Raw genomic sequence first — 113,121 nt, forward strand, 5'->3', positions numbered from 1 at the left:
CGAAGGAAGAAGGCGGCCGTCATACGCCGTTCTTCACGAACTACCGTCCGCAGTTCTACTTCCGTACGACTGACGTTACCGGTATCGTTTCGCTTCCAGAAGGCACGGAAATGGTTATGCCTGGCGACAACGTCACTGTTGAAGTCGAGCTGATCGTTCCGATCGCGATGGAAGAAAAGCTGCGCTTCGCTATCCGCGAAGGTGGCCGTACCGTCGGCGCCGGCATCGTTGCCTCGATCATCGAGTAATCTCGACGTTTGAAATTATGTCTGACGGCGGTGCAAAAACACCGCCGTCAGTCGTTTGATGAAAAAGCGTATGGGCGCTGCACTTTTAGTGCTTGAAAATTTCGGTGAAAGCGCGTAAACGCGCACTCACGTTCACCGCTGGATTCGCAACGCGTTGCGAGTCCCGGTGATTTCGCAATACAGACTACTGAAATGATTGGGGTGCGCCTTTCGCATTCCTCTCGATTTTTGAAAATCTGCGGCGCCACGATTAACTAGGTTCATGTATTTCCGCGTGCGGAAATCAATAATAAAGAACAAGGACAAGACGAATGAACGGCCAGAATATCCGTATCCGCCTCAAGGCGTTTGACCACCGGATCCTCGATGCCTCTACCCGTGAAATCGTGTCGACCGCCAAGCGCACCGGCGCCAGCGTTCGCGGCCCGGTTCCGCTGCCGACCCGCATTGAAAAATTCACTGTTAACCGCTCTCCCCACGTGGACAAGAAGAGCCGTGAGCAGTTCGAAATGCGGACGCACAAGCGTCTTCTCGACATCGTTGACCCCACCCCGCAGACTGTTGACGCGCTGATGAAGCTCGACCTCGCTGCTGGCGTTGACGTGGAAATCAAGCTCTAAGACCTCGGCCTGACCTTGCGAAAGTAAGGGCCGATATAACAAGGAAGGTACGTGGATTAATCCAACGTCTTCCAATCCGGAGACCGGAAACATCGTGAGATGTCGAAGGGAACTCCTTAACAAAAGGCCGAGCAAGGGGTTTCCCTTCAAGGCTCGCAAGAGGATTGAACCAATGCGTTCAGGTGTGATTGCACAGAAAGTGGGAATGACCCGCGTCTACAACGACGCTGGTGAGCATATTCCCGTAACGGTCCTGCGTCTGGATAACGTACAAGTCGTTGCCCAGCGTACGGAAGACAAGAATGGCTATACCGCAGTTCAGCTCGGTGCAGGCCAGTCCAAGGTCAAGAACACGACAAAGGCGCTCCGTGGCCACTTCGCCGCTGCCAATGTCGAGCCGAAAGCTAAGCTCGTCGAATTCCGGGTCTCGTCCGAGAACCTGATCGACGTCGGTGCAACACTGACCGCAAATCATTTTCAAGCCGGCCAGCTGGTCGACGTAACCGGAACAACGATCGGTAAGGGTTTTGCCGGTTCGATGAAGCGTCACAACTTCGGTGGTGGCCGCGCATCGCACGGTAACTCGATCTCTCACCGTGCGCACGGTTCGACGGGTTCCAACCAGGATCCGGGCCGCGTGTGGAAGGGTAAGCGCATGGCTGGTCACATGGGCCAGACTCGCGTCACCACCCAGAACCTGGAAGTGGTTTCGACCGATGAGGATCGCGGTCTGATCCTCGTGAAGGGCGCCGTTCCCGGTTCCAAGGGTTCCTGGATCATCGTCCGCGACGCCGTCAAGTCGGCTGCGAAGTAAGGGAGCCTTATCATGGAATTGAACGTCACGACCCTCGAGGGAAAAGACGCCGGCAAGGTAGCCCTGTCGGACGAAATCTTCGGCCTCGACCCACGCCAGGATATCCTGGCCCGCGTTGTGCGCTGGCAGCTTGCTAAGAAGCAGCAGGGCACGCACAAGACCAAGAACCGTTCGGAAGTTTCCCGCACGGGTGCAAAGATGTACAAGCAGAAGGGTACGGGCCGCGCTCGTCACCATTCGGCTCGCGCACCGCAGTTCCGCGGCGGCGGCAAGGCCCACGGCCCAGTCGTTCGCAGCCACGCTCACGACCTTCCCAAGAAGGTTCGCGCGCTCGGCCTGCGTCTCGCCCTGTCTGCAAAGGCAAAGGCTGAAGAACTGATCATCGTCGATCAGCTGATTGCATCGGACGCAAAGACAAAGGCTCTGCTGGGCAACTTCGCTTCGCTCGGCCTGACCAACGCTCTCGTTATCGGCGGCGCAGAACTTGACGGCAACTTCAAGCTCGCAGCTCAGAACATCCCGAACGTGGACGTTCTGCCGGTACAGGGCATCAATGTTTACGACATCCTGCGCCGTGGCAAGCTCGTGCTTTCCAAGGCTGCTGTAGAGGCTCTGGAGGAGCGGTTCAAATGACGGATCTTCGCCACTACGATGTGATCGTGTCTCCCTCGATCACGGAAAAGTCGACGCTGGTATCCGAACAGAACCAGGTCGTATTCAACGTCGCCAAGGACGCTTCCAAGCCTGAAATCAAGGCTGCCGTGGAAGCTCTCTTCGGCGTCAAGGTCACGGGTGTGAACACGCTTATCCGCAAGGGTAAGACGCGCCGTTTCCGTGGATTCGCTGGCAAGAAGAAGGACGTCAAGAAGGCGATCGTGACACTTGCTGAAGGTCAATCCATCGACGTGTCCACCGGACTCTAAAGGTTAGGCCCAAGCGGGCAAAGACCCAAAAGGGAACAAATACAATGGCATTGAAAAGTTTCAATCCGACCACACCTAGCCAGCGCCAGCTGGTTATTGTGGACCGTGCTTCGCTCTACAAGGGCAAGCCGGTAAAGGCTCTTACACAGGGCCTCAGCTCGAAGGGTGGCCGTAACAACCAGGGCCGGATCACCGTTCGTTTCCAGGGCGGCGGTCACAAGCGGACCTACCGCCTGGTAGACTTCAAGCGTCGCAAGTTCGACGTTGAAGGTACGGTTGAACGTCTGGAATATGACCCGAACCGCACCGCATTCATCGCGCTCGTGACATACACGGACGGCGAACAGGCTTACATTCTCGCGCCACAGCGTCTTGCTGCTGGTGACAAGGTGATCGCCTCCGACAAGGCAGTTGACGTAAAGCCCGGCAACACAATGCCGCTGCAGTTCATTCCGGTCGGCTCGATCATCCATAACGTCGAGATGAAGCCGGGCAAGGGCGGTCAGATCGCTCGCTCCGCCGGTACCTATGCACAGCTCGTTGGCCGCGATGCCGGTATGGCGATCCTGCGTCTCAACTCCGGTGAACAGCGTCTGGTGCATGGTTCCTGCCTCGCATCCATCGGTGCTGTTTCCAATGCTGATCACGGCAACATCAACGACGGCAAGGCTGGTCGTTCGCGTTGGCGCGGCAAGCGTCCGCATGTTCGCGGCGTCGTTATGAACCCGGTCGACCACCCTCACGGTGGTGGTGAAGGTCGCACGTCCGGTGGTCGTCATCCTGTGACGCCATGGGGCAAGCCCACCAAGGGCAAGCGTACCCGCTCGAACAAGTCGACCGACAAGTTCATCATGCGTTCGCGCCATCAGCGCAAGAAGTAAGAGAGGAAGTCTCAAGTGGCTCGTTCAGTATGGAAAGGTCCGTTTGTTGACGGCTATCTTCTCGCTAAGGCTGAGAAGGTGCGCGCAGGCGGCCGCAGTGAAGTAATCAAGATCTGGAGCCGTCGCTCCACGATCCTGCCGCAGTTCGTTGGTCTTACCTTCGGCGTTTACAACGGCAGCAAGCATGTGCCCGTCTCTGTCAACGAAGACATGGTCGGTCACAAGTTCGGTGAATTCTCTCCGACCCGGACCTATTACGGTCATGGCGCGGACAAGAAGGCAAAGAGGAAGTAATCATGGCGAAGGCTAAGACCGAACGCCGGCTGAAGGACAACGAGGCTCAGGCCGTTGCCCGTACGCTTCGCGTCAGCCCCCAGAAACTGAACCTGGTTGCCGCTCTTATCCGTGGCAAGAAGGTTGATCGCGCTCTCGCCGAGCTCGAGTTCTCGCGCAAGCGTATCGCTTCCACCGTCAAGAAGACGCTGGAATCGGCTATCGCGAACGCCGAAAACAACCATGACCTCGACGTCGACGCTCTCGTCGTCGCCGAGGCCTATGTTGGCAAGTCCATCACCATGAAGCGTTTCCACGCTCGTGGCCGTGGCCGTGCATCGCGCATCGAAAAGCCGTTCTCGCACCTCACGATCGTTGTTCGTGAAGTCGAGGAAAAAGGGGAGGCCGCATAATGGGTCAGAAAATCAATCCAATCGGCTTCCGCCTGGGCATCAACCGTACGTGGGACAGCCGTTGGTACGCTGACACTGCCGAGTACGGCAACCTGCTGCATGAAGACCTTGCTATCCGTGCCTACCTCGTGAAGGAACTGAAGCAGGCTGGTATTGCAAAGGTTGTTATCGAGCGCCCACACAAGAAGTGCCGCGTTACGATCCACTCCGCTCGTCCGGGCCTCATCATCGGCAAGAAGGGCGCTGACATCGAGAAGCTTCGCAAGAAGATCTCCGAGATGACCAGCTCCGAAACGCACCTCAACATCGTCGAAGTGCGCAAGCCGGAAGTCGACGCAACGCTTGTTGCACAGTCGATCGCCCAGCAGCTGGAACGCCGCGTGGCTTTCCGTCGCGCCATGAAGCGCGCCGTACAGTCCGCTCTGCGCCTCGGCGCGGAAGGCATCAAGATCACCTGCGCAGGCCGTCTCGGTGGCGCGGAAATCGCTCGTACCGAATGGTACCGCGAAGGCCGCGTTCCGCTTCACACGCTGCGTGCAGACATCGACTACGGTACGGCTGAAGCCGAAACCGCATTCGGCATCTGCGGCATCAAGGTCTGGATCTTCAAGGGCGAAATCCTTGAGCACGATCCAATGGCTTCCGAGCGTCGTGCGCTCGAAGGCGATGCTCAGGGTCCTGCAAGCCGTGAGCGTGGCGATCGCAACGATCGTCGTCGCGAAAACGCTTGATTGACGCTGGCGAAAGATAAGCTCGGAGAAGTAAGAAAATGTTGCAGCCAAAGCGTACTAAGTACCGCAAGCAGTTCAAGGGACGCATCAAGGGCGTCGCCAAGGGCGGCTTTGACCTGGCATTCGGTGAATTCGGCTTGAAGTCGCAGGAACCGAACCGCGTGAATGCACGCGAGATCGAGGCGGCCCGCCGCGCGATCACGCGTTACATGAAGCGCGCAGGTCGCGTTTGGATCCGCGTATTCCCCGATACTCCGGTTACGGCTAAGCCGACCGAAGTTCGTATGGGTAAGGGTAAGGGTTCGGTTGATTACTGGGCATGCAAGGTCAAGCCCGGTCGTATGATGTTCGAGATCGACGGTGTTTCCGAGGAGATCGCCCGTGAGGCGCTTCGTCTCGGCGCTGCCAAGCTCTCGGTCAAGACGCGCTTCGTACAGCGCATCGCAGAGTAAGGAGCAAGGCAAATGAAAGCCGAAGATATTCGCGGCCTCAGCGCCGACCAGCTCAAGGACAAGTTGGCTGACCTCAAGAAGGAACAGTTCAACCTGCGTTTCCAGAAGGCCACTGGCCAGCTGGAAAAGTCCTCGCGCATCAACGAAGTCCGCAAGGACATCGCCCGGATCAAAACCATTGCTGCCCAAAAGGCCGCAGAAGCCAAGGCCTAAGGAAGAATACTATGCCTAAACGCATTCTCCAGGGCGTCGTTGTATCCGACAAGAACGAGAAGACTGTCGTAGTTCGCGTTGAGCGTCGATTCGCTCACCCGCTATTGCAGAAGACCGTTCGTCGTTCTAAGAAGTACAAGGCGCACGACGAAAACAACCAGTACAAGGTCGGCGATGTGGTTTCCATTGAGGAATGCGCACCGATCTCCAAGGATAAGCGCTGGACGGTTGTTGCCGCTCACGCTTAATTTCAACGGAATCGCGCCAGGTCTATTGCACTTGGCGCGAAAATCTGTATGAAGCAGCGCAAGGACGCTCGTAACCCGAGCGTCTTTTGCTTTGATGCGCACGGAAGGTCCCTTTGGGAAACCACCCTGGCAAGTTTCTTCCGCGCAAAGACAGAGATTTCATAAGCTGGAACAGGGGGCAGCATCTATGATGTGTGCCCAACCGGTCCGGTAACAACAAGAAGGCGACCTGACATGATTCAGATGCAAACAAACCTCGACGTGGCGGATAATTCCGGCGCACGTCGTGTCATGTGCATCAAGGTGCTGGGCGGCTCCAAGCGCAAGTACGCTTCCGTGGGCGACATTATCGTCGTTTCCATCAAGGAAGCTATTCCGCGCGGCCGCGTCAAGAAGGGCGACGTGATGAAGGCGGTTGTTGTGCGTACCGCTAAAGACATCCGCCGCGCCGACGGCAGCGTCATCCGTTTCGATAACAACGCAGCTGTTCTTATCGACAACAAGAAAGAGCCGATCGGCACCCGTATCTTCGGACCGGTTCCTCGCGAGCTTCGCGGTAAGAACCACATGAAGATCATCTCGCTGGCTCCAGAAGTACTGTAAGGAGCACGAGCGATGCAGAAGATTCGTAAAGGCGACAAGGTTGTCGTATTGACCGGTAAGGACAAGGGCCGTACCGGCGAAGTAATCCAGGTAATGCCGAAGGAAGACCGTGCTGTTGTGCGTGGCGTAAACATGGTGAAGCGTCACCAGCGCCAGACCCAGAGCCAGGAAGCCGGCATTATCAACAAGGAAGCATCCTTGCACATCTCCAACATCGCCATCGCCGATAAGGATGGCAAGCCGACTCGCGTTGGCTTCAAGGTTGTAGAGGGCAAGAAGGTCCGTGTGGCCAAGCGTTCGGGAGAAGTCATCGATGGCTGAGACCAAGTACGAACCGCGTCTCAAGACGGAATACGTCAACCGTATCCGCGGCGCCATGCAGGAGAAGTTCTCCTACGCTAACGTCATGATGATCCCGAAGCTGGAAAAGATCGTCATCAACATGGGTGTGGGTGAGGCGACTGCCGACTCCAAGAAGCCCACGGTTGCTGCCGGCGATCTGGCTGCTATTGCAGGTCAGAAGCCAGTCGTAACCCGCGCCCGCAACTCGATTGCTGGCTTCAAGGTTCGCGAAGGCATGCCAATCGGTGCGAAGGTTACCCTTCGTGGCGCACGCATGTACGAATTCCTTGATCGTCTGGTCAACATCGCGCTTCCGCGCGTTCGCGACTTCCGGGGCCTGAACCCGAAGAGCTTTGACGGCCGTGGCAACTTCGCCATGGGCATCAAGGAGCACATTGTGTTCCCAGAAATCAACTACGACAAGGTTGATCAGATGTGGGGCATGGACATCATCGTTTGCACGACGGCTCCGACCGACGACGAAGCACGGGCTCTTTTGACAGAGTTCAACTTCCCGTTCCGTCAGTAACCGTAACGACGAGCGTAGAAAAGGAACTCCGATATGGCGAAAACAAGCGCAGTTGAAAAGAACAAGCGCCGCCGCAAGACAGTTGCCTCCCAGGCCGGCAAGCGTGCCGCCCTCAAGGCCATCGTCATGAACCAGTCCCTTCCGATCGAAGAGCGGTTCCAGGCAACTCTGAAGCTCGCTTCGCTGCCGCGTGACGGCTCGAAGACGCGTATCCGCAACCGCTGCGAAGTAACGGGCCGTCCGCGCGCGTTCTATCGCAAGCTCAAGATGTCGCGTATCGCGCTTCGTGAGCTGGGCAATTCCGGCAAGGTGCCGGGCATTGTCAAGTCGAGCTGGTAAGGAGACGGGCACATGACCATGACTGATCCTTTGGGTGATATGCTCACCCGCATCCGCAATGGTGCTTCCCGTCGCAAGTCTTCGGTTAGCACGCCTGCTTCCAGCCTCCGCGCACGCGTTCTCGACGTGCTGCAGGCTGAAGGCTACATACGCGGTTATTCCAAGGTCGATTTTGAAAACGGCAAGTCCGAGTTCACCATCGAACTGAAGTACTACGAAGGTGCGTCGGTGATCCGTGAGATCGGCCGCGTATCCAAGCCGGGCCGCCGAGTTTATGTCTCGGTTAAGTCCATTCCGCAGGTCGCGAACGGCCTCGGCATCACCATCCTTTCGACACCGAAGGGCGTGATGGCCGATCACCAGGCTCGCGAACAGAACGTTGGTGGCGAGGTTCTCTGCTCGGTCTTCTAAGGCCGAGTAAGGATCTCCGTAACGGACAGACAGGATAGAAATATGTCTCGTATCGGTAAAAAGCCCGTTCAGGTTCCCGCAGGTGTGACGGCCAACGTTGAAGGCCAGAAGATTACTGCCAAGGGTCCGAAGGGCGAACTGTTCTTCGTCGCAAATGACGACATCCAGCTCAAGCTGGAAGACAACGGCGTTTCGGTACAGCCGTCCAACAACACCAAGGAAGCTCGTTCGAAGTGGGGCATGTCCCGCACCATGATCGAGAACATCTTCAAGGGTGTTAAGGATGGCTACGAGCGCAAGCTCGAAATCAACGGCGTTGGTTACCGTGCAGCCATGCAGGGCAAGAACCTGCAGCTGGCACTCGGTTTCTCGCACGACGTTGTCTACGAGCCGCCGCAGGGCATCACCATCGCCGTGCCGAAGCCGACGGAAATCATCGTTTCCGGCATCAACAAGCAGCAGGTCGGTCAGGTTGCCGCGGAAATCCGCGAATACCGTGGTCCCGAGCCCTACAAGGGCAAAGGCGTCAAGTACGCTGAAGAACGGATCGTCCGCAAAGAAGGCAAGAAGAAGTAAGGAACACGCGAAATGGCTAGCAGGAAAGAAGCACTTGCACGTCGTGCGAACCGTGTACGCCGCCAGCTCAAGGCGGTTGCTAACGGTCGCCCGCGCCTGTCGGTTCATCGCTCGTCGAAGAACATCTACGCTCAGATCATCGATGATGTTGCAGGCAAGACGCTCGCGTCTGCCTCTACGCTCGAAGCCGATCTGCGCTCGTCGCTGAAGACCGGCGCTGACGTTGCGGCAGCTGCCGTTGTTGGCAAGCTGGTTGCCGAGCGCGCTGGCAAGGCTGGCGTCAAGGATGTCGTATTCGACCGTGGCGCATTCATTTATCACGGCCGCGTTAAGGCCCTGGCAGATGCTGCCCGCGAAGGCGGTCTGAACTTCTAAGACTTTATCCACCCGGGCGTGATCGCGCCGGGTGGATTTTCACCGGGCCAACCGGACTTCAGCAATGGAGCCGGAGGGCCTACTTTCGTTTGCCGTTCGATACCGGAAAAGAAAAAGGAAAAGGACAATGGCACAGGAAAAAAGAGGTTCTCGCGACGATCGCCAGAACCGCGAAGAGCGCGACAGCGAGTTCGTCGACAAGCTGGTCGCGATCAACCGCGTTGCAAAGGTTGTTAAGGGTGGCCGTCGTTTCGGCTTCGCCGCTCTCGTTGTTGTTGGCGACCAGAAGGGCCGCGTTGGCTTCGGTCACGGCAAGGCTCGTGAAGTTCCAGAAGCAATCCGCAAGGCGACTGAAGCTGCCAAGCGCGATCTGATCTTTGTTCCGCTGCGCGATGGCCGTACGCTGCATCACGACGTTAACGGTCGCCACGGCGCCGGCAAGGTTCTGCTGCGTTCCGCCAAGGCTGGTACCGGTATCATCGCCGGTGGTCCAATGCGTGCCGTTTTCGAAACGCTCGGCGTTCACGACGTTGTTGCCAAGTCCACGGGCTCTTCGAACCCGTACAACATGGTTCGTGCAACGTTCGACGCTCTGAAGCATCAGGTTCATCCGAAGGACATCGCTGCTCAGCGCGGTCTGAAGTATGCAACCCTTCAGGCACGTCGCGTCGCGTCCGGCGTCGCTTCTGAAGAGTAAGGATCTGGATCATGGCCAAGACTACAACTGAAGCCAAGAAGACTGTCACGGTCGAGCAGATCGGCAGCCCAAATCGCCGCCCGGAGATCCAGCGTCAGACGCTGATCGGCCTGGGTCTTAACAAGATGCACCGTCAGCGCACGCTGGAAGATACGCCTTCTGTTCGTGGCATGATTCGTGCGGTCCAGCATCTCGTTCGCGTCGTAGACGAGAAGTGAGACGGAGGAACCTATCATGAAACTCAATGAAATCAGAGACAACGAAGGCGCCACCAAGGACCGTATCCGCGTAGGTCGCGGTATTGGTTCCGGCAAGGGCAAGACCGGTGGTCGCGGCGTCAAGGGTCAGAAGGCTCGTTCGGGCGTTGCTATCAACGGCTTCGAAGGCGGTCAGATGCCAATCTACCGTCGTCTGCCGAAGCGCGGCTTCAACAACATCTTCGCTTCCGAATACGTCACCGTTTCTCTCGGTCGCGTTCAGGCTGCTATCGATGCTGGAAAGTTGGACGCCAAGGCAACGGTTGATGCCGCTGCTCTCAAGGCTGCTGGTGTTATCCGTCGTCCCAAGGACGGCGTTCGCATCCTGGCCGATGGCGAGCTTAAGGCAAAGGTGGCTTTCGAAGTCGCTGGCGCTTCCAAGCCTGCTCTTGAAAAAATCGAGAAGGCTGGTGGTTCCATCAAGCTTCTCGTTGTTGCGCCGGAAGCTTCCGAGTAATATATGGTGTCTGAACGCCCGGGGTGTTTCGCCCCGGGCGTTTCTCTTTACGCTACGTAAGTCTTTGAAAATCTAATCGATTTGACGGATCTGCGCAGCGACTCATTGCGACTTTGCATGTCTCGCGCTCAAAATGCCGCAGCTTGCAGCGCAAGTGAGAGCCTCACAGTTCTTGAACCCCTTTGACCTTGAACTCGGTAGGGGGGGGGGATAGGACATACGAAAACAAGGGTGAGGCATGATTGCGGCGCAACAGTCGCTTTCCGTCCGAAGCCCGGTTTTTGAACCAGTATCTTTATGGACCCTGCCGGAGACGCCGTTCACCGTGCTGCTGGACAGGGTCATGCGGAGAATTTTATGGCTTCAGCAGCGGAACAACTGGCCTCAAACCTGAATTTTTCGACCTTCGCCAAGGCTGAAGATCTGAAAAAGCGTCTCTGGTTTACCCTTGCCGCACTTCTCGTCTATCGTCTCGGCACGCATATTCCGCTTCCTGGTCTAAATCCGGAAGCCTATGCCCAGGCGTTCCGCGGTCAGGCGAATGGCATTCTCGGCCTCTTCAATATGTTTGCGGGTGGCGCTGTCGAGCGCATGGCGATCTTTGCGCTTGGCATCATGCCTTACATCTCCGCTTCGATTATCGTGCAGTTGATGACCTCGGTCGTTCCATCGCTCGAAGCGTTGAAGAAGGAAGGCGAAGCAGGCCGCAAGATCATCAACCAGTACACGCGCTACGGAACCGTGCTGCTTGGCACGCTGCAGGCTTACGGCATCGCCGTTGGTCTAGAGAGTGGTGCCGGCCTCGTTGTCGATCCGGGCTGGTTCTTCCGCGTTTCTACCGTCATCACGCTGCTCGGCGGCACGATGTTCCTGATGTGGCTTGGCGAGCAGATCACGTCTCGCGGTATCGGCAACGGTATCTCGCTGATCATCTTCGCTGGTATTGCTGCAGGCTTGCCGAAGGCTTTGGCCGGTACGCTTGAACTCGGTCGTACGGGTGCGTTGTCGACAACTCTGATCCTCACGGTCGTTATCGTCGCCATCCTGGTGATCGCGCTGATCGTCTTTGTTGAACGCGCCCAGCGCCGTCTCTTGATTCAATATCCGAAGCGTCAGGTCGGTAACCGCATGTTCCAGGGCGACACGTCGCACCTGCCGCTCAAGCTCAACACGGCTGGCGTTATTCCTGCGATCTTCGCGTCCTCGCTGTTGCTTCTGCCGGCAACGGCTGCGGGCTTTACCAACAGCACGAACCTTCCCGGCTGGGCGACGACGATCATCTCGTCCCTTCAGCACGGCCAGCCGCTCTTCATGCTGTTCTACGGCCTGTTGATCGCGTTCTTTGCCTTCTTCTACACGGCGATCGTGTTCAATCCGAAGGACACGGCCGACAATCTGAAAAAGCATGGCGGCTTCATTCCTGGCATTCGCCCTGGCGAGCGCACCGCAGAGTACATCGACTACGTGCTGACGCGCATCACGGTCGTCGGTGCAATTTATCTTGTCTTCGTCTGTATCCTTCCTGAGACACTTATTGCCCGTACAGGCATACCGTTAGCCCTTGGTGGTACTTCGCTTTTGATCGTAGTCAGTGTAACTCTGGATACTGTTGCGCAAATCCAGGGCCACCTGATTGCCCAGCAATATGAGGGGCTGATCAAGAAATCGAAACTGCGTGGAGGAAAGAGGGGACGATGAGACTGATATTTTTGGGACCGCCAGGTGCAGGCAAGGGAACACAGGCCAAGCGTTTGACGGACAAGTACGGCATTCCGCAGCTTTCCACCGGCGATATGCTGCGTGCGGCTGTGACTGCGGGAACGGACATCGGCAAGCGCGCCAAGGCGGTGATGGATGCCGGTGGTCTCGTGTCGGACGATATCGTCAACCAGATCGTTTCGGAGCGGATCGAGCAGGCTGACTGTGCGAAGGGCTTCATCCTCGATGGTTACCCGCGCACCGTGCCGCAAGCCAAGGCGCTGAGCGAAAACCTCCAGCAGAAGAACATTCAGCTGGATGCCGTCATCGAGCTCAAGGTAGACGAAGAGGCGCTGGTGCGCCGAATCGAAAACCGTGTGGCTGAGACGGTCGCGGCTGGTGGTACGGTTCGTTCGGACGACAATCCCGAATCGTTCCGCAAGCGCCTCTCCGAATATCGTGAGAAGACAGCGCCGCTGTCCGAATACTACCGCGAGCAGGGTGAGCTCGTTGTACTGGACGGCATGGCGGATGTCGATGCGGTCACTGCCGCAATCGCGGGTGCCTTGGAAAAGGACAACAGCCCGGCAGCTTCTGCTGCGCGGATCTAAAGAATCTTGGCGGGGCCGGTTGCTTTTTTGAACCGATTCCGTTAAACACCGCGCCAACTCGCGACAACCCAAGCGACTGGCGCGGATTTTCCTTTAGGGAAGGAAAGTCCGGGTTCGGTCGTTTTGACTTGTGACGAACAGGAATTTGAACTGGCGGCAGCATCGTGCCGCTCAAATGGAAGCACCACTTGCCGGATGGCAACTGGAACGCAAGGAGAATAGACGTGGCACGTATCGCTGGCGTCAACATCCCGACGGCTAAGCGCGTTGTTATCGCTTTGACCTACATTCACGGGATCGGTCCGAAATTCGCGCAGGAAATCATGGACAAGGTTGGTCTCTCGGCCGACAAGCGCGTTCATCAGCTGACGGACGCCGAAGTCCTTCAGATCCGCGAAACGATCGACCGCGATTATCAGGTCGAGGGTGATCTTCGTCGCGAAACCGCGATGAACATCAAGCGCCTCATGGATCTTGGCTGCTACCGTGGCCTGCGCCACCGCCGTGGCCTTCCGGTTCGCGGTCAGCGCACGCACACCAACGCTCGTACCCGCAAGGGTCCGGCGAAGGCTATCGCGGGTAAGAAGAAGTAATTTTCCGTTCATACGGAAGAGAAGGCTGGTGCGAACCGCGCCAGCCTTTCTGAGTTTGGCGCAATGCTCGCAAGCGGGTTGCGCGCCGGTGTAGCCGCTGGTGTTACGGCGGTGAAGAGATCAATGAAAGGACTATCATGGCCAAGGAAGCCACACGCGTTCGCCGTCGCGAACGTAAAAATATCACGTCGGGTGTAGCGCACGTCAACTCGACCTTCAACAACACGATGATCACCATCACCGACGCACAGGGCAACGCGATTGCCTGGTCGTCCGCTGGTGCCAAGGGCTTCAAGGGTTCGCGTAAGTCTACCCCGTTTGCTGCCCAGATCGCTGCTGAAGATTGCGCCAAGAAGGCTCAGGAACACGGCATGAAGTCGCTTGAGGTCGAGGTTTGCGGTCCGGGTTCGGGTCGTGAATCCGCACTTCGCGCTCTGCAGGCTGCTGGTTTCCTCATCACCTCCATCCGCGACGTGACGCCGATCCCGCATAACGGTTGCCGCCCGCGCAAGAAGCGCCGCGTCTAACGCGTTCTGTCTGGAGGTTCCGCCTTTCCATCGGTCTGGCGGAATTTTCGCGTAATCGGCGTGTGGTTGCCGGCGTGGCCGGTGTGCTTACGCTTGAAACCCTCCGATGAACCGTTTCGGTTCCTCTCGGTGATCATGCTCGGTCCGCCACGATTGAATGGTGGCGGCGAACGGAAGGTTTAAAGATGATTCAAAAGAATTGGCAGGAACTGATCAAGCCGAACAAGGTCGAGTTCACGTCCTCCAGCCGCACCAAGGCAACGCTTGTTGCTGAGCCGCTGGAACGTGGCTTCGGTCTCACGCTCGGCAACGCGCTTCGTCGCGTTCTCCTGTCGTCTCTGCGTGGCGCCGCTGTGACTGCCGTGCAGATTGACGGCGTTCTGCATGAATTCTCCTCCATCCCCGGCGTTCGGGAAGATGTGACGGACATCGTGCTCAATATCAAGGAAATCGCCATCAAGATGGACGGCGATGATTCCAAGCGCATGGTCGTGCGCAAGCAGGGCCCAGGTGCCGTTACCGCTGGCGATATCCAGACGGTTGGCGACATTGAGATACTAAACCCTGACCATGTTATCTGCACGCTCGACGATGGCGCTGAAATCCGGATGGAATTCACCGTCAACAACGGCAAGGGCTACGTGCCTGCAGAACGCAACCGCGCGGAAGATGCTCCGATCGGCCTCATCCCTGTGGACAGCCTTTATTCTCCGGTCAAGAAAGTGTCCTACAAGGTTGAAAACACCCGTGAAGGCCAGGTTCTCGACTATGACAAGCTGATCATGACGATCGAGACCAACGGTTCGGTATCCGGCGAAGATGCCGTTGCCTTCGCCGCTCGTATCCTTCAGGACCAGCTTGGCGTCTTCGTCAACTTCGACGAGCCGCAGAAGGAAGCTGAAGAAGAATCGGTTACGGAACTGGCGTTCAACCCGGCACTTCTCAAGAAGGTCGACGAGCTTGAGCTGTCCGTTCGTTCGGCAAACTGCCTGAAGAACGACAACATCGTCTACATCGGCGACCTGATCCAGAAGACGGAAGCCGAAATGCTTCGCACGCCAAACTTCGGTCGCAAGTCGCTCAACGAAATCAAGGAAGTTCTCGCTTCCATGGGTCTGCATCTCGGCATGGAAGTGCCTGCATGGCCGCCAGAGAACATCGAAGATCTCGCCAAGCGTTACGAAGACCAATACTAACAAAGAAAAGGCAGGCCCTTAAAGACTGCCTTTCCCCGTCAAACAGCAGACCAGTCGTCTGCATGTGCCAGGAAACGGCAGGACCGTATAGGAAACCTGCACTAAAGGAGAATAGCAATGCGCCACGGAAATTCAGGCCGCAAGCTCAATAGAACCGCCAGCCACCGCAAGGCAATGTTTGCCAACATGGCTGCTTCGCTCATTACTCATGAGCAGATCGTCACCACTCTGCCAAAGGCGAAGGAAATTCGCCCGATCGTAGAAAAGCTGGTTACGCTCGGCAAGCGCGGCGACTTGCACGCTCGTCGTCAGGCCATCTCGCAGATCAAGGATCAGGACGCTGTCCGTAAGCTCTTTGACGCGATTGCAACCCGTTACGCGAACCGTAACGGCGGCTACATCCGCATCATGAAGGCTGGCTTCCGCCAGGGCGACAACGCAGCTCTGGCTGTCGTTGAGTTCGTTGAGCGCGACGTCGATGCCAAGGGCGCAGCCGACAAGGCTCGCGTGGCTGCTGAGACTGCTGCTGCTGAAGCTGCGTAAGCCTCACGCTTAAGCATGGACATCTAAAGAACCGGGTGAGCGATCACCCGGTTTTTTTATGTCTATTCATGCGTCCGATGGCAGCCAGCTTGGAACGCCGCGGATTATGGTGAGCGCTGTCTGCTGTATATATAGTTTCGTCGGGCGATCACTTGGTGGTGAGGTACCGCTGCGCGTCTGAAGTCGTAGAGCATGTTGCGCAAAGGTGTGGAGAGGTTTCACGATCAGGGAATGTGACCAACGAGGTGCTAAGCGTAGCGAGCGAACTGACGCCTCGTTCACGACGGTAGGCGTATACGTCCTACGTCGCTCGCGGACCGCTATAAGGGCCAAGATCGAGGGCTAGGGGCGCCGCTACATTCCAGCGGGATTCGGCGAATGCGTGTCGTTTAAGAATCGTGAGTAGGTAGAGCCATGGACCGGTTCGTTTCCCATTCACAAAGCCCGGATTTATTTCGCGAAGCCGCTGTCGATCAGAGCCTGTTGAACAGACCGATGGGTTATAGCGTGTCCTGATAGCGCGTATCGCACTGCTGGACGAAGCGTGTCATCACTTCCGGCTCCTTGGCGAAGAGCACGGACATGGTGTCGACGTGCTTTTGCAGATAGGCCGATGCTTCTGCTTTTGTGCGCCTGTTTTCTTCAAACGACGCTCTCGCTCTCGTCGCAAGCTTGTTGAACTTGCTGTCGTACTCGGCAGCTTTGGCTTGGATTTTTGCAGACTTACCGCTGTCCTTCAGTGCGTGCGCGTTGATGATAAAAGTCGCGCTGCATTGAAACAGATAGTCCGTTTCCGATGGTCCGGGCTTGATGTTGGCTGCGAAAGCCGAGGATGCCGAGACGCTTGCCAAAAGCACGAGGACGCCGATACGCAACGCCGTTTCCTTTCCAAAAGAGAGGCAGACAAGTCATGTTCATCACGACAGCCTTCACGACGTCATATCGCTTGCCGTCAGAGGACAGCCAATCATCAGAGTAAGCTTGTTGCCTGATGCTGTAAATGACGGCTTTTAGTACGATTTTTGGGGGAGGGTCGTTAACCAGTTCGACGGGCGGTGCCGAACTATTCGGGGATAAAAATCCTATACTTAATGTGTTTCAAATGGGCGACGATGGTGAAGGTCATGATGACGAGAAGAGACCAGGAGCTCCATTTGCCGAGGCTGACTGCAGACCAAGCCCCAAGTTGGCTTGGGTAGCTCCAGATTGCGAAGAATGTCGAAATATTTTCGGCAAGCCAAACGAAGAAGCCGATCAGAATGAAAGAGAGCAAAAGCGGCATCTCCCGATCCCGGTCATAGGGCCGGTAGGTGACAGAGGTCCGGGCATATAAGCCAAGAGCACAGGCGGCGATATACCAGCGATAATCCCCTATGAAGTGATGGGTGAAGAAGTTGGCATAGATCGCAAGCGCCATCAGCGTTGCCATCCAATAGGGCGGGTGATGCCGGATTCTGAGATCGAACAGCCTCCAAGCCTGAATGATATAGCTGCCGACTGCGGCATACATGAAGCCGGAAAACAGCGGCACGCCATAAATCTTGCTGTATGCGAAGTCCTGGTAAGACCAGGACTGGATGGCGCTGGACGTCTTGAATAGTTCCAGGGCGAAGCCGACGATGTGGAACAGAAAGATCGCCTTGGCTTCATCGAGTGTTTCTAGTTTGCTCCAAATCATGAATATCTGGATGCCCAACGCAATGACGAGCAGAACATCGTAACGCGGAAGCACAAAGAGGCCCGTGCGAGGTACCAGAAAGATCGACAGGAAGAACAGCCCCGCAAACATGCAGGCTCTGGCATTCTTGATGCCGAAATAGAGAAACTCGACAATGAAGCGCCTGGTGCCGCTCAGACTTCCCCAGGGTCGCGCATCACAAAGATAGTTATCCAGAAACGATAGGCGGCTGGTTGGAAACGTTGCATCGGTCATCAAAGCATGTGTCCTAGTTTGCCGACCGTTTGAGGTGGCGACAGAATCGACGTAAAGCGCGACGATGACAATCGACAGTGGCAAATTTTATGCATCACGCGTGTTGCTTTTTCTGGCCTGCATTCTGGTCATTTTGACGGGGCTTGCGCTGCGGCGCTATGGCTATGCGATCGGGCTCACGTTTCCCGTCGTCAAATATGGCGGCTCCGTTTTGTGGGGCGCGATGGCTTACCTGCTGATCGCGACGCTATTGGCCCGGCACAGAACGCCCCGTTTCGTTGTGGTCACGGCCTGTTGTATCGCCATTGCCGTTGAGTTGCTCCGGCTGGTGCATTTCCCCGCGCTGGACGCCTTCCGTGACACGGCTGCCGGCACCTTGCTGCTGGGCCGTGTCTTCTCACTTTGGAATATCGTTTGCTATCTGACTGGCATCGTGGTCGCGGCACGGATCATGAGGTGGTTCGTGAGACATTAGCAGCTCTCTTTGCCCTACGGCGCGCCATGATGGTCGGCCGGATCAGGCGGTAGCCGAGCAGAACGACAGCGAGCGTGATGTAAAAGATCGGCTCCAATGTCAGACTTTTGCGCGCCAGAACGAAATGTAAAACGGCGACGATCAGCACCGGATAAGCTAGTTTGTGGAGCGTATTCCAGCGGGAACCAAGCCTACGGATGGACCAGCGATTAGAAGTCAGTGCCAGTGGAATGAGCATGGCTAACCCTGCCATGCCAAGCATGATGTACGGACGTTTAAGAATATCTCCGATGATGGAGCTGAAGATAAGTCCTCGGTCTAGTGTCAGATAGACTGCGAAGTGGGCCAGCACGTAATAGAACGCCAGCAAGCCCAGTGCGCGGCGATAGGCGATAAGGTTGATATTGAACAGGTCACGCAATGGCGTGACGATCAATCCAAGGCACAGAAACCTTAGAGCCCATATGCCAAGCAGGTGCTCGAAATCCTTCACGGGATTGAAGCCGAGCCCCCCTGTCGCAGCGAGGTAGAAATACCAGAGGCCTGGACAGAGGCCAAGGATGTAAAGCGCCCAAATGGCAGCGGGCTGATAGCGTTTGGGGAGCGATGGCAAGGGCAGGGCAAATGCCATGTCAGTAATTCGCCTTCAGATCCATGCCGGTATAGAGGCTTGCAACCTCTTCATAGCCATTGAACATCAAGGTCGGGCGGTTCTTCACGCTGAAGAAGCCGCCTTCACCAATGCGCTGCTCCGTCGCCTGGCTCCAGCGCGGGTGATCGACGTTGGGATTGACGTTGGAATAAAATCCGTATTCGCGCGCGTTGGAGTTCTTCCAGGTGGTTTCCGGCTGCTTTTCTACCAGCGAAATCCGCACGATGGATTTGATACCCTTGAAGCCGTATTTCCATGGCACGACGAGGCGGATCGGCGCGCCGTTCTGATTGGGCAACGTCTCACCATAAAGGCCGACCGCGAGGATCGTCAGCGGATGGCGCGCTTCATCAAGCCGCAAGCCCTCGACGTAAGGCCAGTTCAGCGGCTGGAAGAGACCGCTTTGGCCTGGCATCTCATCCGGACGAACCACAGTTTCGAAGGCGACGAATTTGGCACTGCCGAGTGGCTCCACCTTGTCTAGGAGGGCCGCAAGAGGAAAGCCGATCCAAGGGATCGCCATGGACCACCCCTCGACGCAGCGCATGCGGTACGGGCGCTCCTCAAGATCGAACTTCATCAACTCTTCAAGACCGAATTCCTTCGGCTTGCCGACGAGGCCATCGACCTTCACCGTCCAAGGCGTCGGTTTGAACTTTCCGGAGTTCTCCTTCGGATCGGATTTACCGACGCCGAATTCGTAAAAGTTATTGTAGCTTGTGACAGCATCGAGCGGCGTCAGTTGTTCATCCAGCCTATAGGCACCGGGCTTTGCCGTCAGCGGTGCTGCCATCGCCTCTCGACCGGTTAGCCCAATAGCGGCGAGCCCGGCTGCCGTACCGAGAAAGCCACGTCTGGAGAGATAGATATCGCGCGGCGTGATTTCGCTGGAGGCGATACGGGGAGGGCGATAGACGGCCATGGAAATCTCCTGAGAAACAGGTGCTGCACGGAATGTGCAGGATGAGGCAGGTTCTTATGATATGATCCCGATTTACGGCAAACAACAGATGTCGGTTCACCAATCGCGCGAAAGTGAAAGACCAGTCGGCACACTCGGACGTGCCAAGACACGATGGCGCCTCAACTGTCAGAAAGTTGCGATGTTATTCAGATCGGTGGACGTTGGCTCGGCCCGGTTGGTTCAGTCATAACCGATATGCTGCCTATCGTGGTGTGCGGCCGCTGAAAAAGATAATGCCGGCCCACGCCGGATTCGCCGTCGATGAGATCGAAGGTTTGGTGCCCGCGGAAATTGACCGTTCCAATGCCCAGGGGAAACGAACAGGGCGATGCGCAATCGACAGTCAATCTGTTTGCCTGGCGATCGTCTCTCTGACGCAAAACGACAGTTACTTTTATTCCAATGTCAGGTCTGGAAATGACCACGCATTCTACCTCCTTATCGCAGATCGATTCCGCGATCAGAGGCTCCGGTGAAGCATCGAGCAGGACAGCGATCTGCACATGCCGTCCCTTTGTCTCCTCTGCCTGAGCGGCGCTGAAGAGAGCAACAAGGAAGGTTGGCGCCATGCGGATTACTCGTAGTCTGTGAGGGTGTACCAGCCCATTCTTCACGATCATCGTACATCCTCAAGCCGGGATTTCATTCACAGAACCAAGAGAACCACCAATACACGCTAAGACATGCAATGCGGTAGTCTGATCACGCCGGATGTAGAATTACATTTTTTGCCGTACCGTACCGCACCGTACTGTTTTGCCGCAAGGTGACAGTGACAGCCGTTTGCGAATGGAGTAGAAGACGCCTCAGATTAAACGGGCAAGGCGCTTTGGCGCGCTTGGGAGAGAAGCCCGCGAGTTTGAGAAAACCGAGGAATAAGAAGATGCCTGTCTATCGCTCCAGAACGACAACCCATGGCCGCAACATGGCGGGTGCGCGTGGCCTTTGGCGCGCCACCGGTATGAAAGATGGCGATTTTGGCAAGCCAATTATTGCGGTGGTCAACTCCTTCACCCAATTCGTTCCGGGTCACGTCCACCTGAAAGATCTCGGTCAGCTCGTGGCCCGGGAGATCGAGGCGGCTGGCGGTGTTGCCAAGGAGTTCAACACGATTGCCGTCGATGACGGCATCGCCATGGGTCACGATGGTATGCTCTACTCGCTGCCATCGCGCGAAATCATCGCGGACTCAGTCGAGTATATGGTCAATGCGCATTGCGCCGACGCCATGGTCTGCATTTCCAACTGCGACAAGATCACGCCCGGTATGCTGAATGCCGCCATGCGCCTCAATATCCCGGCTGTCTTTGTTTCCGGTGGTCCCATGGAGGCGGGCAAGGTCGTTCTGCACGGCAAGACCGTTGCGCTCGATCTGGTGGATGCCATGGTCGCGGCTGCCGACGACAAGGTGTCCGATGAGGACGTCAAGATCATCGAGCGCTCGGCCTGCCCAACCTGCGGGTCCTGCTCCGGCATGTTCACCGCCAACTCGATGAACTGTCTGACCGAAGCGCTCGGCTTGTCTTTGCCCGGCAATGGCTCAACGCTCGCGACTCATTCGGATCGCAAGCGTCTGTTCGTCGAAGCCGGTCATCTGATCGTCGATCTGGCGCGCCGCTATTACGAGCAGGACGACGAAACTGTTCTGCCGCGCACCATTGCCTCCAAGGCTGCGTTCGAGAATGCCATGTCGCTCGATATTGCCATGGGCGGTTCCACCAACACCGTTCTGCATATTCTGGCGGCGGCGCACGAAGGTGGAGTCGACTTCACCATGGAAGACATCGACCGTCTGTCACGCAAGGTTCCTTGCCTCTCCAAGGTTGCGCCTGCAAAGCAGGACGTGCATATGGAAGACGTGCATCGCGCCGGCGGCATCATGCGCATCCTGGGTGAGCTCGACCGCGGCGGCCTGATCAATCGCGATTGCCCGACGGTGCATGAACCCACGCTTGGCGATGCCATCGACCGTTGGGATATCACTCGCACCAACTCCGAAACCGTGCGCGAGTTCTTCAAGGCAGCACCAGGCGGCGTTCCGACGCAGGTTGCTTTCAGCCAGTCGTCTCGCTGGGACGATCTCGACACTGACAGCGAAAACGGTGTCATCCGCTCCGTCGAGAAACCGTTCTCTAAAGATGGCGGTCTCGCCGTGCTGTATGGCAATATCGCGCTGGATGGCTGCATCGTGAAGACGGCGGGCGTCGACGAGAGTATTTTGAAGTTCAACGGAACGGCTGTCGTTTACGAGAGCCAGGACGCGGCGGTGAAGGGTATTCTGTCCAACGAGGTCAAGGCTGGCGACGTCGTCGTGATCCGTTATGAAGGCCCGAAGGGTGGTCCTGGTATGCAGGAGATGCTCTATCCGACAAGCTACCTCAAGTCGAAGGGGCTGGGTAAGGCCTGCGCTCTGATTACCGATGGTCGCTTCTCTGGCGGCACGTCTGGACTTTCCATTGGCCACGCTTCTCCAGAAGCGGCACAAGGCGGTGCTATTGGTCTGGTGCGACAAGGCGATCCGATCGAGATCGACATCCCGAACCGGACGATCAATCTCAAGGTGTCGGATGCCGAACTCGCAGCGCGTCGCGCGGAGCAGGATCAGCTTGGCTGGAAGCCCGCAGAATTCCGCAAACGCAATGTTACGACTGCGCTGAAGGCTTATGCAGCCTTTGCTTCGAGCGCGGACAAGGGTGCAGTTCGCATTCTTCCTGAGTGAGTTTGCGCTCTGCATCGTCCGAGTTAATTGGAAAACGCTCTGAAGAGGGCGTTTTTTCCATTTTTTTACAACATGTTGAAAGTCGTCGTTGCAAGATTGAGTCAGGTTACGTTGACCCTTTGTAAGCTCTGGTTGAGCCAAGCGTCTTCCCATCTATGTCGGTCAAGCTTGTAACGGATGAGAGGCATGACTTTGCTCCGCTCGCAACAGAAGACGCTCGCGATCCTGTCCTCTTGAAACCCCAGCTTCCTCAAGATGGGGTGAGATACCTTGCTGTCGGCGATCAAGCTGGCATGAAGCGCTTCGACCTTTAAGCGCTGAAACGCATGATCTATGATAAACGTGTGCCGCACAGGCGTAACCTTTGCCCAGGTGCTGCGGGCCAGCCAATCTCCAAACTCACCAGAGATGCCAATCAGGCCGATGATCTGCCCGCTCTCGATAGCCCAAATCGGACGCTTCTTTTTCAGAATCCTTGAGATCAGTCGCCGAGATTCCACGGCGGTGAAAGGCATTGTGGTCTTGAGAAGGTTGCGGGTACTGAGAGTATCGTTGGTGATCCGCGCGAGCCTTGCTGTATCTCAAATTTTGAGCGGTCGCAGCAACAGGCGTTCTGATGTCAGTACGGCAGGTTTCTTGGTGGCATTGTTCATACGTCCCATGATGCGCGAGCCTTCGCCAGGTTCAACCCCGGTGTCAACATCGGAACAACCTGGCTATCGCAAACGTTGCCGCACGACATGGTAGGGAGAGCATTATGAAGCGGGCAGTTGTGACCGGCGGCGGTGGCCTGATCGGGTCCGGTATAATCGAGGCTTTGGTGGAAGCCGGTTGGACGGTCGCGTCTTTCGATGTGAAGGAAAGCAAGACGGCGGCTCGCCATATTTTGTGCGACGTGGGCAATGAAACCTCTGTGCTTGCCGCTTTCGATCAGCTTGGTTGGAAGGGGCTTGAGTTGCTGGTCAACAATGCTGGCATCGCGAGTCCCGTGAACGGACCGATCCATGAGCTCTCACTTTCAGACTGGCGGAAAGTGACCGACAGCCATTTGACTGGCGCTTTCCTGATGACGCGGTCAGCCGTGCCTTTGATGGGAGAGGGTGCCAGCATTGTTAATATGGTTTCGACGCGCGCCTTCATGTCCGAGCCCGAAACTGAGGCCTATGCTGCGTCCAAGGGCGGTCTCGTTGCTCTAACCCACGCGCTGGCCGTCAGCCTTGGACCAAAGATCCGCGTCAATGCCATCGCGCCGGGTTGGATAACGGATGAAACCGATCTGCGTAAGAAAGACGAGATGCAGCATCCGGTAGGCCGCGTTGGTCGGCCAAAAGATATAGCTGATGGCGTGCTCTATCTCACTGGCGCTGGCTTTATGACCGGGCAGGTTCTCGTCCTGGATGGCGGCATGACGCGGAAGATGATTTACGAAGAGTAGACGTGGCGTTTCTTCTAATGTTGAATCAAGTCGTTGATGTTTCGGTTCAGGAAATCACTCAGACGCGTTGTTTGGAGAATCTTTTCTCGAATAAAGTCCTTCTGGTCACAAGGTGGTGATGCCGCTTCCTTTGGCTGTGCGAGGGCCTACCTAGACACGTATGAAACGTCGCACAGTACTCGCAGTCTTTGCCACCCTGCCTTTCGCCACCAAAGTGTCCGCGCAATCCTCGAATGTGCGCAAAGAACTCGATCCTGTCTTGGATAGGTCTGGTTCACTCCAGACGCTAAAAACTGTGATCGTTAGCGTCGATGGCAAAGAAGTTGCGTCGCGCGCCTATAATGGTGCAGCGCTTAACGGGTCGACGAATATAAAGTCGGCTTCGAAGTCTATTGTTTCGGCCCTTGTCGGCATGGCGATTGATCGCAAAATCCTGGAAGGTGCGGATCAGCCGATCGCTTCTGTGCTTCGGGCGGACTTTCCCGCAAATTCCGATCCGAGACTTGAGCGCGTTACCATCGGCAATCTACTGTCGATGCAGGCGGGTCTGGCTCGAATGTCCGGTCCCAACTACGGCCGTTGGGTCGCAAGCCGCAATTGGGTCCGCACCGCCCTCGGCTCTGGCTTCGACGGTGAGCCGGGCGGCACCATGCTCTATTCCACCGCCTCGACTCATCTTCTCTCGGCAATCCTGACTAAAGCCTCTGGCCGCTCTACGCTCTCGCTGGCACGCGATTGGTTCAAGCCGCTGGACGGTTTTTCCATTGGAAGCTGGGAGCGAGATCCTCAGGGGATTTATCTTGGAGGTAACCAGATGGCGATGACGGCGCGCTCATTGCTTGCATTCGGAGAGCTTTATCGGCGTGGCGGCAGAACTGAAGATGGTCAGCGACTTCTATCGCAAAGCTGGATCGATCAGTCATGGACGCAGAGGACCAATTCCGTTTTCAATGGCGACGGATACGGTTATTGCTGGTTCATCAAGGAAATGGCGGGTGAGAAGGTTTATTATGCCTGGGGTTATGGCGGGCAGATGCTCTATATCGTTCCGTCGAAGGCGCTATCTGTCGTTATGACATCCCGAGAAGACGCGCCCTCGGCGCGCACCGGTTACCGGGATGCCTTGCATGCGTTGATGACGGATATCATCGAGACAGTTTAAAGCGGGCGGTTGATGCTTTGGAACGCTTCGCCGAGTTTCACCATGCGCTCGTCATAGGCTTTAGTCAGGCAGGCGACATCGGCTTCACAGGTCTGTCGGTGTTTCAACCATTCGGCCTGTTCGGTTTTTAGCGTATCGCGGGCTCCCATGGCCATGAGCTGCGTTAGAATATCGAAGGTCGTGGCCATCTTCACGTCTTGATCGTTCAGAGCGCGGTTTTCGCAGATCGCTTTTTCATCTGCTGCGAGATCGGTCTTGCCGCAATCGAAGCTTGCAGCGCCGACGGGCGATCCGTGCGAGTAAGACGCGCAAACAATAAACATGGCCAGTGCGTGTTTTCGAAACTGCATTTTTCTTTCTCTTTTTTGATCAAATCTTGGCGGATAAATTCTCAGACCTGCAAACCAGTTCCACAGAAAGTAGAGCTGTCGCTCGCAAAGCCACATGTCATGATATTGCCGCCGTTTGATTTATAGGCTGAGACGCTATAACTGCATCCTATTGATGAAGATGAGGAATCACATGCAGCGCGTGTTGAAATTCATGGCCCACGGCTTTCTGGCGGCGTTGCTTCTGGCGCCGTTCAGTGCACAGGCACAGGACGCCAAGGCAGTGCCGTCGAGCCGCACTGAAATGCAGCTGTCCTTTGCGCCGCTGGTCAAGCGTACTTCCGGAGCGGTGGTCAATGTCTATGCCGAGCGCATCGTTCAGCGCCGCGCTTCGCCCTTTGCCGGTGATCCATTTTTTGAACAGTTTTTCGGGCAGCAATTGCCAAACCGTACGGAAAAGCAATCCTCGCTCGGCTCTGGTGTGATCGTTTCCGCCAGCGGTCTGGTGGTTACGAACAACCACGTCATCGAGGGGGCCGATGATATCAAAGTGGCGTTGGCGGATGGTCGTGAGTTTTCTTCGAAGGTTCTGCTAAAAGATGACCGCGTCGATCTTGCCGTGCTGCAAATCGATGCGAAGGAGCAGTTCCCCGTGCTGCCGCTTGGCAACTCGGACGCGACCGAAGTGGGTGATCTGGTACTGGCGATCGGCAATCCGTTCGGTGTTGGCCAGACCGTCACCAGCGGTATCGTGTCGGCGCTAGCGCGCAATCAGGTGACCCAGGGCGATTTCGGCTTCTTCATTCAGACGGATGCATCGATCAACCCGGGCAATTCCGGCGGCGCGCTGATGAATATGAATGGCGAGTTGATCGGCATCAACACCGCCATCTTTTCGCGCGGCGGTGGCTCCAACGGTATCGGTTTCGCCATTCCGGCCAATCTCGTCAAGGTGTTCCTTGCCGCGGCTGAAAAGGGCGACAAAAGCTTCCAGCGGCCTTATGTTGGCGCGACATTCGACCCGGTGACATCCGAAGTTGCCGAGGCTCTCGGACTGAAGCGCGCACGCGGCGCTCTCGTCGTCAGCGTGGTAAAGGGCGGGCCCGCGGAAAAAGCGGGTATCGAGCCTGGTCAAGTGGTCACTGCCGTCAACGATATCGAGGTAGAGCATCCAGACGCGCTGGGTTATCGTCTGACAACAGCAGGAATAGGCAAGTCTGCGAAGATCACACTGATCGACAAGGGCAAGGAAAAGACCGTTACCATCGCGCTTGATACCGCGCCGGAAACCGCACCGCGTGACGAGCGTCTGCTGGAAGGCCGCAATCCTTTCGCGGGTGCGACGGTCGCCAATCTCTCGCCGAAGCTTGCCGACGAATTGCGCATGGTCGCCACGACCACCGGCGTTGTCATCGTCGATGTCGCTCGGGGCTCGCCCGCTGCGCGCGTCGGCTTCCAGCCGAAGGACATTATCGTGTCACTGAACGGCGTGGACATTACATCCAGTGCCCAGATGGAAGAAGCGTTGCACGACAATCCCGGCTTCTGGCGTTTGGAAATCATTCGTGATGGTCAGCGTCTGCGGCAGTTTCTGCGATGAGTGGAGACCTCTTTGCACCCCAGGTTCCAGCCGAGGTCGCCAATCGGCGGCCTTTGGCGGATCGGCTACGCCCAACGACGATTGCGCAGGTCACGGGCCAGCCGCATCTGACGGGTGAAGAGGGCGTTCTACGTCGCATGATCGAGAGCGGTTCGCTCGGTTCGATGATCTTCTGGGGGCCGCCGGGAACTGGCAAGACGACCGTGGCTCGGCTGCTCTCCGGCGAGGCGGGGCTTTCATTCGAACAGATCTCGGCGATCTTTTCCGGTGTTGCCGATCTCAAGAAAGTGTTCGAGGCGGCGCGTGCGCGTCGAATGAACGGGCGGCAGACGCTGCTCTTCGTGGACGAAATCCATCGCTTCAATCGCGCCCAGCAGGACAGCTTTCTGCCGGTTATGGAGGATGGCACCATCATTCTCGTCGGAGCAACGACGGAAAATCCATCCTTCGAGCTTAACGCCGCTCTTTTGTCGCGGGCACGCGTCCTCACTTTCAAGTCGCATGACGAGGAAAGCCTCCTTGAACTCTTGAACCGTGCCGAACAAACGGAAGCTAAACCGCTGCCGCTTGACGATGATGCCAGGCTGTCGCTACTTCGCATGGCGGATGGCGATGGGCGTGCGGTTCTAACGCTTGCCGAAGAAGTCTGGCGTGCGGCAAGGGAAGGCGAAGTCTTCGATACCGAAGGTCTTACCCGCATCGTCCAGCGCCGCGCTCCGGTCTACGACAAAAGTCAGGACGGACATTACAATCTGATTTCTGCCCTGCACAAATCCGTGCGTGGGTCCGATCCGGACGCTGCGCTCTACTATTTGGCGCGGATGCTCGACGCTGGTGAAGATCCGCTTTATCTCGGCCGGCGGCTGGTCCGCATGGCGGTGGAGGATATTGGCCTTGCCGATCCGCAGGCGCTTGTCATCTGCAACGCCGCCAAAGATGCGTATGATTACCTCGGCTCGCCCGAAGGCGAGCTTGCGCTTGCGCAGGCCTGCGTCTATCTGGCGACAGCACCGAAATCCAATGCTGTCTATACTGCTTACAAGAGCGCTATGCGGGCAGCCAAGGAAAATGGCTCATTGCTGCCGCCCAAGCATATTCTCAATGCGCCGACCAAGCTTATGAAGGGCGAGGGCTATGGCGATGGCTATCGCTATGACCATGACGAGCCGGATGCTTTCTCGGGCCAGGACTACTTTCCCGAAAAGATGGGGCGCACAACATTCTACGATCCGCCTGATCGCGGTTTTGAGCGAGACATTCGAAAACGTCTGGACTGGTGGTCGAAGCTTCGGCGGGACCGTAACCCCCGCTAAAGCGTGAATGTCCCGTTTCGGGGTATGTTTGCGCTTCGCCTTCGGGTGTTGTCGGAGGATCGATCAGGCAGTCTTGCGCGCAGCGGTGGCCGGGTTGGGTGGCAGCATCTTGACCGATGACTCTGCCAAGCCTTTGTGGCCTTCACCATCCACGACGACGTGCCAATGGGCCGTCTCCGGGATAGCTATGCGTACCGGTGATTTTCGTGCAACGCCGCCCACATACTTGAAATCCAACAGTTCTGTAAATCTCTGGAAATTACCAGCCGTCATCAAACGCACGTTTGCAACCGCGTTCAAGGACACTTCAATAATGGTACCGGTACGTATCTCTTTGAGATCGTAATGGGTGTAGCGAAAATTAGGTTTGGGCATATCGCTCTCGTGGATTTATTTTGCGTAGAGATCATGATTTCGATTTGTTAATCCACAATTACTTTATCTATTGTTTTTCCAATTTTTTTATTTAAGCCGACTACAAGTCGCCACAAAACTGGAAGGTTGGTGAGCCTTACTTACAGTCATAATTCGTATAGATGATATATACCGTCATGAAATATATTTTAATATTAGCGAAGAGTGCAGTTTATAATTTATAAATTTCTTAAATATATCAATAATTGATTACACTTGGGGGAAGATAAAACATTTAACCATATCCACGCGGCTTTACGCGCTTGTCGCCCTATTTCTAGCGATACTGGCGGCAGCGCTGGTATCATGTCTATTCGGTGGCTATGGCGGGATGGAGAGGGAGCGCAAGGCTGGACTGGAAGCGCTGACGCATTCAGCGGTTGGCGTTCTCGACCACTTTCATCATCTCGAACAGAATAACACGCTGAACCGAGAGACATCACAGCAACAGGCCGAAGCCTCGCTTGCAGCGATGCGCTACGACGATGGCAATGACTATTTCTGGATCAATGATATGGGTCCGAAAATGATCATGCATCCCGTAAAGCCGGAGCTGAACGGTGCCGATCTGACGAACAACAAGAACCCGAACGGAAAGCTCCTCTTCGTCGAATTCGTCAACACAGTGAAGGCGAGCGGTAAGGGCTTTGTCGATTATCAGTGGCCGAAGCCTGGCGCGCCTGATCCGGTCGGCAAATTCTCCTATGTCGAAGGCTTTGCACCCTGGGGGCTGGATCATTGGCACCGGCGTTTATGTCGATGATCTCAATGCCATGTTCTGGCGTGGGGCGATTCTCTATATCGGTATTTGCCTTGTCAGCGCCCTCGTCGTGCTTGCTATCGCCACGGCTGTGGTACGCAGTGTTTCCGCTCCAATCGGAAAACTAAAGACGAGCATGTCCAGTATCGCGGATGGAAACACTGATGCTGAGGTGCCGTTCGTCGAGCGTCGCAACGAGATCGGCGCCATGGCCAAGACCTTGCTTGTTCTTCGCAATTCCGTCAACGAGCGCCGACAGCTACAGTTGCGCGAAGCCGAGCAGCAGAGAACCCTTGAGAACACCCGCCGGCAAGGCGAAGACGTGCTTCGTTCCGCTGCCGAACAGCAGGCGCTTGCTATGGCCTCATTGGGACAAGCCATGGAAAACCTTGCGCGTGGCGATCTGACCGTTCAAGTGGGACAATTGGGGACTGACTATGAAAAGTTGCGCGCCGACTTCAATAGCGCCGTCGGCGCTCTAAGGGACGTGATTGCAACAATCTCGCGCAGCACCGAGGTTGTGAATGTCAGTGCCGCCGATATCAGCGAAGCAACAGGCAATCTTTCCCGCCGCACCGAACAGCAGGCCGCGGCTCTGGAAGAAACCGCAGTCGCACCGGACGAGATAACATCCACAGTTCGCACCGCGTCGGAACGCGCCAATGAAGCATGGCAGATGGTGACGGAGACAAAGCAAAGCGCAGGACGCTCGGGCGATATCGTGCGCAGCGCGGTGGAGGCGATGAACCGGATAGAGGAGTCCTCGCGCAAGATCGGCCAGATCATCGTCGTCATCGACGAGATTGCTTTCCAGACAAACCTGCTTGCCGTGAATGCGGGTGTGGAAGCTGCGCGTGCCGGCGAGGCCGGTCGTGGCTTTGCCGTTGTTGCACAGGAGGTTCGCGAACTCGCACAGCGGTCCGCCAATGCTGCGTAGGAGATCAAGACGCTGATCAACAGTTCGGCGGAACAGGTAAGTGGCGGTGTAACGCTGGTTCGCTCCACCGGAGAAGCGCTAGAGGAGATCGTATCGCTGGTCAACCGCGTCGACGGTCATGTGAACTCGATTGCCACGGTTGCGCGCGAGCAGGCCACCGGTCTGCAGGAGATCAATACGTCCGTCAACCATATGGACCAGATGACCCAGCAGAATGCTGCGATGGTGGAAGAAACGACAGTGGCGGGCGAAACGCTGGCTGAGGAGAGCCGCAAGCTGCATTCGCTTCTGGCACGCTTCCAGCTTGGAAACGTTTCTGCTGGAGGCCCGATGTCACGGGCGGCCTGAGTCTCGTTTTGATCCGATCAGGAGGGCGTTGCGTGCGACGGCCCCTCCCGTTTTTCCACGCTACTAGAAGCTCGACACTCGCATCGTCGACTCGACGCTGTCTCGTTTCCGAACATACAAGCCTTTGCCGGTCACTTTCTTTGCTTCGGCAACAAGGGTTCGTTTACCAGATTTCTTTACAATTTGACCTGATCGCCGCGTGTTGCGGTCGCTGAAGGTGCAGGTTCTGGTATGGCGTATGTTTCCCTTCCGCGTCGTCTTGCGACGTTGATGACAATGTCGGCGGTGATCGTATCGTGCTCAGCGGAGGGGTTGGTGCCCCCCGCTGACGTCGATGGAGCGACCCGGGTCAGTTCCATTCGCTCCTCCAGCCGTCAGAACTACAGTGCGCCACCTGCGCCCGTCAGCCAGAATGTGCCATTCAATGACCCATCCGCGCTTTCGCAGCCCATGCCGGGGGAGCAGGCTTCACGTGATCCACTACTGAATTCAGCGGGGCAGGGCTATTCGACGCTCGACGCGCAGGCAAGCCGTCTCGCACCCGTCCAGCCGCAATCAAGCCACATGCCGTCCCAGATGGCTGAGGGTGAGCAGGGCGTGAACATGGATGCGGGACTTGGTGTGACGCCGGGGAGAAGCCTTGCCGAAGAGCAGGATATCGAGGTGTCTGCTCCCGACAGCGGCTCCTATCCGCCACAACAGCCGCCACGCCAGCTGGCCAATCAATCCCGCCTTATTCCGCCTCCGCCCGCAGGCGGTCGTCGGCAGGCGCAACCGGTTGAAGACGTGGCGATGTTGATGCCCGACAATCCGGCGCAGGAAAGGCGCATGTCGCAACCGCCAGGCATGATGCCGCCCTCTGAGGTTGCCTGCCGCACCGAGCTTCGCAGATTGGGCGTTGCCTTCCGCGATGTGGCGCGCATTGCCGATGGTCCCACTTGCGGTATCGATTACCCCATAGAACTCAGCGGCCTCGATAGCGGTGTCGCGATCCGTCCGGCGGTGAAGCTCAACTGCCAGGTGACGCTGGCCTTTGCCAAGTGGGTGAAATTCGAACTCGTGCCGTCATCCCGTTTCCGCTACTTGTCCGGTGTCGGTCGCATCACACCGATGGGCGGTTATTCCTGCCGCAAGATGAATTCCCGGGCCAGCAATCCATGGTCGGAACACGCCCGCGGCAACGCCATCGACATCGGGACGATTACGTTGAAGAACGGTAAGGAAATAGACGTTCGCACCAAGAGTTTTTTTGCCTTCCGCGAAAAAGGTCTGCTGAAAGCCGTCCGCTCCGACAGCTGCAAGTACTTCTCGACGGTTCTTGGTCCGGGAAGCGATCCCAACCACTGGAATCACTTCCATTTCGATCTTCGCACCCGCAAGTCCGGTTATCGCCACTGCGACTGACGGCAGGCTTTCTACCTGCCGTGGCCGGGTTTTCGGTCGCATAAAAAAACAGGGCAGAGTCCTGGGGTAAGCCTCTGCCCGGAAATGTCTTTCAGTATGACTGCCGTATATCTCGAAATATGCAACGGTGCTGAAAACCGGGCAGTCTCTGCCGTCAAATCGCGCCGAGCCTGCCGCATTTATCGTTAGCCAGTCTGCATCACATCTTCATGACAGAGTTCCCGGATCATAATGCGGATGTCGAAGAAACTGGAACTGCAAGCCGGGTGTAGTGTTTCCGCTCCTGCGTGCCTATATTCGCGCTTCAGTATCCTGCCGAAAGTTTATCCATGACGTCCTCCCGCAAGCCAATCGTGTCCATCCGCAATCTGACGAAGTCATACGCCAATGGTTTTCAGGCCCTCAAAGGCATCACCCTCGATATTCAGGAGGGAGAAATTCTGGCACTTCTCGGTCCGAACGGAGCGGGAAAGACTACGCTGATCTCGATCATCTGCGGTCTCGTCAATCCTGGCGAGGGCAGCGTGCTTGTCGGTGGGCATGACGTCGTCAAGGATTTTCGCAAGACGCGAGCTTTAATCGGGCTCGTACCGCAGGAACTGACGACAGATCAGTTCGAGACGGTATGGAACACGGTATCGTTTTCTCGCGGGCTGCACGGCTACAGCAAGAATCCCCAACTGATCGAACGCGTTTTGAAATCCCTGTCGCTGTGGAACAAGAAGGACAACATGCTGCGAGAACTTTCCGGCGGCATGAAGCGGCGGGTGCTGATTGCAAAAGCACTGGCACATGAGCCGAAGGTTCTCTTTCTCGATGAGCCTACCGCGGGTGTTGATGTCGCGCTCAGACGTGACATGTGGCAGGTGGTGGAGGAGTTGCGCGCGTCTGGCGTGACCATCATTCTCACGACCCACTACATCGAAGAAGCCGAGGAGATTGCCGACCGCGTCGGGGTGATCAATGGGGGTGAACTTCTGCTGGTTGAAGAAAAGACCGCTCTGATGCGAAAGCTCGGACGCAAACAATTGTCTCTGGAGCTGACGACGCCGGTCAAAACGCTTCCGGAAAGCCTTTCGCCCTTTCATTTGCAGCTCTCGGAAGACGGCTCCTGTCTGACCTATGAGTATGACGGCAACGGGGAGCAGGGGCGGATCGCGGAGCTTTTGTCGGCGCTTGCTGGCGAGGGCGTTCATTTCAAAGATATATCGACGCGGCAAAGTTCGCTTGAGGATATTTTCGTTGCATTGGTAGGAGGACAAAAATGAACTTCGAAGCCATCAAGTCCATCTACCTGTTCGAAATGGCGCGTACGCGCCGGACGTTGCTGCAAAGCGTCATATCGCCGGTCATCTCGACATCGCTTTATTTTATCGTTTTCGGCACCGCCATCGGCTCGCGAATCCAGGAAGTGGAGGGTGTGTCCTACGGTGCCTTCATTACGCCGGGTCTCATCATGCTGACCCTGCTAACGCAATGCGTCAGCAACGGCTCCTTCGGCATCTATTTCCCTAAATTCACCGGTACCGTGTATGAAATTCTCTCAGCGCCCATCTCCATGACGGAGATATTGGCGGGCTACGTCGGAGCAGCGGCGACAAAGGGCCTGATGATAGGCACGATCATCCTGATCACGGCGTCCTTCTTCGTCGATATCTCTATTGCCCACCCCGTCATGATGGTGCTGTTCTTCGTGCTGACGGCGATCAGTTTCAGCCTATTCGGCTTCATCATCGGCATGTGGGCGTCGAATTTCGAGCAGCTCAACCTGATCCCGATGCTGGTCGTTCCGCCTTTGACCTTTCTTGGCGGCAGCTTCTACTCGATCAATATGCTCCCACCCTTCTGGCAGACGGTCAGCCACTTCAACCCGGTGCTTTATCTGATCAGCGGGTTTCGCTGGAGCTTCTACGAGATCGCCGATGTGAACCCGCTGATCAGCATCGTGATGATCACGGGATTCCTGGCGGTATGTCTGGCGGTTATCAGCTGGATGTTCAGGACGGGTTACAAGCTGCGTAACTGATCCGGCTCTACCGATCTCTCAGTGTCAGCTGGTCTGTCTGCATTTGCAATGATCCGAGCGTCGAGAGGAACGTCATGCCGAGCAAGCTCTGGTCCAGCTGGCCTTCCTGCGCGACGAGCGCGGAGACGTTGCGACGAACGATCGGGCCAATGGCGATCTCCGCCAGGCGCACCGATGCCGCAGCTGTTCGGCCATTGGCAGTCATCACCGAGACTGTGTAATTGAGATTGTCCGGGTTGATGCCGATCGCCTGCGCATCGGCGTTGGAGAGCACGACGGAGCTTGCACCGGTATCTACAAGCATGTGGACGGAGACGCCGTTGATCGTGGCTTCGGTTTCGAAGTGACCGCCCATTGATTTGTTGAGAATAACTTCCTGCACACCGTCGCGCGTCGTCGTCACCACGGCGCGTCCGGGAACGAGCCCTGCCAACAACCGGTCGCCAAACCGCTGCAGGTCTCCTCGGTAGAGATAACCCGCGACAAGGCCTAAGATGATGACCAGCCAGATGGCCAGTTGCCGCAGCACCGTTGGAAGATTGCCGCGATTGCCTGCCAGGATACCGGCGGACAGCAGGACCGCGATCGGTGTCAGATAGAGCGCGCTGGCGAAGCGCTCATTATCCATCCCGAAGGTCTCTCCGCTACTATTGTTGATGAGGAGAAGTGCCAGTCCGATACCGAGGATGAGAAGAACCAAAGTCAGCCTATTCATGCCCTTGCGCTCTCCATTCCTGCCACTTTCCCCGTTTTGCGTTTGGGCAACTCACCCATGATCCGGTGTCTTTCAGCGACGGTAAAGCCGCTCCAGCCGGTGATTTCAGCGATGGTCCGATAGCAGCCGGTGCAGAGACCTTCCCGGTTTAGCTGGCAGACCTGAATGCAGGGTGTTTCCATCGTCTTCATATCTTTTCTTCAGGCGAGCAGAGCAAGGGCGACCAGCATCACGATTTCGGTAATTTGCTGTGTTGCGCCGATCGTATCGCCTGTGTGGCCATTGATTTTTTTCTGACATTGACGGCCGAAGAGATAGGCGGCCGCCGACGCACAGGACAGGATGACAATCGATCCAATGATCGAGATCGACGAGAACAGCGTGACGCATGCAATGGCGGTGCCGAAGAAGAGTGCCTGATTGCAATCGGTTCTGGACGGCTGTCCGATGGATGCTGCGATACCGCCTTCCCGTGCAGGGGGAAGATCATGCCAGTGCCAGACCATCATGGCGCGGCTGAAGCTTGCGACTGCAATCAGACAGGCCGCGCTTGCCGGCCAAGGCAATTCGCGGATAAGGACGGCTATTGCCGCAGCTCGCGCCAGATATGAAAGGATCAGCGCGATTGCCCCGTAGCTGCCGATGCGGCTGTCCTTCATGATGGTGAGGGTCCGCTCCTTGTCCGCGCCGCCGCCGAATCCATCGGCAGTGTCGGCCAGACCATCCTCATGCAGCGCACCGGTGATGACGGTGGCGATGCCTAGTGTAAGGGCCGCGCTCACCAACGGATCGGCATGGGCGCGGTCGAGGAGGCCCAGGAGGAGAGCCGATGGCAGCGCGATCATGAGCCCAGCCACAGGAAAGACGCGAGTGGCAGCCAGCATGTCCACCCTGACTCCATTGAAAAACGTGTCGGGCACCGGAATGCGGCTTAGAAAGCTCAGAGCATGCATGATCCGCGTCAAAAAACCATCCAGGATCAATCCGCTCTCCCGCTGTTCGAATGGCCGATACAGGCTTTCGAAGAGCATATCGGTACCGCAAAACCACTCGGTAGTTTTGCCCGATATGCTTTAGAGGTTGTTCCTCTGCCCGTCCCCGATTATGAGAGGCGCAACAAAGACCGATTTGCCGGAAAACACAAGTCTTCGGCATGAGAGAAAGATCGATACCATGAGCGTGAGCGGCCTGCCTTTCGATGATTTTCGTGTTCTTTTGCGTGACCTGCCAGGGCCGGATACGCATGCACTGGTTGCCGCCAAGGAGCGCAATGCACAGCTGACGAAGCCTGCCGGTTCGCTCGGACGTCTGGAAGAGATTGCGATGTGGCTGGCTGCATGGTCTGGACGCGCACCCGCCGTCAACCGCCCTCTGGTGGCGATTTTTGCTGGCAATCATGGTGTTACACGCAATGACGTGACGCCCTATCCGTCTTCGGTGACCCAGCAGATGGTCGAAAACTTTGCTGCGGGCGGAGCTGCAATCAACCAGATCTGCGTGACCCATGATCTGGGCCTCAAGATTTTCGATCTCGCGCTGGACTACCCGACTGGCGACATTACCTGCGAAGATGCACTTTCGGAGCGCGATTGCGCCGCGACCATGGCCTTTGGTATGGAAGCGATCGCTGGCGGCACCGATCTTCTGTGCATCGGCGAAATGGGAATTGGCAACACGACCGTTGCGGCTGCGATCAATCTCGCGCTTTACGGTGGTTCGGCAGAAGAATGGACAGGTCCGGGCACCGGTTCCGAAGGAGAGTTCATGGCGCGCAAGATCGCCGCCGTGAAGGCTGCGGTCGATTTCCATAAAGACCATCTGTCGGATCCGCTGGAAATCATGCGCCGTCTCGGTGGTCGCGAGATTGCCGCGATGGCCGGTGCAATTCTGGCAGCGCGTGTCGAAAAAATCCCGGTCTTGATCGACGGCTACGTTGCGACGGCTGCTGCCGCTCTGCTGAAAGCTGCAAATCCGGCAGCGCTCGATCACTGCCTGATCGGCCATGTCTCCGGCGAGCCGGGCCATATGGCGGCGGTCGAGCGGCTTGGCAAAACGCCACTTCTGGCACTGGGCATGCGTCTCGGTGAGGGTACCGGCGCCGCACTTGCGGCAGGCATCGTCAAGGCCGCCGCTGCATGCCACTCCGGCATGGCGACATTCGCGCAGGCGGGTGTCACGAACCGCACTGACCACTGAGTTTGCGATGGATAGGACGCACAACACGCCCACGCCGGATCCCGTTCTCAATCCGGAGCCCGCGTTTCGCAAGGAGACAGGCTTTCGCCATCTGATCGCCGCGACGCGTTATTCCTTTCAGGGGCTGACCCGTTTGTGGGGGGAGGCAGCCTTCCGGCATGAGGTGATGGCATTCGGGGCGGGGCTGATTTTCCTGACCATCATCGGCGCACCGCTGGTCCATGCTTTAATTTTCATTGTGCTGATGTTGCTGCTCTTTTGCGTGGAGGCACTCAATACAGCCATCGAAGAAATCGTCGACCGTGTGTCGCCCGAATTTTCAAGCGCTGCACGAAACGCGAAAGACCTCGGCTCGTTCGCCGTTTTCTGTTTGTTGCTGGCGAATGGCGGTTTGGTTCTTTATTCGCTGATTTCCACGCTATTCCTCAGCGTCAATCCGTTCTGAAAATTAAGCGAAAGATCGCTTGCGGCGCTCTATTACCGGCACGTCTTCGACGGCCGGAACGGTTTGCAGAATCCGTTTCGCCGGTAGAATGGCTATCGCTTCGGTTCCTTCACGCAGTTTGGATTTCAGCACGAAGTGCCCGTCATGCTTTGAGAGGATTGCCTGGACGATTGGCAGGCCAAGGCCTGTTCCCTGTTCTGCGCTTTTGATGGCGATAGATCCCTGACCGAAGGCCGAGAGTACCACTGGAATTTCTTCTTCGGGAATGCCGGGGCCGTTATCTCTGATCGACACATATTGACCGCCGCGTGCAGTCCAGCCCGCCTTGATCGATATTTCCCCTCCTTGTGGAGTAAATTTGACAGCGTTGGACAACAGGTTGAGAACCACCTGTCGCAGCGCCTTCTCATCCGCCCAGACATGCGGCAGGCTGCGCTCGAACTGCTGGGTGATCCGGATATTCTTGCCACGGGCGCGTAGCTGGATCATGCCGATGCAGTCTTCGGCAATTTCGAGCAGCGATACGGCTTCTTCCTGCAACTCATATCGCCCTGCCTCGATGCGAGAGAGATCGAGGATTTCGTTGATGAGGTCGAGAAGATGCTGGCCGGAGCGGTTGATATCCGCCGAATATTCTTTGTAGAGCGGATTGTTGAGCGGTCCCAGGATTTCCGAGGCCATCACCTCCGAAAAGCCAAGGATCGCATTAAGCGGCGTGCGCAACTCATGCGACATTGAGGCGAGGAAGCGAGATTTCGCCAGATTGGCTTCTTCCGCGCGGCGGCGAGCCTCGTCCGACATCGAATTCGCCACTTCCAGTTCCGCGATCAGATCGTCTTTTTCCGACTGGAAGGACAGGAGTTTGATGCTCGTATTGTGCAACCGTCTGGTAATGTAATGGCAAAACAGCATGGCCATAAAAAACATCAGCGCCATGCCGATATCGATCGGGTTCTGCGAGTGCGCCGCATTGATGCCGAGTGCGACGAGAACAGGAAGAAAGGTGGTGACAATGGCGCGGCGCAGCATGAAATTCGACATGGCCGTTATCGACAGCGCGATCAGCAGCGTGCCGCCCTTGTAGAACATGGCCAGCGACATGTTTTCGGCGTTCATGGGATAAGCGGCGAAGAGCGCCCAGATCAAGCCAATGACGATCTGCATTCCCTGAAAGGTCTTGAGCCAGCGGTCCGCACTTGCCGTGCTGATCGTCTGTTTGTGCGCACGACGGGCAAACATGAGGCAAACGGCGTGGGTTGTCAGCGCCAGGAACGTCCAACCGACGAGCTCTATGTCGCGCGTGATATAAATCCCGATGCCCGTGGCCAGCATGATGAAGAGGGGCATGATCGTAGCGCCATGCAGCATCTCCACCACATGCATCTGCAGCATTTCGCGCTCGAACGCGATCGTGCCGATGCTGCCATATTGCAGACGCTCACGGGTCGCTTTCACGGCATCGAACACGGCCTTGTTGCGCCGCGTGCGAGACCGATCGACGATATTCTTGTCGGCAATGATGCTGGCGCTCTTACTCATCTACAAACGAAACCGATCCGGGACGTTTGCAGATTAAGGGTAAAGTCTTAAGAAGATGCTGCCGCGAAAGGATTTGTTTGCCATTTCTGCAAAGGGTTTGTTGGTACATGAGACGAAAGTCAGGCAGAAGGTTCTCTCCGGTGAAGGACGGATTCACCCTGCTGCTCATAGTCATTCTGGGGGCGTTGATATTGGCGAAAGTCGATGGTTTGAGCGACCGGCGCTTCTCTGGCCGGTTTATCGCCATTGACGGGGATACGCTTGCGTCGGGTAAAACGCGCTACCGGCTTTTGGGGATCGATGCGCCCGAACTTCGTCAGAGCTGCGGCGTGGATGATCAGAGCTGGGCCTGCGGGCAGGCAGCACGTGACTTTTTACGTGATGTCCTGGATCGAGGAGAGGTCGAATGTTCCGGGAGCAAAACTGACAAGTACTCGCGCCTTCTGGTTCGCTGTTCCGTCGATGGCAAGGACGTGGGAAGTCTTGTCGTCGCCGAAGGGCTCGCCGTGACGACCGAGTTTTTTCTCTACGCCCAGGAGGAGGAACACGCGAGGACGCAGAGGCTGGGCCTGTGGAGTGGTGCATTCGAGCGCCCGAGGGACTGGCGACGTGAGCGCAATGGCATGGATGATGATAGGCCCTTTGCGGGAATTATAACCATGCTACGACATGTCTTGCGGTGGTGATATGGATGCTGAACTACAAAAGCCGGACACAGCGATCGAACTCTTGCGCGCCAGTATCGCACGCTGTCGAATCTGTCGTGACGCACCACTAAGGGGCGATGCAGATCGGCTGCCGCATGAGCCCCGTCCAATCGCTGTCATTTCGGCAAAGGCGAGGATACTGATCGCCGGACAGGCGCCGGGATTGCGTGTGCATGAAAGTGGGCTTCCATTCAACGATGCATCCGGAGATCGGCTGCGAAAGTGGCTGAATGTCGATCGTCCGACTTTCTATGACGCCAATCGTTTCGCCATCGCACCCATGGGCTTTTGCTTTCCCGGCTATGACAAGCGCGGTTGCGACCTGCCACCAAGGCGCGAATGTGCGCCGCGCTGGCGTAAAGAGGTCATGGAGGCTATGCCGCAGATCGAGTTGGTTCTGGCTATCGGCCAATACGCTCAAAGCTGGCACCTTGGTGATCGGCGCAAGAAAAACATGACGGAAACAGTGCAAAGTTGGCGCAACTATTTGCAGACGAATAACGGCCCTGCCATCTTGCCTCTGCCGCATCCGAGCTGGCGCAACACCTCATGGTTGCGCAAGAACCCATGGTTCGAGCAGGATGTGTTGCCTGTCCTACAGGAGCATGTGGAAAGACTGACGCGCTGAAACAAATTTCTTTTTTTCTGTTTTATTTGATGTAAATAAGGGAAAATAATTCCGTAGGAGAGAAGATTGGACCGCCTCGACCGTAAAATTCTACGTATTCTGCAAGAGGATTCCACACTGGCCGTTGCCGACCTTGCAAAGAAGGTCGGGCTTTCCACGACGCCCTGTTGGCGGCGTATCCAGAAGATGGAAGAAGATGGCGTCATTCGCCGCCGCGTTGCCATTCTGGACGCGACGAAGGTCAACACGAAGGTGACGGTCTTTGTTTCGATTCGCACAGCTTCGCACTCCATCGAGTGGCTGAAGCGCTTTTCTGAAGTCGTGTCCGAGTTTCCGGAGGTTGTCGAGTTCTACCGCATGAGCGGCGACGTCGATTATCTGCTACGCGTGGTCGTTCCGGATATCGCCGCCTATGACGCCTTCTACAAGCGAATGATCGCCAAGATCGAAATCCGCGACGTATCGTCCGCCTTTGCCATGGAGCAGATCAAGTACACTACCGAACTGCCGCTGGACTACATGATTCTTGACAATCCGAAATCCGGCGAAGAGTGAAGAGCGCTGCGAGTTTGGCGTGCTTTGCCGGTAAAGTTCCTTCGTCCTAAAAAAAGTGGGCCCGAAGATCGAAATCGATCTTCGGGCTTCTCTGTCTCTGCAAATTCCTGGACCAAAACATTTGGCAGGAGATTAACCCTTAAATCTGGCAACCACCAGATGACCCGGTGTCGGTTCTCCATCCTGCATGCGCACATTGATATCGGTGACCTCGATCACCTCGAAACCGGTGGCAGCGAGACGTTCGCGAACATAGGTTTCGGAATGCGCGAAGCGCTGGTGGGCACCCACGATATAGGGTCGGCGTCCCATCTTGTCGTCTGGCAGGGTTTCCGATGAAAAGATGAAGATGCCGCCTTCGACCATATTCTCCGCTGCGCCGAAAAAGAGCGGTTCGAGTGCGCCGAGATAGGGAAGCACATCGGTGGCAGTGACGATGTCGAACGGCTCATCGTCATTGTCCTCGAGGAAATCCTCCACTTCAGCGACATACAGCGTCTCGTAGACATCCTTTTCATGGGCGATTTCGACCATGTTCTCGGAAATGTCGATACCAGTGATGTCTTCGACCATGTCACGAAGCGCCTCGCCGGTAAGACCGGTGCCGCATCCGAGATCGAGCAGGCGCTTAAACGGACCGAGTTCTAGCGTCTGCAACCGTTGGCGCACCATCATCGGAACAGCATAGCCGAGCTGTTCGACGAGGATATCCTCAAAAGCCTCGGCATGCTGATCGAACAGCGTTTCCACATAAGCGTCCGGCGCCTTGGGTGGCGTTTCGCCGCGCCCCATGGATGCGATGCGGACGGCGGCACCGCCATGATCCTCAGGATCGATTGCGAGAACCTCTTCGTAGGCTTTTACCGCCGCGTCGATGTCGCCGGCTTTTTCAAGGGCGAGCGCGCGGTTGTAGGCCTCCGCTAGGGCTTCTTCATCGATCTTTGTGTTGTTGGTCATGGCGTGCATCCGGCTTGGCTTCGTTGGAAGCCTGATTAAGCCGCAACGCTATTAGGCGCAATGCCTGTTTTGGATTGCCAGCCGCTCGCCGGGACCACAACGCCGTCAGTGCAAAATGAATTCGCCTTTGAGAGAGCGCCATTCCTGCGCCGAGATCAGCTTGCGGTGGACATAACGTACCGAATGCAGCGGACCATCCAACGTCTCCTGCCAGAACTTTAAAAATCCGTGCATTTCAGGAAAGTCGGGCGCGAGATCGTAGTTCTGCCAGAGGTAGCTTTGCAGGACGCAGGGGTGATCGGGCATGCGATAGAGAATTTCGGCTGTGGTGAGCCCATAGCCCTTCAGCATCATTTCCATGTCTTGGTTCATGTGGCTGTTCCCGTTCTATTGATCGCGGACACGTTAAAAGTGTCATCGACAATGGGAACATGACATGGTTAATCGAACCTTGCCAAGAATGGGGTTTGTCACAATTTATTTATGTTTCTCATCATGTTAGCAGCTGCTCGAACGGAGTGCTGCTAACGCGTTACCGCTTCAGATGGCGCGTCAGTCGCGCTTCCACCATCGCCCACACATGACGCAGAATTTCCACCATGGAGAGATAGAAGATCGCAGCCCAGAGATAGGCCTGGAAGTCGAAGGTGCGCGAATAGGCGTAGCGGGTCTGGCCCATCAGGTCAAAGACAGTGACGATGGAGACCACTGCCGAGCCCTTGATCATCAATATGATCTCATTGCCGTAGGGGCGCAACGCAACGATGAGGGCCTGCGGCAGAACGATCTTCCAGAAGGTCACCGGCTTGGAAATACCAAGCGAGGCAGCACCTTCATGCTGACCCTTCGGCACACTCTCGATTGCACCGCGCAGGATTTCGGCTTGGTAGGCAGCGGTGTTCAGCGTCAGTGAAAGGAGGCCGCAATACCAAGCATCGCGGAAGAACCACCACAGGCCGACCGCTTCCAGTTCGGTACGGAAGCCGCCAAGGCCATAATAGATGAGGAACAGCTGAGCCAGGAGCGGCGTACTGCGGAAGACGTAGACATAAGCGAACGCAATGGCGCTGACGACCCTGTTCTCCGACATGCGGGCGAAAGCGATCGGTGCGGAGAGCACGGCGCCGAGGATCAGGGCAAGGCCGACAAGGCTTATGGTCGTCAGCAGGCCGTCAATATAGCGCCAGCCGTAACGCTCGATCTTGTCTGGATCCCAGTCCAGGACCAGCGACAGAACCAGCCCGACAAGAAGGAGAGCCCAAAGCGCGACGATTGCGTAGCCTGCGATCCTCGCAAATGAGAACTGTCGCGGCGGCGCGGGTGGTGCAGGTCTTGCCTCGATCAACTGGTCGACATGGCTCATCTCTGCACCTCCGAGCGACGTGCCCAGCGGTCGATATAGCCAATGCCGATCGACGAGAGGAGAGCGAGGACAAGGTAGAGCATGCAGGCAATACCGTAGAACAGAAACGCATCCTTAGTGACACGCGCAGCAATACCGGTCTGTCGCACGATATCCGCAAGCCCGATGATCGACACATAAGATGTGTCCTTCAACAGGATCACCCAGAGATTGGTCATGCCGGGCAGGGCGATGCGCACGAGCTGCGGAATGATGATCAGGACCATGGTGCGGCTGCGCGACAAGCCAAGCGCATCTCCCGCCTCATACTGACCCTTGGGTATGGCCCGGAAAGCAGACAACAGCACTTCGGATGCATAGGACGAGAAGACGACCGAAAGCGCAATCATACCAGCGACGAAGGCGTTGATCTCGATGGGGCCAGTGAAGCCGAGATAACCGCCGATCGTCTGCAGCAGGATCTGCATGCCGTAATAGACGATGAACAGGGTCAAAAGCTCCGGCAGACCACGGAAGATCGTCGTGTAGATGCCAACGGCAAGGCGCAGGGATTTCTCCTGCGATTGTGCGGCGAGCGCGATCAGAAAGCCCAAAAGCAGTCCGACCGGGAGCGTTGCGAGTGCCACTGAAACGGTGACCTTGACGCCAAAGGCAATTTCATCGCCCCAGCCGTCGCCGCAGGTGAGCAGTGTGCCGTTGCCAAAGAGTGAGAAGATACCGACCGGACCACAGAACGGGTCGAACAGATATGTGAGATAGGTCCAGAACGAACCTACGGCGGAAAACACTCCGCTCATGCCAATGTCCCCTGCGGTCTCCGCCGCTCTTCATATTTGTTTTATGAAGATGTTCTCAAACAAAAATGGCGGAAGGGCAACCCTCCCGCCATCATATTTCAACATGAGAAATGCGCTTACTGGCCGTAAACGTCGAAATCGAAGTACTTATCGTTGATCTCTTTGTACTTGCCGTTAGCGCGGATCGCTGCAATGGCTGCGCTGAACTTGTCGGCCAGTGCCGTGTCGCCCTTACGAACCGCGATGCCAGCGCCCTTGCCGTTGATTTCTTCATCAACCGGTAGAGCCGTCAGGATCTTGCAGCATGCGCCGGCGTCCGACTTTACCCACTGCGACAGCACAACGATATCGTCGATGACGCCGTCGATACGGCCATTGGTGATGTCGAGCTTGTACTCGTCAGCCGTCGGGTAGAGCTTCAGCTCGGAATCGGCAAGATGCTTTTCCGCGTAGTTGGCGTGGGTGGTGGAGCCCTGCGCGCCGATCGTCTTGCCCTTCAGCTCTTCCACAGATTTGATCGGGGAATCTTTCGGCACTGCAATGGCCGGCGGCGTGTTGTAGTACTTCTTGGAGAAGTCTACCTTCTGCAGGCGCTCAGGCGTGATCGACATGGACGCAATGATCGCGTCGAACTTCTTGGCCTGAAGGGCAGGGATGATGCCGTCCCAGTCGTTGGTAACGAAGGTGCATTCAGCCTTCATTTCTTCGCAGAGAGCCTTGGCGATATCGATATCGAAGCCGGTCAGCTTTCCGTCAGCTTCCAGAACGTTGAAGGGCGGGTAGGCGCCTTCCGTGCCGATGACGATCTTGTCCTGCGCCAAGGCGGAGCCAGCAAACAGCGACAGTGCGGCGATGGACGCTGCAGCAAACAGACGGGTGGGGTTGAGCATTTCGATCCTCTCTTTTGGCGATTCGACGCACGCCTCATTTATGTTCTGCGTGCGTGGAGACTTTAGCACTCCGCTACCGATCAAAAGCCGGTTGCGGATGCTTGCCGGGATACTCATCCCGTTGCAAAAAAAATGCAACATCATTGTTTTGCGCTGCGACAGCCGACTCGAAACACGATTTGAATCGCAGCCTGGTTACTAGAAGTTAATGGAACAGAATGTGGCGTTCGTGCGTCGTAAGTAAGCCTTATAATTTCAGGCATAAGTTTTCTTATTTCAGAAGACGGTTCCCGATTTTCGGCCTCCGCCTCCATCTTCAAGGAGGATTTTTCGTGAGTATCACCCAAAGTGTTCAGTCGTTGACGCCCTCTCAGCGCAACACGGTCATCGCCAGCTTCCTCGGTTGGACGCTCGACGCCTTCGACTTCTTCATCCTTGTCTTTGTCATCAAGGATATTGCCAAGGAGTTCAACACAAGCATTCCCGCGGTCTCGGTCGCAATTTTCCTGACTCTTGCCATGCGGCCGATCGGCGCGCTGATCTTTGGGCTCGCATCCGACCGTTACGGTCGCCGCATCACCCTCATGGTCGATGTCCTTCTCTATTCCGCTCTTGAGCTTCTTTCCGGCTTCTCGACCGGGCTGACGATGTTCATCGTGCTGCGCCTACTCTATGGTATCGCCATGGGCGGCGAGTGGGGTGTGGGCGCTTCACTCACCATGGAAACGGTGCCGCCTCAAGCGCGCGGATTCGTTTCCGGGCTGCTCCAGGCTGGCTACCCTTCCGGATATTTGCTGGCGTCAATCGTCTTCTTTCTGCTCTACCCAATCATCGGCTGGAGAGGGATGTTTTTTGTCGGCGCGCTGCCAGCGCTGATCGTTGTCTATATCCGCCGCAATGTAGAGGAATCCCCCGCATTTCTCCAACGTCAGAAGCGGCCTCAGCAGCCGTTCCTCACGGTGCTGAAGAAGAACGTCCCGCTTTTCATCTGGACAGTTATCCTGATGATGGCGTTCAATTTTCTCAGCCACGGCACGCAGGATATCTATCCTACCTTCCTAGAAACGCAGCGAGGCTATGACAGCCATACCACAGGCGCCATAGCGATCGTTTACAATATCGGGGCGATTTGCGGCGGCCTGTTTTTCGGCACCCTGTCGCAACAGATCGGCCGCCGCAATGCGATCGTGATTGCCGCCGTTCTGACAATACCTGCTGCATGGTTCTGGGTTTATGCTCCCGGCGTGGTCTTGCTCGCAATCGGCGCCTTCGTTCTGCAATTCTTCGTTCAAGGCGCATGGGGCGTCATCCCTGTTCACCTGAACGAACTCTCGCCAGACGAGGTGCGTGGCACGTTCCCCGGCTTTGCCTACCAACTCGGGAATTTGCTCGCCTCTGGCAACGCCACTCTGCAGACGACACTTGCCGCGCATTGGAATGGCGACTATGCCCTCGCGCTTTTCAGCGTCGCCGTGGTCGTCGCCTGCGCCGTCGCACTGCTCGCCGGTTTCGGATATGAAAAACGCAACGCGGAATTCGGTGTACCGGATGAGCAAGCGATTGAACCCGCGCCAGCGTCAGGTGGAAAAACAGCTTAGCGATCGCGCTAGACGGCGGTGGGCCTGACCTGCCGTCGTCAAATTCTTCCAAGAATGAATCCGGCGTCCTGGACCGCCTTCCATACGAATTGGGTTACATGCCATCCCGAAGCGCCCCGATAAGGTGCGTCTTTCGTCGGAAATAGTCCCCGGCAATTAAGGCCGCGCTTCCAGAAAATGCCTTTTTTCGTTCATTCCCGGTACAGCCCTTGATGATCATCATTGGAACAAGACCGCACGCCCGGCGTTGTTCAGCGCCATTATGTGCAGACTGTGCCCCAATGCCGCAGGGCAAAAGTGGATGAAGACGGCAGATGAGGAAGCGCCATGCTGAATAAGAATAAATTACTGACCGGGGTGGTTTTCCCCCTGATGTCGATTGCCATCGCAGTAGAGCCGGCACTTGTGGCCACCGTTGCGCATGCAGCGCCTTTGGCGCGGGTTGAGCAACAGGGATCCATTTCCAACGGTCAAGGAGCCATTATTCTTGCGCAGGCCGAAGCGCCAGCGAACCCAGAAGAAGAATTGTTGAAGCGCCGCCAGCGTGAGCAGCAGGGTGAGCCACAGGCTGAACCGAAGCGCGAGCCAGAGCAGAAGCGTGAGGAAGCTCCACCGCGTCCAAAGCGTGAAGCAGCCCCAGAGCCCCAGGCTGAGCAGCCGCAGGAACGTCCCAAGCGTGAAGCTGCGCCAGAAGGCGAAGCCCGCCCCGAACGCCCGCGTCGAGAGCCTGCCCCAGAAGCGGCACCTCAGGCTGAGCCTGAGCAGCAGCAGGAACGCCCACGCCGCAAGCCAGCCGCAGAGGCGCAGCCGGAAGCAGAAGGCCAGCCACGGCCCGAGCGTCCCCGCCGCGAAGCCGCTCCTGAAGGCGCGCCCCAGGCCGAGCCTGGCCAGCAACAAGAGCGCCCGCGTCGCAAGCCCGCCGCAGACGCGCAGCCAGAAGGTGAAGGCAAACAGCCGCCAAAGCCGGAAGCTCCAGCTGCCAAGCCAGAAGCGCCAGCCGCCAAGCCGGCAAATGAGCCCGCAGCCAACGAAGCTGCGCCAGAAAAGCCGGTCAAGCCAGCCAAGCGTCCGGCCGCACCAGAACCTGCAGAGGGAGCAGCACCGGTGCCCGCAGAACCGCCGACCCCTGGTCGCGCCCCTGCACCTGCCGAGCAGCCAAACCCGGCACCTGGCCAGCAGCCCTCCGAGCAGCCGCGCCCGCCGCGCGCTCAGAATGGCGAGCCAGCACCGGCGCCCGTTCCGGGTGCGCCGACACCAGCGCCGCTGGACGGAGCCGCAACAGGTCAGGCACCTGCGGGCGAGCCTGTTCCAGCCCAGGTCGCAACTCCGCAGACGGAAGCGCCTCCCATGACAAAGGAGCAATTGGACAAGGCCCGTGCCATTGCCCAGGATCCTTCCAAGTCGGCTGATACGGTCGTTCTTCCGGTAGACAAGGGTGCAGCCGTTCTCGACAGCGACAAGGAAGTCTATCGCAGTGGCAACGAGCAGCTTCGCGAACAGCGTCGCCGTGAACGGGAGCAGGTTCAGGACTTCAAGGTTCCGACGTCGGATGCAGAAGCTCAAGCGGCTGCCCGCCGCGACGGACAGCCTGCGCCGCAGATCAACATCCAGAACATCACCAACATCCAGGGTGAGCGCATCGACCGCCGTCCGCAGTTCGACCGGCCCGATGGCGTTCGGGAATGGCGTCCTCGCGACCTGCCGCGTGACCGCGACATGGGCGACCGCGTCTTCCTGCAGTTCGGTGATCGCGTTGTCGTGCGTGGCAGTGATGACGACCGCTTCGTCAGCGAAGGTGCGCGTCCCTATTACGAACGTCTTCCCGACGATCGTTATCGCGAGACGATCGAACGTTCCGACGGCACGCAGGTCGTAACCATTCGCAACCGTTACGGTGACGTCATCCAGCGTTCGCGTATCGATGCGCGTGGCCGCGAATATGTGCTCTTCTACGCACCGGAACTGGCGGATGAGCCAGATCGCGAATATGTCTATCGCGACCCGGGTCTCGACTTGCCGCCACTGCGTCTGCGTATTCCGGTCAACGAGTACATCATCGATACGTCGTCGGACCAGGATCGCGACTACTATCGCTTCCTCGAGCAGCCGCCGGTAGAACCAGTCCAGCGCGTCTACTCTCTGGATGAGGTCCGCTATTCGGCTCGCGTTCGTGACATGGTGCGTCGTATCGACCTCGATACCATCACCTTCGCCACCGGTAGTGCCGAAATTCCGATGAGCCAGGCACGCTCGCTGCGCAAGGTTGCTGATGCGATGAACAAGGTTCTGGAAAAGAACCCGGCTGAAACCTTCCTCATCGAAGGACACACGGACGCCGTGGGTTCGGATGAGAGCAACCTGGTTCTCTCCGACGAGCGCGCGGAGTCCGTCGCCAAGGTCCTGACCGAAGTTTACGGTATCCCGCCGGAAAACCTCACTACGCAGGGCTACGGCGAGCGTTACCTCAAGGTTCAGACGCTTGGTCCGAGCCAGGAAAACCGTCGCGTCACCATCCGCCGCATCACTCCGCTGGTGCGCCCGGTCGCGCAGAAGTAAGGTTCTCGCAACTCAACAAAAAAGACCCGGAAGCCATCGGCTTCCGGGTCTTTTCTTTAGTCCAAGCTGGTTCAGGCGAGCGCTACGGCGATCTCGGCTGCCAGGCGGGCGTTGTTGCGAACTAGCGAGATGTTCGTATCGAGGCTGCGGCCTTCAGTAATTTCGAAAATCTTCGCCAGCAGATAGGGCGTCACCGCCTTGCCGGAGATGTCGTCTTCTTCGGCCGCCGACAATGCGCGTTCGATATAGATTTCCATCTCGTCGCGGCCAATCTCGTCTTCTTCCGGTACAGGATTGGCGATCAGCATGCCGCCTTCGAGGCCGAACTGTTCGCGGGTTGTCTGGAAGTTGGCAATCGCTGCCGGGCTGTTCAGCGTCAGCGGGCTCTTGAGGCCAGAAGCGCGCGACCAGAAGGCCGGGAATTCTTCCGAACCATAGGTGACCACCGGGACGCCGTTGGTCTCCAGAACTTCAAGCGTCTTCGGCACGTCGAGGATGGCCTTGGCACCGGCGCAGACGACGATGACGCCAGTGCGCGCAAGCTCGGTCAGGTCAGCGGAGATATCGAAGCTTTCTTCGGCGCCGCGATGTACACCACCAATACCGCCGGTGGCGAAGACCTTGATGCCCGCATGTTCGGCGGCGATCATGGTGGCGGCAACGGTCGTTGCGCCCGTGCGGCGCTCTGCGATCGCAAAAGCGATGTCGGCGCGCGAGACCTTCATGGCATCTTTTGTCTGCGCCAATGCTTCGAGCTGGTCCTTTTCGAGGCCGATATGCAGCGTTCCGTGAATGACAGCAATCGTTGCTGGAACCGCGCCATTGTCGCGGATCAGTTGTTCCACACCTTCAGCCATGCGGATGTTGCCCGGATAGGGCATGCCGTGGGTGATGATCGTGGATTCGAGTGCGACGATCGGGGCGCCGCGCTGCTTGGCCGCAGCGACTTCTTCCGAGTAGACGATCGGCAGGAGCGGGGAGGTGGTCTTGGTCATGGTCTCTTCCATTTCAATTAAGCGATCTCTTCACACCATTTCAGCCTGCGGCACAAGCGCCAGAAGCGCGCCAAGTGTTTCGCCGTTCAACTCGCTGGATGTGGCAAAGGGTGATTGCACGGTGATCGCAGCGGCGGCAGCGCCGTGGCGCAGCGCTTCGGTGATGGGTTTGCCGTTGGCAATGGCGGACAAATAGCCGGATGCCATGGCGTCGCCCGCGCCGGTCACATCCTTCACGTTTTCGATCAGCGGCGGGGTGAGCGCCGCGGTTCCATTCTGGTTGAACGCGACAACGCGTTTGGCTCCGCTGGTGATGACGCCGCCGCGCAGGCCGATATTTCTTAGCAAGGTCGGCCATTGTCTCACATCGGTGACATTCTGACCGGTCAGCGCGCGGGCTTCGGCCTCGTTCATGAACAGCATGTCAATGTCGGCCAACGCCGATTTCATTCGCACCACCTTTGCCGGCGAGATGGCAATGGCCGCAAGGGGCTTTTCGCAGGCTCGCGCCGCGACGCCGATTGCGCTCAGCGTATCTTCAGGCAGGTTTGCATCGCAGAGGATGATGTCGGTCGCCTTGATCGCGTCGCGTACGGCGCGCACTTTGAGGCGACGCGGCGTGAACAGCTTGTAGAGGTCCATATCGGCAATGGCGATAACCAGATTGCCGTCGCGTTCCATGATTGCCGTGTAGCTTGGAGTGCTACGATCCAAAAAGGTGAACGGCGTGTCTTCGACGCCAGCGTCGCGCGCCGCTGCAGCAACGGTCGCGCCATTGCCATCGCCGCCACGCGGGGCAATCAGCCGCACTTCAAAGCCAAGGCGCGCAAGATTGCGGGCCGCGTTGAACCCGCCGCCGCCAGCCTCTTCCATCCATGATCCGGGATTGCTTGCGCCATGCACCGTTTCAGTCTCGATCATGCCGCGCCGGTCTATATGCGCGCCGCCCAGAACGAGTATTTTCTTCACGTTGATCCATCCTTCTTTCCGAGCCGGACGGACGTGTCCGATTCGGTGTTTTGCGGCTCTATCCAACTGGCTCCGGAGCTTTGGGAAAACCTCCGATCAAGAAAAACAAAAGCAGAACGAACAGCTTATCATTATTTGTTTTCAAAGGGCTGCTGCACTGTTGTGGAATGAGAACAAAAAGAGTACATACTGTTTCCACACTGCTTCGTTGCCTGTGCGGCTTCAATAACCTAAAGGTGGTTCAGATGGCACAAAATTCTTTGCGTCTTGTAGAGGACAATTCGGTGGATAAAAGCAAGGCACTGGAAGCGGCGCTCTCCCAGATCGAACGTTCGTTCGGCAAGGGATCGATCATGAAGCTCGGTTCCAATGAAAACGTCATCGAGGTCGAGACCGTTTCGACGGGGTCTTTGAGCCTTGATATTGCGCTTGGGATCGGCGGTTTGCCGAAGGGGCGTATCATTGAAATTTACGGCCCGGAAAGCTCGGGTAAGACGACGCTGGCACTGCAGACCATTGCAGAAGCACAGAAGAAGGGTGGCATCTGCGCCTTCGTGGACGCAGAGCATGCGCTCGACCCGGTCTATGCCCGTAAGCTTGGTGTCGATCTTCAGAACCTCCTGATTTCGCAGCCCGACACGGGTGAGCAGGCACTTGAAATTACCGACACGCTTGTGCGCTCCGGTGCCGTCGATGTGCTGGTAGTGGACTCCGTTGCCGCTCTGACGCCACGTGCCGAAATCGAAGGCGAGATGGGTGACAGCCTGCCCGGTCTTCAGGCTCGCTTGATGAGCCAGGCGCTGCGCAAGCTGACGGCATCAATCTCCAAGTCGAAGACGATGGTGATCTTCATCAACCAGATCCGTATGAAGATCGGCGTGATGTTCGGTTCGCCGGAAACGACGACGGGCGGCAACGCTCTGAAGTTCTACGCGTCTGTTCGTCTCGACATTCGCCGTATCGGTTCGGTCAAGGAACGCGAAGAGGTTGTTGGCAACCAGACGCGCGTCAAGGTCGTCAAGAACAAGATGGCGCCTCCCTTCAAGCAGGTCGAATTCGACATCATGTATGGCGAAGGCGTTTCCAAGACTGGCGAACTTGTCGATCTCGGTGTGAAGGCCGGTATCGTCGAAAAGTCCGGCGCCTGGTTCTCCTATAACAGCCAGAGGCTGGGGCAGGGACGTGAGAACGCCAAGACGTTCCTGCGCGAAAATCCAGCCGTTGCAAATGAGATCGAAATGGCGCTGCGGCAGAATGCCGGCCTGATTGCCGACCGGTTCCTGGAAAACGGTGGACCGGAAGCCGACGCGGATGGTGTAGAGCCGGACGCTTAATCGAGAGGCTCCCGTCATTTTGCCGGGACATCGCGATAGTACCAAATGAAATGAGGCCGTGCGATCCGTTCGCGCGGCCTCGTCTTTTTGCTGCCTCATTCTGGGCGGGCCCGGCGCTCTTTGGCTGGACAGGCAGCATGGCGAACGATAAAAGCCTGTGACTTTTTTATTATCGCTGCGTGAGCGTGGCAATGAAGGACTTCGTATGAGCGGTGTGAATGAAATCCGGTCGACTTTCCTCGACTACTTCAAGAAGAACGGCCATGAAATTGTGCCATCCAGCCCGCTGGTGCCGCGCAACGACCCGACACTGATGTTCACCAATGCGGGGATGGTCCAGTTCAAAAACGTTTTCACTGGTCTTGAAAGCCGCCCTTATTCCAAGGCTGCTTCGTCGCAAAAATGCGTCCGCGCCGGCGGCAAGCATAACGACCTGGATAACGTTGGCTACACCGCGCGTCACCACACCTTCTTCGAAATGCTCGGCAACTTCTCCTTCGGCGATTACTTCAAGGAAGAGGCGATTACGCATGCCTGGAACCTGATTACGAAGGAGTTCGGCATCGACAAGAACCGTCTTCTGGTGACGGTCTATCACACCGATGACGAAGCCTTCGATCTATGGAAGAAGATCGCTGGTTTTTCCGATGATCGCATCATTCGCATTCCGACCAGCGATAACTTCTGGGCCATGGGCGACACCGGTCCCTGCGGTCCGTGCTCCGAAATTTTCTATGACCACGGCGATCATATCTGGGGCGGACCTCCTGGCTCTGCCGATGAGGATGGCGACCGTTTCATCGAGATCTGGAACCTCGTTTTCATGCAGTACGAGCAGGTGACGAAGGAAGAGCGCATCAACCTGCCGCGTCCATCCATCGACACGGGTATGGGCCTTGAGCGCATCTCCGCTCTGCTGCAAGGCAAGCATGACAATTACGATACCGACCTTTTCCGCGCCCTGATTTCCGCATCCGTCGAAGCGACCGGCGTTCCGGCTGAAGGCGAGAAGCGCGCAAGCCACCGGGTCATCGCCGACCATCTGCGGTCCTCCGCGTTCCTGATTGCCGATGGCGTTCTGCCGTCGAATGAAGGCCGTGGTTACGTTCTGCGCCGCATCATGCGCCGCGCCATGCGTCATGCCGAGCTCCTGGGTTCCAAGGAGCCGCTGATCTGGAAGCTTTTGCCGACGCTCGTTCAGCAGATGGGCCGCGCCTATCCGGAACTGGTGCGCGCCGAAGCGCTGATCTCGGAGACGCTGAAGCTTGAAGAAACCCGCTTCCGCAAGACGCTGGAGCGTGGTCTGTCGCTTCTGTCCGACGCGACGTCCGACCTTTCCAAGGGCGGCATGCTGGACGGCGAGACCGCCTTCAAGCTTTACGACACCTATGGCTTCCCGCTCGATCTGACGCAGGACGCACTGCGTGCGCGTGAAATCGGTGTGGACATTGCCGGCTTCACCGACGCCATGGAGCGCCAGAAGGCTGAGGCCCGTTCGCACTGGGCCGGCTCCGGTGACAAGGCGACTGAAACCGTATGGTTCGAGCTGAAGGAAAAGTTCGGCGCGACCGAATTCCTCGGCTACGACACCGAGACCGCGGAAGGTGTTGTTCAGGCGATCGTCAAGGATGGCAAGTCGGTTGATGCTGCAGCTGAAGGCGAGACGGTCCAGATCGTCGTCAACCAGACGCCGTTCTATGGCGAGTCTGGCGGCCAGATGGGCGATACCGGTGTCATTTCCTCCGACACTGGCAGCTTTACGGTGACCGACACGCAAAAGAAGGGCGAGGGCCTCTTCGTCCATATCGGCAAGGTCGCCAAGGGCGGCGTGAAGCTCGGCGACGCCGTGCAGTTGACGGTCGATCATGATCGCCGTTCGCGTCTGCGCGCCAATCACTCCGCAACCCATCTGCTGCACGAAGCGCTGCGCGAAGTGCTCGGAACCCACGTGGCGCAGAAGGGCTCGCTCGTTGCGCCTGAGCGTCTGCGCTTCGACGTGTCGCATCCAAAGCCGATGACGGCGGAAGAGTTGAAGACCGTTGAAGACATGGCGAATGAAATCATTCTCCAGAACTCGCCGGTCGTCACGCGCCTGATGAGCGTTGACGATGCGATTGCTGAAGGCGCAATGGCGCTCTTCGGCGAAAAATATGGCGATGAAGTGCGCGTCGTCTCGATGGGTACCGGCATTCATGGCGCAAAGGCCAACCGACCGTACTCTGTCGAGCTCTGTGGCGGTACGCATGTCTCCGCTACCGGGCAGATCGGTCTTGTCCGCGTCCTTGGTGAGAGCGCAGTGGGTGCTGGCGTACGTCGCGTTGAAGCAGTTACGGGACCAGGCGCACTTGCCTATCTCGCCGAGCAGGATGAGCGGGTGAAGACGCTCGCATCGTCGCTTCGCGTGCAGCCAGGCGATGTGATTTCGCGTGTCGAGGCTCTGCTGGACGAGCGCAAGAAACTGGAACGTGAACTGGCGGACGCCCGCCGCAAGCTTGCCATGGGCGGCGGTTCGGCAGAAGGCTCTGCCAGTGACACGAGAGAGGTTGGTGGCGTGAAGTTCATGGCCAAGGCCATGTCCGGCATCGACGCCAAGGACCTGAAAGGTCTCGCTGACGACGCCAAGACCACTCTAGGCTCCGGCGTTGTGCTGCTGATCGCAGTCTCCGATGATGGCAAGGCGAGTGCCGTTGCGGCGGTCACTGAAGACCTGACGTCGCGCTTTAGCGCAGTCGATCTGGTGCGCACGGCCTCTGCCGCTCTCGGCGGCAAGGGCGGCGGCGGACGTCCAGACATGGCGCAGGCTGGTGGTCCGGATGGATCGAAGGCCGATGAAGCCATCGAAGCAGTAGCAGCGTCTCTTGCGGGCTGATCCTGCGTTAGGTTGGAAGGCGGCAAAGTAGCGGCCTTGCATGTGACTGCTGATAGATTAGGGGCCGAAACATCGAATCGGATGTTCCGGCCCTTTCTTTTTCCGGTCACGCGTCCCAGTGAGCGGAAGGCGCAATAATGCGGCGACTGGCTTCGAGAGAGCGCCCGATCGCTTATCGGCGATGTGTGACTTAGCATGCTACGTCAGGGGGAGCATGTTTCCCTCGTAGGAGCCGTTCTGTAGCGTTTGCCGCGTTCGAGTGCGACATTACCTTAAGGTCGCACCGCTGCGTTCTGGTGACGAAACATGGCTATCGGATGTGCGGTGCGTGGTTCGATGAATATCAACGGCTGATGCGCGACCCGCAGCATTCAGTCTTCCTCACCTGGCCCTTCCTCGCGGATGGTTTCTTGTTGCCAAGGAACTCGCGCGCGGCTGTCCGCATTGTCTTCTCAACAGAGGAGACCATCATGGAAAATTATACAGAGCTTCGACAGCAGATCGCACAGGATCTCGATACGCTCAGTCGTGCCGAGAGCCCGAAATCCATCTTCGAAATTGCGGATGATTATCTACTCGGAAATCCGTCGCTGAAGCGCGAATTGGTGGAAGATATTATCAAGGAAGAGGCGGATAAAAGAAACATCCCGATCCATTGATTGGGTTATAGGGCCTTCGCGTAAAGCTTTAGAGAAATCGCTTAGATAACTGAAGACAAAGAAAAACCCGCCGAAGCGGGTTTTTCTTTTGGTGCGGTCGAGAAGACTCGAACTTCCACGGGTTGCCCCACAGCGACCTCAACGCTGCGCGTCTACCAATTCCGCCACGACCGCATCGTGGTAGGATCGACTTGCGCCGACGGGGGTGCATGTAGCAAAAGGATTTTGGGTGCACAAGAGCGTCGTGACAGTTTTTTGAAATTAAAAACAGGCCTTTCGCTCCCTATATGAAAGAAGCCCTGAAACGCTGGGCTTGCAGCCTCAATTTCATTCTGCCAGAAGGCTGTGGAAAGGACATTTTCATGCTCACACGCACCGATCTCACCCAAAAAATGTATCCTGTCGCAGGCTCGCCGCGTGTGCGCTGGCGAATCTCCGACGGGCTGGTGCCTTATGAGCAGGCGATTGAGGAAATGGAGCGTGAGGTTGCGGCAATCGCTGCGGGTGAAGCCGATGAGCTTGTGTGGCTGCTGGAGCATCCACCGCTCTACACGGCTGGTACAAGTGCCGATTCGTCCGACCTGATCGAGCCGGATCGCTTTCCTGTCTTCGCGACGGGGCGAGGCGGCGAATATACATATCACGGGCCGGGACAGCGTGTGGTCTATGTGATGCTTGACCTCAAGCGCAGACGCCAGGATGTGCGCGCCTATGTGGCCTCACTGGAGGAGGTCATCATCCGCACGCTCGACAAGATGAACGTCAGGGGCGAGCGGCGTGAGGACCGCGTGGGTGTTTGGGTACGCAGGCCGGAGAAGCCGCTTCTGCCGGACGGCTCGATGTCGGAGGACAAGATTGCGGCACTCGGTATTCGCTTGCGCAAATGGGTGAGCTTCCACGGTCTTTCGATCAACGTGGATCCAGATCTGAGCCACTTCGGCGGGATCGTTCCCTGCGGCATCACGCAATATGGCGTCACAAGCCTCGTCGATCTCGGTCTTCTGGTGATGATCAATGATGTCGATGTGTTTTTGCGCGAGGCTTTTGAGGAAGTCTTTGGCGATACCGCGAATGAGAAAAGCGGCGCTGCGGCTTGACGAGGTTACATCGCGCGCTTCGGCTCTGCGGCTACAGGGCGCTTCCGGCGCTTGGGCTAATTCGCCCAACGCTTCTGCTCTCTCCAAGATGGTCTAGCAGCCCATGCGCAGCGATGGTGCGTGGTCAGGGGTTCTCAGGCTCAGCCGTCCGTGCCCGTTCGTCCAACAGCCACGTCGGCTACGCTTGTCTGGTCCTTGGCGTCTGCTATTGATGAACTGAGGGATCGCTCGACGATGCTCAAGCGCCCCGTCGCTAAGATCTGATCGAGTGATGCGGGACGTCCGAGCAAGTAGCCCTGTGCTTCCCCACATCCTTCGGATTCAAGAAGGGACAGTTGTTCCTTCGTTTCTACCCCTTCCGCCAGTACCGGAATTCTGAGGCCCTTGCCGAGTGCCAGTACCGTGCGGATAATGGTCAGCGCTTCCTCATTGCTGTGGGCTTCATCAATAAAGGAGCGGTCGAGCTTGATCTTGCTGAACGGGAAGGACCGCAACGTATCAATCGAAGAATAACCTATGCCAAAGTCGTCGAGAGCGACGGAGACCCCATAGGACTTGATCTGGCGAAGCATGTGAAAGGCGCGCTCACGATCCTTCAGGATGGCCGTCTCCGTGAGTTCCAGCTCCAGCCTATGTGGGGCAAGTCCCGTTTCCAGAAGCACGCTCATGACGAGCTTGGGCAGATCGCCAGCGGCAAACTGGACTGCGGACAGGTTGACGGCGACTTTGCAGGCTGGTTCCCATGAGGCCGCGGCGGTGCATGCCGTGCGCAGCACCCACTCCCCAAGTTGCAAGATAAGGCCATTCTCCTCCGCGAGCGGAATAAAGTCTGAAGGCGGGATGAAACCATGCTCGGGATGGTGCCAACGCAAGAGGGCTTCGTAGCCCGTGACCTCTCCAGTAGAGACCGAGGTCTGTACCTGGTAGTGGATTGAAAGTTGATTGCGCGACAGCGCTTTGCGCAAATCAGCCGCCATGCAGCGACGTGCTTTGACGGCCGTGTCCATGCCTGCTTCATAGAAGCAGACGCGTTTTTCCGTTAGTTGCGACTTCGCCCGGTACATTGCAAGGTCTGCGTTGCTGACGAGCGTTTCCTTGGTGGTCGCATCGTTCGGGTAGATGGCGACACCGAAGCTCGCGCCGGCAACAATTTGAGATTCGTCGACGTTGATCGGACTGAACATCACGGCTTCGAGACCTTTCAGGAACCTGTTGACGCCGGTTAGGTCTTTGTCCTCAATGCGGAAGAGGGCTGCAAACTCGTCTCCTCCAACGCGGGCGATAAACTCGCCCTTGTCCTCGCGAACGAGGTTTTTGAGCCGTATTCCAAGGTCGGTCAACACTTCGTCCCCCACATGATGGCCGCGTGTATCGTTGATTTCCTTGAACCGATTGAGATCGATCCCGATCATGGCGATCCTGATCTTTTGCGTATCGGCGACCGCAAGCTCACGATCCAGCTTCTCGTTGAAGTTCGCGCGGTTGGGGAGGCCGGTCAGAGCGTCGTACAAGGCCATTTGGCGAAGATGCTCAATGGTCTCGGCGCGTGTGCCGTTATCGATGAGGTAGCTGACCAGGCCGCAGGCAACGATGACGAAAGCCATGCCGGAAATCGCGATGGCCAGAGTCCAGAGGGAATCCGGATTGGAGAAGGATCCATCGACGAACATCGGCTCGATGCGGAATGCCGTCATGCCTGTGAAGTGCAAGACAGCAATGGCAAGGGTCAAGACCACTGCCATCAGGTTGCTGCCTTTTCGCATGCCAAAATGCAGTGCAGCCGAAGACAGCGCGACGGAGAGAAGGATGGAGGCGACGAGGTAGGTCGCGTCCCAGGATACGATGCCCTGCACACGATAGGCTATCATGCCGGTATAGTGCATGGTGGAGATTGCGAGACCGACGATCGCGCCGCCCAAGGCGGGCATGAGAAAATGCCGCTTGCTGATGGCTACTGCGAAACCGATTGCATTACCGAACACCACGGCCAGAAGCGAAACCACGGTCAACGGCAGATCGAAGCCGATCGGTACGCGCGCATCATAGCCGAGCATGGCGACGAAATGCGTGCACCAAATCGCCACGCCCGCGGAAAGTGCTGTCATTGCCTGCCAGCCCACGCGCTGTTTTCCGCTCGCTGTTATCGTCTTGCTGAAAAGCCGCGATGTCACCCATGACCCAGTGCCGCACAGCAAGACGGCCATCAGCACCAGCCAGATGTTGTGGTCATAGACGATGCATCCAAGCACAGTCATCATTACAGTCGCCTCTCGTTGTAAGGCGCTGCGTCAGCGCGAACGCAGCAACCGTGTACTGCGTTCGCAGGCCCATTGGCACTTATTGGTTTTACAACACAACGAGTTAATGATTCATATGTGGTCGGGGTTAAATTTTATAATATCTACAATGACTTATCTCAATCTAAGGTTGGTTTTTGCAGCTTGGGCGACGCATCCTCTGATAGAGTGTGGGTATTCCGAACGTAATTGGATCAGCTTGCCTTCATCTGTTTGATGAGCGCGTCATCGATCTCCTGAGCTCGCGAGAAAGCTGGGCGCTGCGCAAGACGCCCGAGATAATCGGTGAACGCCAAGCGCTTCTCCAGCGTGCCAAATTGCAGTCCCCAACCAATATGCGAGCCCACATAGACGTCAGCAGCTGTGAATTTTTCGCCAGCGATGAAAACAGTCTGTGTTACGGCGTATTCCAGGGTGTCCATAAGGTCCTCGAAGCGTCCGCAGCCCGCCATGCGATATTTGTCTTCCGGAATTTCAAAGCCCATAGCGCGGTTGGTGACGCCCATTTCCAGCGGACCAGCCGCGAAGAAGAGCCAGCGATAGTAGAGACCACGGTTGGAGCTTGGCGGGGCAAGCCCCTTTTCGGGAAAAGCATCTGCCAGATAGGCGCAGATTGCCGCGCATTCCGTCACGACCACGTCGCCATGCTTGATCGCTGGCACCTTGCCCATGGGATTGATCGCTTTGTACTCGCCAGCCTTCATATCGCTGTCAAAGCCGATGATTCTTGTATCGTACGGCGCGCCCACTTCCTCTAGCATCCAACGGATGATGCGTCCGCGTGACATGGGGTGGGTGTAAAATGTCAGATCGTTCATGTCTCTCTCCCTATTTGGTGATGGGAGTTTGCTCCGGCAGGACGACCTAATCAAGACAGCGCCCGGGGGCAAAAAGAAAACCCGGCGCGAAGGCCGGGTTTCCATCGATTTTGGAAGGGCAGGTGCCGATCAGGCAGCCATGGCCTTCTTGAGATTTTCGTCGATCTTGTCGAGGAAGGCGGTGGTGGAGAGCCAAGGCTGATCGGGTCCGATGAGGAGCGCGAGGTCCTTGGTCATGTAGCCGGCTTCAACCGTGTCGACGCAGACGGTTTCCAGCGTGGATGCGAACTTTGCCAGTTCTGCGTTGTCGTCCAGCTTGGCGCGGTGGGCTAGACCACGGGTCCATGCGAAGATCGACGCGATGGAGTTGGTCGAGGTTTCCTGGCCCTTCTGATGCTGGCGGTAGTGGCGCGTGACCGTACCGTGCGCCGCTTCTGCTTCCACCGTGCGACCGTCCGGAGACAGAAGAACCGAGGTCATCAGACCGAGCGAGCCGAAGCCCTGTGCGACGGTGTCCGACTGAACGTCGCCGTCGTAGTTCTTGCAGGCCCAGATGTAGCCACCGGACCACTTCAGCGCGGACGCGACCATGTCATCGATCAGGCGGTGTTCATAGATGATGCCTGCTTCGTCGAACTGCGCCTTGAATTCGCTTTGGTAGACCTCTTCGAAGATGTCCTTGAAGCGACCGTCATAGGCCTTCAGGATGGTGTTCTTCGTGGAGAGGTACACCGGCCACTTGCGCATCAGGCCGTAGTTCATGGACGCACGGGCGAATTCGCGGATGGAGTCGTCGAGGTTGTACATGGCAAGTGCCACGCCTGCGCTCGGAGCGTCGAACACGTCCTTCTCTATGACCTGGCCATCTTCACCGACGAACTTGATCGTCAGCTTGCCCTTGCCGGGGAACTTGAAATCGGTTGCCTTGTACTGGTCGCCAAAAGCGTGACGGCCGACAACGATCGGCTGGGTCCAGCCTGGGACCAGGCGCGGTACGTTCTTGCAGATGATCGGTTCGCGGAAAATGACGCCGCCCAGAATGTTACGGATCGTGCCGTTCGGGCTCTTCCACATCTGCTTGAGGTTGAATTCCTGCACACGGGCTTCGTCCGGCGTGATCGTCGCACACTTGATGCCGACGCCGTGCTTCTTGATGGCGTGCGCCGCGTCGACGGTTACCTGGTCGTTGGTCGCGTCGCGGTTTTCGACGGAAAGGTCGTAGTATTCGATATCGAGATCGAGGTAAGGCAGGATCAGCTTGTCCTTGATGAGCTGCCAGATGATACGGGTCATTTCGTCGCCGTCGAGATCGACGACCGGATTGGCTACCTTGATCTTTGTCATGAATTCCTCACCTTCGAGAGCGGTTGCGCCCAATCGAGCGCCATAAGGGCAAATATCCCGTGGCGCTATAGCATTGCGAGCGTCAGAGGCAAAGCCGTCGGCCGGTTTTTTTGGCTTCACCAAAACGCGTTTGCTGCATTGCCAAAATGCGCTTGCTGATTAAATTCAGGCGAATCGCTTACGTTGGGTAAGCTGAAGTTTCAGGACGTCATCATGCAGAAGATTCTGCTCGCCATTGCCGCAATGTTCATTTCCTCCAGCGCCTTTGCCGCCGACCCGACCGAGCCAGTGAAGAAGGTTATGGACATCACAGTGAAGAACTGGTCCGGCGAGGCGGACGACTGGAAATACATCTTCGACGAAGATCTACTGACGACGCTTTTCAGCAAGTCCTTCATCGCTCAGTACCGTGAAGCCTCCAAGAAACCTGCCTATGAAGCAGAGTCCGGCGAGAAGGGAGACCCTTTCGGTTACGATGTAGTGACCAATTCTCAGGACGGTTGCCCGTTGCAGGACGTCAACATCTCGGCAGCGCCGCCCAAAGACGGCGTGAGCGACGTGACAGTCAAGTTCAAACTCTGGGCCTGCATGGATGAGGCGGAGATGAAGAAGACGGTCGATCAGGTCAATTTCGATGTGATCGAGGAGGACGGCAAGCCGGTCATCAACGACATACACCGCGTTGGCGACGAAGGTCGCGATTCCCTGCAGCAGGAGATGACCAACATCATCAAAGGCGAATAAGCCGTCTTTCGCGCCCGCTTGCCTTTGATTTGCGCGGAAAACTGTGCCAGTGAAGCCCAAAAAATGGAAGGCGACTATGGCAGGTACAAATAGCGATCTCGAACTTATTGCCGAAGGCCCGGCCATCATCCTGGTCGAGCCTCAGCTCGGCGAAAATATCGGTATGGTGGCGCGTGCCATGGCCAATTTCGGTCTTGCCGAGTTGCGTCTGGTCAATCCGCGTGATGGCTGGCCAAGTGAGAAGGCCCGCGCTGCGGCCTCGAAGGCAGATCACGTCATCGATGCCACCAAGGTTTATGAGACCCTGGAAGACGCCATCCGCGACCTTAACTTTGTCTACGCAACGACTGCCCGCGAACGCTATGGTTTCAAGCCGGTGCGATCCCCTGTCACTGCGACCGAAACTCTACGCGCCAAGTTCAAGGCGGGCGAAAAGACTGGAGTTCTCTTCGGTCGCGAACGTTGGGGACTGACCAACGAGGAAGTAGCGCTTGCCGATGAGATTGTCACATTCCCCGTCAATCCGGCATTCGCTTCATTGAATATTGCCCAAGCCGTCCTGTTGATGTCCTATGAATGGATGAAATCCGGCATGGAGGATCTTGCGGAGACGGCGTTCGATTCCGTTCAGCAACGGCCTTCCACCAAAGCGCAGGTTTTCGGCCTGTTCGATCAGATCGAAGAGGCGCTGGATGCGCGTGGATATTTTCATCCGGCTGAAAAAAAGCCGAAAATGGTGGACAATCTGCGGGCTGTTCTGTCACGGCGTGGTTTCACCGAGCAGGAAATCAGCGTGTTTCGCGGCGTGATCAAGTCGCTCGATGCCTTTCCGCGCCGCTGGCCGAAAGGGGCAGGCAAGGGCGCCGAAGGCGAGGGGACCTCAAAGAATGGCTCTGGCGACAACGACTGACGTTTCTCTATCCAAGCCGATTCTCGTTTTCGATTCTGGCATTGGCGGGCTGACGGTTCTGCGTGAGGCGCGGGTGTTGATGCCCGAGCGAGGCTTCATCTATATCGCTGACGATGCGGGCTTTCCCTATGGGGGCTGGGAAGAGGATGGTTTGCGCCAGCGCATCCTTACCTTGTTTGCTGACCTGCTCGAAACGTATCAACCGGAACTGTGCATCATTGCCTGCAACACCGCTTTCACGCTTGCAGGCGCCGATTTGCGGGAGGCTTTTCCCGACATGACGTTCGTCGGGACGGTTCCGGCCATCAAGCCAGCGGCAGAACGTACACGTTCGGGCCTGGTTTCGGTTCTGGCGACGCCCGGCACGGTCAAGCGGGCTTACACCCGCGATCTTATTCAGTCCTTTGCCTCTCAATGCCATGTCACGCTGGTGGGTTCTGAGAACCTTGCCAGAATGGCGGAGAGCTGGATCAGAGGCGAAACTGTCTCGGACGAGGCGGTGCTTGCTGAAATCTCGCCCTGCTTCATCGAGGACAAGGGCAGGCAAACAGATATCGTCGTACTTGCCTGTACCCATTATCCCTTCATGGCAAATCTGTTTCGCAAGCTTGCGCCCTGGCCGGTGGACTGGCTCGATCCTGCCGAAGCCATTGCTCGGCAAGCGCGCCGCAAGGTAAAGGTGTTGCCGGGCGTGGACCACCCGGAAGGCTTCGATTTTGCGGTTTTCACGTCTGGTCGTCCGGATTTCACCACACGACGATTAATGCAGGGCTTCGGTTTGAGGACGGCGTCAGGCGAAGATCGCGCCTAAATCCGCCGGTTTTGTCGGTCATTCGGATGTCCTTATCCGTTGATGTGACATTTTTGCACTCACAAACCGTTGATTGATACAATTCGAGATTGAACCTCTTGCGGATAGACCGGAGCTGTGTCACAAAAATCAGGCCCGTAACTCAAAAACAGGAGGCGTTGAATGACCACATTTAAGCACACACGCCTCTATGGGCCCGTTTCCTCCGTATCTCCGGTATCTTCCGGACATTTGCTGCGCGGAAACCGACGCGGAATGGCGATTTAAGCTTTTCGCTGCCTTGTCAGGCTTTTCACTATACATCACGGTGTGTCGACTAGTCTTCTGAACGCGTAGGCTTTTCTTCGCAGGCAGTTTCCGCACGCCTTTTTTCATCACAAGAGGACCTGGTTGCTTTTCTGCGCCGGGACGGATGACTTATGTCTAAACAACAATCTTTGAGTGTAAATGATCTATCGAAAGCCGTTGACGAACTGGTTCGGACCTTTGGCGTTGGAGCCACCTTGAAAGCGGTGCTGCTTGGTATGCTGACCCGTCAGCGGACAAAAAATCATGCGGCGCACCTGTCGGATCGCATGAGACGCGACGTTGGCCTCCCTGTCAGAGAGCCTGTGCCGGGCGAGCCGCTCGTGCCGCCCTGGTTTCCGCGGTTCTAAAGCGATCTAGGCAAGAGTGCGACGCATCCTCGCGGTAAAGTGCGCTGGCGAACTGAAGCCGTCCACGTCGGTGGAGACTCTAAGTCATCGCTCGACGCTAAAGGATCGCTTAGTCAGAGGTCTCTCCGGTCAACGTCGGTTGGCTGGAGTTCCTCTGGCGAGGAGACAATCGTGTCGCGATCTTGCTTTCGATGTCTGCTTTTTTGGGCAGGTCGGCTTCCAAAACCACTGCATGCTTTTGCGGGACGTGCTTCAAGCCCTCACGCTATTCTTGCTGTGGCTGCGCGCCTTTCAATGCGGGATTTTTCAAGTCGATGCGGCTGGTTTCTTCCGGGAGGAATTGGGGACCGACAACACGGACCTTGCTGTTCTTCGGATCGTAATCGCGTTCTGGAACAGGGGCGGCCTTGGCTTCCTCTTGTGGGGATGCGGGTTGATCTGCAGGCTTTTTGGTCTCAGGCTGGGGAGAGGGAATGCGGGTGATGCCCGAGTAGGGCTGGGTAGACGGCGTCTCGTTCGAAGAGGAATGATTTGGCAGAGATTGAGGTGCGCTCGCCTGCTGCTCCTGCCGCTTCATTTCCTGATGATAGGCAGCCATGTTGCAACTGCATGACGCAGAGCGCGAAGACGGCGAGCCGTTTCGGTAGGCGAAAGCGGTCGGCATCGACTTATAGGGCTGGCCGGTCTTTGCCGACACCATGTCGGAGCTCTCCTGTCCCACCATGGCATGATAGAAAAGTTCCGTTTCGGTTCCCGGGCACATCCGCTCGCATTGGGCCGCCTGCTCCGGGAAATCCTGCGGAGATGCATTGGACGAGATCGGGAAGAAGGCCCCGTCGCATGTGCGTACACAAAGCGTCCTCAGTTCGCCTTGAACCTGTATGTCGGGACCGGGCGCATAGCCATTGCCCCAGCCATCATCGTCGCGGAGCGGGTCAGTATAGTCGCGCGGCTGTGTATCGGGCAGAGGATCTATTGAGGCATAATCGGACGGACCTCTGTCAAGGCAACCTTCTGCCTCAAGTGCCGCCATGATGCGGTCTTGTCGGTCTGCGTCAACGTTGCGCCGTTGCGAAAGCGCATGATTGCGGTCTTGCTCGATCATGTCCCGCTCGACTTCGGCCTGCGTCAACGCATCGGTGATTTCCAGGCACAGATCGGTGTTGGGGTTGCCATAAACGATGACGCTGCCGGATGAGCAGCCATAGCGTCGCAGATCGTTCTTGATGCGGCGTATGACGAGATTCTGCTGCGTCAGCGCATTGGCGAACCGTCGCACCTCCGACGTGTTGCCGATGACCTGCGTGGAGTTTGAGGGTTGTCTGAGCTGCGCCTCAAGCGTTTCGCAGATGTCCTGTGCCTGCGTCGTAAGCGGGGCAACGAGGCAGGCGGCCAGCACAGAGCAGATAAGCCGGATGCTGCGTGGCGAAACAGGTAAAGCGGATTTATGCAGGCCGGTCAGCATTCAGTCGGCATCCTTCTCAACATCAATCACGAACGCGCGCAGCATGATTAAGTTCAGGATAGCATAGGGCTGTGCCGCAATGCGGCAACAGCAGTTTCAAAATTGCGTTAATTGGAAATCACGCAATGTCGGGCGGCCAAAGTCCTCACGCAGAGGGATGAGACGCCTGCACGGCGGCGAGCGCTGCCATATTGACCACACCGCGAGACGTGACGGTCGGTGACAGGATGTGGGCCGGAAGCGCGGTACCGAGCAGGATCGGGCCGACATGCAGTCCTTCCGTCATGGTGCGAACGATGCCAAGCGAGATATTGGCCGAATCGAGGTTCGGAAACACCAGGAGGTTCGCTTCGCCGGAAAGCGCGCTGTTCGGCATGGCGCGTTTGCGCAGAATTTCCGAAAGCGCTGAGCCACCCTGCATTTCGCCATCGATTTCCAGATGCGGCGCTGCATCGCGAACGAGTTGCAATGCAGCGCGCATCTTGCGGGCGCTGGCAGAATCACGCGATCCGAAGTTTGAATGGCTGGCAAGCGCGATCTTTGGCGTGATGCCGAAGCGCTTGATTTCCTTGGCCGCCAGCATCGCCATCTCGGCAATGTCTTCAGAGCTTGGATCGTAGTTGACGAAGGTGTCCGTCATGAACAGCGCGCCGCGCTGCGTGATCAGCAGACTGAGGCCAGCGAAGGACTGCACGCCTTCTTGCTTGCCGATGATCTGGTTCACGTCACGCAAGTGCCGGTCGAACCGGCCTTCAAGACCGCAGATCAACGCATCCGCCTCGCCGCGCTTGACGGAAAGCGCGCCGATGACCGTGCTGTTTGTGCGTATGATCGTGCGGGCTGCTTCCGGATTGATGCCGGCGCGACCGACAAGCGCGAAGTAGTCGTCGACATATTCACGGTAGCGCGGATCGTCTTCGGGATTGACGACGGCGAAATCGGCATTCGGACGAATGCGCAGGCCAAAGCGCTTCAGGCGCGTTTCGATAATCTGCGGACGCCCGATCAGGATCGGAACACCTGTTCCTTCTTCGAGGAGAACCTGGGCTGCGCGCAGCACGCGCTCGTCTTCGCCCTCCGCAAAGATGATGCGCTTCTTTTCCGCGCTCTTGGCGCTGTTGAAGATCGGCTTCATGATGAAGCCGGAGCGCCACACGAACCGGTTCAGCTGGTCGAGATAGGCGTCGAAATCCGTGATCGGTCGCGAAGCGACACCGCTTGCGGCAGCCGCGCGGGCAACCGCCGGCGCGATACGCAGGATAAGACGCGGATCGAAAGGTGACGGAATGAGGTAGTTCGGGCCGAAGACCGGAGTTTCCTCGCTGTAGGCCTTGGCCGCGACTTCGGAGACTTCCTCGCGGGCCAATTCGGCGATGGCGCGAACGGCTGCCATTTTCATTTCTTCATTGATGCTGGTTGCGCCACAATCCAGCGCACCGCGGAAGATGTAAGGGAAGCAGAGGACGTTATTGACCTGGTTCGGGAAGTCGGAACGGCCCGTGCAGATCATCGCGTCAGGGCGGGCAGCGCGCGCTTCATCCGGCATGATCTCAGGCTTTGGGTTGGCCAATGCCAGAATCAGCGGCTTTTCCGCCATCTTGGCCAGAAGCTCGGGCTTGAGAACGCCAGCAGCCGACAGACCAAGGAAAACATCGGCGCCTTCGATGGATTCGGCCAGCACGCGCTTGTCGGTCTTTTGCGCGTAGATTTCCTTCCATTCGTCCATCAGCGTGTTGCGGCCTTCGTAGACGAGGCCCTCAATATCATGGACCCAGATGTTTTCCCGCTTTGCGCCCATCTCAACAAGTAGGTTGAGGCAGGCGAGAGCCGCTGCACCGGCACCGGAGGCAACGATCTTGACGTCGGAAAGAGACTTGCCTGCAAGTTCCAGAGCATTGGTCACGGCTGCGGCAACGATGATGGCCGTACCATGCTGATCGTCGTGGAAGACCGGGATGTTCATCTTAGCGCGCAGCTGGCGCTCGACTTCGAAACACTCCGGCGCCTTGATATCTTCGAGATTGATACCGCCAAAGGTCGGCTCCAGCGCCGAAATGGTAGACACCATGTCGTTGATGCCGGGCGCCTCGATTTCGATATCGAAGACGTCGATGCCGGCGAATTTCTTGAAGAGGACGGCTTTGCCTTCCATGACGGGCTTTGATGCCAACGGCCCGATATTGCCCAGACCGAGGACGGCGGTGCCGTTGGAAATCACCGCCACAAGGTTGGCGCGTGCGGTATATTCCGCTGCCGTTTCAGGATTCTCATGGATAGCAAGACACGGGGCTGCGACCCCTGGCGAATAGGCAAGTGCCAGATCTCGCTGGTTGCCGAGCGGTTTGGATGCTTGGATTTCAAGTTTTCCGGGGCGAGGATAGCGGTGGTAGAAAAGCGCCTGCTCATCCAGATCCGCATTGCTCGTGCTCTTGCTTGGCGTCGTGCCCTTGTCCTGAGAACTCATCTTTTCACCGCTTATTTCAATTATCGTGAAGGTCTTTGCATACAACAAACATACCGGTGGTACAGCCGTTTATTTGGCGGGTGGTATGCAAAAGCGTAAATGTCGCTATTCGCAAAAAGCCAGGACCCCGGCCATCGAAGTGCCGCTTTGTCATCTTGCTGAAACACGAGTCTGGTTTTCCAAGAGCTGAAAGATTTCCAAACGCCTTTCCTGAGACGAGGGGACGAATTCATGGCTGCTGAGACCGAAACCAGACACTTCCGGACGCTCTTCATTTCCGATGTGCATCTTGGCTCGAAAGCAGCCAAGACGGATTTTCTCTTGGACTTTCTGAAGTATCACGAGGCGGATACGATCGTTCTCGTCGGTGATATCATCGATGGTTGGCGTCTTCGGCGCAGCTGGTACTGGCCGCAGGGCTGCAACGACGTAGTCCAGAAGCTTCTGCGCAAAGCGCGTAAGGGTGCGCGCATCGTCTACATTCCCGGAAACCATGACGAATTCCTGCGCGAATTCCCCGGTACGCATTTCGGCGGCATCGAAGTCGCCGAGCGCATGATCCATGAGGCTGCAGATGGACGAAAATATCTCGTGCTGCATGGAGACGAGTTTGATGTCGTGGTGCGCAATGCGCGTCTTCTCGCCTATCTTGGTGACTGGGCTTACGATGCCGCCATTGCCGTTAATGTCGCCATTGCTGCCGTGCGCCGCCGCATTGGCCTGCCATATTGGTCTTTTTCGGCCTGGGCAAAGCTGCAGGTGAAGCACGCGGTGAACTTCATCGGTGAGTTCCAGCGCGTCGTGGCGGATGAGGCGCGCCGCAACAAGGTGGATGGCGTGATCTGCGGTCATATTCACCATGCAGTGATGGAGGATATCGACGGTATCCGCTACATCAACACCGGCGACTGGGTGGAAAGCTGCACGGCGATTGCCGAAAACATGGACGGCACCTTCGAACTTATCACTTGGATGCAGACCAGCGACAAAACCGTAGAGCCAAAGCTTGGCCAGTTGGAGCCGGTCGCATTTCCCAAGATGATCAGTTCGAAAGCCGCATAAGAAGGTCTTCCGCGGCTCGCGTTTTTATCCCCAAAGTTCCGGCCGCGGAGGATGTACGAGCGATCCTTCATAGACAAGACTTGGTTCGCGTTCCCTTGCAAGCAGCAGCGGACCGTCGAGATCTGCGAACGCCGCATCCTGAGCCAGTAAAACGGCGGGCGCCATGGCGAGAGATGTGCCCAGCATGCAGCCAACCATGATCGTGTAGCCCAGCCGTTCGGCCTCCTGTTTCATCACGATCGCTTCTGTAAGACCACCTGTTTTGTCGAGCTTGATATTGATCGCGTCGTAACGATCTTTCAGCGACGCCAGATCCTTTGTCAGATGAACGCTTTCATCGGCGCAGATCGCCACAGGGCGGCGGATTTTCGCCAGAATATCGTCTTTACCAGCAGGCAGAGGTTGTTCGATGAGAGAGATTTCGAGTTCCGCGGCAATAGCCATGTGGCGCTCGATATTGTCTTCATCCCATCCTTCGTTTGCATCCACGATGATTTTCGCGTCAGGCGCCGCCGCACGGACGGCGCGCAGTCGAGCCTCGTCATCCTGCGTTCCCGTCTTGATTTTCAGCAAGGGGCGATGGGCGTTTTCTCTGGTCTTCGCCGCCATGGTTTCCGCATCCGCGAGCGAAATCGTATAGGCAGTCAGAATCGGCTTTGGCGGCGCAGGAAGAATGAGCGAGGAGGCAGGTTGACCCGTGAGCTTTGCGTCCAAGTCCCATAAAGCGCAATCCACGGCGTTGCGCGCGGCGCCCGGTTTCATCGCCTGCTGCAGGTGTTGTCTGTCCAGGCCCGATGCAATTGCTTTTGCGGCCGCGTCGATATCTGCCAGAACCCCTTCTATCGTCTCGCCATAGCGGGCATAGGGTACGCATTCGCCCTGACCTTTGATGCCATCCTGCGTAATAGCGCAGGTGACGACGTGGATTTCCGTGCGGCTTCCCCGGGAAATGGTGAAGCTTCCTGCAACTGGAAAGGTATGTGCTGTGGCTTCGAGGTAACGGCCCATAAAAATTGCCTTATAGTTGGGGGTAAATGCGTGGAACCCGCAAAATTTCTATCCATTTACGGAGCACCGCTGTGGCTTGCTGGTCCGGCAAACGATATGAATCGTTAAGAGAATCTTTCAATAAGCTGCATTCGCGCGGAGAAATATGCAAGAACAGCAACCAGGCAAGCAGGTGGAACCGGCTGCAATCTCGGCGGATGACGGCGCGGAACGCGGCGGCGCGCGCTATGTGCTGACCGGATCCTGGCGTAATGCCAATATCTCTGCCGTACTGCCTGAACTCGACAAGCTCGAAAAAGCTGCATCCGGCGCAATCAAGATTGACCTTTCCGGCATCGACAATATCGATACGACGGGCGCCTGGGTTTTGCATCGCCTGCGCAGTCGTTTGGAAGCATCTGGCTCTGAGGTGAGCTTCGAGGGCAACGAGAAGGTCGAGGAGATCATTACCTCGCTTCCCGATGAAGCGCCGCTGCCGCCGAAGGATACGCAAAAGCGCAGCATTGCCAGCCGTATCTTCGATCCGGTCGGACGCAATGTCGTGCAGGCAGGTTCTGACTTTCTGGCGGGCATGTATATTCTGGGTTCCGCGGTGCGTGGCGCGCAGATGAAGCTCGGACGAGGGCGCGGCGTATCGCCTGCCGCCATCGTCAACCAGGTTGATAATATGGGCGTGCGCGCCGTGCCGATCATCGTGCTGATGTCGTTTCTGATCGGCGCGATCATCGCGCAACAGGGTGCTTTTCAGCTTCGCTATTTCGGCGCTGAAGTGTTCGTCGTCGATCTCGTCGGCATTTTGCAGTTGCGCGAAATCGGTGTCCTGTTGACTGCCATCATGATCGCTGGCCGTTCAGGCAGCGCCATTACCGCCGAAATCGGCTCGATGAAGATGCGTGAGGAAATCGACGCGTTGAAGGTCATCGGTCTCAATCCCGTTGGCGTCCTCGTCTTTCCGCGTCTCGTGGCGCTGACAATCGCTCTGCCGCTTTTGACGATCATCGCAAACTTTTCCGCCCTGTTTGGCGCCGCGGTGGTGTCGCTCCTTTATTCTGGCATTACTTTTGAGGTCTTCCTGTCGCGTCTTCACGCCGCCGTCGAAAGCTCAACGATTGCGTCCGGCATGATCAAGGCGCCATTCATGGCACTGATCATCGGAATCGTAGCGGCTGTCGAGGGCATGAAGGTCGGTGGTAGCGCGGAATCGCTCGGCAAGCACGTCACGTCGTCCGTGGTGAAGTCGATCTTCGTGGTTATTCTTGTGGATGGCCTCTTCGCCATCTTCTACGCAGCCATCGATTTTTAAGGAGAAGGCTGTGGATCAACCAGAACAAGTTCCGGATAGCCAAGAGAGCAAGAAGGACCGCGAAGTCGTCCTGTCCGTCGAGGGCGTGACCGTCAGCTTCGGCGACAAGGTCGTGCTCGACAATCTCGATCTCGATGTCTATCGCGGTGAAATTCTAGGCTTCATCGGGCCGTCCGGTGCCGGCAAGTCGGTGTTGATGCGCACTGTGCTGCGGCTCTTGCCGCGCCAGGCCGGCACCATCAAGATTCTGGGGACTGATTATGACAAGGCATCGGACGAGGAGCGCATGTCGCTCGACACGCGTCTTGGCGTGCTTTTCCAGCAGGGTGCTCTCTTCTCCGGTCTGACTGTGAAGGAAAACATTCAGCTGCCTATGCGCGAATATCTCGACCTGCCGCAGAAGCTCATGGATGAGCTTGCTGCGCTGAAGATAGAAATGGTTGGCCTGAAGCCGGATGCCGGTGACAAATTTCCATCTGAACTTTCAGGCGGCATGATTAAGCGCGCCGCGCTTGCGCGCGCTCTGGCGCTCGATCCGGATCTGGTTTTTCTGGACGAGCCGACATCGGGTCTCGACCCGATCGGTGCTGCAGAATTTGATATGCTGATTGCGCGCTTGCGCGATTCGATGGGGCTGACCGTCTATATGGTCACCCACGATCTCGACAGTCTGTTTTCAGTCTGCGACCGCATTGCCGTTCTCGGCAACAACAAGGTGGCAGTCGAAGGTACACTCGAGGATATGTTCAACAACGACGATCCCTGGGTCCAATCATATTTCCGCGGAAAGCGGGCTCGCGCAGTCGTCCTTCCGGATGGCACGCAACAGATTCCGGGGAGTAACGGATAGGCATGGAAACCAAGGCGAATTACACCATTGTTGGTATTTTCACGCTGATCGTGGTCGCGGCGGCATTCGGCTTCGTCTACTGGATGGCCGAGTTCGGTCGCGGCGGTCCGACGGCTCAGTTGACGATCCGTATTCCCGGATCGGCAAACGGCTTGTCCGTTGGTTCGCCGGTGCGGTTCAACGGTATCCCGGTGGGTACGGTGCGTGGTCTTTCGATCGACCGGGACGATCCGGCCTACTCGATTGCCTATACGGAAGTGCAGGCAGATGCACCCGTGTTCCCATCGACCCGCGCCGTCCTTGAAATTCAGGGCCTGACGGGTGCTGCCTATATCGAGCTTTCCGGCGGTCGCAGCAATGAGGAACGCATTCTCCAGAAATCCTTCGAAACCGGCGTACCTGCCGAACTGACGGCGGATCTGTCGAGTGTGACGAACCTGTTGGCCACAGCCGACAAGATATTGAAGCGCGCCGATGGCGCGATCGGTGAATTGCAGGGCTTCGTTCAGGACGCTCGTGGTCCGCTAACGGAGACTGTTCGCAACGCCGAGAAGTTTTCCGCTGCGCTCGCTTCCAACTCCGATGGCATCGAAAACTTTCTGGAAAGCCTGAGTTCTCTTTCGACGACTGTTCAGTCCGTCTCCGTTCGCCTGGACGGTACGCTGACGGCGGTCGAAGATCTGGTGAAGGCGGTGGATTCGCAAAAGATCGATTCGATCCTGACCAATGTCGACAAGGTTACAGCCGACGTGGCTGCTTCCTCCAGCGGCATTCAGACAGTGATGGAAACAGTGCAGCGCACGTCAGCCAATTTCGAACAGGCAAGTGCTGACGTGCAGACCGTGATCAAGCGCGCCGACGCGTTGTTGGCCTCTGTCGATGCGGCGAAGGTGAGCAATACCGTGGAAGATGTTTCGGCAGCGACCGCCGATGCCCGCCAGGCCATCTCCACCTTCCGCCAGATTGCCGATGACGTGGGAACACGTCGTCAGGACATCGATCAGGCTATTGCCGACTTTACCGACATGTCTCGCAAGCTGAACATGGCATCGAACCGCGTTGACGGAATTCTGGCGAAAGTCGACGGCATGCTCGGAACCGATGACGCCAATTCGCTTTTTGCCAAGGCGCGCGAGACACTCACCTCGTTCAAGGCTGTGGCCGACAACCTCAATGCGCGTATCGGTCCGATTGCCGACAATCTGGCGCGGTTCTCGAATGGGGGTCTGAGAGATTTGCAGGCGCTGATCAGCAGCACACGGCAGACGGTGGACAATCTGAACAGCACGATCACCAATTTCGACCGCGATCCGCAGCGTCTGATTTTCGGTGGCGAGAACGTAAAACAATATGATGGCCGGACACGGCGCTGATGGGGGTTAGTGATTCCATGATTTTGCAGATGCCTCGCCGGAAAAACGCCCCGGTCTCGACGAAGTTTGCCGTGATGATGCCTCTGCTGGGAGCGCTTTTGGCTGGATGCGGCGGCGGTGCGACGAACGATACGTTCGATCTCTCGGTTTCACCCGCGCCAGTCACGCAGGCGCCATCACTGAAATCGCGCCAGTTGCTGGTCGCTGAGCCGACAGCTCTCAAGGCGCTCGACAGCGAGAACATCGTCGTGAGGCTGTCGAACTCCGAAGTCCAGTATTTGGCCAAGTCGCAATGGAGCGACCGTCTTCCGCGCATGGTGCAATCCAAGCTGGTCGAAGCCTTCCAGGATACCGGCAGGCTGGGCGGCGTGGGACGTCCGGGGCAGGGGCTTGCAATCGACTATCAGGTTGTGACGGATATTCGTGCCTTTGAAGTCGACACAAAGAACAACGTCGCCAACATTGAGATTTCGGTACAGTTGTTGAATGATCGCAACGGGACGGTTCGGGCACAGGATGTGTTCCGTGCAAGCGCTCGCGTCAGCGGTACGGGGAACGCCAACTTCGTCAAGGCCCTGGACGCGGCCTTTGCATCTGCATCTCGCGAGATCGTTGCCTGGACGTTGAAGGCTCTGTAATCGGCACCTGAGGTCTCAGAATTAACGCCGCGACATCATCCGATGCGCGGCGTTTTTTTGTACAATTCGCTATGCGGGAAGCCCGAAGTATTACTTGGCCGCGGCTTCTTTCTGCCATTCCGGCAGGGGAAAGATCGCATCATAGGCCCAGTTGAAGACGAAGGCGTAGACCACGTAGAACAAGGCAAAGGACACGTCCATGATCAGCGCGTGGATAATGCCGATGCCGAGGTACCAGGCGATAAAGGGCATCAGGACGATCAGAAGTCCGAGCTCGAAAAGAGCGGCATGGACAACTCTTATGGGTGTCGTCTTCAGCGTGGTGCCACGCAGGCGCTGCAAGATATGATCGAAACCCAGATTGTAGAGATAATTCCAAGCCGTCGCGACGGTTGCGCTGACAACACCGACGATGCCGATGTCGCTCATTGGCATGCCGAAAACAAGCGCGCCGAGCGGGACGACCAGAGCAAGGCCAATAATTTCGAAGCTAAGAGCGTGGCGGATACGATCGCCTATGCTGCGCATGGGAAACTCCCGAGATAATCACCGGGCCGTCCCGAATGCTTTTGCCGACATGGCCGAGGTCGTCCTCACAGGCCCGATATAAGGGCAAGCGGTTTTTGCTTCAAGTCTTTGCCTGTGCGGCGAACCACTCTGACAGCGTCAGAAACATAAAAAAAGCGCCCCATGAGAGACGCTTTTTTGTTTGGATTGTCCGAACGGTTTAGCGCTTGGAAACCGGAAGATAGTCGCGCTTGGGTGCGCCGGTGTAAAGCTGACGCGGACGACCGATACGCTGCTGCGGATCTTCGATCATTTCGTTCCACTGAGCGATCCAGCCGACTGTGCGGGCAAGAGCAAAAAGAACGGTAAACATGGTCGTGGGGAAGCCCAGAGCCTTCAGCGTGATGCCGGAATAGAAGTCGACATTCGGATAAAGCTTCTTCTCGACGAAGTAGGGGTCCGAGAGAGCGATCTTTTCCAGTTCGAGCGCGACCTGCATGATCGGATCGTCGGAATTTCCTGTCGCTTCCAGCACTTCATACATCGTCTTCTGCATGAGCTTAGCGCGAGGATCGTAGTTCTTGTAGACGCGGTGACCAAAGCCCATCAGGCGGAACGGATCGTTCTTGTCCTTGGCGCGAGCGATGTATTCCGGAATACGATCAACGGTGCCGATTTCGTTCAACATGTTGAGCGCTGCTTCGTTTGCGCCGCCGTGGGCAGGGCCCCAGAGGCATGCAATGCCGGCTGCGATACATGCGAAGGGATTTGCGCCCGAGGAACCGGCAAGACGAACTGTCGAGGTGGACGCGTTCTGCTCGTGATCGGCATGAAGAATGAAGATGCGATCCATGGCGCGTGCCAGAACCGGATCGACCTTATATTCTTCGCACGGCACCGCAAAGCACATGTGCAGGAAGTTCGATGCGTAATCGAGGTCATTCTTCGGGTAAACGAAGGGCTGGCCGATGTGATACTTATAGGCCATGGCCGCGATTGTCGGCATCTTGGCGATCATGCGCAGCGAAGCGACCATGCGCTGGTGCGGATCGGTGATGTCGGTCGAGTCGTGATAGAATGCGGACAGAGCGCCAACTGTGCCGCACATGACGGCCATCGGGTGGGCGTCGCGACGGTAGCCGGTGAAGAAGCGGCTCATCTGCTCATGCACCATGGTGTGACGCGTCACACGGGTGTCGAAGTCCTTCTTCTGTGCGGCTGTCGGCAATTCGCCGTAAAGCAGGAGATAGCAGGTTTCGAGAAAGTCGCCCTGTTCGGCAAGCTGCTCGATCGGGTAACCACGGTGCAGCAGAACGCCTTCGTCACCATCGATGTAGGTTATTTTGGATTCGCATGAAGCGGTCGAGGTAAAACCGGGATCGTAGGTGAAGGAGCCGGTGTGTTTGTACAGGGTGCCGATATCGACGACGTTGGGACCGATCGTACCTTCTCGTACTGGCAGATCGACCGTCTTGTCGCCGAGGGTCACTGTCGCGCTTTTTTCCGTCATACCATACCTCCGAATATGCAGGCGATGCGGGAGTGACGCATCGGCCAATTAAGCGTCAGGGATTTAGCTATATGATCCGCGCCAAGATGCCAAGCTATCCAAAAGGCAAATTGTGCATTGCAGAATTGGAATATGCTGATCTAATCGTTTTGCGCCTCAACTGTTTCATTTTAAGTCAATGCTTCCTTAATCGCTGCAGGCGATTGCAATCCGAATCTGCAAGCTGCAAACTGCTTGCAGGGGCTTAAGAGGGCGGCCATTGCAGGATTCGGGGGAACGGCAGCATTTTCGCTTGCTCGACACGCGCACGCCCGCAACGGGCGCGCCGGACGCATCGAGCTTACCCGTGACGGTGACGCCTAACGATATCGGGTCTTACGACGCGGTGCTCAGCCCGCCGCAGAACCCAGTCCAACGTATCGGCGCGGCTTTGTCGCGTTATGTGATCGAGGAACTACAGTACCGGCATGTCTTTCTATTCGTCCCGGTCTTCATTGCGGCCGGAGCGGCGCTTTGGTTTTGTTTGCCGGTTGCGCTCTCAGGTATCGCCCTATTCACAAGCGGTCTCTTCATCATACCGGCTGCGGTCGTCACACGTCACCGTCAGAGCGTTCTGTCATATCTGCTGGCTGCAGCAGCGCTTCTGTTGCTTGGAATGATACTCGCCGACCTGGAGACGCGCCGGGTGGGAACGGTCGTTCTGGACGGTGCCGTTACCACCACGATCAGTGGCACGGTGGAGCGGCGCGAAGTCGATGCTAAGGGTCACTGGCGCTATGTCATCGCACTGAAATCCACCAGCGATCCGATGCTGGCGCGATTACCTGACCGAATCTCCGTTCTTTCTCGCAGCCGGCAGGAGCCTGTTCCGGTCGGTGCAGGTATTAGCGGAAAGGCGCGCCTCTCTCCACCGTCCGGTCCGGCTCTTCCCGGCCTCAATGATTTCGCTTTCTCCGCCTATTTCGATGGCATCGGTGCCACTGGCTTCTTCTACAGCGCACCTGAGGCGTTGCCGTTGCCGGCAAGCGTCGAGGGAAGGTCGGGGTGGGTGCATGACGTCTCCTCCTGGCTCTACATGCTGCGTTCGGCGATTGCTGATAGGATACGCAGCGTGATCGGCGGCGATGCCGGTGCGTTCGCGGCCTCCGTTATCACCGACGAGAGAAGGGCAATCTCGGAGGAGACGATGGAGGCGCTGCGCGTTTCAGGGCTGGCGCATATTGTTGCCATCTCCGGGCTGAACATGGCGCTCGCATCCGGCATTTTCTTTGTCGGCATGCGTATGGCGTTCAGTCTATTTCCGGCTTTCTCGCAGCGCTGGCCAGTCAAGAAAATCTCCGCATTCGCAGCGCTCATGATGACGCTTGCCTATTACCTGATCTCCGGTTTTGCAGTCTCTGCCGAACGGGCGTGGTTGATGATGTCGATCATGCTGGCGGCCGTCCTCATCGATAGGCCGTCGATCAGCCTACGCAATGTGGCGCTGGCGGCGATCGTTATTCTCGTGATGTCTCCGCATGAGATTATGGGGCCCAGTTTCCAGATGTCCTTTGCCGCGACACTGGCGCTGGTTGCCGCATATGCGTTCTGGAGTAGATGGCGAGGGGACGGGGAGCGGCTTTTCATCGCGAGGCCACCGTTATGGATGGTGCTTTCCTCCAAACTCGGCGCTATCGTCGGCGGCGTCATCATAACCTCGCTGATCGGCGGGTTTTCCACTGCGATCTACTCCGTGGAGCATTTTCACCGCGTCACGACCTATGGGCTTGCCGCCAATCTTGCGGCCATGCCTGTGATGTCGCTCATCGTCATGCCGTTTGCTCTGGTGGCGATGCTGCTCATGCCATTCGGGCTCGATGCGCCTTTCCTCAAAGTGATGGGCTACGGCATGGCAATCGTTATCGATATTGCCAAAACAGTCGCAAGTTGGGGCGGAGATGCCACTATCGGGCGCCAGCATTCCTGGTTTCTCATCGTGTCGACAACGGGCTTTCTTCTGCTGACGTTGCTGCGCACGCGCCTTGCGCTTCTTGGGCTGCCGGTTCTCATCATAGGTTTTGGCCTTATGATCGCCGAGCAGCGCAAAACCAAGCCCGACCTGTTGATCTATGAGGACGGCGCGCTTGTGGCTTTTCGCAACGACGATGCCATCGCCACGACCAAGAGACAGGCAAGAGGTTTCGTCTATGACCAGTGGGAAAGAGCAGTGCCTTTGCCGCAGAAGCACATTGCCCCGCTTGTGCTGGATGACAAGGTTGCAAGGGCAGGCAACGACACGCAGCAGAAGGCGACACGTCGCCCGAAACCGCTGAGCGGCGAAGAGAGACAAAGCGCCCAGGCCAGAATGGTCACCGCTTTCGATCGAAGCAATCTCTTCACCTGTCAAAAAGACGCATGGTGCGCCGGACGCCATGGCAGTGGCGTCAAGGTTGCAGTTGTATCCAATACGGCCTTTGCCGGAACGGCTTGCGATGCAGCAGATATTGTCGTCACCACGCGCTTCGTGCCTTTTACCGAGTGCCGCTCAGGCGCGCTGCTGATCAGCGCAGCCACCTTGCGAAAAACGGGATCGCTAGAGCTTTGGCTGAACGCCAGCGAAGCGCCCGTCGCCAAGGCCCGGGCGTCGATGAATAGCCTGGAAAGAGCGTGGTCCGTGCATCGCGCTTATGACTGGCGCAGCAAGACGTTCGATACGCAGTTGCCGGACCATATCCGAAAGATGCTTGAGAAGCAGCCCTAGGTCCTTCGGTGTCAATTTGGAGATGAGCGCAAATCCTGGATGATTTCGCCTGACGCCAGGACTTCCTCTTCATGATCTGGATCACGCCATTGCTCAGAGAGCGCTGCTTGTTCCCATGCTTTCATCGCTGGCAGTGCGAGAAGGCGGGCTTTGTAGGCCTCAGCCTCCGGTGACAGAGCCGTTTCATAGGTCTTGAAGCGAAACGCGACTGGGCAGAAGAAGGCATCGACGGCTGTGAAGTTCTGGCCCGCCAAAAACGGTCCCCTGAACGTTTCAAGCCCCTGCTGCCAGAGGGCGTCGATGCGGGCTATGTCCTTCGTCAGCGCCTCAGTCTGTGCTTTTGATCTCACCCGCAGGCCAACATTCATGGGATGAAGATTGCGCAACGCTTGAAAGCCTGAATGCATCTCAGCAGTTGCAGAGCGCGACCATGCCCTGGCTTTCGCATTGCTTGCCCAAACTCCGTCATGACGCTCGGAAAGGTATTCGACGATCGCGAGCGAATCCCAGACGGTGATATTTCCATCCACCAGACAGGGTACCTTACCTGTGGGCGAGAAGTGGGTGAAGCGGTTCACTGGATCGGGATCGTTGAAGGGCACGAGCCTCTCTGCGAATGCGATTTGCAAGGTCTCCATCAGCACCCAGGGCCGAAGCGACCAAGACGAGTAGTTCTTGTTGGCTATGTAGAGTTCGTACATCCTTTTGTCTCCAAATGGTGATGCGTTTGTTCGCATGGCTTGATGGATTCCGGCGCTGGTTCACGTTGAAGCGCGTCCCAATCATTCAGATCCGCGCATATGCCCTCGTTCGATATTAGAGCGCCTCTCACTGCTGCATACCGTTGCGCAGTCTCATGCGGACAATGCTTGGGTTTTCTCGGTTGACAACATTTGTCAGTAATCTCGTAGCGCGGTCCCACAGGGAGTTACAGGCCGGATCACGAATGGCGGTCTTCACATTATTTGATGTGTCGGTCTGTCGAAGAGCAAAAACAGTCGTCGTGAGTGGTGGGATTTGAACTTCATTCGAAGTTCGGTGTTCGGTGGCTAGGTAACGTGGACTAGGAGGAATAACATGGTGGTGAGGTCTGGTGGCTGTGCCTGCGGCAAGGTAAGGCTATCTCTTGTCGGTCAGCCTTATCGTGTCGGGATTTGTCATTGCATGGATTGTCGCAAACATCATGGTGCGCTCTTTCTTGCCTCGGCAATTTTTCCAGAGGATGCCGTAACGATCGATGGAGACACTCGCAGCTACAATGGCCGCTTTTTTTGCCCCGATTGCGGTTCACCAGTTTTTGGCCGGAGCGGCGACGAAGTAGAGGTCAATCTCGGTTCACTCGATGAGCCGGATCAATTTGAGCCGACCTACGAGCTTTGGACAATCCGCCGTGAGGCATGGCTTCCGGATTTCCCCGCATTGCGCCGTTTCGATCGCGATCGGAAATCGACAGGCCGAACCGAAGAAGGGCGATAGACCCGTGCAGTTTCATTGTCCCATCATTGCTTCTGTCTCCGTTGACGCGCGGAATACAAAAAAAGCAGGCGATGACCTGCTTTTTTGGTTTTGTTCTGAGATTACTGCGCTCAACCGGTCCGATGTAGGGGTGCCTTCAGTCACCGGTCAGTGATAACGGCGAATGAGACCCACAAGTTTGCCCTGAATTTTGACCCTGTCGGGCCCAAAGATACGGGTTTCATAGGCCGGGTTCGCGGCCTCCAGGGCTATCGAAGCACCCTTGCGGCGGAACCGTTTCAACGTCGCTTCCTCATCATCCACAAGAGCGACGATGATGTCTCCAGGATTGGCCGTGCTGCCGTTGCGGATGATCACGGTGTCTCCATCGAAGATGCCGGCCTCGATCATGGAGTCACCCTTGACTTCCAATGCGTAATGTTCACCCGTTCCGATCATGTCCACCGGCACGGCAACATCGTGGGTATTGTTCTGAATGGCGGAGATCGGAACACCGGCAGCGATGCGTCCCATCACAGGAACGGTGACCGCGCTTGAAATCGCATCATTTACTGGCTTCGGGGCAGGGGCAGGTTCCGGCGCTTTCGGCTTTCCGAGGCTGCCCTCGATCACGCTTGGGGAGAATCCACGTACGGGCTTCTGCGCGGGTGCGGAATAGGCTTCCGGGAGTTTGATAACCTCCAGCGCTCTTGCCCGGTTCGGCAGACGGCGGATGAAGCCGCGCTCCTCCAAGGCGGTGATCAGACGGTGAATACCGGATTTGGAAGCGAGGTCCAGGGCATCTTTCATCTCATCGAAAGACGGCGGCACGCCGGACTCTTTCATTCGTTCATGAATGAATAGGAGCAGTTCCTGCTGTTTGCGCGTGAGCATGAGAAAACCCTTGGAATGCGTTGCGAAGATTCGCGAAACAAATACAGAACGGACACTATATGTTCCATATGTGTTCTGCAATCCCTTAAAATTCCGCAAACGTTCGGGCTTGCCGTTTTGCTGTCCTGTTTCCGCGCAAATGTGGAAGCTTGCCGCTAGGAATATGACAGCATCCTCCTGAACACGACGATGGCGAGCAGCAGGTTGATCGCTCAGCTTGGTTAGAAGCGCGTCTCGCAGGACGAGTAAGGAGCAGGCCGAAGCCAGCGTGCGAAGAAGGCCTGGAAGGCATCGTAACCGGCCCAACTTTCTCTGGAGGTGAGAACAGCGAGAATGTCTGTCGCATGTTGCTGGCGCAAGGTATCAAGCCTGAAGAGCTGGAAAATCGATTCCGATTTTCGGGCTGATGTTGTAAGGCCTTTGCATGCTCGCAAAGTTGCGGTTGCCGGCGATGTCCGGCGCATGAGTCGTGAGGAATGAGATGACTGTAAAGAACAATTTGAAAGTGGTCGCTGGCGAGGGAAAAGGCGCTGTCTCCTTCTCCAACACGGAGCGGTTTTCGCTGATTGCCGGCCCGTGCCAGATGGAAAGCCGCGACCATGCTTTCATGATTGCCGGCACGCTTCACGAATTGTGCGCCAAGCTCGGCATCGGGCTGGTTTACAAGTCCTCTTTCGATAAAGCGAACCGTACTTCTCTTTCCGGCAAGCGCGGTATCGGCCTCGACAGGGCCATGGAAATCTTCACCGACCTCAAGAAAGAGTTCGGCTTTCCGGTGCTGACCGATATCCACACGGAAGAGCAGTGCGCCGTTGTAGCGGAGACCGTCGATGTCCTGCAAATCCCGGCGTTTCTCAGCCGTCAGACCGATCTTCTGGTGGCCGCCGCAAAGACCGGACGGGTCATCAACGTGAAAAAGGGGCAGTTTCTGGCGCCCTGGGATATGAAGAACGTCCTTTCAAAATTGAATGAGAGCGGCAATCCAAATGTTCTTCTCTGCGAACGTGGCGCGTCTTTTGGCTACAATACGCTGGTGTCCGACATGCGGTCGCTGCCGATCATGGCCTCGCTTGGTGCGCCCGTGGTTTTCGATGCGACGCATTCCGTGCAGCAGCCAGGAGGGCAGGGCGGTTCCACCGGCGGCCAGCGCGAATTCGTCGAGACATTGTCGCGTGCGGCTGTCGCCGTCGGCATTGCCGGCCTCTTCGTCGAAACTCATGAAGACCCGGACAACGCGCCGTCTGACGGACCGAACATGGTTCATCTGAAGGATATGCCGAAGCTTCTGGAAAAACTTCTGGCGTTTGATGCCATCGCCAAGACCGCCTGATTTTGGCCTAATCGATTTTTATAGGTGGGGCGGCGCGTAGGACGACGCCTCGTCATTGTAATTTCTCACGCTTCGTCTACAGCGAAGTGGCAATGACCTTTCACATATTTCAGTATCGCTTATCCGCTATCCGGCTCAAAAACGGCTTCACAGCTTTGCCGATGCGCTCTAAGACAAGCGACTGAAATCCTCTGTTCCAGTCCCAAGGGAGAGACCATGACAGCCATTACCGACATCATCGCACGCGAAATCCTCGACAGCCGTGGCAATCCCACGGTCGAGGTCGATGTGTACCTCGAAGACGGCTCCTTCGGTCGCGCCGCCGTTCCATCTGGCGCATCCACCGGCGCTCACGAGGCTGTCGAGCTGCGCGATGGCGGACAGCGCTATCTCGGAAAAGGCGTTGAAAAGGCTGTCGAAGCCGTCAACACCGAAATCTTCGATGCGCTTGGCGGTTTCGATGCTGAAAGCCAGATCCATGTCGATCAGACACTGATCGCGCTTGACGGCACGCCGAACAAGTCCCGCCTCGGCGCCAACGCCATTCTCGGCGTTTCGCTGGCTGTTGCCAAGGCCGCTGCCGAAACCACTGGCCTGCCGCTTTACCGTTACGTCGGTGGCCCGAACGCCCACCTGCTGCCCGTTCCAATGATGAACATCATCAATGGCGGTGCGCATGCCGACAACCCGATCGACTTCCAGGAATTTATGATCATGCCGGTCGGCGCGGAAAGCATCCGTGACGCGGTGCGCATCGGCGCGGAAATCTTCCACGTTCTCAAAAAGGAACTGGCAGCCCAGGGCCACAACACCAATGTCGGCGACGAAGGCGGCTTTGCGCCAGGCCTGAAGAGCGCGCCGGAAGCGCTGGACTTCATCATGAAGTCGGTTGAAAAGGCCGGTTACAGGCCGGGCGACGACGTCGCGCTTGCTCTCGACTGCGCCTCGACCGAGTTCTTCAAAAACGGCAAGTACGAGATGGAAGGCGAAGGCCGCACGCTCGAGCCGGAAGCCATGGCCGATTACCTCGCAGAACTTGCGGCAAAGTACCCGATCATCTCCATCGAAGACGGCATGGCCGAAGACGACTGGGATGGCTGGAAGTACCTGACCGACAAGATCGGCTCCAAGGTCCAGCTCGTTGGAGATGATCTTTTCGTCACCAACTCTTCGCGCCTGCGCGACGGTATCAAGATGGGCGTTGCCAATTCGATCCTCGTCAAGGTCAACCAGATCGGCTCTCTGACCGAGACGCTTGATGCTGTGGAGACGGCACACAAGGCTGGCTATACCGCGGTCATGTCTCACCGCTCTGGAGAGACGGAAGATTCGACGATTGCCGATCTCGCAGTTGCCACCAACTGCGGTCAGATCAAGACCGGCTCGCTGTCGCGCTCCGACCGTCTGGCCAAGTACAACCAGCTGATCCGCATCGAAGAGATGCTGGGTCCGCAGGCTGCCTATGCCGGTCGTTCGATCCTGCGCGGCTGATTTGAAGCTCCGATGATCTGGAGTGGCTTTCCATAAGCCCGTTAACAGAAAAACCCGCCGATGGACTCGGCGGGTTTTTTCGTGAGCGATGCGGTCTTTGTTCTCGACGATCGGAACGTCGAGATTCGCACTTACATTGCCTGTTTGATCTTCTCGGCGTGAGCCTTCAACATCTCCACATCCGCCATTGCGCCGCTGTGCGGCTTTAATGGCTCGCCGTCCTTGCGCGGGACAACGTGGAAGTGCAAGTGGAAGACGGTCTGGCCAGCGGCCGGCTCGTTGAACTGCGAAATGTAAATGCCATCCGCATCGAAGGCTTCCTTAGCGGCAACCGCGAGCTTCTGGACGACCGGAATCGTCTTCATCAAAACTTCGGGATCGGCGTCCAGAATGTTGCGCGAACCGCTTTTCGGGATCACCAGCAAGTGGCCGGGTGCCTGGGGCATCACGTCCATGAAGGCTAGCGTGTGGTCGTCTTCGTAGACCTTGACGCAAGGGATTTCCCCACGCAGGATTTTTGCGAAGATGTTGTTGTCGTCATAGACGGCCATTGAGCGCTCCCTTACAATTTTCTAGACGTCGTCTTCCTGCCGTTCGCCTTTGCGAAACGGGCTGTGGTCTTCAAGATAGTCGTTGATTTGTTCGACCTCGCTACGCTCACGCTCCAGATAATCGGCAATGGCGTGGCGAAGGCCGGGATGGGCGATGTAGTGGGCGGAGTGGGTGGTGACCGGCGTGTAGCCGCGGGCCAGTTTGTGCTCGCCCTGGGCGCCGGCTTCCACACGCTTCAAGCCTTTGGAAAGCGCGAAGTCGATCGCCTGATGGTAGCAGACTTCAAAATGCAGGAAGGGATGATCTTCAATGCAGCCCCAGTGGCGTCCGTAAAGCGCATCCCCACCGATGAAGTTGATGGCGCCGGCAACGTACCTGCCGTCGCGCTTTGCCATCACCAGCAGGATATCGTCTGCCATCCGCTCGCCGATGAGGGAATAGAAATTGCGGGTGAGGTAAGGCTTGCCCCATTTGCGGCTGCCGGTATCCATGTAGAAGGTGAAGAACTGATCCCAGATATCTTCTGTCAAATCGCTGCCGGTCAGCCAGTCGATTTCGATGCCGTTTTCCAGCGCTGCGCGCCGTTCCTTCTTCAGGCTCTTGCGCTTGCGCGATGACAGGGCATCAAGAAAATCGGCGTGATCTCGGTAGCCTTGATTGATGAAATGAAACTGCTGGTCGGTGCGATGCAGAAAACCTTCATCCTGCAGCGCTTCGATTTCGTCTTCCGGCGCGAAGGTGATGTGCGCGGAAGATATTCCGAGTTTCTCTGTCACCTGCCGGAGACCTGATGCGAGGACCTGCTGAAACGCGGCTACGTCCACGCCACTGGTCAGAAGGCGTGGGCCGGTTGCAGGAGTGAAGGGGACGGAGCACTGGAGCTTGGGATAGTAGCGCCCGCCCGCTCGCTCGAAAGCATCGGCCCAGCCGTGGTCGAAGACATATTCGCCGAGGCTGTGATTCTTTAGATAGCCTGCAACGGCGCCCATCAATTCACCATCGCCGCGCTCAAGCAACAGATGTTGACCGAGCCAACCGGTCTTGGCCGTGGCCGAGCCGGAATCCTCAAGCGAGGCGAGGTAGGCGTGGGAGGTGAATGGATTATAGGGATTGGCGATAGCCGATCTGGATGCTCCGGAAAGCCTGTTCCAGCTTTCCGGCGCAATGTCCTTGAAGGACTGTGCAACGCGAATGGTGTATTCGTCGCTCATGCGGTAGCTGGCCGGTCCTTCACGTCGGGGACGAAACCCTCGAATGTTATCTGATCAGCATAAGTATAGGACTTCTCCAAGGCATTTTCATCCCGTACCGTCCAGGTAATTACCGGTACGTCAAGCTTCCGTTGCGCTTCAATAAAGCTGTTCGGTAGGTGGCCCCAGAAATAGGAGATGAAATCGAGGCCGATCTGCATTGCCTCGTCGTGTTTGAAGAAGTCTTCCGGATCAGCGCCTTCTGCGGTCAGCCCCAAAGGCCAGGGGGAGCCTGCAGTCTTCAAAGCCTTCAGCAGATGGTGGTCGAAGCTCATCAGCGCCACTTGGCCCCGGTAGCCTTCGAGATCATCCAGAACGGCTTCGGCGAAGCCATCATCGACGCCTTCGCCCTCCCGACCTTTCAACTCGATGACAAGCGGCACCTTGCCAGCACACAGCTGTAGTAGCTGCTTCAGCGTCGGTACGCGATCCTTTGTCTGACCGATCGACAACATCCCGAGTTCGGCGGAGGTGCGTTCGCGCACATCGCCCCTGATGCCCGTGAGACGGGTCATCTCATCGTCATGAAAAACGACCGGAACGCTGTCTGCGGCCAGTTGCACATCGCATTCGATAGCATAACCGCCCTCGATGGCTCGGGAGAAGGCTGAAAGCGTGTTCTCCCAGACTTGCTTGTTCAGATCGTGGTAGCCGCGATGGGCGACGGGCTGCGCCGTCAACCAGGACAGTTTCAGTGTCATACGTCGATTTCCACGATGGCGTCGATTTCGACGGCGGCATTGAAAGGAAGCGATGCCATTCCGACCGCTGCGCGCGCGTGCTTGCCTGCGTCACCCAGAACATTGGCGATCAGGTTAGAAGCGCCGTTGATGACGAGGTGCTGTTCGGTGAACTCCGGGACGGAGGCAACGAATCCGTTCAGCTTCAGCACTCGACGGACCTTGGACAGATCGCCGTGCAACGCCGCTTTGACCTGCGCCAGAATATTAACGGCGCAAAGCTCTGCCGCCCTTTGCGCGCTGGCAACATCAACGTCGCGACCGACGTGCCCGGTGACCGCAATCTTGCCGGATTCCATCGGCAATTGGCCAGAAATATAGAGCAGATTGCCGCTGATGGTGAAGGGAACATAGTTGGCGGCAGGGGCTGCTGCGGCGGGAAGAGTGTATCCGAGTTCCTTGAGGCGGGCTTCGATTGCGTCCGACATTTTTTCCGTTTCCGCTTTGGTTGTAAAACTTTCAAAAATCCGGCATTCAGGGCATGATGTCCAAAAGCCGGACGGTTGCTTGTACAGTATGAGCGATGAGTCCAACAGGAGATATTGAATGATCGTCAGGAACCTTGCTCTCGTTCTTGCCGCTGGCGTGGGCCTCATGCCCTGCATCGCAAGTGCCGTGCCTGCCAGCGTTCCCAATCTGATCTCCCACCGCGCCGTCTATGATCTCGAGCTGAAGGACGCGTCCGACCGCTCCGGCATCGAAGGTATGACCGGACGTATGGTCTATGAATTCACCGGCTCGTCGTGCAAAGGCTACAAGACGGATTTTCGTTTTGTCACCCAGATCAATACCGGTGACGCGGTGCGGATGACCGACCAGCAGACGACGACCTACGAGGACGCGGCATCGAAGAAATTCACCTTCGAAACCAAGTCCTTCACCGACGACAAGCTCGACAAGGAAGTTATCGGTTCTGCCGCTGACGTCGAAGGCAAGATGAAAGTCGACCTCTCGAAGCCGGATCCGCGTGAAATCGATCTCGTACCTGGTGAATTCCCTACGGAGCATATGTTCCAGGTCATCGAGAATGCCAAGATGGGCAAGCGTATCTTCGAATCGCGCGTCTTCGACGGTTCCGATGACGGTGATCAAAGCCTGATCACATCCACTCTCGTCGGAAAGCAGCAGACTCCCAAAGACGGCGATGCCGATGCCAGTATGGCGGGAGACTTTGCCAAGGCGCCATTCTGGCCAGTCACGATTGCCTATTATAACGACAAGACGGGAACGGACTCGCTGCCGATCTATCGCATGTCGTTCAAGCTTTACGAGAACGGAATCACCCGAGACCTGACAATGGACTATGGCGACTTCGTCTTGACCGGCAAGCTTGCAAAGCTCGATGTTCTCAAGCCTGAAACCTGCGAAGCGCCACAAGTGCGCTGAAATCTGACGATGCCGGCGTTTTTTCATGCCGGATGCTTGCAATTTGGGTGAGCTCGCTGTATGCGGCTCACCATTCCACACGCGAAGCTTGGGGTGTTCCGGGAGAAATCCGGTTCATTCCGCCCGGTGGTGCCGCTCAAACGGCGCTGTTCGCTTCGCGGGGGTTCAACCGGAAAAGGAGTAACTAGGCATGGCATTGCCCGATTTTTCTATGCGCCAGCTTCTGGAAGCTGGTGTTCACTTCGGCCACCAGACACATCGCTGGAACCCGAAGATGAAGCCGTACATCTTCGGCGATCGTAACAACATCCACATCATCGACCTGGCTCAGACCGTTCCAATGCTGTCGCGCGCGCTTCAGGTCGTTTCCGACACCGTTGCTCGTGGTGGCCGCGTTCTGTTCGTCGGCACGAAGCGTCAGGCTTCCGAAATCATTGCAGACAGCGCAAAGCGCTCCGCTCAGTACTACGTCAACTCGCGTTGGCTCGGCGGCATGATGACCAACTGGAAGACGATTTCGAACTCGATCCAGCGTCTTCGCAAGGTCGACGAAATCCTCAACTCGGAAGCTTCTGGCTACTCCAAGAAGGAGCGTCTGAACCTCGAGCGCGAGCGCGAAAAACTTGAAAAGGCTCTCGGCGGTATCCGCGATATGGGTGGCGTTCCGGACCTGATGTTCATCGTCGATACCAACAAGGAAAAGATCGCTATCGAAGAAGCCAAGCGTCTTGGCATTCCGGTTGTCGCCATCATCGACTCCAACTGCGATCCGGACCACATCGACTTCCCGATCCCCGGCAACGACGACGCTTCGCGCGCCATTTCGCTTTACTGCGATCTGATCGCCCGCGCTGCCATCGACGGCATCGCACGTCAGCAGGGCGCTTCCGGCCGCGACATCGGCGCTGCTGAAGAAGCTCCGATCGAGCCTGCTCTCGAAGACGAAGCCAACGCCTGATATTGGCCTTCGGCGGCGCTCACTGCGCCGCCTTCTCATCAGGATAAGACAAGGCCGTTCTGGACTGCACGTTCGACGGCCTTGTTCGTTTCAAGCCGCAGCACACCGTTGACCGAGCAATTGGCCCAAACGGGAACAGCGGCTGGTTTCACAAGTTTCGTGGCGGCTGTTTCATCAGCCTGTCACAGTTCCGGGTACATTCGTTCCCACAATCCGATTTCGGCCTGGCAAGACTGCCGTGGTCGACCGAACCGACAAGAGGCACACAATGAGCGAAATCACCGCCGCAATGGTAAAGGAACTGCGCGAAAAGTCTGGCGCAGGCATGATGGATTGCAAGAAGGCCCTGGCTGAAACCAATGGCGACATGGAAGCGGCAATCGACTGGCTGCGCGCCAAGGGTATTGCAAAGGCTGACAAGAAGTCTGGCCGTACCGCTGCTGAAGGCCTCATCGGTATTGCGTCTGCCGGCCACAAGGCTGTCGTCGTCGAAATCAACTCCGAAACCGACTTCGTTGCTCGCAACGACGCCTTCCAGGACATCGTTCGTGGCGTTGCTTCCGTCGCTCTGACGACCGATGGCTCCGTCGATGCGATCGCTGCCGCGACCTATCCTGCGACCGGCAAGTCCGTTTCCGACACGATCAAGGACGCTATCGCCACAATCGGCGAAAACATGGCTCTTCGCCGCGCAGCTCTGCTCGAAGTCGAGCACGGCGTTGTTGCGACCTACGTTCACAACGCTGCTGGCGACGGTATTGGCAAGCTCGGCGTTCTGGTTGCTCTGAAGTCTGAGGGCGACAAGGCTGTTCTGACCTCGATCGGTCGTCAGGTTGCCATGCACGTTGCTGCAACCAACCCGCTCGCAATCCGCGCTGAAGAAGTCGACGCAGCTGTTGCTGAGCGCGAACGCAACGTCTTCATCGAACAGGCTCGCGAATCCGGCAAGCCGGAAGCCATCATCGAAAAGATGGTCGATGGTCGCATGCGCAAGTTCTTCGAAGAAGTTGCTCTTCTGTCTCAGGCTTTCGTTATCAACCCCGACCTCACGGTTGAGGCTGCAATCAAAGAAGCCGAAAAGGAAGCCGGCGCCAAGATCGAAGTTGTGGGCATGGCTCGCCTGCTTCTCGGCGAAGGCATCGAGAAGGAAGAAAGCGATTTCGCTGCAGAAGTTGCGGCCGTCGCAAAGGGCTGATCCCTTTACCCAAATATTGGAAAACTCCGGGGCATCGCGTGACAACGCGGTGCCCTTCGTGTATCGGCGTTCCGGTTATCGTTCGGTTTGCCCGCAAAATCTTTACAGATGTTCTTGCGATGTCGAACCAAGTATGTTTCGCCTGCCATTGCCGCTAAGCCGCTCCTGGCTTTTGCGTTGCCTGCTAAAGGAGTCATGATGTCTTCCAAGCCGCTCTATAAACGTGTTCTTCTCAAGGCATCCGGCGAAGCCCTCATGGGCGACCAAGGCTTCGGCATCGATGTCGCCGTCGCGGATCGTATCGCGTCCGATATCGCCGAAGCGCGGGCCATGGGCGTTGAGGTCGGGGTCGTTGTTGGCGGTGGAAACATCTTCCGCGGCGTGGCTGTTGCCTCCAAGGGTGGCGACCGCGTGACCGGTGACCACATGGGCATGCTGGCAACCGTGATCAATGCTCTGGCGCTCGCCACGTCCCTTCGCAAGCTCAACATCGACACCGTCGTTCTTTCCGCTATCGCCATGCCGGAGATCTGCGAAAGCTTCTCGCAGCGTGCTGCGATCCATCATCTGTCGCAGGGCAGGGTGGTGATTTTTGCCGGCGGCACCGGCAATCCGTTCTTCACTACTGATTCTGCCGCAGCTCTACGCGCTGCGGAAATGGGAGCAGAGGCAATCTTCAAGGGCACGCAGGTCGACGGCATCTACTCAGCCGATCCCAAGAAAGACCCTACAGCAACGCGTTTCGATGAACTCACCCACTCGGAAGTGCTGGCGAAGGGCCTTGCGGTGATGGATGTAGCGGCTGTTGCGCTGGCGCGGGAAAATCACATTCCTATCATCGTGTTCTCTATCCACGAAAAGGGTGGTTTTGCGCAAATATTGACGGGCGGCGGTCTCAAGACCATCGTTCACGACGCATAATTGCCGGACGCCTTATTGCGCCGGTAAAGATAATGGGCCGCCAAGGCCAGAACGAAAATGGAGTATGAAGATGAGTGGTGTTGACCTCAATGACATCAAGCGCCGCATGGACGGTGCCATCAACGCGTTCAAGAACGATATCGCGTCGCTCAGAACCGGACGCGCTTCCGCCAACATCCTCGATCCCGTCACGGTCGATGCCTATGGTTCCCGCGTTCCGCTCTCCCAGGTGGCCAATATCACCGTGCCGGAGCCGCGCATGCTTGGCGTCAATATCTGGGACAAGTCTATGGTCGGCGCGGTCGACCGCGCCATTCGCGAGTCCAATCTTGGGCTCAACCCGATTGTCGACGGCCAGAATCTGCGTATTCCTCTTCCAGAGCTCAACGAAGAGCGTCGCAAGTCGCTCGTGAAAGTTGCGCACGACTATGCCGAGAAGGCCAAGGTCGCCATCCGCCACGTTCGCCGCGATGGCATGGACGGTCTCAAAAAGGCCGAAAAGGATGGAGACATCGGGCAGGACGAAAGCCGTGCCAAATCCGACAAGGTTCAGAAAATGACGGACGACACGATTTCTGAAATTGATCGCTTGCTTGCGGAGAAGGAAAAGGAAATCATGCAGGTATAATCGGTTTAACCGATCACTGCCTCTGTCATGGCATAGACTTGCTGTCTTGAACTCCGCACACCCTGAAATGGATTGAGATGTCGGAAATCGCACCTTCACCGTTACCTGAGCACGTCGCTATCATCATGGATGGTAACGGTCGCTGGGCCAAGCAGCGTGGCTTGCCACGCATCATGGGCCACAGACGGGGCGTCGATGCCGTGCGCGAAACGGTGAGGGCGGCTGGCCAATGCGGCTTGAAGTATCTGACGCTCTTCGCCTTCTCCTCGGAAAACTGGCGTCGGCCACAATCTGAGGTTTCCGACCTTCTTGGATTGCTGAAGGCTTTCATTCGTCGCGACCTTGCGGAGTTGCACGAGGAAAATGTTCGGGTACGTATCATCGGTGACAGAGCAGGACTGAAGGCCGATGTCCGAGCCCTGCTTGAAGAGGCGGAGCAGACGACACGCGATAATACGGCGCTGACACTGATCATTGCCTTTAACTATGGCTCGCGCAACGAGATTGCCCGCGCTGCCGCGTCGCTTGCGCTGGATGTTGCAGAAGGCCGGCTCGACGCTTCCGCGATCACGCCGGAGGCGATTTCCGCCCGGCTTGATACGGCAGGCATTCCCGATCCAGACCTTATCATCCGAACCAGCGGCGAGGAGCGGCTGTCAAACTTCCTGTTGTGGCAAGCCGCTTACTCTGAATTTCTCTTCATTCCGGACTACTGGCCTGATTTCAATCGCCAGACACTGATGGCCGCGATCGATCAATACATGACGCGCGATCGTCGCTTCGGTGGCCTCTCCACTCAAATTGCGATGGCGGGCGCCTGATGAGCCGCGAATTGAAGCTGCGGATCATTTCGGGCATCGTGATGGCCGTCGTCATTCTGACGGCGACCTGGTATGGCGGTATCATGTTCCGTGCTATCGCAGGACTTCTGTCGCTTCTCATCTTTTATGAGTGGAGCACGATCACCCGACTTTCTGACACCAATCCGACGGGTTATGCCTGGGGCTGGTTCTCTGTCGCGGTGATGAGCGGCAATACGATCTTTGGCGAAAGCTCGCTTGATCTTCCTCTGCTTTCCGGCTTTACGATCACTGCTGCGCTGTTTCCGATCCTGCGGGGGCCAAACTGGTGGCTTGTTGGCGGCATCGTCTACTCTGCGCTCAGCGGCATTTCGCTCGCGGCCATTCGTGGCGAGGAATCGACTGGCCTCGTCGCCATGCTTTTCGTCTTCTCGATCGTCTGGGCGACTGACATTCTTGCCTATTTCGTCGGGCGTGCTGTCGGTGGTCCAAAGCTTGCGCCATCGATCTCTCCCGGAAAGACTTGGTCGGGCGCTGCGGGCGGCACGTTTTTTGGCATGGTTGCGGGCGGCGCTGTAGCGGTGGCCTATCATGGCGCCATCTCGCTGACCGTACTTTCGCTGGCGCTTGCGCTCTCCATCTTCAGCCAGATTGGCGATCTGTTTGAATCCTTCATCAAACGCCGGTTCGGGGTAAAGGATTCCAGTCATCTTATTCCGGGTCATGGCGGATTCATGGACCGGGTTGACGGTCTTGTTTTCGCCTGCTTTACCGTATTCCTGATTGCGGTGGTTCACGCGGCAGTAACTGGTGATGTGCCAGGATCAGGCGATGGTATCTTGCTTGGTTTCTGATCTGACCAGACGGATGACAAGAGACGCGACACAAGGGAATCGGGAATAATATGGACACTGTGATGGCTGCGGTTAATTTTCTAACCGGTTATATGGTGCCATTTATCCTCGTGATCTCGCTGCTGGTCTTCGTCCACGAAATGGGCCATTACCTCGTCGGGCGCTGGTGTGGGATTCGCTCGACAGCATTTTCCGTGGGCTTTGGTCCGGAACTGATCGGCTTTACCGACAAGCGTGGGACACGTTGGAAGATCTCGGCTGTGCCGCTTGGTGGCTACGTCAAATTCTTCGGCGATGAGGATGTGTCCAGCAAGCCGGACAGCGACGGCCTCTCCGGTCTTACGCTTGAGGAGAGGGCGCAGACGCTCGCCGGTGCGAAGCTCTGGAAGAGGGCTGCGACGGTAGCGGCCGGTCCCATTGCCAATTTCATCCTAGCGATCCTGATCTTCATGGTCCTTTTCACGGTCTATGGCCGGATGATTTCCGATCCTGTCGTTTCCGAAGTGCGCCCTGACAGCGCCGCCCAGACGGCAGGCATTCTGCCGGGTGACCGGCTGATCGCAATCGATGGCGAAAAGGTGCAGACGTTTGAAGACGTCCGCCGCTATGTCTCCATCCGTCCGGGCACGCAAATCAATGTCACCGTCGAGAGAGATGGCCGTGATCTGTCGCTGCCTATGGTTCCGACGCGCACGGAAACGACCGACCAGTTCGGTAACAAGATCGAGCTTGGAATTATCGGCATCACAACGGATCAGACGCGGGGCAATTTCCGTCATGTGAGCTACACGCCTGTGGAAGCGATGGTCGAGGGTGTGCGAGAGACCGGCCACGTCATCACAGGAACCTTCAACTATATCGGCAACCTCGTCACGGGACGGATGAATGCTGATCAGTTGGGCGGGCCGGTGCGTGTTGCGCAGGCCTCCGGCCAGGTTGCGACACTGGGATTCGGAGCGCTGATCCAACTGGCGGCGGTTCTCTCAATTTCCATTGGACTACTCAATCTCATGCCCGTGCCTATTCTGGACGGCGGCCATCTGGTGTTCTATGCGATAGAGGCGGTGCGCGGCAGGCCGGTTGGATCCGGTGCGCAGGAGGTGGCCTTTCGTATCGGGCTGGCGATGATTTTCAGTCTGATGGTTTTTGCCACGTGGAACGATATCAGCAGCTTGATCGGCTAAAGAGCCATTTCGAGCTGTTTTTTTAAGAGGGTGTTTACCTTGTTTTGAAGCCAAAGTGGCGATTGGGTCACGGTGGCTTGCGAAGTAAACAGAAATTAACGGTCGGGCTTGCTTGTAGAGGAAAAGCAGGTAAAACGACGCAGATGGCCGGAGTCGGGTTCCGCCCGCTGAGGGACAACGGGAAAAGGTAAGAATTGAAATGAAGGCTGGTTCAAGATTTTTGAACGCGGTATCGGCGGTTGCGCTGTCTGCTGGTGTTTCTTCGATTGCAGCTATGGGGGTGCTTGCTTCTGCCGGTGTTGCCAATGCAGCTGTAGTCAGCAGGATCGATGTTCGCGGTGCAGAGCGCGCTGGCGCGGATGCTGTTCGCTCCAACATCACGATCGCTCCCGGTCGTAACTTCTCCAATTCCGATATCGATGAATCGGTGAAGCGCCTTTATGCAACGGGCTATTTCTCCAACGTCAGCATGCGTGTCGCAGGCAATGCGCTCGTGGTGACCGTCAGCGAGAACAATCTCGTCAATCAGGTGGTTTTCAACGGCAACCGCAAGATCAAGGACGACAAGCTGCAGGGCATCGTCCAGACGCAGTCTCTCGGACCATACGATCAGACAGTCGTGACGGCGGATATCGCCCGTATCAAGGATGCCTATGCTGCCATCGGTCGCAGCGACGTCCAGGTAACCACCCAGGTCGTTCCTGTTGCCCAGGGTCGCGTCAATCTCGCTTTCCAGATCAATGAAGGCGAGCGCACCAAGATCGCGCGTATCGATTTCGTCGGCAACAATGCCTACAGCGATGGCCGTCTGGCTGCCGTCATCAATACCAAGAAGTCCAACATGCTGTCGTTCCTGACACGCAAGGACGTCTATAATGAAGACAAGCTGCGCGCCGATGAAGAGGCGTTGCGCCAGTTCTATTACAACCGCGGCTACGCCGATTTCCGTGTCGTGTCCTCCAACGCCGTCCTCGATGAGGCGACCAACGAGTACACCATCACCATTACGGTTGATGAGGGTCAGCGCTACAATTTCGGCAATGTCGCCGTTGAATCCACGGTGCCTGGTATCGATGGTTCGCAGCTTCAGGGTCTCGTCGATACGCGCTCCGGCTCCTATTACAGCGCCAAGGAAGTTCAGCAGAGCATGGAAGCCATTTCCAAGCGTGTCGCTGCAGAAGGTTATCCTTTTGCCCGCGTGACGCCGCGTGGCGACCGCGATCTGGCTGGCAACACGATCGGTGTCACCTACATCGTCGATCAGGGCGAGCGCGCCTACGTCGAACGTATCGAAATCCGTGGCAACACGCGTACACGTGACTACGTCATTCGTCGCGAATTCGATATCAGCGAAGGCGATGCGTTCAACCAGACGGTCATTAGCGCTGCCAAGCGTCGTCTTGAGGCGCTCGGTTACTTCTCCAAGGTCAATATCAGCACCTCTCAGGGTAGCGCTGCCGACCGCGTCGTGATCGTCGTTGATGTCGAAGATCAGCCAACGGGCTCTTTCGGTATCGGTGCAGGTTACTCGCAGAACGACGGTGCCCTTCTGGAAGCGTCCATCGAAGAGAAGAACTTCCTCGGTCGCGGTCAGTATATCCGTGTTGCCGCTGGTGCAGGCCAGGATGATGCGCGCAGCTACACGCTGTCCTTCACCGAGCCTTACTTCCTTGGTTACCGTCTCGCCGCAGGCTTCGACCTGTTCAAGAGCCAGACGAAGAGCGAAGATTATTATAACTATGATGAACAGGGCTTCGCGCTTCGCGTCACCGCGCCTATCACCGAAGAGCTCAGCACCACGTTCAAGTACACCTACAAGCAGATCAATTATGACGGTAAAGGCGATTATCAGACCAATCTCGCTGGTCCGTACGTCGATCTGATCGATCGTAACAATGGTGATTGGACTCAGTCGATCATTTCCAACACGCTGAACTACAACACGCTTGACGACCGTAATATGCCACGCGAAGGCTGGCAGGCTGCGTTGACCAACGAGTTTGCGGGCTTGGGCGGCGATTCCGAATACTACAAGATCTTCGGTAAGGTTCGTTACTACCATACCCTTTCGGATGAGTACGATATCATCGGCTCTCTCACGGGTCAGGCAGGTCATGTCGTTCCGACGGGCGACAATCTCTACGTCTTCGATCAGTTCAAGATCGGCGGACGTGTGATCCGTGGCTTCAAGAATGACGGCATCGGTCCGCGTATTGGTTCGGATGCGATTGGCGGTACGACATATTTCGCAGCTTCGGCTGAAGTGACTGCACCAATGCCGCTCGTTCCGGAAGATGTCGGTCTGCGCCTTGCTGGCTTCGTCGATGCCGGTACGCTCTACGGCAGCAAGGTCTCGAATGCAGCCGGCGTCCAGGATGACAGCTCCATCCGTGCGTCTGCGGGTATCGGCATCATGTGGGCTTCGCCGTTCGGTCCGCTGCGCGTCGACTATGCAGTTCCGATTGCCAAGGAAAGCTACGACGAGGAACAGCGTTTCCGGTTTGGCATGTCCAACACTTTCTGATATCGGCAGTCCAGAACTGCGAGTTTGAATGTTCTGGAGTTTCCGCGTCATGGAATACAATGCTTTTTTTCCGCCCCACGAAGGCCTGCGATTGCAAGACATCGCAGCCCGTCTTGGGGCGGAACTGTCTGATCAAGCTTTTGCTGACCGTATGGTGCGTTCCATCGCTCCTGTGTCGCGGGCCAAGCAGGACCAGCTCTGCTATATCTTGTCCCGCAGGAACAGGGATGAGTTGCTGACATGCGATGCAGCCGCCGTCATCTGCGACGAGTCGCTTAAGAGCATCGTGCCGGGGCATATTCCGGCTCTTATCTGCAAGAACCCCCATACGATCTTCGCGCAGGCCGGTGAGCTTTTGCATCCGTCGGCGATGCGGCCTTCTGCCGTCGCCGAGGGCACATCTGTATCGGCCTCCGCTCACGTCGATCCGACTGCTAGTCTGGAACCCGGCGTCATCGTCGAGCCTTTTGCGGTTGTCGGCGCGCATGTGCAAATTGGTGCGGGCACACGCATCGGGCCCGGCGCCATTATCGGAGCCGAGGTTCAAATCGGTCGTGACTGCACCATTGCCGGCGGTGCCAGTATTCTCTCTGCCCTCCTTGGTAACGGGGTGATCATCCATAATGGTGTGCGGATCGGGCAAGATGGTTTCGGCTATGCCCCCGGACCGCGTGGTATGATCAAGATCGTGCAGATCGGTCGTGTCATTATTCAGGATCACGTCGAGATCGGCGCCAATACGACTGTCGATCGCGGCACGATGGATGATACCGTCATTGGCGAGGGCACCAAAATCGATAACCAGGTTCAGATCGGTCATAACGTCCGGATCGGTCGTCACTGCGGCATCGTCAGCAAGGTCGGCATCGCAGGAAGCACGCGCATTGGCGATGGCGTGATGATTGGCGGTGCGGCCGGTATCAATGGTCACATCACGATTGGCGATGGCGCGCAGATTGCGGCTATGAGCGGGGTTGTGTCCGACGTGCCAGCGGGCGCTAAGGTCGGTGGTACGCCTGCCCGTCCAATCAAACATTTCTTGCGTGACATGGCCGACATTCTCGCCCGCGCAGAAGAACGCGATAGAAAAACAGGAGACAAGAATGTCTGAAGAGACGAAGACGACGCTTGGCGCGGCTGACATCCTTGAAGTGATGAAGCTGCTGCCGCATCGTTATCCCTTTCTGCTGATCGACAAGATCATCGACATTGATGGCGATAATTCTGCGATCGGTATAAAGAACGTTACCGTCAATGAACCGCATTTCACTGGCCATTTTCCTGACCGTCCTATCATGCCAGGTGTTTTGATCGTCGAAGCCATGGCGCAGACGGCTGGCGCGATCTGCGCTCGAAACCAGGACGGCGGAGGCTATCTCGTCTATTTCATGACGATCGACAATGCCCGCTTCCGCAAGCCCGTCGTGCCGGGTGATCGTCTGGAGATCCACGTCGTCAAGCAGCGCCAGCGCGGCAATGTCTGGAAATTCCATTGCGAAGCCAAGGTGGATGGCGCTCTCGTGGCCGAGGCTGATGTCGGTGCGATGATGATCCCAGAGGATCAGCAATGAGTGCGGTTTCGGCTTCTGCCAAAATCCATCCCATGGCGATTGTTGAGGATGGCGCGATCATCGGCGAGAATGTCGAAATCGGGGCATTCGCTCATGTCGGCGCAAAGGTGACTTTGCGCGACGGTGTCAAGCTGTTGAACCACGCTGTCGTGGCTGGTCGCACAGTGGTGGGTGAGGGTACCGTCATCCACCCAATGGCTATTATTGGCGGTCAACCGCAGGCGATCCGCCACGATGGCTCTGAAACGACGCTCGACATCGGCGCGCGTTGCACGATCCGCGAAGGCGTGACGATGAATACCGGCAGTTCGGATGGCGGCGGCAGAACGGTGGTTGGTGACGACAACCTATTTCTTGCCAACTCCCATGTGGCGCACGATTGCATTCTCGGCAACGAGATTATCCTGTCGAACAATGTGATGCTGGCTGGCCATGTGCACATTCAGGACAAGGCTATTCTGGGCGGTGGCTGCGCGGTGCACCAGTTTACCCGCATCGGTCGCCAAGCCTTCATCGGCGGCCTGTCTGCTGTGAGCTATGACGTGATTCCCTATGGTATGTTGAACGGTAATCCGGGGGTATTGAGCGGGCTTAACGTTGTCGGCATGACGCGTGCAGGCATAGAGCGCGCAGATATTCACACTGTTCGCCGCGCCTACAAGCAAATCTTCGAAAGCGAAGGCAACGTACGCGCCAACGCTGCGGCCATCCGCGAAGACTATCTCGATTGCCCACAAGCGCTAGAGATCGTCGACTTTATAGCGGCCGCCAATGACCGGGCGATCTCATCGCCGAACCGCGGCAAGTAACGCGGTGGCTGCGGGCGCCCAGCGTCTGGCGATCATCGCCGGTAGCGGTTCTCTTCCCCTGTATGTGGCGATTGCCGCACGATCTGCGGGAGAGGACCCGCTGATCATCCGCCTGAAGGATGAAGCCGATCTGGACTGGTCGCAGTTCGAAAGTGCCTCGATCAGTGTTGGCGATGTCAAAGGGCTGGGTCTCCTCCTGAGCCATCATGGCATCGATCGCGTGGTTCTGTCGGGTGGTGTAGCACGGCGCCCAGAGTGGCGGGAAATTCGCCCGAACCTGAAAATGATCGCCAAAATGCCCTCGATCATCCGCACACTGTTGTCGGGCGGTGATGACACGGTGCTGCAGATGGTGATTGGCCTGATCGAAGCGCAGGGCGTGCGTGTTATCGGCGCTCACGAGATTGCACCTGGACTTCTTGCGACTACGGGTCCGCTAGGCAAGATCAAGCCGACTGATGATGACCGCAAAGATATCGTGAAAGCCGCACGCGCGGCGCTGGCACTCGGTGTGCTGGATGTTGGCCAGGGTGCTGTTTCTGTCGGTGGACGCATCGTTGCTCTGGAAGGGGTTGAGGGTACCGATGGCATGCTGGAGCGGGTGGCTGTTCTTCGTGCTGCCGGCCGCATTTCTCAGCGTCGCAAGGGCGTGCTCGTCAAACTCTGCAAACCGCAACAAGATATCCGCGCCGATCTTCCCACGATCGGCCCCTCGACCGTCGAGAACGCCTCAAAGGCCGGACTGGCCGGCATAGCCGTAGAGGCGGGCAGGGCCTTCATTCTTGATCGAGAAGCGATGTTGAAAGCTGCTGACGCGGCAGGCCTTTTCGTGTGCGGCATCGACACGGCGCTTGAAGGAGATATGATGTGACAGACGGCGTGCTGAAACTTGCTGTCGTGGCGGGCGAGGTGTCCGGTGATCTCCTCGGTGCTGACCTTGTACGCGCGCTTAAGAAACAGTATCCGGGGCAGGTGGAACTCTTTGGCGTCGGCGGTGAACAGCTGACGGCTGAGGGACTGAGTTCTCTGTTCGACTATTCCGAACTCTCGATCATGGGCTTCACTCAGGTTCTGAAGAAACTGCCGCAACTAATTTCCCGCATCAGGGAAACGGCAAATGCCATTATTGCCTATCGGCCGGACGCGCTGCTAATCATCGACAGCCCCGATTTCACGCATCGCGTCGCCAAGCGCGTGCGAAAAGTGCTGCCAGATCTGCCGGTGGTAAACTATGTTTGTCCGAGTGTGTGGGCTTGGAAAGAGTACCGGGCGAAGGCGATGCTCTCTTATGTCGACCACGTGTTGGCGCTGTTGCCGTTCGAACCGGAGGCGATGCAGCGGCTCGGCGGTCCGGCAACGACTTTCGTCGGCCACCGTTTAAGTGTCGATGCGGATGTGCTGGCGGTGCGTACACAACGGGCTTTGCGTCCTGCGCCTTCTGCTGGTGATAGGCGGACAATCCTTCTCCTGCCGGGCTCTCGCTCGACGGAAACGAGCCGCCTGATGGAGCCATTCGAGCAGGCTGCAAGCGCATTCGTGGAGCGGAATGGGGCAACGCGATTCGTCCTGCCAACTGTGCTGCGACAGGAAAAGAGGATCAGGGACCTAGCGGCCTCTTGGCCGGAGGCTATTCGCCCCGAGATCGGCACCGATCATACGTTCAAGTGGCGCTGCTTTGCTGATGCGGATGCAGCGATTGCGGCCTCCGGCACGGTCATTCTGGAACTCGCGCTGTGCCATGTTCCGGTCGTGTCCGTCTATAAGACCGACTGGATTTTCACGATGCTGAGCAAGCGAGTGAAGACATGGACAGGCGCGTTACCCAATTTGATCGCCGACTACGCCGTTGTGCCCGAATATTTCAACGAGGTCGTCCGCGCCGGCTCGATGCTACGCTGGGCGGAGCGGTTGTCGTCCGACACCATCCAACGCCGCGCCATGCTGGAAGGGTTCGAGCTGGTGCAGGAACGGCTGAGGACAGACGTGCCGCCTGGCGAACGAGGGGCAGCGATACTGCTTGAGACGATTAAAGAAAAGAGCGGCCAGAACGATCACTAAGGCGTGACGGGTGGATGAATTCCTTCCGCATTCAGAATATCGCCCCTCGTTTTTAACCCGCACTCCTCGATCTATTTATTCCAACCGCTCCGATCCGCATGTTGATACATGTGAGTCAAGACAGGCAGTTTGAAGTAAGCTATTTTTCTTTGAATACGAAGCAGCCGATGCTTAATAAGATCGCCTTCAACGAAATCATCGACATCCGATAGCTGGTCATCATGAATTTTTTTCGTAGATTTTTCGGCGGTCTCAAGCAGCAGGCGAAGCGCGGCGTCTATGGCGGAGAGCTGATCTATCAAATAGATATATCACACAACCAAAGTCGCCGGGGTCTCGTTCAGTTAATCAGGTTGCCCAATTTCACCTACACCGGACGTATTCGACTGCACCTCAATGAAGCTTCCCTTATATACGGGATGTCTCTCGTGGAGTTAAAACACCTATCGCAGGAAATAGTGAAAGCGCTCGACGCCGTCGAAAAAGACCGAGCTTTGATGGCTGAAGAAAGAACTGAGGGCAGTTCTTCCAGCACTCGATGAGAAAGTAGCTCGTTCCAAGCTTGCGTTATTGGCAGGCTATTGCATCGACAGCGCCTTTTCGCGCTATTTTGCATCGCGTCGGAACCACGAGCGAAATCAAAAAGTAAGCTCACTGGTTTTCTACGTGGTCTCGCTTACTAATCTCCGTCCGAAACGAGGCGAGCCTCGATTCTTCACCGCTCAACCTCGATGACATCGGCCTGATCTCGCCTTGGACACCACAGAATTTTATCGCCATCAAACGAAAAACCCCGAGATTGGATCTCCAATCTCGGGGTCTCGATTCTACTGCGTGTGCTTCAAGGCTTAGAAAAAGCCTTTACGCTGCCACCAGCCGCCCTTGCGCGGCTTCGGTTCTTCGCCATCGGCGCTGTCGCTCTTACCGGACGAGGTGACAACGGGCTCGGACGAGGAAACGTTATCGCCGCGGTTGGCGCGGGCTGGCTTTGCAGCGTCGTCCGCTTCTTCTCGAGCCGGTTCGACAGCGGGTTCAGCAGCCTTTGGAGAAGGTGATGGCACTGCAGGTGCTTCGGCCGCGGGTGCTTCCTGCGGAGCAGGGGCAGCGTCTGTAACGGCTGTCTGAGCGGCGGGAGCTTCTGCCTCGACCTGCGCCTCGGCAACCGCTTCAGTCTTCTCCTTGGCCTTGCGGGTACGGCGTGGCTTCTTCGGCTTTTCAGCCTCTTCAACCTCAGGCGCTTCGGCTTCGCTCGCCTCGACAGCGGCGGTCGGCTCTACGCCTTCGACAGCAGCAGCAGCTTCACCATCTTCAACGCCGTCATCAGAACCATCCTGATCGCCGTCACCATTTTCGGCATCCAGCAGTTCACCGTTTTCGTCGCGGTTGCGACGACCGCCACGCTTGCCGCGACGACGACGCTTGCGCTTGCCTTCGTCCTGGCCAGCATTGTCGCCTTCGCCACGTGCTTCAATAGCCTCAGCTTGATCTTCGGAGGCATCGTCGCCATCCTCGTCATCGCCTTCGCCGGATGTGTCGTCATTGGCATCAGCCTGAACGTCGCCGTTCTGGCCGTTGCCCTTTCCACGACGGCGGCGGCGGCGCTTGCGCTTGCGCTTGCCGTCTTCGCCGTTCTCAGCTTGAGGCTGCCGAGGCTCGTTGTTCTGAGCCTTTGCTACGACTTCTTCTTCGTCTTCTTCTTCCTCGGCTTCGATGACGATATCGTCCTCGTCTTCTTCGAAGGTTGGAAGGGCTTGCAGAAGGCTTTCGATTTTCACTGGGTTTTCGACGGCCTCACCACGGTCAATGGCGAAGTGCTGGGCACCGACGCTGGCATCTGCTGCGATGATGATTGCGACGCCGAAGCGCTCTTCATAATCAACGATCGTGCCACGCTTGTGGTTGAGCAGGTAGAGCGCCGTTTCAGGCGTCGTGCGAACCGTGATGTTGTGCGTCGTGTTGCGCAGCAGGTATTCCTCAACACCACGCAGAACGTGAAGCGCGATGGAGGATTCCGAGCGCACATGGCCCGTGCCGCCGCAATGCGAGCAGATCTGAGTGGTGGATTCGAGCACCGAAGCGCGGATGCGCTGGCGCGACATTTCAAGAAGACCGAAATGCGAGATGCGGCCGACTTGAATGCGAGCGCGATCGTTTTTCAGGCAATCCTTCAGCTTCTTTTCGACAGAGCGATTATTACGCTTCTCTTCCATGTCGATGAAGTCGATGACGACCAGACCGGCAAGGTCACGCAGTCGAAGCTGACGGGCAACTTCTTCTGCAGCCTCGAGATTGGTTGCGAGTGCCGTTTCTTCGATCGAATGTTCGCGGGTCGAGCGACCGGAGTTCACGTCGATCGAAACCAGGGCTTCGGTCTGATTGATGATCAGATAGCCACCGGATTTCAGCGTGACCTGCGGCTGAAGCATGCGGTCGAGCTGCGCTTCGATACCGGAGCGCGAGAAGATCGGATGAATGTCGCGGTAGGGCTGAACCACTTTGGCGTGGCTCGGCATCAGCATCTTCATGAAGTCTTTCGCTTCGCGATAGCCTTCCTCACCGGAAACGATGATTTCGCTGATGTCCTTGTTGTAGAGGTCGCGGATCGAACGCTTGATCAGCGAGCCTTCCTCATAGACGAGGCAAGGTGCCGTAGAGTTCAGCGTCAGTGTGCGGACGTTCTCCCACAGTCGCATCAGATATTCGAAGTCGCGCTTAATTTCGACGCGTGTGCGGTTGGCGCCAGCGGTGCGCAGAATAACGCCCATGCCGTTCGGAACCTCGAGATCGCGGGCAATCTCCTTCAGGCGCTTGCGGTCTGCAGGCTGTGTGATTTTGCGCGAAATTCCACCACCACGTGCCGTGTTTGGCATCAGAACGGAATAACGTCCGGCGAGCGACAGGTAAGTCGTCAGCGCAGCACCCTTGTTGCCGCGTTCTTCCTTGGCAACCTGCACAAGCAGGATCTGGCGGCGCTTGATGACTTCCTGGATACGATATTGCTTGCGCGGCTTGCGCATGGCGCGGTCTGGAACTTCTTCCATCGCGTCTTCAGCGCCGACAGACTCGATGACCTCCTTCTCATGATGATCGTCGTCGTCGTCATCATCATCATCGCCGACGCGTTCGACGTCCTCGGAAATCGTGTCGGTGTCGACCATGGCCGCCATTTCGCCACCCTTGGAGCCGTCCTCGTCGGAGGCTTCTTCGGCCGGCGCTTCGGCAGAAGCCTCTTCGGCGTCAGTCTTCTTCTTCGCGCGAGGACGACGGGTGCGCTTTTTTGGCTTTTCTTCTTCCGCAGGCTGCTCTTCGGCAACCGCTTCTTCCGCAACGGCGACGGTCTCTTCCGCGATTACGACGTCTTCGGACGCCGCAGCTTCTTCGGCCTTTTCCTCAGATGCCGGCACGATGCCAATATCCGGCTGGTCCGCCTTGGAGAGATCGATCGCAGGCTCGTTGGGCGCATCGGCTGGCTCGAAGTCATCGCCGCGGCGATGCTCCTCGGCTTCCGCCTTCAGAAGCGCTTGCCTGTCGGCCAGCGGGATCTGGTAATAGTCGGGGTGGATTTCGGCGAAGGCCAGAAATCCGTGACGATTGCCGCCGTAATCAACGAAAGCTGCCTGAAGCGACGGTTCGACGCGCGTCACTTTTGCCAGATAAATATTGCCGCGTATCTGCTTCTTATGTTCGGACTCGAAATCGAATTCTTCTATGCGATTTCCGCGAACAACGACTACGCGCGTCTCCTCTTCGTGGGAGGCGTCGATAAGCATTTTGTCTGCCATGTAAGCTGTGCTCCTCGGCGCAGCCTTGTCCCATACGAGAACAGGCCTGCCGCAGGGACAGGCCTTTCATATTTTTTCAAGGGTGTGCCGGAAATGAAGTGTCCTGCCCGACGCATGTAAACTGGCAGCATCCGGACAACGTACAGGGCAATTTGCCTGCTTCCTGTGTCCGGTTCGTATGAAAGCTGCTGCAACGACATCATTGGCCAAGCTAGAACGACTATAATAAATAGACTCCTGAGAGTCCGATGAAAATGCTCTCCACAGAGCGATCGGTGGCATGCCACCGGGTATGTCTCCGGCCGCGGCCGGATTGATCCAGTTTCAGGATAAAAATGAAGCGACGGCAGATGATTGCCCGTAATTCAGCGCCAGAGTCATTCTCGATTGGCAGCCGGCGGGAATCTATCCCGTCAACATTTTTAACCCTCAATCGTGTTGTATGGTTTATCCGTCACAATAGCAATAGGCAGGCTAAATATGCCATATCATTGATGGAATTTCGCAGTTAAGAATTGCTTCATCAAGGCTTGCGAATGTTGCCCCAGGGCTCAAGTAGGGTCATTCTTATCCGAGGAAATGCGCGTTTTGTCTAACTAGCCGGCAAAGTTCGTGCGAAACGATGAAAATTTAAAGATATTGACGACGATGAAAAATTGGCTGGCTACGGTGGCAGAATTGAACCGGGAGAGCATTCTCCCACGAATCACTCGTTATGCGGGTGTTGTTGTTCCGGCTCTGCTGATGACGTTTATGTCGAGCATTCACGTTCATGCCGCACCTGAGTTTGTCGCGAAGGCCGCGCGTATCATTGGCGATGAGGCTCGCACACGCGTCGTTCTCGATTTCAACGCCGAACCCGAGTTTGAGGTTCACTATCTGGATTCGCCAGTGCGTGTCGTGATCGACATGCCAGCGGTCAACTTTGCCTTTCCTGCCCATGAGTTGAAACCCACGGGCCTCTTCAGCGATATCCGTTTCGGCAGTATGGGCGAGGGGAGTGCGCGGCTGGTGCTGACGGCCCGAAAGCCGGTCCAGGTTGCGATTGCCAAGGTTGAAGCGGAAGAGGATGGCAAGCTGTTCCGTTTCGTTCTCGATACGGAAATTGCTTCCAAACAGAAGTTTGGGGAACTTTTGAAGCAACAGGACTGGCAATCGCTGGCGCCTGCCACAACCGCATCCGTCACGCCGGATATCATCGAAAAATCACCACGGCAGTCCGATTTCGTTATTGCGGTTGATGCCGGTCACGGCGGTATCGATGCGGGCGCCACAGGGGGGGTCAGCGGAACGGACGAAAAGGTCATCACCTTGGCCTTTGCCAAGCAACTGGCAGATCGTCTGAACAAGATTGCCGGTATAAAAGCGTTCCTGACCCGAGATGACGATACGTTTCTGGCGCTTTCCGAGCGCGTCACCATTGCTCGCCAGCACAGCGCCAATCTTTTCATTTCGGTTCATGCCGACACACTGAGCCAGAAGGGCATTCGAGGTGCCACAGTCTACACAATCTCTGACAGGGCTTCTGACAGAATGGCGCAGAATCTGGCGGAGCGCGAAAACCTCTCCGATCAAATTGCAGGTGTGACGGTCTCAAACGCGCAGCCCGAGGTCGCCGATATCCTGCTCGATCTGACGCGGAGAGAAACTCAAGCTTTTTCGGTAACGCTTGCGGAGAATATAGTCTCCTCATTCGAGGGGCAGGTGGGGCTGATCAACAATCCCCATCGTTATGCGGGTTTCCAGGTTCTGCGCGCCCATGATGTCCCTTCGGTCCTCGTCGAACTCGGCTTCCTTTCCAATCCGGAAGATGAGAAGCTTCTTCTTGATGAGAAATGGCGCGACAAAGTGGCCGAGAGGTTGTCGGAAGCGGTCACCAAATATCGCGCTCAGGCTCTCGCCAATGGTGGTTGATCGCTGATGGGTCGGTTTCTCCGGCGGCCCAGTTCTGCATGGCTGTGTTGCTTTTGTGACGGTTGCTGGAAAGCGACCGCCAGCAACCCTAAAGCTGCGGGATTTGTCAGCAAGAGCCCTATTTTACTCACATTCCCCGCGTTACTGCGATAGATGGATTCGGTACTGTAGCGGGCTCTTTACCCGTTGCGCGAACTCCATCTCCCGGTAACATGAACGCGAATGGTAATATCCGCGACTTGTCATCGGTTAAGCGGTGTGCAAAACGGCACGCTCCATATAAATTTGCGCGCCTACGGGCAGGCGCAAAGTGCGATTCGAAGTATCGGTAGCCTCATATGATCAGACTGATTGGATATTTCTTCGGCTTGGCGAGCACGCTGTTTCTCGTGGTCGCTGCTGGCGTTGCCATTTACCTGGTGACGATAACGAAGGACTTGCCTGACTATGCGGTTCTGAACAGCTACGAACCGCCGGTGACGACGCGTGTCCACGCCGGCAATGGCGCGCTCATGACGGAATATGCGGAACAGCGGCGCCTGTTCCTGCCGATCCAGGCCATTCCCGACCGGGTGAAGGCTGCCTTCCTTTCGGCGGAAGACAAGAATTTCTATCAGCATCCCGGCATCGACGTGACTGGTTTCGCGCGTGCGGCACTCGCTTATGTGACTGGCGGACCGACGCAAGGCGGCTCGACGATTACCCAGCAGGTGGCGAAGAACTTTCTGTTGACGAACGAGCAGACGATGGAGCGTAAGGCCAAGGAAGCCATTCTCTCCTTCCGTATCGAGCAGGCCTACAGCAAGGATAAGATCCTGGAGCTTTATCTCAACGAGATTTTCTTCGGTTTGAACTCATACGGCATTGCCAGCGCCTCGCTGACCTATTTCAACAAGTCCGTGACGGAATTGACCATCGCGGAGACGGCCTATCTTGCTGCTCTGCCGAAGGGGCCGGCCAACTATCATCCTTTCCGTCGCGAAAAGGCAGCTGTCGAGCGCCGTAACTGGGTGATCGATCGTATGGCCGAGAATGGCTATATTACCAAGGCGGATGCCGAAGAAGCCAAGCAACAGCCGCTTGGCGTCAACGTTCGTCGCAGTGGCCCACAGCTTGCCGGTTCGGATTACTTCGCAGAAGAAGTACGTCGCCAGATCGTCGATCAGTTCGGCGCAGACAAGTTGCTCAAAGGCGGCCTTTCGGTGCGCACCTCTTTCGATCCTGAAATCCAGATGGAAGCGCGTAAAGCGCTGCAGGACGGTCTCATCGATTATGATGAGCGCCGTGGTTTCCATGGCCCGATCGATCAGATCGACATCAATGGCGACTGGGCGGCGCTCCTTTCCAAAATGAAACCTCTACGCGACGTTCCCGAGTGGAGGCTTGCCGTGGTGCTGGATGCGAGTGCCGGTGGCGTCGATATCGGCCTGCGTCCGGATCCCGACAGCGACACCCCTGATAAGGGGAGCCGCGGCTCCATCAAGCCAGAGAACATGAAGTGGGCTTATCGCGACTCCAAAGGGCAGCGCAGCACAGCAAAGTCTCCGACCGGAGTGCTGAAACCCGGAGATGTCGTTTATGTCGAGCCGATCGCAGCCCAGGGTACGTCCTATCGTCTTCGTCAGCCACCGAAAGTGCAAGGCGGCATGGTGGTGATGGACCCGCATACGGGTCGTGTTCTGGCGATCGTCGGCGGTTTTTCCTACGCGCAGTCCGAGTTCAACCGCGCCACGCAGGCCATGCGCCAGCCGGGATCGTCCTTCAAACCGTTTATCTATGCAGCAGCACTCGATAACGGCTATACACCGGCATCCGTTATTATGGATGCGCCACTTGAAGTGGTATCCGGTGGCGAGGTCTGGAGGCCGCAGAACTATGGTGGCGAGGTTGCCGGCCCATCCACGCTGCGACTTGGCATCGAAAAATCGCGTAACCTAATGACGGTGCGTCTTGCGCAGGACATGGGCATGAATCTGGTCGCGGAGTATGCGGAGAGATTCGGCATCTATGACAAGATGCCGCCTCTGCTTTCCATGTCGCTCGGTTCCGGTGAAACCAGCGTCATGCGTATGGTCTCTGCCTATTCGGTCATTGCCAATGGTGGCAAGCAGATCAAGCCGACAGTGATCGACCGCATTCAGGATCGTTATGGCAAGACCATTTTCCGCCATGAGGATCGCGCCTGCGAAGGCTGTAACGCGACGGTGTGGCAAGATCAGAACGAGCCGACCATCCTCGACAAGCGGGAGCAGGTTCTCGATCCGATGACCGCCTATCAGGTCACCTCGATGATGGAAGGCGTCGTTCAGCGCGGTACGGCTGCTGGCAAGATCAAGGTCGATCTCCCAGTTGCAGGCAAGACCGGCACTACCAATGACGAGAAGGACGCCTGGTTTGTCGGTTATACGCCAGACCTGGTTGCCGGGCTTTACATCGGTTTCGATAGCCCGGCACCGCTTGGTCGTGGCGGTACGGGCGGCTCGCTTGCAGCACCAATCTTCGGCGAGTTCATCTCGCAGGCTGCCAAGCACCTGCCGCACAGCAAGTTCATTGTGCCGAACGGCATGAACTTCGTTGCCGTCAACCGCAAGACGGGTATGGCGGCGATGGAAGGCGAGCCTGATACGATCATGGAAGCTTTCAAGCCCGGTACCGGCCCCGCATCGAGCTTCAATGTCATCGGCATGGACGGCAACATGTCTCAGGAAGACATTTTGCGGGAATCTCCACAGGCGCAGCAGGCCATCACCGGCGGCGGCGGCGGACTTTATTGAAATCAATTCGATATCAAGTCGAGGGGCGCGGGTATTTACATCCGCGCCCCTCGCATTTATTCACCCAGGCAGTTTTTTAAGAAGGCGAAGAATCTGCGAAATGCGCAATGAAATCGTAAATGTAGTCGACGAAATCAAGCAGGCCATAAGCCTGCTGAGGAGGCATCTTTGACTGGGACCAGGCGATAAGACGACTGGACTGGTTGAACAACAAGGCAGAGGATCCGACCCTCTGGAACGATGCCGGTGAAGCGCAGAAGCTGATGCGCGAACGCCAGCAACTGGACGAATCCATCACGGGCGTTCGCTCGCTCGAGCAGCAGGTCAACGACAATATCGAGTTGATCGAGATGGGTGAGGCTGAAGGCGACGACGAAATCGTACGTGAAGCGGAAGAGGCGCTTAAGGCGCTCAGAAGCGAGGCGAACCGTCGCCAGGTGGAAGCGATGCTTTCCGGCGAGGCCGATTCCAACGATACTTATGTCGAAGTGCATTCCGGTGCCGGCGGTACGGAAAGCCAGGATTGGGCGAGCATGCTGCTGCGCATGTATACGCGCTGGGCCGAGCGCCAGGGTTTCAAGGTCGAAGTTCTGGAAGTGCATGATGGCGAAGAAGCCGGAATCAAGTCTGCGACTATCCTCGTCAAGGGCCACAATGCCTTTGGCTGGATGAAGACCGAGTCCGGGGTTCACCGTCTTGTGCGTATCTCACCTTACGACAGCAACGCACGCCGCCACACGTCGTTTTCTTCCATCTGGGTCTATCCGGTGGTGGATGACTCGATCCAGATCGACATCAACGAAAGCGATTGCCGTATCGACACCTACCGGTCGTCCGGCGCCGGCGGTCAGCACGTCAACACGACCGACTCGGCGGTGCGTATCACTCACATTCCGACCGGTATTGCCGTTGCCTGCCAGCAGGAGCGGTCTCAGCACAAGAATCGCGCCAAGGCGTGGGAAATGCTGCGGTCGCGTCTTTACGAAGTCGAGCTGCAAAAGCGCGAAGAGGCCGCCAATGCGCAGGCCGCGTCCAAGACGGATATTGGCTGGGGTCACCAGATCCGCTCCTACGTTCTGCAGCCCTATCAGCTGGTCAAGGATCTGCGCACCGGAGTGGAAAGCACCTCGCCAAGCAGCGTTCTCGATGGCGATCTCAACGAGTTCATGGAGGCAGCGCTTGCTCACCGCATCAGCGGCGGCGCGGGAGTGGAAGTTTCCGATATCGATTGATCGTTGCTTTAAAGGGCTATGAGATCATGACCTCTCGCGGCATACGCTGCGGGAGGTCTTTTTACGGCATCTGGCTGGCAATCTTCTACCATCTGCCCGGCGATCGGAATTTTTGAAAAGCTCGATGAGCCGATTAGAGCGTTCTATATGATACGGAAATGTCTTAGGAGTTCCGTGCGGACGAATGGTGCCTAGGCCGCACCATAGTTTTGCAGGGCGCACATCGGTAGATCCAGGCAACTTGGCAGGAGATTGACGTTGAGACAGGCTCTTTACATCGTCGATGTTCAACTGAGCTTTAAACCCCCGCAGCGCCTCGTTGAGGACATCGCGGCTCTTGCTTTGAAAATGCCGAGCATTGCAAGCGTCGAGCGGCATGATGAAAAGATCACACCCTTTGAACGGCAATTGGGTTGGAAACCGGCCAAAGACGATGAGTCACTGGTGGCTGGGGATCGAGTCTTCGTCAAGCATGGTTATTCGCCGCCAAGGGACGCCATCGACTATCTTTTGTCGCTGGAACTCGATCGGGTTTTGGTTTGTGGTATCCAAACCGATACTTGCGTTCTGGCTGCCGGATTCTGTCTATTCGACGCTGGCCTTTCGCCCACTCTCTTGCCGTGGCTGACCGTTGGTTCCAGTCTGGACCGGTCGGGCGCACTGGGTGTTAGGCTGTGGAAGCACCATTTCGGCGCAGTTCTAAGCGGACCCGAAGAACTTTAGGCGCTCTCTATCGGTTTCCGACAGATTGTGACGAAAGCGGCCATTATGGTCCTAAGCTGCATTTAGGCAAGGGGCGAGACACAGCGAACCGTTCTAATTGGACGCCTTTTCGATCTTCATGTCACCCAGTTCGTCGATGAGGATGGTCCATGCATCGGGCTCTTTCTGAGCCGGATCGGTCTTCAGATGCACCGTGACGAATAGGCCAGGCAAGCTGGATGCGCCTGCTGAGCTTTCCGGACGGATGTCGGTGACGTAGGCTTTCATCTGGGTAAACTCTTCCAGTTCGAGCGTATCGACCAAAGCGGGGCCATCTGCAGTGTAGGCGATCTGTTGGAGGTAGATTTTCGCCGTACCGTCTCCCTGACGCATGGCGACGACCTTGTAATAGCCGCGCGTGGGCTCGGCGCGCGCAGTCGGGTTGTTTTGCGCAGGCTCGCTCGGCTTGGCTGCGTCATCCGCTGGTTCACGCTCCCACATGCCGCTGCTGGTGACGAAGATCGTCGAGACGGGCAGGGCTTCGATGTCCGGAGTTTGAGCGAAGGCCTGACTGAAGCTGCCAAGCAGGAGCGCTGCCGCAAAAAGAGCTTTCATGGTCACGTCCTTTATCAATTGGTGAACTGCTCTGCGAGAATGCGGTCAGACCAGGAACGATCCGGATCCGAAAGAATTCTTGCCGTTCTGTC

At 57.0% G+C, this 113,121-nt stretch carries 113 protein-coding genes, 1 tRNA gene and 2 pseudogenes (1 of these 116 only partly in view); 79 read left to right on the plus strand and 37 right to left on the minus strand.

All coding sequences use genetic code 11. The annotated features are described in order from the left end of the window. The 28 genes and pseudogenes from tuf to rplQ form a co-directional block, all read left to right on the plus strand. Positions 1-248: pseudogene (tuf, locus tag QZ862_RS11515) on the plus strand (elongation factor Tu); the annotation flags it as partial. Positions 249-559: 311 nt separating this feature from the next. Beyond that, positions 560-868 (plus strand): 30S ribosomal protein S10, encoded by a 309-nt coding sequence (gene rpsJ / locus QZ862_RS11520; RefSeq protein WP_003507767.1) that lies wholly within the window; start codon positions 560-562, stop codon positions 866-868. Positions 869-1,040: 172 nt separating this feature from the next. Next, the gene (rplC, locus tag QZ862_RS11525) at positions 1,041-1,682 is read left to right on the plus strand and encodes a 50S ribosomal protein L3 (RefSeq protein WP_296038478.1); all 642 of its coding nucleotides are present in this window, start codon (positions 1,041-1,043) and stop codon (positions 1,680-1,682) included. Positions 1,683-1,694: 12 nt separating this feature from the next. Continuing rightward, positions 1,695-2,315 carry a 50S ribosomal protein L4 gene (gene rplD, locus QZ862_RS11530; protein WP_296038476.1) on the plus strand — a complete coding sequence of 207 codons (621 nt, stop codon included), beginning with the start codon at positions 1,695-1,697 and terminating at the stop codon, positions 2,313-2,315. Beyond that, a complete protein-coding gene (locus QZ862_RS11535) occupies positions 2,312-2,605 on the plus strand; it encodes a 50S ribosomal protein L23 (protein WP_296038475.1) in 294 nt (97 codons plus the stop codon). Before rplD ends, QZ862_RS11535 begins: the two co-directional genes overlap by 4 nt. Positions 2,606-2,649: 44 nt before the next feature. After that, the gene (gene rplB, locus QZ862_RS11540) at positions 2,650-3,486 is read left to right on the plus strand and encodes a 50S ribosomal protein L2 (protein WP_062427534.1); all 837 of its coding nucleotides are present in this window, start codon (positions 2,650-2,652) and stop codon (positions 3,484-3,486) included. Between the two features lie 15 nt (positions 3,487-3,501). Next, the gene (gene rpsS, locus QZ862_RS11545) at positions 3,502-3,780 is read left to right on the plus strand and encodes a 30S ribosomal protein S19 (RefSeq protein WP_027677425.1); all 279 of its coding nucleotides are present in this window, start codon (positions 3,502-3,504) and stop codon (positions 3,778-3,780) included. 2 nt (positions 3,781-3,782) lie between these two features. Further along, positions 3,783-4,172 (plus strand): 50S ribosomal protein L22, encoded by a 390-nt coding sequence (rplV, locus tag QZ862_RS11550; RefSeq protein WP_296038474.1) that lies wholly within the window; start codon positions 3,783-3,785, stop codon positions 4,170-4,172. Continuing rightward, positions 4,172-4,903: a 30S ribosomal protein S3 gene (gene rpsC / locus QZ862_RS11555; RefSeq protein WP_296038473.1), complete on the plus strand. Its 732-nt coding sequence runs from the start codon at positions 4,172-4,174 to the stop codon at positions 4,901-4,903. Before rplV ends, rpsC begins: the two co-directional genes overlap by 1 nt. Before the next feature lie 38 nt (positions 4,904-4,941). Continuing rightward, positions 4,942-5,355: a 50S ribosomal protein L16 gene (gene rplP, locus QZ862_RS11560; protein WP_027677422.1), complete on the plus strand. Its 414-nt coding sequence runs from the start codon at positions 4,942-4,944 to the stop codon at positions 5,353-5,355. A 12-nt stretch (positions 5,356-5,367) separates the two neighbouring features. Beyond that, entirely contained in the window at positions 5,368-5,568 is a 201-nt protein-coding gene (rpmC, locus tag QZ862_RS11565; RefSeq protein WP_027677421.1) for a 50S ribosomal protein L29, read from the plus strand. Between the two features lie 11 nt (positions 5,569-5,579). Then, positions 5,580-5,816 carry a 30S ribosomal protein S17 gene (gene rpsQ / locus QZ862_RS11570; protein ID WP_027677420.1) on the plus strand — a complete coding sequence of 79 codons (237 nt, stop codon included), beginning with the start codon at positions 5,580-5,582 and terminating at the stop codon, positions 5,814-5,816. A gap of 234 nt (positions 5,817-6,050) precedes the next feature. Then, complete coding sequence (gene rplN, locus QZ862_RS11575; protein ID WP_027677419.1) at positions 6,051-6,419, plus strand: 50S ribosomal protein L14; 369 nt, start codon at positions 6,051-6,053, stop codon at positions 6,417-6,419. A gap of 12 nt (positions 6,420-6,431) precedes the next feature. After that, positions 6,432-6,740 (plus strand): 50S ribosomal protein L24, encoded by a 309-nt coding sequence (rplX, locus tag QZ862_RS11580; RefSeq protein ID WP_062427531.1) that lies wholly within the window; start codon positions 6,432-6,434, stop codon positions 6,738-6,740. Continuing rightward, positions 6,733-7,290 carry a 50S ribosomal protein L5 gene (gene rplE / locus QZ862_RS11585; RefSeq protein ID WP_296038471.1) on the plus strand — a complete coding sequence of 186 codons (558 nt, stop codon included), beginning with the start codon at positions 6,733-6,735 and terminating at the stop codon, positions 7,288-7,290. Before rplX ends, rplE begins: the two co-directional genes overlap by 8 nt. Positions 7,291-7,323: 33 nt before the next feature. Continuing rightward, on the plus strand, positions 7,324-7,629 hold the full coding sequence (gene rpsN, locus QZ862_RS11590) for a 30S ribosomal protein S14 (protein ID WP_062427529.1): 306 nt from the start codon (positions 7,324-7,326) through the stop codon (positions 7,627-7,629). Between the two features lie 12 nt (positions 7,630-7,641). Beyond that, on the plus strand, positions 7,642-8,040 hold the full coding sequence (gene rpsH / locus QZ862_RS11595) for a 30S ribosomal protein S8 (protein ID WP_062427528.1): 399 nt from the start codon (positions 7,642-7,644) through the stop codon (positions 8,038-8,040). 42 nt (positions 8,041-8,082) lie between these two features. Then, a complete protein-coding gene (gene rplF / locus QZ862_RS11600) occupies positions 8,083-8,616 on the plus strand; it encodes a 50S ribosomal protein L6 (RefSeq protein WP_062427527.1) in 534 nt (177 codons plus the stop codon). A gap of 12 nt (positions 8,617-8,628) precedes the next feature. Continuing rightward, positions 8,629-8,991, plus strand: coding sequence for a 50S ribosomal protein L18 (gene rplR, locus QZ862_RS11605; RefSeq protein ID WP_062427526.1), 363 nt, complete (start codon positions 8,629-8,631; stop codon positions 8,989-8,991). 127 nt (positions 8,992-9,118) lie between these two features. Then, entirely contained in the window at positions 9,119-9,688 is a 570-nt protein-coding gene (rpsE, locus tag QZ862_RS11610; protein ID WP_027677412.1) for a 30S ribosomal protein S5, read from the plus strand. An 11-nt stretch (positions 9,689-9,699) separates the two neighbouring features. Beyond that, positions 9,700-9,906, plus strand: a complete 207-nt coding sequence (gene rpmD, locus QZ862_RS11615) for a 50S ribosomal protein L30 (protein ID WP_296038469.1) — start codon at positions 9,700-9,702, stop codon at positions 9,904-9,906. Between the two features lie 16 nt (positions 9,907-9,922). After that, positions 9,923-10,402, plus strand: coding sequence for a 50S ribosomal protein L15 (rplO, locus tag QZ862_RS11620; RefSeq protein ID WP_296075583.1), 480 nt, complete (start codon positions 9,923-9,925; stop codon positions 10,400-10,402). 357 nt (positions 10,403-10,759) lie between these two features. Then, a complete protein-coding gene (gene secY / locus QZ862_RS11625; RefSeq protein ID WP_296038467.1) occupies positions 10,760-12,100 on the plus strand; it encodes a preprotein translocase subunit SecY in 1,341 nt (446 codons plus the stop codon). Then, complete coding sequence (locus QZ862_RS11630; protein ID WP_296038465.1) at positions 12,097-12,711, plus strand: adenylate kinase; 615 nt, start codon at positions 12,097-12,099, stop codon at positions 12,709-12,711. Before secY ends, QZ862_RS11630 begins: the two co-directional genes overlap by 4 nt. 224 nt (positions 12,712-12,935) lie before the next feature. Next, entirely contained in the window at positions 12,936-13,304 is a 369-nt protein-coding gene (gene rpsM, locus QZ862_RS11635; protein ID WP_113327213.1) for a 30S ribosomal protein S13, read from the plus strand. Positions 13,305-13,441: 137 nt separating this feature from the next. Then, positions 13,442-13,831: a 30S ribosomal protein S11 gene (rpsK, locus tag QZ862_RS11640; protein WP_296038463.1), complete on the plus strand. Its 390-nt coding sequence runs from the start codon at positions 13,442-13,444 to the stop codon at positions 13,829-13,831. A gap of 185 nt (positions 13,832-14,016) precedes the next feature. Beyond that, positions 14,017-15,027 (plus strand): DNA-directed RNA polymerase subunit alpha, encoded by a 1,011-nt coding sequence (locus tag QZ862_RS11645; RefSeq protein WP_003495228.1) that lies wholly within the window; start codon positions 14,017-14,019, stop codon positions 15,025-15,027. Positions 15,028-15,144: 117 nt separating this feature from the next. Beyond that, positions 15,145-15,570, plus strand: a complete 426-nt coding sequence (rplQ, locus tag QZ862_RS11650) for a 50S ribosomal protein L17 (RefSeq protein WP_296038462.1) — start codon at positions 15,145-15,147, stop codon at positions 15,568-15,570. A gap of 500 nt (positions 15,571-16,070) precedes the next feature. On the opposite strand, the gene QZ862_RS11655 is transcribed toward rplQ, so the two are convergent. Continuing rightward, positions 16,071-16,445, minus strand: a complete 375-nt coding sequence (locus tag QZ862_RS11655; protein WP_296100021.1) for a hypothetical protein — start codon at positions 16,443-16,445, stop codon at positions 16,071-16,073. A 188-nt stretch (positions 16,446-16,633) separates the two neighbouring features. After that, the gene (locus tag QZ862_RS11660) at positions 16,634-17,503 is read right to left on the minus strand and encodes a DUF817 domain-containing protein (protein WP_296100022.1); all 870 of its coding nucleotides are present in this window, start codon (positions 17,501-17,503) and stop codon (positions 16,634-16,636) included. A 64-nt stretch (positions 17,504-17,567) separates the two neighbouring features. Between QZ862_RS11660 and QZ862_RS11665 the strand changes: the two genes are divergently transcribed. Continuing rightward, entirely contained in the window at positions 17,568-17,978 is a 411-nt protein-coding gene (locus tag QZ862_RS11665; RefSeq protein WP_296100023.1) for a DUF2809 domain-containing protein, read from the plus strand. On the opposite strand, the gene msrQ is transcribed toward QZ862_RS11665, so the two are convergent. The 3 genes from msrQ to QZ862_RS11680 form a co-directional block, all read right to left on the minus strand. Beyond that, a complete protein-coding gene (msrQ, locus tag QZ862_RS11670) occupies positions 17,953-18,609 on the minus strand; it encodes a protein-methionine-sulfoxide reductase heme-binding subunit MsrQ (protein ID WP_296100025.1) in 657 nt (218 codons plus the stop codon). The two genes, QZ862_RS11665 and msrQ, sit on opposite strands and share 26 nt — an antisense overlap. A gap of 1 nt (position 18,610) precedes the next feature. Continuing rightward, complete coding sequence (gene msrP, locus QZ862_RS11675) at positions 18,611-19,552, minus strand: protein-methionine-sulfoxide reductase catalytic subunit MsrP (protein ID WP_296075590.1); 942 nt, start codon at positions 19,550-19,552, stop codon at positions 18,611-18,613. A 188-nt stretch (positions 19,553-19,740) separates the two neighbouring features. Further along, positions 19,741-20,214, minus strand: a complete 474-nt coding sequence (locus QZ862_RS11680) for a hypothetical protein (protein ID WP_296100026.1) — start codon at positions 20,212-20,214, stop codon at positions 19,741-19,743. 263 nt (positions 20,215-20,477) lie between these two features. Here QZ862_RS11680 and ilvD point away from each other — a divergent pair, with 263 nt between their 5' ends. After that, positions 20,478-22,313 carry a dihydroxy-acid dehydratase gene (gene ilvD, locus QZ862_RS11685; RefSeq protein WP_296018921.1) on the plus strand — a complete coding sequence of 612 codons (1,836 nt, stop codon included), beginning with the start codon at positions 20,478-20,480 and terminating at the stop codon, positions 22,311-22,313. Between the two features lie 101 nt (positions 22,314-22,414). Here the strand turns inward: ilvD and QZ862_RS11690 are convergent, their stop codons facing one another. Further along, on the minus strand, positions 22,415-22,828 hold the full coding sequence (locus QZ862_RS11690) for a GNAT family protein (RefSeq protein WP_296100027.1): 414 nt from the start codon (positions 22,826-22,828) through the stop codon (positions 22,415-22,417). Between the two features lie 242 nt (positions 22,829-23,070). On the opposite strand from QZ862_RS11690, the gene QZ862_RS11695 reads away from it, so the two are divergent. Together QZ862_RS11695 and QZ862_RS11700 are read left to right on the plus strand one after the other, a co-directional pair. Then, positions 23,071-23,748, plus strand: a complete 678-nt coding sequence (locus QZ862_RS11695; RefSeq protein WP_296100028.1) for an SDR family oxidoreductase — start codon at positions 23,071-23,073, stop codon at positions 23,746-23,748. A 160-nt stretch (positions 23,749-23,908) separates the two neighbouring features. Further along, the gene (locus QZ862_RS11700) at positions 23,909-24,910 is read left to right on the plus strand and encodes a serine hydrolase (RefSeq protein ID WP_296100031.1); all 1,002 of its coding nucleotides are present in this window, start codon (positions 23,909-23,911) and stop codon (positions 24,908-24,910) included. Here QZ862_RS11700 and QZ862_RS11705 read toward each other — a convergent pair. Continuing rightward, on the minus strand, positions 24,907-25,233 hold the full coding sequence (locus QZ862_RS11705; protein ID WP_296038489.1) for a lysozyme inhibitor LprI family protein: 327 nt from the start codon (positions 25,231-25,233) through the stop codon (positions 24,907-24,909). The genes QZ862_RS11700 and QZ862_RS11705 overlap by 4 nt on opposite strands. A 199-nt stretch (positions 25,234-25,432) precedes the next feature. Between QZ862_RS11705 and QZ862_RS11710 the strand changes: the two genes are divergently transcribed. Both QZ862_RS11710 and QZ862_RS11715 read left to right on the plus strand, forming a co-directional pair. Further along, positions 25,433-26,839: a DegQ family serine endoprotease gene (locus tag QZ862_RS11710; RefSeq protein WP_296100033.1), complete on the plus strand. Its 1,407-nt coding sequence runs from the start codon at positions 25,433-25,435 to the stop codon at positions 26,837-26,839. Next, on the plus strand, positions 26,836-28,152 hold the full coding sequence (locus QZ862_RS11715) for a replication-associated recombination protein A (RefSeq protein WP_296100035.1): 1,317 nt from the start codon (positions 26,836-26,838) through the stop codon (positions 28,150-28,152). The genes QZ862_RS11710 and QZ862_RS11715 overlap by 4 nt, the downstream gene beginning before the upstream one ends. Positions 28,153-28,215: 63 nt before the next feature. On the opposite strand, the gene QZ862_RS11720 is transcribed toward QZ862_RS11715, so the two are convergent. Beyond that, the gene (locus QZ862_RS11720) at positions 28,216-28,527 is read right to left on the minus strand and encodes a DUF1883 domain-containing protein (protein ID WP_296100038.1); all 312 of its coding nucleotides are present in this window, start codon (positions 28,525-28,527) and stop codon (positions 28,216-28,218) included. Between the two features lie 265 nt (positions 28,528-28,792). On the opposite strand from QZ862_RS11720, the pseudogene QZ862_RS11725 reads away from it, so the two are divergent. From QZ862_RS11725 to QZ862_RS11740, 4 genes and pseudogenes are all read left to right on the plus strand, one after another. Then, positions 28,793-30,611: pseudogene (locus QZ862_RS11725) on the plus strand (methyl-accepting chemotaxis protein). 231 nt (positions 30,612-30,842) lie between these two features. After that, entirely contained in the window at positions 30,843-32,015 is a 1,173-nt protein-coding gene (locus QZ862_RS11730; RefSeq protein WP_296081554.1) for an extensin family protein, read from the plus strand. A 329-nt stretch (positions 32,016-32,344) separates the two neighbouring features. Then, positions 32,345-33,283: an ABC transporter ATP-binding protein gene (locus QZ862_RS11735; RefSeq protein ID WP_296018908.1), complete on the plus strand. Its 939-nt coding sequence runs from the start codon at positions 32,345-32,347 to the stop codon at positions 33,281-33,283. After that, a complete protein-coding gene (locus tag QZ862_RS11740; RefSeq protein WP_296018906.1) occupies positions 33,280-34,041 on the plus strand; it encodes an ABC transporter permease in 762 nt (253 codons plus the stop codon). The genes QZ862_RS11735 and QZ862_RS11740 overlap by 4 nt, the downstream gene beginning before the upstream one ends. A 7-nt stretch (positions 34,042-34,048) precedes the next feature. Here QZ862_RS11740 and QZ862_RS11745 read toward each other — a convergent pair whose 3' ends face one another. From QZ862_RS11745 to cobS, 3 genes are read right to left on the minus strand one after another with little or no spacing between them, the layout of a single operon-like run. Continuing rightward, positions 34,049-34,756, minus strand: a complete 708-nt coding sequence (locus QZ862_RS11745) for a TIGR02281 family clan AA aspartic protease (RefSeq protein ID WP_296100041.1) — start codon at positions 34,754-34,756, stop codon at positions 34,049-34,051. Then, a complete protein-coding gene (locus tag QZ862_RS11750) occupies positions 34,753-34,947 on the minus strand; it encodes a DUF1289 domain-containing protein (RefSeq protein ID WP_296038445.1) in 195 nt (64 codons plus the stop codon). Before QZ862_RS11750 ends, QZ862_RS11745 begins: the two co-directional genes overlap by 4 nt. A gap of 9 nt (positions 34,948-34,956) precedes the next feature. Then, positions 34,957-35,709, minus strand: coding sequence for an adenosylcobinamide-GDP ribazoletransferase (cobS, locus tag QZ862_RS11755; protein ID WP_296100564.1), 753 nt, complete (start codon positions 35,707-35,709; stop codon positions 34,957-34,959). 220 nt (positions 35,710-35,929) lie between these two features. Between cobS and cobT the strand changes: the two genes are divergently transcribed. Together cobT and QZ862_RS11765 are read left to right on the plus strand one after the other, a co-directional pair. Further along, complete coding sequence (gene cobT, locus QZ862_RS11760) at positions 35,930-36,952, plus strand: nicotinate-nucleotide--dimethylbenzimidazole phosphoribosyltransferase (protein WP_296100045.1); 1,023 nt, start codon at positions 35,930-35,932, stop codon at positions 36,950-36,952. Positions 36,953-36,959: 7 nt separating this feature from the next. Beyond that, positions 36,960-37,397, plus strand: a complete 438-nt coding sequence (locus tag QZ862_RS11765; RefSeq protein ID WP_296038441.1) for a diacylglycerol kinase — start codon at positions 36,960-36,962, stop codon at positions 37,395-37,397. 3 nt (positions 37,398-37,400) lie between these two features. On the opposite strand, the gene QZ862_RS11770 is transcribed toward QZ862_RS11765, so the two are convergent. Beyond that, positions 37,401-38,936, minus strand: a complete 1,536-nt coding sequence (locus QZ862_RS11770; RefSeq protein ID WP_296100048.1) for a HAMP domain-containing sensor histidine kinase — start codon at positions 38,934-38,936, stop codon at positions 37,401-37,403. Positions 38,937-39,076: 140 nt separating this feature from the next. On the opposite strand from QZ862_RS11770, the gene QZ862_RS11775 reads away from it, so the two are divergent. The 3 genes from QZ862_RS11775 (at position 39,077) to QZ862_RS11785 (ending at position 40,826) form a co-directional block, all read left to right on the plus strand. Next, positions 39,077-39,622 carry a thermonuclease family protein gene (locus tag QZ862_RS11775; protein WP_296081561.1) on the plus strand — a complete coding sequence of 182 codons (546 nt, stop codon included), beginning with the start codon at positions 39,077-39,079 and terminating at the stop codon, positions 39,620-39,622. 1 nt (position 39,623) lies between these two features. Continuing rightward, positions 39,624-40,271: a uracil-DNA glycosylase family protein gene (locus QZ862_RS11780; protein ID WP_296018889.1), complete on the plus strand. Its 648-nt coding sequence runs from the start codon at positions 39,624-39,626 to the stop codon at positions 40,269-40,271. Between the two features lie 66 nt (positions 40,272-40,337). Continuing rightward, complete coding sequence (locus QZ862_RS11785) at positions 40,338-40,826, plus strand: Lrp/AsnC family transcriptional regulator (RefSeq protein WP_027677373.1); 489 nt, start codon at positions 40,338-40,340, stop codon at positions 40,824-40,826. Positions 40,827-40,958: 132 nt separating this feature from the next. On the opposite strand, the gene QZ862_RS11790 is transcribed toward QZ862_RS11785, so the two are convergent. The 5 genes from QZ862_RS11790 to QZ862_RS11810 form a co-directional block, all read right to left on the minus strand. Then, positions 40,959-41,783 (minus strand): class I SAM-dependent methyltransferase, encoded by an 825-nt coding sequence (locus QZ862_RS11790; RefSeq protein ID WP_296018883.1) that lies wholly within the window; start codon positions 41,781-41,783, stop codon positions 40,959-40,961. Between the two features lie 105 nt (positions 41,784-41,888). After that, on the minus strand, positions 41,889-42,155 hold the full coding sequence (locus QZ862_RS11795; RefSeq protein WP_296075632.1) for an usg protein: 267 nt from the start codon (positions 42,153-42,155) through the stop codon (positions 41,889-41,891). 160 nt (positions 42,156-42,315) lie between these two features. Then, positions 42,316-43,146 (minus strand): ABC transporter permease, encoded by an 831-nt coding sequence (locus tag QZ862_RS11800; protein WP_296018880.1) that lies wholly within the window; start codon positions 43,144-43,146, stop codon positions 42,316-42,318. Next, on the minus strand, positions 43,143-43,943 hold the full coding sequence (locus QZ862_RS11805) for an ABC transporter permease (protein WP_296018877.1): 801 nt from the start codon (positions 43,941-43,943) through the stop codon (positions 43,143-43,145). Before QZ862_RS11805 ends, QZ862_RS11800 begins: the two co-directional genes overlap by 4 nt. 116 nt (positions 43,944-44,059) lie before the next feature. Next, positions 44,060-44,833 (minus strand): ABC transporter substrate-binding protein, encoded by a 774-nt coding sequence (locus tag QZ862_RS11810; RefSeq protein ID WP_296018875.1) that lies wholly within the window; start codon positions 44,831-44,833, stop codon positions 44,060-44,062. Positions 44,834-45,165: 332 nt separating this feature from the next. Here QZ862_RS11810 and QZ862_RS11815 point away from each other — a divergent pair, with 332 nt between their 5' ends. Continuing rightward, a complete protein-coding gene (locus QZ862_RS11815; RefSeq protein WP_296100051.1) occupies positions 45,166-46,431 on the plus strand; it encodes an MFS transporter in 1,266 nt (421 codons plus the stop codon). Positions 46,432-46,758: 327 nt separating this feature from the next. After that, entirely contained in the window at positions 46,759-48,987 is a 2,229-nt protein-coding gene (locus tag QZ862_RS11820; protein WP_296100054.1) for an OmpA family protein, read from the plus strand. A gap of 71 nt (positions 48,988-49,058) precedes the next feature. Here QZ862_RS11820 and QZ862_RS11825 read toward each other — a convergent pair whose 3' ends face one another. Then, positions 49,059-49,982: a pseudouridine-5'-phosphate glycosidase gene (locus tag QZ862_RS11825; RefSeq protein WP_296018868.1), complete on the minus strand. Its 924-nt coding sequence runs from the start codon at positions 49,980-49,982 to the stop codon at positions 49,059-49,061. Between the two features lie 30 nt (positions 49,983-50,012). Then, a complete protein-coding gene (locus tag QZ862_RS11830; RefSeq protein ID WP_296038427.1) occupies positions 50,013-50,951 on the minus strand; it encodes a carbohydrate kinase family protein in 939 nt (312 codons plus the stop codon). 245 nt (positions 50,952-51,196) lie between these two features. Here QZ862_RS11830 and recA point away from each other — a divergent pair, with 245 nt between their 5' ends. The 3 genes from recA to QZ862_RS11845 all read left to right on the plus strand — a co-directional run bounded on the left by recA (position 51,197) and on the right by QZ862_RS11845 (position 55,813). Next, complete coding sequence (gene recA, locus QZ862_RS11835; RefSeq protein WP_296018863.1) at positions 51,197-52,285, plus strand: recombinase RecA; 1,089 nt, start codon at positions 51,197-51,199, stop codon at positions 52,283-52,285. 205 nt (positions 52,286-52,490) lie between these two features. Beyond that, complete coding sequence (alaS, locus tag QZ862_RS11840; protein WP_296100057.1) at positions 52,491-55,154, plus strand: alanine--tRNA ligase; 2,664 nt, start codon at positions 52,491-52,493, stop codon at positions 55,152-55,154. A gap of 470 nt (positions 55,155-55,624) precedes the next feature. Next, a complete protein-coding gene (locus tag QZ862_RS11845) occupies positions 55,625-55,813 on the plus strand; it encodes a hypothetical protein (RefSeq protein ID WP_296018815.1) in 189 nt (62 codons plus the stop codon). A gap of 89 nt (positions 55,814-55,902) precedes the next feature. Here the strand turns inward: QZ862_RS11845 and QZ862_RS11850 are convergent. After that, a tRNA-Leu gene (locus QZ862_RS11850) sits at positions 55,903-55,987 on the minus strand. Between the two features lie 188 nt (positions 55,988-56,175). Here QZ862_RS11850 and lipB point away from each other — a divergent pair. Continuing rightward, the gene (lipB, locus tag QZ862_RS11855; protein ID WP_296100059.1) at positions 56,176-56,910 is read left to right on the plus strand and encodes a lipoyl(octanoyl) transferase LipB; all 735 of its coding nucleotides are present in this window, start codon (positions 56,176-56,178) and stop codon (positions 56,908-56,910) included. A gap of 140 nt (positions 56,911-57,050) precedes the next feature. On the opposite strand, the gene QZ862_RS11860 is transcribed toward lipB, so the two are convergent. The 3 genes from QZ862_RS11860 to QZ862_RS11870 all read right to left on the minus strand — a co-directional run bounded on the left by QZ862_RS11860 (position 57,051) and on the right by QZ862_RS11870 (position 61,369). Continuing rightward, positions 57,051-59,168, minus strand: a complete 2,118-nt coding sequence (locus QZ862_RS11860; RefSeq protein WP_296078127.1) for a bifunctional diguanylate cyclase/phosphodiesterase — start codon at positions 59,166-59,168, stop codon at positions 57,051-57,053. A gap of 233 nt (positions 59,169-59,401) precedes the next feature. Further along, positions 59,402-60,025 carry a glutathione S-transferase family protein gene (locus QZ862_RS11865; RefSeq protein ID WP_296100061.1) on the minus strand — a complete coding sequence of 208 codons (624 nt, stop codon included), beginning with the start codon at positions 60,023-60,025 and terminating at the stop codon, positions 59,402-59,404. 129 nt (positions 60,026-60,154) lie between these two features. Next, positions 60,155-61,369 (minus strand): NADP-dependent isocitrate dehydrogenase, encoded by a 1,215-nt coding sequence (locus QZ862_RS11870; protein ID WP_296100064.1) that lies wholly within the window; start codon positions 61,367-61,369, stop codon positions 60,155-60,157. A 213-nt stretch (positions 61,370-61,582) separates the two neighbouring features. On the opposite strand from QZ862_RS11870, the gene QZ862_RS11875 reads away from it, so the two are divergent. From QZ862_RS11875 to murI, 3 genes are all read left to right on the plus strand, one after another. Continuing rightward, positions 61,583-62,113: a hypothetical protein gene (locus QZ862_RS11875; protein ID WP_296018826.1), complete on the plus strand. Its 531-nt coding sequence runs from the start codon at positions 61,583-61,585 to the stop codon at positions 62,111-62,113. A gap of 76 nt (positions 62,114-62,189) precedes the next feature. Further along, positions 62,190-63,023, plus strand: coding sequence for an RNA methyltransferase (locus QZ862_RS11880; protein ID WP_296018827.1), 834 nt, complete (start codon positions 62,190-62,192; stop codon positions 63,021-63,023). Then, the gene (gene murI, locus QZ862_RS11885) at positions 63,001-63,834 is read left to right on the plus strand and encodes a glutamate racemase (protein WP_296100067.1); all 834 of its coding nucleotides are present in this window, start codon (positions 63,001-63,003) and stop codon (positions 63,832-63,834) included. Before QZ862_RS11880 ends, murI begins: the two co-directional genes overlap by 23 nt. A 921-nt stretch (positions 63,835-64,755) precedes the next feature. Here murI and QZ862_RS11890 read toward each other — a convergent pair. After that, positions 64,756-65,955, minus strand: coding sequence for a DUF2865 domain-containing protein (locus QZ862_RS11890; RefSeq protein WP_296100070.1), 1,200 nt, complete (start codon positions 65,953-65,955; stop codon positions 64,756-64,758). Between the two features lie 145 nt (positions 65,956-66,100). Next, a complete protein-coding gene (locus QZ862_RS11895; protein ID WP_296018833.1) occupies positions 66,101-68,419 on the minus strand; it encodes an NADP-dependent malic enzyme in 2,319 nt (772 codons plus the stop codon). A gap of 231 nt (positions 68,420-68,650) precedes the next feature. Between QZ862_RS11895 and QZ862_RS11900 the strand changes: the two genes are divergently transcribed. Continuing rightward, positions 68,651-69,481, plus strand: a complete 831-nt coding sequence (locus tag QZ862_RS11900) for a UDP-2,3-diacylglucosamine diphosphatase (RefSeq protein WP_296018835.1) — start codon at positions 68,651-68,653, stop codon at positions 69,479-69,481. A 24-nt stretch (positions 69,482-69,505) separates the two neighbouring features. Here QZ862_RS11900 and dgcA read toward each other — a convergent pair whose 3' ends face one another. Then, the gene (gene dgcA / locus QZ862_RS11905) at positions 69,506-70,489 is read right to left on the minus strand and encodes an N-acetyl-D-Glu racemase DgcA (protein WP_296100073.1); all 984 of its coding nucleotides are present in this window, start codon (positions 70,487-70,489) and stop codon (positions 69,506-69,508) included. A gap of 145 nt (positions 70,490-70,634) precedes the next feature. Here dgcA and QZ862_RS11910 point away from each other — a divergent pair, with 145 nt between their 5' ends. From QZ862_RS11910 to QZ862_RS11925, 4 genes are read left to right on the plus strand one after another with little or no spacing between them, the layout of a single operon-like run. Beyond that, the gene (locus QZ862_RS11910) at positions 70,635-71,792 is read left to right on the plus strand and encodes an MlaE family lipid ABC transporter permease subunit (protein ID WP_296018840.1); all 1,158 of its coding nucleotides are present in this window, start codon (positions 70,635-70,637) and stop codon (positions 71,790-71,792) included. 10 nt (positions 71,793-71,802) lie between these two features. Further along, positions 71,803-72,642: an ABC transporter ATP-binding protein gene (locus QZ862_RS11915; RefSeq protein WP_296100075.1), complete on the plus strand. Its 840-nt coding sequence runs from the start codon at positions 71,803-71,805 to the stop codon at positions 72,640-72,642. A gap of 2 nt (positions 72,643-72,644) precedes the next feature. Next, positions 72,645-74,015: an MlaD family protein gene (locus QZ862_RS11920; protein ID WP_296018844.1), complete on the plus strand. Its 1,371-nt coding sequence runs from the start codon at positions 72,645-72,647 to the stop codon at positions 74,013-74,015. A gap of 29 nt (positions 74,016-74,044) precedes the next feature. Then, the gene (locus tag QZ862_RS11925) at positions 74,045-74,653 is read left to right on the plus strand and encodes an ABC-type transport auxiliary lipoprotein family protein (RefSeq protein WP_296078142.1); all 609 of its coding nucleotides are present in this window, start codon (positions 74,045-74,047) and stop codon (positions 74,651-74,653) included. Positions 74,654-74,743: 90 nt separating this feature from the next. On the opposite strand, the gene QZ862_RS11930 is transcribed toward QZ862_RS11925, so the two are convergent. Beyond that, positions 74,744-75,181, minus strand: coding sequence for a PACE efflux transporter (locus QZ862_RS11930; protein ID WP_296018846.1), 438 nt, complete (start codon positions 75,179-75,181; stop codon positions 74,744-74,746). Positions 75,182-75,380: 199 nt separating this feature from the next. Then, the gene (gene gltA, locus QZ862_RS11935; protein ID WP_296018848.1) at positions 75,381-76,670 is read right to left on the minus strand and encodes a citrate synthase; all 1,290 of its coding nucleotides are present in this window, start codon (positions 76,668-76,670) and stop codon (positions 75,381-75,383) included. Positions 76,671-76,962: 292 nt separating this feature from the next. Here gltA and QZ862_RS11940 point away from each other — a divergent pair, with 292 nt between their 5' ends. Next, on the plus strand, positions 76,963-79,410 hold the full coding sequence (locus QZ862_RS11940) for a ComEC/Rec2 family competence protein (protein WP_363315922.1): 2,448 nt from the start codon (positions 76,963-76,965) through the stop codon (positions 79,408-79,410). Positions 79,411-79,421: 11 nt separating this feature from the next. On the opposite strand, the gene QZ862_RS11945 is transcribed toward QZ862_RS11940, so the two are convergent. Continuing rightward, positions 79,422-80,111, minus strand: a complete 690-nt coding sequence (locus QZ862_RS11945) for a glutathione S-transferase family protein (RefSeq protein WP_296100077.1) — start codon at positions 80,109-80,111, stop codon at positions 79,422-79,424. Between the two features lie 376 nt (positions 80,112-80,487). Between QZ862_RS11945 and QZ862_RS11950 the strand changes: the two genes are divergently transcribed. Then, positions 80,488-80,886: a GFA family protein gene (locus QZ862_RS11950; protein ID WP_296100080.1), complete on the plus strand. Its 399-nt coding sequence runs from the start codon at positions 80,488-80,490 to the stop codon at positions 80,884-80,886. A gap of 147 nt (positions 80,887-81,033) precedes the next feature. Here the strand turns inward: QZ862_RS11950 and lexA are convergent, their stop codons facing one another. Further along, positions 81,034-81,759, minus strand: coding sequence for a transcriptional repressor LexA (gene lexA, locus QZ862_RS11955; protein ID WP_296078147.1), 726 nt, complete (start codon positions 81,757-81,759; stop codon positions 81,034-81,036). Positions 81,760-82,240: 481 nt separating this feature from the next. Between lexA and kdsA the strand changes: the two genes are divergently transcribed. Then, positions 82,241-83,089 (plus strand): 3-deoxy-8-phosphooctulonate synthase, encoded by an 849-nt coding sequence (gene kdsA / locus QZ862_RS11960; RefSeq protein ID WP_296037307.1) that lies wholly within the window; start codon positions 82,241-82,243, stop codon positions 83,087-83,089. 216 nt (positions 83,090-83,305) lie between these two features. Continuing rightward, positions 83,306-84,580: a phosphopyruvate hydratase gene (gene eno / locus QZ862_RS11965; RefSeq protein WP_296078148.1), complete on the plus strand. Its 1,275-nt coding sequence runs from the start codon at positions 83,306-83,308 to the stop codon at positions 84,578-84,580. 131 nt (positions 84,581-84,711) lie between these two features. Here eno and QZ862_RS11970 read toward each other — a convergent pair whose 3' ends face one another. The 4 genes from QZ862_RS11970 to QZ862_RS11985 are packed head-to-tail and all read right to left on the minus strand — an operon-like array spanning position 84,712 to position 87,550. After that, positions 84,712-85,131: an HIT family protein gene (locus QZ862_RS11970; RefSeq protein ID WP_296078150.1), complete on the minus strand. Its 420-nt coding sequence runs from the start codon at positions 85,129-85,131 to the stop codon at positions 84,712-84,714. Between the two features lie 21 nt (positions 85,132-85,152). Then, positions 85,153-86,343: a GNAT family N-acetyltransferase gene (locus QZ862_RS11975; protein ID WP_296018435.1), complete on the minus strand. Its 1,191-nt coding sequence runs from the start codon at positions 86,341-86,343 to the stop codon at positions 85,153-85,155. Then, a complete protein-coding gene (locus tag QZ862_RS11980) occupies positions 86,340-87,083 on the minus strand; it encodes a glycerophosphodiester phosphodiesterase (protein ID WP_296100082.1) in 744 nt (247 codons plus the stop codon). The genes QZ862_RS11975 and QZ862_RS11980 overlap by 4 nt, the downstream gene beginning before the upstream one ends. Continuing rightward, complete coding sequence (locus tag QZ862_RS11985; RefSeq protein ID WP_296100083.1) at positions 87,080-87,550, minus strand: RidA family protein; 471 nt, start codon at positions 87,548-87,550, stop codon at positions 87,080-87,082. Before QZ862_RS11985 ends, QZ862_RS11980 begins: the two co-directional genes overlap by 4 nt. A 118-nt stretch (positions 87,551-87,668) precedes the next feature. Here QZ862_RS11985 and QZ862_RS11990 point away from each other — a divergent pair, with 118 nt between their 5' ends. From QZ862_RS11990 to lpxB, 14 genes are all read left to right on the plus strand, one after another. Beyond that, complete coding sequence (locus tag QZ862_RS11990) at positions 87,669-88,508, plus strand: cell envelope integrity EipB family protein (RefSeq protein WP_296018439.1); 840 nt, start codon at positions 87,669-87,671, stop codon at positions 88,506-88,508. Positions 88,509-88,698: 190 nt separating this feature from the next. After that, the gene (rpsB, locus tag QZ862_RS11995; protein ID WP_296018441.1) at positions 88,699-89,466 is read left to right on the plus strand and encodes a 30S ribosomal protein S2; all 768 of its coding nucleotides are present in this window, start codon (positions 88,699-88,701) and stop codon (positions 89,464-89,466) included. Between the two features lie 268 nt (positions 89,467-89,734). Further along, positions 89,735-90,661, plus strand: a complete 927-nt coding sequence (tsf, locus tag QZ862_RS12000; RefSeq protein WP_296018442.1) for a translation elongation factor Ts — start codon at positions 89,735-89,737, stop codon at positions 90,659-90,661. 198 nt (positions 90,662-90,859) lie between these two features. Continuing rightward, the gene (gene pyrH, locus QZ862_RS12005) at positions 90,860-91,582 is read left to right on the plus strand and encodes a UMP kinase (protein WP_296018445.1); all 723 of its coding nucleotides are present in this window, start codon (positions 90,860-90,862) and stop codon (positions 91,580-91,582) included. Positions 91,583-91,652: 70 nt separating this feature from the next. Further along, the gene (frr, locus tag QZ862_RS12010) at positions 91,653-92,210 is read left to right on the plus strand and encodes a ribosome recycling factor (protein WP_296018447.1); all 558 of its coding nucleotides are present in this window, start codon (positions 91,653-91,655) and stop codon (positions 92,208-92,210) included. 77 nt (positions 92,211-92,287) lie between these two features. After that, positions 92,288-93,031, plus strand: a complete 744-nt coding sequence (locus QZ862_RS12015; protein ID WP_296018448.1) for an isoprenyl transferase — start codon at positions 92,288-92,290, stop codon at positions 93,029-93,031. Beyond that, complete coding sequence (locus QZ862_RS12020) at positions 93,031-93,864, plus strand: phosphatidate cytidylyltransferase (RefSeq protein ID WP_296100085.1); 834 nt, start codon at positions 93,031-93,033, stop codon at positions 93,862-93,864. Before QZ862_RS12015 ends, QZ862_RS12020 begins: the two co-directional genes overlap by 1 nt. 62 nt (positions 93,865-93,926) lie before the next feature. Continuing rightward, a complete protein-coding gene (gene rseP, locus QZ862_RS12025) occupies positions 93,927-95,048 on the plus strand; it encodes an RIP metalloprotease RseP (protein WP_296100087.1) in 1,122 nt (373 codons plus the stop codon). 199 nt (positions 95,049-95,247) lie between these two features. After that, a complete protein-coding gene (gene bamA / locus QZ862_RS12030) occupies positions 95,248-97,572 on the plus strand; it encodes an outer membrane protein assembly factor BamA (protein ID WP_296078158.1) in 2,325 nt (774 codons plus the stop codon). Positions 97,573-97,621: 49 nt separating this feature from the next. After that, complete coding sequence (gene lpxD, locus QZ862_RS12035; protein ID WP_296100089.1) at positions 97,622-98,683, plus strand: UDP-3-O-(3-hydroxymyristoyl)glucosamine N-acyltransferase; 1,062 nt, start codon at positions 97,622-97,624, stop codon at positions 98,681-98,683. After that, on the plus strand, positions 98,676-99,143 hold the full coding sequence (gene fabZ / locus QZ862_RS12040; protein WP_296018466.1) for a 3-hydroxyacyl-ACP dehydratase FabZ: 468 nt from the start codon (positions 98,676-98,678) through the stop codon (positions 99,141-99,143). Before lpxD ends, fabZ begins: the two co-directional genes overlap by 8 nt. Further along, positions 99,140-99,952 carry an acyl-ACP--UDP-N-acetylglucosamine O-acyltransferase gene (gene lpxA, locus QZ862_RS12045; RefSeq protein ID WP_296037276.1) on the plus strand — a complete coding sequence of 271 codons (813 nt, stop codon included), beginning with the start codon at positions 99,140-99,142 and terminating at the stop codon, positions 99,950-99,952. Before fabZ ends, lpxA begins: the two co-directional genes overlap by 4 nt. Next, positions 99,915-100,823 (plus strand): LpxI family protein, encoded by a 909-nt coding sequence (locus QZ862_RS12050; protein WP_296100091.1) that lies wholly within the window; start codon positions 99,915-99,917, stop codon positions 100,821-100,823. Before lpxA ends, QZ862_RS12050 begins: the two co-directional genes overlap by 38 nt. Further along, complete coding sequence (lpxB, locus tag QZ862_RS12055; protein ID WP_296100093.1) at positions 100,820-102,010, plus strand: lipid-A-disaccharide synthase; 1,191 nt, start codon at positions 100,820-100,822, stop codon at positions 102,008-102,010. The genes QZ862_RS12050 and lpxB overlap by 4 nt, the downstream gene beginning before the upstream one ends. Before the next feature lie 848 nt (positions 102,011-102,858). Here lpxB and QZ862_RS12060 read toward each other — a convergent pair. Beyond that, on the minus strand, positions 102,859-105,792 hold the full coding sequence (locus tag QZ862_RS12060) for a ribonuclease E/G (protein ID WP_296100095.1): 2,934 nt from the start codon (positions 105,790-105,792) through the stop codon (positions 102,859-102,861). A gap of 753 nt (positions 105,793-106,545) precedes the next feature. Here QZ862_RS12060 and QZ862_RS12065 point away from each other — a divergent pair. From QZ862_RS12065 to QZ862_RS12080, 4 genes are all read left to right on the plus strand, one after another. Further along, positions 106,546-107,706 carry an N-acetylmuramoyl-L-alanine amidase gene (locus tag QZ862_RS12065; protein ID WP_363315925.1) on the plus strand — a complete coding sequence of 387 codons (1,161 nt, stop codon included), beginning with the start codon at positions 106,546-106,548 and terminating at the stop codon, positions 107,704-107,706. Positions 107,707-108,044: 338 nt separating this feature from the next. After that, positions 108,045-110,480, plus strand: coding sequence for a penicillin-binding protein 1A (locus QZ862_RS12070; RefSeq protein ID WP_296018476.1), 2,436 nt, complete (start codon positions 108,045-108,047; stop codon positions 110,478-110,480). Positions 110,481-110,580: 100 nt separating this feature from the next. Further along, positions 110,581-111,712 (plus strand): peptide chain release factor 2 gene (prfB, locus tag QZ862_RS12075; protein WP_296078171.1). Its coding sequence is split into 2 segments (ribosomal slippage): positions 110,581-110,649 and positions 110,651-111,712, totalling 1,131 coding nucleotides; the frame shifts between segments, so codons are not numbered across the junction. 258 nt (positions 111,713-111,970) lie between these two features. Then, a complete protein-coding gene (locus QZ862_RS12080; protein WP_296100098.1) occupies positions 111,971-112,435 on the plus strand; it encodes a cysteine hydrolase family protein in 465 nt (154 codons plus the stop codon). Positions 112,436-112,528: 93 nt separating this feature from the next. Here the strand turns inward: QZ862_RS12080 and QZ862_RS12085 are convergent, their stop codons facing one another. Together QZ862_RS12085 and QZ862_RS12090 are read right to left on the minus strand one after the other, a co-directional pair. Beyond that, complete coding sequence (locus tag QZ862_RS12085) at positions 112,529-113,029, minus strand: hypothetical protein (RefSeq protein ID WP_296018483.1); 501 nt, start codon at positions 113,027-113,029, stop codon at positions 112,529-112,531. A gap of 14 nt (positions 113,030-113,043) precedes the next feature. Next, positions 113,044-113,121 carry the 3' portion of an NAD kinase gene (locus QZ862_RS12090; RefSeq protein ID WP_296083740.1) on the minus strand. The gene runs 696 nt beyond the window's last position, so 78 of the gene's 774 nt are visible here — the last part of the coding sequence; its start codon lies beyond the right edge, outside the window — the gene reads right to left on this strand; its stop codon occupies positions 113,044-113,046.

It is taken from the genome of uncultured Agrobacterium sp. (assembly GCA_913777615.1).
In the GTDB taxonomy this organism is placed as follows: domain Bacteria; phylum Pseudomonadota; class Alphaproteobacteria; order Rhizobiales; family Rhizobiaceae; genus Agrobacterium.

Bases quoted from the DNA above. Each gene is read 5' to 3' on its own strand.
- rpsJ (WP_003507767.1), top strand. From the start codon at position 560: ATGAACGGCCAGAATATCCGTATCCGCCTCAAGGCGTTTGACCACCGG.
- rplC (WP_296038478.1), top strand. From the start codon at position 1,041: ATGCGTTCAGGTGTGATTGCACAGAAAGTGGGAATGACCCGCGTCTAC.
- rplD (WP_296038476.1), top strand. From the start codon at position 1,695: ATGGAATTGAACGTCACGACCCTCGAGGGAAAAGACGCCGGCAAGGTA.
- QZ862_RS11535 (WP_296038475.1), top strand. From the start codon at position 2,312: ATGACGGATCTTCGCCACTACGATGTGATCGTGTCTCCCTCGATCACG.
- rplB (WP_062427534.1), top strand. From the start codon at position 2,650: ATGGCATTGAAAAGTTTCAATCCGACCACACCTAGCCAGCGCCAGCTG.
- rplV (WP_296038474.1), top strand. From the start codon at position 3,783: ATGGCGAAGGCTAAGACCGAACGCCGGCTGAAGGACAACGAGGCTCAG.
- rpsC (WP_296038473.1), top strand. From the start codon at position 4,172: ATGGGTCAGAAAATCAATCCAATCGGCTTCCGCCTGGGCATCAACCGT.
- rplP (WP_027677422.1), top strand. From the start codon at position 4,942: ATGTTGCAGCCAAAGCGTACTAAGTACCGCAAGCAGTTCAAGGGACGC.
- rpmC (WP_027677421.1), top strand. From the start codon at position 5,368: ATGAAAGCCGAAGATATTCGCGGCCTCAGCGCCGACCAGCTCAAGGAC.
- rpsQ (WP_027677420.1), top strand. From the start codon at position 5,580: ATGCCTAAACGCATTCTCCAGGGCGTCGTTGTATCCGACAAGAACGAG.
- rplN (WP_027677419.1), top strand. From the start codon at position 6,051: ATGATTCAGATGCAAACAAACCTCGACGTGGCGGATAATTCCGGCGCA.
- rplX (WP_062427531.1), top strand. From the start codon at position 6,432: ATGCAGAAGATTCGTAAAGGCGACAAGGTTGTCGTATTGACCGGTAAG.
- rplE (WP_296038471.1), top strand. From the start codon at position 6,733: ATGGCTGAGACCAAGTACGAACCGCGTCTCAAGACGGAATACGTCAAC.
- rpsN (WP_062427529.1), top strand. From the start codon at position 7,324: ATGGCGAAAACAAGCGCAGTTGAAAAGAACAAGCGCCGCCGCAAGACA.
- rpsH (WP_062427528.1), top strand. From the start codon at position 7,642: ATGACCATGACTGATCCTTTGGGTGATATGCTCACCCGCATCCGCAAT.
- rplF (WP_062427527.1), top strand. From the start codon at position 8,083: ATGTCTCGTATCGGTAAAAAGCCCGTTCAGGTTCCCGCAGGTGTGACG.
- rplR (WP_062427526.1), top strand. From the start codon at position 8,629: ATGGCTAGCAGGAAAGAAGCACTTGCACGTCGTGCGAACCGTGTACGC.
- rpsE (WP_027677412.1), top strand. From the start codon at position 9,119: ATGGCACAGGAAAAAAGAGGTTCTCGCGACGATCGCCAGAACCGCGAA.
- rpmD (WP_296038469.1), top strand. From the start codon at position 9,700: ATGGCCAAGACTACAACTGAAGCCAAGAAGACTGTCACGGTCGAGCAG.
- rplO (WP_296075583.1), top strand. From the start codon at position 9,923: ATGAAACTCAATGAAATCAGAGACAACGAAGGCGCCACCAAGGACCGT.
- secY (WP_296038467.1), top strand. From the start codon at position 10,760: ATGGCTTCAGCAGCGGAACAACTGGCCTCAAACCTGAATTTTTCGACC.
- QZ862_RS11630 (WP_296038465.1), top strand. From the start codon at position 12,097: ATGAGACTGATATTTTTGGGACCGCCAGGTGCAGGCAAGGGAACACAG.
- rpsK (WP_296038463.1), top strand. From the start codon at position 13,442: ATGGCCAAGGAAGCCACACGCGTTCGCCGTCGCGAACGTAAAAATATC.
- QZ862_RS11645 (WP_003495228.1), top strand. From the start codon at position 14,017: ATGATTCAAAAGAATTGGCAGGAACTGATCAAGCCGAACAAGGTCGAG.
- rplQ (WP_296038462.1), top strand. From the start codon at position 15,145: ATGCGCCACGGAAATTCAGGCCGCAAGCTCAATAGAACCGCCAGCCAC.
- QZ862_RS11660 (WP_296100022.1), bottom strand. From the start codon at position 17,503: ATGACCGATGCAACGTTTCCAACCAGCCGCCTATCGTTTCTGGATAAC.
- QZ862_RS11665 (WP_296100023.1), top strand. From the start codon at position 17,568: ATGACAATCGACAGTGGCAAATTTTATGCATCACGCGTGTTGCTTTTT.
- msrQ (WP_296100025.1), bottom strand. From the start codon at position 18,609: ATGGCATTTGCCCTGCCCTTGCCATCGCTCCCCAAACGCTATCAGCCC.
- msrP (WP_296075590.1), bottom strand. From the start codon at position 19,552: ATGGCCGTCTATCGCCCTCCCCGTATCGCCTCCAGCGAAATCACGCCG.
- QZ862_RS11680 (WP_296100026.1), bottom strand. From the start codon at position 20,214: ATGATCGTGAAGAATGGGCTGGTACACCCTCACAGACTACGAGTAATC.
- ilvD (WP_296018921.1), top strand. From the start codon at position 20,478: ATGCCTGTCTATCGCTCCAGAACGACAACCCATGGCCGCAACATGGCG.
- QZ862_RS11690 (WP_296100027.1), bottom strand. From the start codon at position 22,828: ATGCCTTTCACCGCCGTGGAATCTCGGCGACTGATCTCAAGGATTCTG.
- QZ862_RS11695 (WP_296100028.1), top strand. From the start codon at position 23,071: ATGAAGCGGGCAGTTGTGACCGGCGGCGGTGGCCTGATCGGGTCCGGT.
- QZ862_RS11700 (WP_296100031.1), top strand. From the start codon at position 23,909: ATGAAACGTCGCACAGTACTCGCAGTCTTTGCCACCCTGCCTTTCGCC.
- QZ862_RS11705 (WP_296038489.1), bottom strand. From the start codon at position 25,233: ATGTTTATTGTTTGCGCGTCTTACTCGCACGGATCGCCCGTCGGCGCT.
- QZ862_RS11710 (WP_296100033.1), top strand. From the start codon at position 25,433: ATGCAGCGCGTGTTGAAATTCATGGCCCACGGCTTTCTGGCGGCGTTG.
- QZ862_RS11715 (WP_296100035.1), top strand. From the start codon at position 26,836: ATGAGTGGAGACCTCTTTGCACCCCAGGTTCCAGCCGAGGTCGCCAAT.
- QZ862_RS11720 (WP_296100038.1), bottom strand. From the start codon at position 28,527: ATGCCCAAACCTAATTTTCGCTACACCCATTACGATCTCAAAGAGATA.
- QZ862_RS11730 (WP_296081554.1), top strand. From the start codon at position 30,843: ATGGCGTATGTTTCCCTTCCGCGTCGTCTTGCGACGTTGATGACAATG.
- QZ862_RS11735 (WP_296018908.1), top strand. From the start codon at position 32,345: ATGACGTCCTCCCGCAAGCCAATCGTGTCCATCCGCAATCTGACGAAG.
- QZ862_RS11740 (WP_296018906.1), top strand. From the start codon at position 33,280: ATGAACTTCGAAGCCATCAAGTCCATCTACCTGTTCGAAATGGCGCGT.
- QZ862_RS11745 (WP_296100041.1), bottom strand. From the start codon at position 34,756: ATGAATAGGCTGACTTTGGTTCTTCTCATCCTCGGTATCGGACTGGCA.
- QZ862_RS11750 (WP_296038445.1), bottom strand. From the start codon at position 34,947: ATGAAGACGATGGAAACACCCTGCATTCAGGTCTGCCAGCTAAACCGG.
- cobS (WP_296100564.1), bottom strand. From the start codon at position 35,709: ATGCATGCTCTGAGCTTTCTAAGCCGCATTCCGGTGCCCGACACGTTT.
- cobT (WP_296100045.1), top strand. From the start codon at position 35,930: ATGAGCGTGAGCGGCCTGCCTTTCGATGATTTTCGTGTTCTTTTGCGT.
- QZ862_RS11765 (WP_296038441.1), top strand. From the start codon at position 36,960: ATGGATAGGACGCACAACACGCCCACGCCGGATCCCGTTCTCAATCCG.
- QZ862_RS11770 (WP_296100048.1), bottom strand. From the start codon at position 38,936: ATGAGTAAGAGCGCCAGCATCATTGCCGACAAGAATATCGTCGATCGG.
- QZ862_RS11780 (WP_296018889.1), top strand. From the start codon at position 39,624: ATGGATGCTGAACTACAAAAGCCGGACACAGCGATCGAACTCTTGCGC.
- QZ862_RS11790 (WP_296018883.1), bottom strand. From the start codon at position 41,783: ATGACCAACAACACAAAGATCGATGAAGAAGCCCTAGCGGAGGCCTAC.
- QZ862_RS11795 (WP_296075632.1), bottom strand. From the start codon at position 42,155: ATGAACCAAGACATGGAAATGATGCTGAAGGGCTATGGGCTCACCACA.
- QZ862_RS11800 (WP_296018880.1), bottom strand. From the start codon at position 43,146: ATGAGCCATGTCGACCAGTTGATCGAGGCAAGACCTGCACCACCCGCG.
- QZ862_RS11805 (WP_296018877.1), bottom strand. From the start codon at position 43,943: ATGAGCGGAGTGTTTTCCGCCGTAGGTTCGTTCTGGACCTATCTCACA.
- QZ862_RS11810 (WP_296018875.1), bottom strand. From the start codon at position 44,833: ATGCTCAACCCCACCCGTCTGTTTGCTGCAGCGTCCATCGCCGCACTG.
- QZ862_RS11820 (WP_296100054.1), top strand. From the start codon at position 46,759: ATGCTGAATAAGAATAAATTACTGACCGGGGTGGTTTTCCCCCTGATG.
- QZ862_RS11825 (WP_296018868.1), bottom strand. From the start codon at position 49,982: ATGACCAAGACCACCTCCCCGCTCCTGCCGATCGTCTACTCGGAAGAA.
- recA (WP_296018863.1), top strand. From the start codon at position 51,197: ATGGCACAAAATTCTTTGCGTCTTGTAGAGGACAATTCGGTGGATAAA.
- alaS (WP_296100057.1), top strand. From the start codon at position 52,491: ATGAGCGGTGTGAATGAAATCCGGTCGACTTTCCTCGACTACTTCAAG.
- QZ862_RS11845 (WP_296018815.1), top strand. From the start codon at position 55,625: ATGGAAAATTATACAGAGCTTCGACAGCAGATCGCACAGGATCTCGAT.
- lipB (WP_296100059.1), top strand. From the start codon at position 56,176: ATGCTCACACGCACCGATCTCACCCAAAAAATGTATCCTGTCGCAGGC.
- QZ862_RS11860 (WP_296078127.1), bottom strand. From the start codon at position 59,168: ATGATGACTGTGCTTGGATGCATCGTCTATGACCACAACATCTGGCTG.
- QZ862_RS11865 (WP_296100061.1), bottom strand. From the start codon at position 60,025: ATGAACGATCTGACATTTTACACCCACCCCATGTCACGCGGACGCATC.
- QZ862_RS11870 (WP_296100064.1), bottom strand. From the start codon at position 61,369: ATGACAAAGATCAAGGTAGCCAATCCGGTCGTCGATCTCGACGGCGAC.
- QZ862_RS11875 (WP_296018826.1), top strand. From the start codon at position 61,583: ATGCAGAAGATTCTGCTCGCCATTGCCGCAATGTTCATTTCCTCCAGC.
- QZ862_RS11880 (WP_296018827.1), top strand. From the start codon at position 62,190: ATGGCAGGTACAAATAGCGATCTCGAACTTATTGCCGAAGGCCCGGCC.
- murI (WP_296100067.1), top strand. From the start codon at position 63,001: ATGGCTCTGGCGACAACGACTGACGTTTCTCTATCCAAGCCGATTCTC.
- QZ862_RS11890 (WP_296100070.1), bottom strand. From the start codon at position 65,955: ATGCTGACCGGCCTGCATAAATCCGCTTTACCTGTTTCGCCACGCAGC.
- QZ862_RS11895 (WP_296018833.1), bottom strand. From the start codon at position 68,419: ATGAGTTCTCAGGACAAGGGCACGACGCCAAGCAAGAGCACGAGCAAT.
- QZ862_RS11900 (WP_296018835.1), top strand. From the start codon at position 68,651: ATGGCTGCTGAGACCGAAACCAGACACTTCCGGACGCTCTTCATTTCC.
- dgcA (WP_296100073.1), bottom strand. From the start codon at position 70,489: ATGGGCCGTTACCTCGAAGCCACAGCACATACCTTTCCAGTTGCAGGA.
- QZ862_RS11910 (WP_296018840.1), top strand. From the start codon at position 70,635: ATGCAAGAACAGCAACCAGGCAAGCAGGTGGAACCGGCTGCAATCTCG.
- QZ862_RS11920 (WP_296018844.1), top strand. From the start codon at position 72,645: ATGGAAACCAAGGCGAATTACACCATTGTTGGTATTTTCACGCTGATC.
- QZ862_RS11925 (WP_296078142.1), top strand. From the start codon at position 74,045: ATGCCTCGCCGGAAAAACGCCCCGGTCTCGACGAAGTTTGCCGTGATG.
- QZ862_RS11930 (WP_296018846.1), bottom strand. From the start codon at position 75,181: ATGCGCAGCATAGGCGATCGTATCCGCCACGCTCTTAGCTTCGAAATT.
- gltA (WP_296018848.1), bottom strand. From the start codon at position 76,670: ATGACGGAAAAAAGCGCGACAGTGACCCTCGGCGACAAGACGGTCGAT.
- QZ862_RS11945 (WP_296100077.1), bottom strand. From the start codon at position 80,111: ATGTACGAACTCTACATAGCCAACAAGAACTACTCGTCTTGGTCGCTT.
- QZ862_RS11950 (WP_296100080.1), top strand. From the start codon at position 80,488: ATGGTGGTGAGGTCTGGTGGCTGTGCCTGCGGCAAGGTAAGGCTATCT.
- lexA (WP_296078147.1), bottom strand. From the start codon at position 81,759: ATGCTCACGCGCAAACAGCAGGAACTGCTCCTATTCATTCATGAACGA.
- kdsA (WP_296037307.1), top strand. From the start codon at position 82,241: ATGACTGTAAAGAACAATTTGAAAGTGGTCGCTGGCGAGGGAAAAGGC.
- eno (WP_296078148.1), top strand. From the start codon at position 83,306: ATGACAGCCATTACCGACATCATCGCACGCGAAATCCTCGACAGCCGT.
- QZ862_RS11970 (WP_296078150.1), bottom strand. From the start codon at position 85,131: ATGGCCGTCTATGACGACAACAACATCTTCGCAAAAATCCTGCGTGGG.
- QZ862_RS11975 (WP_296018435.1), bottom strand. From the start codon at position 86,343: ATGAGCGACGAATACACCATTCGCGTTGCACAGTCCTTCAAGGACATT.
- QZ862_RS11980 (WP_296100082.1), bottom strand. From the start codon at position 87,083: ATGACACTGAAACTGTCCTGGTTGACGGCGCAGCCCGTCGCCCATCGC.
- QZ862_RS11985 (WP_296100083.1), bottom strand. From the start codon at position 87,550: ATGTCGGACGCAATCGAAGCCCGCCTCAAGGAACTCGGATACACTCTT.
- QZ862_RS11990 (WP_296018439.1), top strand. From the start codon at position 87,669: ATGATCGTCAGGAACCTTGCTCTCGTTCTTGCCGCTGGCGTGGGCCTC.
- rpsB (WP_296018441.1), top strand. From the start codon at position 88,699: ATGGCATTGCCCGATTTTTCTATGCGCCAGCTTCTGGAAGCTGGTGTT.
- tsf (WP_296018442.1), top strand. From the start codon at position 89,735: ATGAGCGAAATCACCGCCGCAATGGTAAAGGAACTGCGCGAAAAGTCT.
- pyrH (WP_296018445.1), top strand. From the start codon at position 90,860: ATGTCTTCCAAGCCGCTCTATAAACGTGTTCTTCTCAAGGCATCCGGC.
- frr (WP_296018447.1), top strand. From the start codon at position 91,653: ATGAGTGGTGTTGACCTCAATGACATCAAGCGCCGCATGGACGGTGCC.
- QZ862_RS12015 (WP_296018448.1), top strand. From the start codon at position 92,288: ATGTCGGAAATCGCACCTTCACCGTTACCTGAGCACGTCGCTATCATC.
- QZ862_RS12020 (WP_296100085.1), top strand. From the start codon at position 93,031: ATGAGCCGCGAATTGAAGCTGCGGATCATTTCGGGCATCGTGATGGCC.
- rseP (WP_296100087.1), top strand. From the start codon at position 93,927: ATGGCTGCGGTTAATTTTCTAACCGGTTATATGGTGCCATTTATCCTC.
- bamA (WP_296078158.1), top strand. From the start codon at position 95,248: ATGAAGGCTGGTTCAAGATTTTTGAACGCGGTATCGGCGGTTGCGCTG.
- lpxD (WP_296100089.1), top strand. From the start codon at position 97,622: ATGGAATACAATGCTTTTTTTCCGCCCCACGAAGGCCTGCGATTGCAA.
- fabZ (WP_296018466.1), top strand. From the start codon at position 98,676: ATGTCTGAAGAGACGAAGACGACGCTTGGCGCGGCTGACATCCTTGAA.
- lpxA (WP_296037276.1), top strand. From the start codon at position 99,140: ATGAGTGCGGTTTCGGCTTCTGCCAAAATCCATCCCATGGCGATTGTT.
- QZ862_RS12050 (WP_296100091.1), top strand. From the start codon at position 99,915: ATGACCGGGCGATCTCATCGCCGAACCGCGGCAAGTAACGCGGTGGCT.
- QZ862_RS12060 (WP_296100095.1), bottom strand. From the start codon at position 105,792: ATGGCAGACAAAATGCTTATCGACGCCTCCCACGAAGAGGAGACGCGC.
- QZ862_RS12065 (WP_363315925.1), top strand. From the start codon at position 106,546: ATGTCGAGCATTCACGTTCATGCCGCACCTGAGTTTGTCGCGAAGGCC.
- QZ862_RS12070 (WP_296018476.1), top strand. From the start codon at position 108,045: ATGATCAGACTGATTGGATATTTCTTCGGCTTGGCGAGCACGCTGTTT.
- QZ862_RS12085 (WP_296018483.1), bottom strand. From the start codon at position 113,029: ATGAAAGCTCTTTTTGCGGCAGCGCTCCTGCTTGGCAGCTTCAGTCAG.